The 115343-nt window shown below is 52.4% G+C and carries 97 protein-coding genes and 4 tRNA genes (1 of these 101 running past the window's edge); 61 read left to right on the top strand and 40 right to left on the bottom strand.

The genetic code is table 11. The features are described from left to right. From relA to eno, 4 genes are all read left to right on the top strand, one after another. Positions 1 to 2085, top strand: the 3' portion of a protein-coding gene (gene relA, locus OGY68_RS15160) for a GTP diphosphokinase (RefSeq protein ID WP_003825690.1). 150 nt of this gene lie to the left of the window's left edge; 2085 of the gene's 2235 nt are visible here — the last part of the coding sequence; its start codon lies beyond the left edge, outside the window; it ends in the stop codon at positions 2083 to 2085. 130 nt (positions 2086 to 2215) lie between these two features. Next, complete coding sequence (mazG, locus tag OGY68_RS15155) at positions 2216 to 3007, top strand: nucleoside triphosphate pyrophosphohydrolase (protein ID WP_286617161.1); 792 nt, start codon at positions 2216 to 2218, stop codon at positions 3005 to 3007. A 350-nt stretch (positions 3008 to 3357) separates the two neighbouring features. Further along, positions 3358 to 4995: a glutamine hydrolyzing CTP synthase gene (gene pyrG / locus OGY68_RS15150; protein WP_008785683.1), complete on the top strand. Its 1638-nt coding sequence runs from the start codon at positions 3358 to 3360 to the stop codon at positions 4993 to 4995. 87 nt (positions 4996 to 5082) lie between these two features. Further along, complete coding sequence (eno, locus tag OGY68_RS15145) at positions 5083 to 6381, top strand: phosphopyruvate hydratase (protein ID WP_286617159.1); 1299 nt, start codon at positions 5083 to 5085, stop codon at positions 6379 to 6381. A gap of 55 nt (positions 6382 to 6436) precedes the next feature. On the opposite strand, the gene OGY68_RS15140 is transcribed toward eno, so the two are convergent. Then, a complete protein-coding gene (locus OGY68_RS15140; protein WP_057068337.1) occupies positions 6437 to 7261 on the bottom strand; it encodes a MurR/RpiR family transcriptional regulator in 825 nt (274 codons plus the stop codon). 165 nt (positions 7262 to 7426) lie between these two features. Here OGY68_RS15140 and OGY68_RS15135 point away from each other — a divergent pair, with 165 nt between their 5' ends. From OGY68_RS15135 to queE, 3 genes are all read left to right on the top strand, one after another. Beyond that, entirely contained in the window at positions 7427 to 8983 is a 1557-nt protein-coding gene (locus OGY68_RS15135; protein ID WP_057068342.1) for a maltose/glucose-specific PTS transporter subunit IIC, read from the top strand. Next, positions 8983 to 9672: an N-acetylmannosamine-6-phosphate 2-epimerase gene (locus tag OGY68_RS15130; RefSeq protein ID WP_057068339.1), complete on the top strand. Its 690-nt coding sequence runs from the start codon at positions 8983 to 8985 to the stop codon at positions 9670 to 9672. The genes OGY68_RS15135 and OGY68_RS15130 overlap by 1 nt, the downstream gene beginning before the upstream one ends. Before the next feature lie 71 nt (positions 9673 to 9743). Then, a complete protein-coding gene (queE, locus tag OGY68_RS15125; protein WP_003034139.1) occupies positions 9744 to 10415 on the top strand; it encodes a 7-carboxy-7-deazaguanine synthase QueE in 672 nt (223 codons plus the stop codon). Between the two features lie 91 nt (positions 10416 to 10506). Here queE and queD read toward each other — a convergent pair whose 3' ends face one another. After that, entirely contained in the window at positions 10507 to 10869 is a 363-nt protein-coding gene (gene queD / locus OGY68_RS15120; protein ID WP_003825707.1) for a 6-carboxytetrahydropterin synthase QueD, read from the bottom strand. A gap of 430 nt (positions 10870 to 11299) precedes the next feature. Between queD and cysJ the strand changes: the two genes are divergently transcribed. The 3 genes from cysJ (at position 11300) to cysH (ending at position 15629) form a co-directional block, all read left to right on the top strand. Then, positions 11300 to 13099 carry an NADPH-dependent assimilatory sulfite reductase flavoprotein subunit gene (gene cysJ, locus OGY68_RS15115; RefSeq protein ID WP_057068053.1) on the top strand — a complete coding sequence of 600 codons (1800 nt, stop codon included), beginning with the start codon at positions 11300 to 11302 and terminating at the stop codon, positions 13097 to 13099. Beyond that, positions 13099 to 14811 (top strand): assimilatory sulfite reductase (NADPH) hemoprotein subunit, encoded by a 1713-nt coding sequence (gene cysI / locus OGY68_RS15110; RefSeq protein ID WP_003034148.1) that lies wholly within the window; start codon positions 13099 to 13101, stop codon positions 14809 to 14811. Before cysJ ends, cysI begins: the two co-directional genes overlap by 1 nt. An 83-nt stretch (positions 14812 to 14894) precedes the next feature. Then, positions 14895 to 15629, top strand: a complete 735-nt coding sequence (gene cysH, locus OGY68_RS15105; protein ID WP_057068055.1) for a phosphoadenosine phosphosulfate reductase — start codon at positions 14895 to 14897, stop codon at positions 15627 to 15629. A gap of 46 nt (positions 15630 to 15675) precedes the next feature. Here the strand turns inward: cysH and OGY68_RS15100 are convergent, their stop codons facing one another. Further along, positions 15676 to 16719, bottom strand: coding sequence for an aminopeptidase (locus OGY68_RS15100; RefSeq protein ID WP_032944823.1), 1044 nt, complete (start codon positions 16717 to 16719; stop codon positions 15676 to 15678). A gap of 254 nt (positions 16720 to 16973) precedes the next feature. Between OGY68_RS15100 and cysD the strand changes: the two genes are divergently transcribed. The 12 genes from cysD to rpoS all read left to right on the top strand — a co-directional run bounded on the left by cysD (position 16974) and on the right by rpoS (position 26811). After that, positions 16974 to 17882, top strand: a complete 909-nt coding sequence (cysD, locus tag OGY68_RS15095) for a sulfate adenylyltransferase subunit CysD (RefSeq protein ID WP_003034152.1) — start codon at positions 16974 to 16976, stop codon at positions 17880 to 17882. 9 nt (positions 17883 to 17891) lie between these two features. After that, the gene (gene cysN / locus OGY68_RS15090; RefSeq protein WP_057068059.1) at positions 17892 to 19319 is read left to right on the top strand and encodes a sulfate adenylyltransferase subunit CysN; all 1428 of its coding nucleotides are present in this window, start codon (positions 17892 to 17894) and stop codon (positions 19317 to 19319) included. Then, positions 19319 to 19924, top strand: a complete 606-nt coding sequence (gene cysC, locus OGY68_RS15085) for an adenylyl-sulfate kinase (RefSeq protein WP_003034157.1) — start codon at positions 19319 to 19321, stop codon at positions 19922 to 19924. Before cysN ends, cysC begins: the two co-directional genes overlap by 1 nt. Positions 19925 to 19971: 47 nt before the next feature. Next, positions 19972 to 20295, top strand: coding sequence for a DUF3561 family protein (locus OGY68_RS15080; RefSeq protein ID WP_020996298.1), 324 nt, complete (start codon positions 19972 to 19974; stop codon positions 20293 to 20295). A gap of 214 nt (positions 20296 to 20509) precedes the next feature. Beyond that, positions 20510 to 20821 (top strand): cell division protein FtsB, encoded by a 312-nt coding sequence (ftsB, locus tag OGY68_RS15075; RefSeq protein ID WP_003034163.1) that lies wholly within the window; start codon positions 20510 to 20512, stop codon positions 20819 to 20821. Positions 20822 to 20839: 18 nt separating this feature from the next. Further along, entirely contained in the window at positions 20840 to 21535 is a 696-nt protein-coding gene (gene ispD, locus OGY68_RS15070) for a 2-C-methyl-D-erythritol 4-phosphate cytidylyltransferase (RefSeq protein ID WP_003825722.1), read from the top strand. 66 nt (positions 21536 to 21601) lie between these two features. Beyond that, the gene (ispF, locus tag OGY68_RS15065) at positions 21602 to 22081 is read left to right on the top strand and encodes a 2-C-methyl-D-erythritol 2,4-cyclodiphosphate synthase (RefSeq protein WP_020996297.1); all 480 of its coding nucleotides are present in this window, start codon (positions 21602 to 21604) and stop codon (positions 22079 to 22081) included. Beyond that, positions 22078 to 23127: a tRNA pseudouridine(13) synthase TruD gene (gene truD / locus OGY68_RS15060; RefSeq protein ID WP_008785673.1), complete on the top strand. Its 1050-nt coding sequence runs from the start codon at positions 22078 to 22080 to the stop codon at positions 23125 to 23127. Before ispF ends, truD begins: the two co-directional genes overlap by 4 nt. After that, entirely contained in the window at positions 23108 to 23869 is a 762-nt protein-coding gene (gene surE / locus OGY68_RS15055) for a 5'/3'-nucleotidase SurE (RefSeq protein ID WP_003825728.1), read from the top strand. The genes truD and surE overlap by 20 nt, the downstream gene beginning before the upstream one ends. Continuing rightward, positions 23863 to 24489, top strand: coding sequence for a protein-L-isoaspartate(D-aspartate) O-methyltransferase (locus OGY68_RS15050; protein WP_003034172.1), 627 nt, complete (start codon positions 23863 to 23865; stop codon positions 24487 to 24489). The genes surE and OGY68_RS15050 overlap by 7 nt, the downstream gene beginning before the upstream one ends. A 184-nt stretch (positions 24490 to 24673) precedes the next feature. Beyond that, positions 24674 to 25756 (top strand): murein hydrolase activator NlpD, encoded by a 1083-nt coding sequence (gene nlpD, locus OGY68_RS15045; RefSeq protein ID WP_234412025.1) that lies wholly within the window; start codon positions 24674 to 24676, stop codon positions 25754 to 25756. A 62-nt stretch (positions 25757 to 25818) separates the two neighbouring features. Then, complete coding sequence (gene rpoS, locus OGY68_RS15040) at positions 25819 to 26811, top strand: RNA polymerase sigma factor RpoS (protein ID WP_000081498.1); 993 nt, start codon at positions 25819 to 25821, stop codon at positions 26809 to 26811. A 141-nt stretch (positions 26812 to 26952) separates the two neighbouring features. Here the strand turns inward: rpoS and OGY68_RS15035 are convergent, their stop codons facing one another. Then, positions 26953 to 27357: a MarR family winged helix-turn-helix transcriptional regulator gene (locus OGY68_RS15035; RefSeq protein ID WP_020996296.1), complete on the bottom strand. Its 405-nt coding sequence runs from the start codon at positions 27355 to 27357 to the stop codon at positions 26953 to 26955. 160 nt (positions 27358 to 27517) lie between these two features. On the opposite strand from OGY68_RS15035, the gene OGY68_RS15030 reads away from it, so the two are divergent. The 3 genes from OGY68_RS15030 to OGY68_RS15020 are packed head-to-tail and all read left to right on the top strand — an operon-like array spanning position 27518 to position 29785. Beyond that, positions 27518 to 28111, top strand: coding sequence for a non-oxidative hydroxyarylic acid decarboxylases subunit B (locus OGY68_RS15030; RefSeq protein WP_057068062.1), 594 nt, complete (start codon positions 27518 to 27520; stop codon positions 28109 to 28111). After that, positions 28111 to 29538 (top strand): non-oxidative hydroxyarylic acid decarboxylases subunit C, encoded by a 1428-nt coding sequence (locus OGY68_RS15025; RefSeq protein ID WP_003825816.1) that lies wholly within the window; start codon positions 28111 to 28113, stop codon positions 29536 to 29538. Before OGY68_RS15030 ends, OGY68_RS15025 begins: the two co-directional genes overlap by 1 nt. Positions 29539 to 29548: 10 nt before the next feature. Beyond that, on the top strand, positions 29549 to 29785 hold the full coding sequence (locus OGY68_RS15020) for a non-oxidative hydroxyarylic acid decarboxylases subunit D (protein ID WP_008785668.1): 237 nt from the start codon (positions 29549 to 29551) through the stop codon (positions 29783 to 29785). A gap of 92 nt (positions 29786 to 29877) precedes the next feature. On the opposite strand, the gene mutS is transcribed toward OGY68_RS15020, so the two are convergent. The 3 genes from mutS to OGY68_RS15005 form a co-directional block, all read right to left on the bottom strand. Then, positions 29878 to 32445, bottom strand: a complete 2568-nt coding sequence (gene mutS, locus OGY68_RS15015) for a DNA mismatch repair protein MutS (RefSeq protein WP_008785667.1) — start codon at positions 32443 to 32445, stop codon at positions 29878 to 29880. Between the two features lie 206 nt (positions 32446 to 32651). Next, on the bottom strand, positions 32652 to 33164 hold the full coding sequence (locus OGY68_RS15010; protein WP_057068063.1) for a YqeJ family protein: 513 nt from the start codon (positions 33162 to 33164) through the stop codon (positions 32652 to 32654). Next, positions 33164 to 33949 carry a winged helix-turn-helix domain-containing protein gene (locus OGY68_RS15005; RefSeq protein ID WP_057068066.1) on the bottom strand — a complete coding sequence of 262 codons (786 nt, stop codon included), beginning with the start codon at positions 33947 to 33949 and terminating at the stop codon, positions 33164 to 33166. The genes OGY68_RS15010 and OGY68_RS15005 overlap by 1 nt, the downstream gene beginning before the upstream one ends. A 455-nt stretch (positions 33950 to 34404) precedes the next feature. Here OGY68_RS15005 and OGY68_RS15000 point away from each other — a divergent pair, with 455 nt between their 5' ends. Beyond that, entirely contained in the window at positions 34405 to 35010 is a 606-nt protein-coding gene (locus OGY68_RS15000; protein WP_008785664.1) for a helix-turn-helix domain-containing protein, read from the top strand. 41 nt (positions 35011 to 35051) lie between these two features. Here OGY68_RS15000 and OGY68_RS14995 read toward each other — a convergent pair whose 3' ends face one another. The 3 genes from OGY68_RS14995 to OGY68_RS14985 all read right to left on the bottom strand — a co-directional run bounded on the left by OGY68_RS14995 (position 35052) and on the right by OGY68_RS14985 (position 40037). After that, on the bottom strand, positions 35052 to 36425 hold the full coding sequence (locus OGY68_RS14995; protein ID WP_286617156.1) for an HlyD family type I secretion periplasmic adaptor subunit: 1374 nt from the start codon (positions 36423 to 36425) through the stop codon (positions 35052 to 35054). Continuing rightward, positions 36412 to 38604 carry a type I secretion system permease/ATPase gene (locus tag OGY68_RS14990; protein ID WP_057068070.1) on the bottom strand — a complete coding sequence of 731 codons (2193 nt, stop codon included), beginning with the start codon at positions 38602 to 38604 and terminating at the stop codon, positions 36412 to 36414. Before OGY68_RS14990 ends, OGY68_RS14995 begins: the two co-directional genes overlap by 14 nt. Before the next feature lie 89 nt (positions 38605 to 38693). Beyond that, the gene (locus OGY68_RS14985; RefSeq protein ID WP_057068072.1) at positions 38694 to 40037 is read right to left on the bottom strand and encodes a TolC family outer membrane protein; all 1344 of its coding nucleotides are present in this window, start codon (positions 40035 to 40037) and stop codon (positions 38694 to 38696) included. 332 nt (positions 40038 to 40369) lie between these two features. On the opposite strand from OGY68_RS14985, the gene OGY68_RS14980 reads away from it, so the two are divergent. After that, a complete protein-coding gene (locus tag OGY68_RS14980) occupies positions 40370 to 49459 on the top strand; it encodes a retention module-containing protein (protein ID WP_149617918.1) in 9090 nt (3029 codons plus the stop codon). Positions 49460 to 49521: 62 nt separating this feature from the next. After that, positions 49522 to 49797 carry a hypothetical protein gene (locus OGY68_RS14975; RefSeq protein ID WP_048236656.1) on the top strand — a complete coding sequence of 92 codons (276 nt, stop codon included), beginning with the start codon at positions 49522 to 49524 and terminating at the stop codon, positions 49795 to 49797. Positions 49798 to 49874: 77 nt separating this feature from the next. On the opposite strand, the gene lapD is transcribed toward OGY68_RS14975, so the two are convergent. The 5 genes from lapD to OGY68_RS14950 are packed head-to-tail and all read right to left on the bottom strand — an operon-like array spanning position 49875 to position 56508. Continuing rightward, positions 49875 to 51809, bottom strand: coding sequence for a cyclic di-GMP receptor LapD (gene lapD / locus OGY68_RS14970; RefSeq protein WP_057068076.1), 1935 nt, complete (start codon positions 51807 to 51809; stop codon positions 49875 to 49877). Positions 51810 to 51818: 9 nt separating this feature from the next. After that, positions 51819 to 52511 (bottom strand): cysteine protease LapG, encoded by a 693-nt coding sequence (lapG, locus tag OGY68_RS14965; RefSeq protein WP_065772026.1) that lies wholly within the window; start codon positions 52509 to 52511, stop codon positions 51819 to 51821. Between the two features lie 2 nt (positions 52512 to 52513). Further along, positions 52514 to 53383 (bottom strand): transporter substrate-binding domain-containing protein, encoded by an 870-nt coding sequence (locus OGY68_RS14960; RefSeq protein WP_239693072.1) that lies wholly within the window; start codon positions 53381 to 53383, stop codon positions 52514 to 52516. A gap of 7 nt (positions 53384 to 53390) precedes the next feature. After that, complete coding sequence (locus OGY68_RS14955) at positions 53391 to 54323, bottom strand: amino acid ABC transporter substrate-binding protein (RefSeq protein WP_057068082.1); 933 nt, start codon at positions 54321 to 54323, stop codon at positions 53391 to 53393. Further along, positions 54316 to 56508 carry a putative bifunctional diguanylate cyclase/phosphodiesterase gene (locus OGY68_RS14950; RefSeq protein WP_003825843.1) on the bottom strand — a complete coding sequence of 731 codons (2193 nt, stop codon included), beginning with the start codon at positions 56506 to 56508 and terminating at the stop codon, positions 54316 to 54318. The genes OGY68_RS14955 and OGY68_RS14950 overlap by 8 nt, the downstream gene beginning before the upstream one ends. Positions 56509 to 57118: 610 nt before the next feature. Here OGY68_RS14950 and OGY68_RS14945 point away from each other — a divergent pair. Genes OGY68_RS14945 through OGY68_RS14905 form a run of 9 tightly spaced genes read left to right on the top strand, consistent with a single transcriptional unit; the run spans position 57119 to position 69037 of the window. After that, on the top strand, positions 57119 to 59329 hold the full coding sequence (locus OGY68_RS14945; protein ID WP_008785653.1) for a sensor domain-containing phosphodiesterase: 2211 nt from the start codon (positions 57119 to 57121) through the stop codon (positions 59327 to 59329). A gap of 45 nt (positions 59330 to 59374) precedes the next feature. Continuing rightward, entirely contained in the window at positions 59375 to 61465 is a 2091-nt protein-coding gene (locus tag OGY68_RS14940) for a methyl-accepting chemotaxis protein (RefSeq protein ID WP_032944781.1), read from the top strand. Beyond that, on the top strand, positions 61462 to 62529 hold the full coding sequence (locus tag OGY68_RS14935) for a chemotaxis protein CheB (RefSeq protein WP_057068084.1): 1068 nt from the start codon (positions 61462 to 61464) through the stop codon (positions 62527 to 62529). Before OGY68_RS14940 ends, OGY68_RS14935 begins: the two co-directional genes overlap by 4 nt. Continuing rightward, positions 62526 to 63938, top strand: coding sequence for a CheR family methyltransferase (locus tag OGY68_RS14930; RefSeq protein ID WP_057068086.1), 1413 nt, complete (start codon positions 62526 to 62528; stop codon positions 63936 to 63938). Before OGY68_RS14935 ends, OGY68_RS14930 begins: the two co-directional genes overlap by 4 nt. Positions 63939 to 63949: 11 nt before the next feature. Beyond that, positions 63950 to 66082 (top strand): hybrid sensor histidine kinase/response regulator, encoded by a 2133-nt coding sequence (locus OGY68_RS14925; RefSeq protein WP_057068089.1) that lies wholly within the window; start codon positions 63950 to 63952, stop codon positions 66080 to 66082. 22 nt (positions 66083 to 66104) lie between these two features. Next, positions 66105 to 66464 carry a response regulator gene (locus tag OGY68_RS14920; RefSeq protein WP_008785648.1) on the top strand — a complete coding sequence of 120 codons (360 nt, stop codon included), beginning with the start codon at positions 66105 to 66107 and terminating at the stop codon, positions 66462 to 66464. Positions 66465 to 66481: 17 nt separating this feature from the next. Then, positions 66482 to 68158, top strand: a complete 1677-nt coding sequence (locus OGY68_RS14915; RefSeq protein WP_057068091.1) for a diguanylate cyclase — start codon at positions 66482 to 66484, stop codon at positions 68156 to 68158. An 11-nt stretch (positions 68159 to 68169) separates the two neighbouring features. Continuing rightward, a complete protein-coding gene (locus OGY68_RS14910) occupies positions 68170 to 68694 on the top strand; it encodes a chemotaxis protein CheW (RefSeq protein WP_057068093.1) in 525 nt (174 codons plus the stop codon). Continuing rightward, the gene (locus tag OGY68_RS14905) at positions 68678 to 69037 is read left to right on the top strand and encodes a hypothetical protein (protein ID WP_003825861.1); all 360 of its coding nucleotides are present in this window, start codon (positions 68678 to 68680) and stop codon (positions 69035 to 69037) included. The genes OGY68_RS14910 and OGY68_RS14905 overlap by 17 nt, the downstream gene beginning before the upstream one ends. 59 nt (positions 69038 to 69096) lie before the next feature. Here the strand turns inward: OGY68_RS14905 and OGY68_RS14900 are convergent, their stop codons facing one another. From OGY68_RS14900 to OGY68_RS14875, 6 genes are all read right to left on the bottom strand, one after another. Further along, on the bottom strand, positions 69097 to 70719 hold the full coding sequence (locus OGY68_RS14900) for a serine hydrolase (RefSeq protein WP_149617920.1): 1623 nt from the start codon (positions 70717 to 70719) through the stop codon (positions 69097 to 69099). A gap of 94 nt (positions 70720 to 70813) precedes the next feature. Next, complete coding sequence (locus OGY68_RS14895; protein WP_081305655.1) at positions 70814 to 71536, bottom strand: cysteine hydrolase family protein; 723 nt, start codon at positions 71534 to 71536, stop codon at positions 70814 to 70816. Positions 71537 to 71699: 163 nt separating this feature from the next. Further along, positions 71700 to 72551 carry an iron/manganese ABC transporter permease subunit SitD gene (gene sitD / locus OGY68_RS14890; protein ID WP_032944764.1) on the bottom strand — a complete coding sequence of 284 codons (852 nt, stop codon included), beginning with the start codon at positions 72549 to 72551 and terminating at the stop codon, positions 71700 to 71702. Beyond that, positions 72548 to 73405: an iron/manganese ABC transporter permease subunit SitC gene (sitC, locus tag OGY68_RS14885; RefSeq protein ID WP_057068097.1), complete on the bottom strand. Its 858-nt coding sequence runs from the start codon at positions 73403 to 73405 to the stop codon at positions 72548 to 72550. Before sitC ends, sitD begins: the two co-directional genes overlap by 4 nt. A 2-nt stretch (positions 73406 to 73407) precedes the next feature. Beyond that, positions 73408 to 74223, bottom strand: coding sequence for an iron/manganese ABC transporter ATP-binding protein SitB (sitB, locus tag OGY68_RS14880; protein WP_057068099.1), 816 nt, complete (start codon positions 74221 to 74223; stop codon positions 73408 to 73410). Beyond that, positions 74220 to 75137 carry a metal ABC transporter substrate-binding protein gene (locus OGY68_RS14875; RefSeq protein WP_057068101.1) on the bottom strand — a complete coding sequence of 306 codons (918 nt, stop codon included), beginning with the start codon at positions 75135 to 75137 and terminating at the stop codon, positions 74220 to 74222. The genes sitB and OGY68_RS14875 overlap by 4 nt, the downstream gene beginning before the upstream one ends. Positions 75138 to 75324: 187 nt before the next feature. Here OGY68_RS14875 and OGY68_RS14870 point away from each other — a divergent pair, with 187 nt between their 5' ends. Then, positions 75325 to 75669, top strand: coding sequence for a nitrous oxide-stimulated promoter family protein (locus tag OGY68_RS14870; protein WP_003825888.1), 345 nt, complete (start codon positions 75325 to 75327; stop codon positions 75667 to 75669). 122 nt (positions 75670 to 75791) lie between these two features. On the opposite strand, the gene OGY68_RS14865 is transcribed toward OGY68_RS14870, so the two are convergent. The 7 genes from OGY68_RS14865 to hypA all read right to left on the bottom strand — a co-directional run bounded on the left by OGY68_RS14865 (position 75792) and on the right by hypA (position 82303). Continuing rightward, entirely contained in the window at positions 75792 to 76220 is a 429-nt protein-coding gene (locus tag OGY68_RS14865; protein ID WP_003825890.1) for a TOBE domain-containing protein, read from the bottom strand. Between the two features lie 44 nt (positions 76221 to 76264). Beyond that, entirely contained in the window at positions 76265 to 78343 is a 2079-nt protein-coding gene (gene flhA / locus OGY68_RS14860; protein ID WP_286617153.1) for a formate hydrogenlyase transcriptional activator FlhA, read from the bottom strand. Positions 78344 to 78563: 220 nt separating this feature from the next. Continuing rightward, complete coding sequence (gene hypE, locus OGY68_RS14855; RefSeq protein ID WP_048236637.1) at positions 78564 to 79574, bottom strand: hydrogenase expression/formation protein HypE; 1011 nt, start codon at positions 79572 to 79574, stop codon at positions 78564 to 78566. Next, the gene (hypD, locus tag OGY68_RS14850) at positions 79571 to 80692 is read right to left on the bottom strand and encodes a hydrogenase formation protein HypD (protein ID WP_003825899.1); all 1122 of its coding nucleotides are present in this window, start codon (positions 80690 to 80692) and stop codon (positions 79571 to 79573) included. The genes hypE and hypD overlap by 4 nt, the downstream gene beginning before the upstream one ends. Continuing rightward, positions 80693 to 80965: a hydrogenase 3 maturation protein HypC gene (gene hypC / locus OGY68_RS14845; RefSeq protein ID WP_003037411.1), complete on the bottom strand. Its 273-nt coding sequence runs from the start codon at positions 80963 to 80965 to the stop codon at positions 80693 to 80695. It lies immediately after the preceding gene. Continuing rightward, positions 80956 to 81828: a hydrogenase nickel incorporation protein HypB gene (gene hypB / locus OGY68_RS14840; protein WP_003037409.1), complete on the bottom strand. Its 873-nt coding sequence runs from the start codon at positions 81826 to 81828 to the stop codon at positions 80956 to 80958. Before hypB ends, hypC begins: the two co-directional genes overlap by 10 nt. A gap of 103 nt (positions 81829 to 81931) precedes the next feature. Next, complete coding sequence (hypA, locus tag OGY68_RS14835) at positions 81932 to 82303, bottom strand: hydrogenase maturation nickel metallochaperone HypA (protein ID WP_008785634.1); 372 nt, start codon at positions 82301 to 82303, stop codon at positions 81932 to 81934. A 198-nt stretch (positions 82304 to 82501) separates the two neighbouring features. Between hypA and hycA the strand changes: the two genes are divergently transcribed. From hycA to hycI, 9 genes are all read left to right on the top strand, one after another. After that, positions 82502 to 82960 carry a formate hydrogenlyase regulator HycA gene (gene hycA / locus OGY68_RS14830; protein ID WP_008785633.1) on the top strand — a complete coding sequence of 153 codons (459 nt, stop codon included), beginning with the start codon at positions 82502 to 82504 and terminating at the stop codon, positions 82958 to 82960. A gap of 143 nt (positions 82961 to 83103) precedes the next feature. After that, positions 83104 to 83715, top strand: a complete 612-nt coding sequence (gene hycB, locus OGY68_RS14825) for a formate hydrogenlyase subunit HycB (protein ID WP_003825909.1) — start codon at positions 83104 to 83106, stop codon at positions 83713 to 83715. Continuing rightward, positions 83712 to 85538 (top strand): formate hydrogenlyase subunit 3, encoded by a 1827-nt coding sequence (gene hycC, locus OGY68_RS14820; protein WP_057068106.1) that lies wholly within the window; start codon positions 83712 to 83714, stop codon positions 85536 to 85538. The genes hycB and hycC overlap by 4 nt, the downstream gene beginning before the upstream one ends. A 2-nt stretch (positions 85539 to 85540) precedes the next feature. Next, positions 85541 to 86464, top strand: a complete 924-nt coding sequence (locus OGY68_RS14815; RefSeq protein ID WP_003825914.1) for a respiratory chain complex I subunit 1 family protein — start codon at positions 85541 to 85543, stop codon at positions 86462 to 86464. 17 nt (positions 86465 to 86481) lie between these two features. Next, positions 86482 to 88191: a formate hydrogenlyase subunit HycE gene (gene hycE, locus OGY68_RS14810; protein ID WP_057068107.1), complete on the top strand. Its 1710-nt coding sequence runs from the start codon at positions 86482 to 86484 to the stop codon at positions 88189 to 88191. Positions 88192 to 88200: 9 nt separating this feature from the next. Next, positions 88201 to 88743, top strand: a complete 543-nt coding sequence (locus OGY68_RS14805; protein WP_057068110.1) for a formate hydrogenlyase complex iron-sulfur subunit — start codon at positions 88201 to 88203, stop codon at positions 88741 to 88743. Next, positions 88743 to 89510, top strand: coding sequence for a formate hydrogenlyase subunit HycG (gene hycG / locus OGY68_RS14800; protein WP_003037388.1), 768 nt, complete (start codon positions 88743 to 88745; stop codon positions 89508 to 89510). The genes OGY68_RS14805 and hycG overlap by 1 nt, the downstream gene beginning before the upstream one ends. Then, complete coding sequence (locus OGY68_RS14795; protein ID WP_003037385.1) at positions 89507 to 89917, top strand: formate hydrogenlyase maturation HycH family protein; 411 nt, start codon at positions 89507 to 89509, stop codon at positions 89915 to 89917. Before hycG ends, OGY68_RS14795 begins: the two co-directional genes overlap by 4 nt. Next, positions 89910 to 90380 carry a hydrogenase maturation peptidase HycI gene (gene hycI, locus OGY68_RS14790; RefSeq protein ID WP_003037382.1) on the top strand — a complete coding sequence of 157 codons (471 nt, stop codon included), beginning with the start codon at positions 89910 to 89912 and terminating at the stop codon, positions 90378 to 90380. Before OGY68_RS14795 ends, hycI begins: the two co-directional genes overlap by 8 nt. 56 nt (positions 90381 to 90436) lie before the next feature. On the opposite strand, the gene OGY68_RS14785 is transcribed toward hycI, so the two are convergent. The 3 genes from OGY68_RS14785 to ascF form a co-directional block, all read right to left on the bottom strand. Further along, positions 90437 to 90676, bottom strand: a complete 240-nt coding sequence (locus tag OGY68_RS14785; RefSeq protein WP_008785630.1) for a SymE family type I addiction module toxin — start codon at positions 90674 to 90676, stop codon at positions 90437 to 90439. 172 nt (positions 90677 to 90848) lie between these two features. Then, positions 90849 to 92273 carry a 6-phospho-beta-glucosidase gene (locus OGY68_RS14780; protein ID WP_032945485.1) on the bottom strand — a complete coding sequence of 475 codons (1425 nt, stop codon included), beginning with the start codon at positions 92271 to 92273 and terminating at the stop codon, positions 90849 to 90851. Positions 92274 to 92295: 22 nt separating this feature from the next. Then, entirely contained in the window at positions 92296 to 93750 is a 1455-nt protein-coding gene (gene ascF / locus OGY68_RS14775) for a PTS cellobiose/arbutin/salicin transporter subunit IIBC (RefSeq protein WP_032944740.1), read from the bottom strand. Between the two features lie 264 nt (positions 93751 to 94014). Between ascF and OGY68_RS14770 the strand changes: the two genes are divergently transcribed. The 3 genes from OGY68_RS14770 (at position 94015) to hypF (ending at position 98103) form a co-directional block, all read left to right on the top strand. After that, positions 94015 to 95028 carry a LacI family DNA-binding transcriptional regulator gene (locus tag OGY68_RS14770; protein ID WP_057068112.1) on the top strand — a complete coding sequence of 338 codons (1014 nt, stop codon included), beginning with the start codon at positions 94015 to 94017 and terminating at the stop codon, positions 95026 to 95028. Between the two features lie 145 nt (positions 95029 to 95173). Next, positions 95174 to 95719 (top strand): electron transport protein HydN, encoded by a 546-nt coding sequence (gene hydN / locus OGY68_RS14765; RefSeq protein WP_003037366.1) that lies wholly within the window; start codon positions 95174 to 95176, stop codon positions 95717 to 95719. 143 nt (positions 95720 to 95862) lie between these two features. Then, on the top strand, positions 95863 to 98103 hold the full coding sequence (gene hypF / locus OGY68_RS14760; protein WP_057068114.1) for a carbamoyltransferase HypF: 2241 nt from the start codon (positions 95863 to 95865) through the stop codon (positions 98101 to 98103). A 161-nt stretch (positions 98104 to 98264) separates the two neighbouring features. On the opposite strand, the gene norW is transcribed toward hypF, so the two are convergent. Further along, positions 98265 to 99398: an NADH:flavorubredoxin reductase NorW gene (gene norW / locus OGY68_RS14755; RefSeq protein ID WP_048215690.1), complete on the bottom strand. Its 1134-nt coding sequence runs from the start codon at positions 99396 to 99398 to the stop codon at positions 98265 to 98267. Further along, on the bottom strand, positions 99395 to 100843 hold the full coding sequence (gene norV / locus OGY68_RS14750) for an anaerobic nitric oxide reductase flavorubredoxin (RefSeq protein ID WP_008785624.1): 1449 nt from the start codon (positions 100841 to 100843) through the stop codon (positions 99395 to 99397). The genes norW and norV overlap by 4 nt, the downstream gene beginning before the upstream one ends. A gap of 191 nt (positions 100844 to 101034) precedes the next feature. Between norV and norR the strand changes: the two genes are divergently transcribed. Beyond that, complete coding sequence (norR, locus tag OGY68_RS14745; protein ID WP_057068118.1) at positions 101035 to 102555, top strand: nitric oxide reductase transcriptional regulator NorR; 1521 nt, start codon at positions 101035 to 101037, stop codon at positions 102553 to 102555. Here the strand turns inward: norR and gutQ are convergent. The 7 genes from gutQ to srlA form a co-directional block, all read right to left on the bottom strand. After that, the gene (gene gutQ, locus OGY68_RS14740) at positions 102552 to 103517 is read right to left on the bottom strand and encodes an arabinose-5-phosphate isomerase GutQ (protein WP_003825938.1); all 966 of its coding nucleotides are present in this window, start codon (positions 103515 to 103517) and stop codon (positions 102552 to 102554) included. The two genes, norR and gutQ, sit on opposite strands and share 4 nt — an antisense overlap. Continuing rightward, positions 103510 to 104283, bottom strand: coding sequence for a glucitol operon DNA-binding transcriptional repressor SrlR (gene srlR / locus OGY68_RS14735; protein ID WP_003037350.1), 774 nt, complete (start codon positions 104281 to 104283; stop codon positions 103510 to 103512). Before srlR ends, gutQ begins: the two co-directional genes overlap by 8 nt. Positions 104284 to 104353: 70 nt before the next feature. Next, positions 104354 to 104713: a transcriptional regulator GutM gene (gene gutM / locus OGY68_RS14730; RefSeq protein WP_008785622.1), complete on the bottom strand. Its 360-nt coding sequence runs from the start codon at positions 104711 to 104713 to the stop codon at positions 104354 to 104356. Positions 104714 to 104768: 55 nt separating this feature from the next. Next, entirely contained in the window at positions 104769 to 105548 is a 780-nt protein-coding gene (gene srlD / locus OGY68_RS14725; RefSeq protein ID WP_003037345.1) for a sorbitol-6-phosphate dehydrogenase, read from the bottom strand. Between the two features lie 17 nt (positions 105549 to 105565). After that, on the bottom strand, positions 105566 to 105928 hold the full coding sequence (gene srlB / locus OGY68_RS14720) for a PTS glucitol/sorbitol transporter subunit IIA (RefSeq protein ID WP_008785621.1): 363 nt from the start codon (positions 105926 to 105928) through the stop codon (positions 105566 to 105568). A gap of 13 nt (positions 105929 to 105941) precedes the next feature. After that, positions 105942 to 106913: a PTS glucitol/sorbitol transporter subunit IIB gene (srlE, locus tag OGY68_RS14715; protein ID WP_008785620.1), complete on the bottom strand. Its 972-nt coding sequence runs from the start codon at positions 106911 to 106913 to the stop codon at positions 105942 to 105944. Next, on the bottom strand, positions 106910 to 107473 hold the full coding sequence (srlA, locus tag OGY68_RS14710) for a PTS glucitol/sorbitol transporter subunit IIC (protein ID WP_003037339.1): 564 nt from the start codon (positions 107471 to 107473) through the stop codon (positions 106910 to 106912). The genes srlE and srlA overlap by 4 nt, the downstream gene beginning before the upstream one ends. Before the next feature lie 264 nt (positions 107474 to 107737). Between srlA and mltB the strand changes: the two genes are divergently transcribed. From mltB to OGY68_RS14660, 10 genes are all read left to right on the top strand, one after another. Then, entirely contained in the window at positions 107738 to 108817 is a 1080-nt protein-coding gene (gene mltB / locus OGY68_RS14705; protein WP_003037336.1) for a lytic murein transglycosylase B, read from the top strand. A gap of 191 nt (positions 108818 to 109008) precedes the next feature. Beyond that, a complete protein-coding gene (gene pncC / locus OGY68_RS14700; RefSeq protein WP_048225249.1) occupies positions 109009 to 109506 on the top strand; it encodes a nicotinamide-nucleotide amidase in 498 nt (165 codons plus the stop codon). A gap of 92 nt (positions 109507 to 109598) precedes the next feature. Then, a complete protein-coding gene (gene recA, locus OGY68_RS14695; protein WP_057068120.1) occupies positions 109599 to 110663 on the top strand; it encodes a recombinase RecA in 1065 nt (354 codons plus the stop codon). Positions 110664 to 110749: 86 nt separating this feature from the next. Then, on the top strand, positions 110750 to 111250 hold the full coding sequence (gene recX, locus OGY68_RS14690) for a recombination regulator RecX (RefSeq protein WP_008785618.1): 501 nt from the start codon (positions 110750 to 110752) through the stop codon (positions 111248 to 111250). Between the two features lie 128 nt (positions 111251 to 111378). Beyond that, positions 111379 to 114006: an alanine--tRNA ligase gene (alaS, locus tag OGY68_RS14685; protein WP_008785617.1), complete on the top strand. Its 2628-nt coding sequence runs from the start codon at positions 111379 to 111381 to the stop codon at positions 114004 to 114006. A 238-nt stretch (positions 114007 to 114244) separates the two neighbouring features. Beyond that, positions 114245 to 114430 (top strand): carbon storage regulator CsrA, encoded by a 186-nt coding sequence (gene csrA / locus OGY68_RS14680; RefSeq protein WP_000906486.1) that lies wholly within the window; start codon positions 114245 to 114247, stop codon positions 114428 to 114430. 336 nt (positions 114431 to 114766) lie between these two features. Next, positions 114767 to 114859 (top strand) — tRNA-Ser (locus OGY68_RS14675). Between the two features lie 3 nt (positions 114860 to 114862). Beyond that, positions 114863 to 114939, top strand: a tRNA-Arg gene (locus OGY68_RS14670). Between the two features lie 60 nt (positions 114940 to 114999). Then, positions 115000 to 115076: transfer RNA gene (locus OGY68_RS14665), tRNA-Arg, on the top strand. Between the two features lie 192 nt (positions 115077 to 115268). Then, positions 115269 to 115342 (top strand) — tRNA-Arg (locus tag OGY68_RS14660). Position 115343: the final 1 nt, after the last annotated feature.

The following is a 115343-nucleotide window of genomic DNA, read 5'->3' as shown; positions in this document are numbered from 1 at the left end:
GATGCGGATCTGCTGCTGTGGCGTGGCGTGGAGATGGTAGAAATTCTCTCCATGTTGAGCATGGATATCGACACGCTGCGTGCAGCAATGCTGTTCCCTCTGGCTGATGCCAACGTGGTCAGTGAAGACATCCTGCGCGAGAGCGTGGGCAAATCCATTGTTCATCTTATCCACGGTGTGCGTGATATGGCGGCGATACGCCAGCTTAAAGCCACGCATACCGATTCAGTTTCTTCCGAGCAGGTCGATAACGTCCGTCGCATGCTGCTGGCAATGGTGGATGACTTTCGCTGTGTGGTCATCAAGCTGGCAGAGCGGATTGCCCATCTGCGTGAAGTGAAAGATGCGCCGGAAGATGAACGCGTTCTGGCGGCAAAAGAGTGCACCAATATCTATGCACCGCTGGCCAACCGTTTGGGAATCGGGCAATTAAAATGGGAGCTGGAAGATTATTGCTTCCGTTATCTGCACCCGGCTGAATACAAACGCATTGCCAAGCTGCTGCATGAACGTCGTATCGACAGGGAACATTACATTGATGAGTTCGTCGGTCATTTGCGCTCAGAGATGAAAACGGAAGGCGTCAAAGCCGAAGTGTATGGACGTCCGAAGCATATCTACAGCATCTGGCGCAAAATGCAGAAAAAGCAGTTGGCCTTCGATGAACTGTTCGATGTACGCGCAGTGCGTATCGTGGCAGAGCGTTTACAGGACTGCTATGCCGCACTCGGGATAGTACATACTCACTATCGCCATCTGCCGGATGAGTTCGATGATTACGTTGCAAATCCGAAACCCAATGGCTACCAGTCAATCCATACGGTTGTACTGGGGCCGGGCGGGAAAACCATCGAAATTCAGATCCGTACAAAACAGATGCACGAAGATGCCGAACTGGGCGTCGCGGCGCACTGGAAGTACAAAGAGGGCACCGCTTCAGGCGCGGCGCGTTCTGGTCATGAAGATCGTATTGCGTGGCTGCGTAAGCTGATTGCCTGGCAGGAAGAGATGGCAGATTCCGGTGAAATGCTGGATGAAGTTCGTAGCCAGGTCTTTGATGACCGCGTGTACGTCTTTACGCCAAAAGGCGACGTTGTGGACTTACCTGCGGGCTCCACGCCGCTCGATTTTGCTTACCACATTCATAGCGATGTGGGGCATCGATGCATTGGCGCGAAAATTGGTGGGCGCATCGTACCGTTTACCTACCAGCTGCAGATGGGCGATCAAATTGAAATTATCACCCAGAAACAGCCAAACCCAAGCCGCGACTGGCTGAATCCTAACCTTGGCTACGTAACCACCAGTCGTGGGCGTTCGAAGATCCACGCCTGGTTCCGTAAACAGGACCGCGACAAAAACATCCTTGCTGGTCGCCAGATCCTCGACGATGAACTGGCGCATTTAGGTATCAGCCTGAAAGAGGCGGAAAAACACCTGCTGCCGCGCTACAGCTTCAATGAGCTGGACGAGTTGCTGGCGGCGATTGGCGGAGGAGACATCCGCCTCAACCAAATGGTGAACTTCCTGCAGGCGCAGTTTAATAAGCCAAGCGCTGCCGAACAGGATGCCGCCGCGCTGAAACAGCTTCAGCAGAAAACGCAGGCACCGCAGAGCCGTCGTAAAGACGACGGTCGTGTGGTGGTGGAAGGGGTAGGTAACCTGATGCACCACATCGCCCGCTGCTGCCAGCCGATTCCAGGCGATGAGATTGTCGGGTTTATTACCCAGGGACGCGGTATTTCCGTGCACCGGGCGGATTGTGAACAGCTGGCTGAGCTGCGCTCCCATGCGCCGGAACGTATTGTTGATGCAGTCTGGGGTGAAAGCTACTCGGCAGGGTATTCGCTGGTGGTTCGCGTCCAGGCCAACGATCGCAGCGGCTTGTTACGTGATATCACCACGATTCTCGCCAACGAGAAGGTGAACGTGCTGGGAGTTGCCAGCCGAAGTGATACCAAACAACAGCTGGCCACCATCGATATGACCATCGAAATTTATAACCTGCAGGTGCTTGGGCGCGTGCTCGGCAAGCTGAACCAGGTACCGGATGTGATTGACGCACGTCGCTTGCACGGTAATTAATTATTTTGTAGGCCGGATAACCTTGTAGGCCTGATAGGACGCGTTAGCGTTGCCATCAGGCATTGCTATGTTGCCGGATGTCGGCTATCGCCTTATCCGGTCTACTGTATTGAAATTTCAGGACATTCCAATGAATCAAATCGACCGACTGCTCGGTATTATGCAGCGCCTGCGCGACCCGGAAAACGGCTGTCCGTGGGACAAAGAGCAGACATTCTCCACTATTGCTCCTTACACCCTCGAAGAAACCTATGAAGTGCTGGACGCGATTGCGCGTGAAGACTTTGACGACCTGCGCGGAGAGCTGGGCGACCTGCTGTTCCAGGTGGTGTTTTACGCCCAGATGGCGCAGGAAGAAGGGCGCTTCAACTTCGATGATATTTGTGCTGCGATAAGCGATAAACTTGAACGCCGTCATCCACATGTTTTTGCTGATGTTTCTGCCAGTAACAGTACTGAGGTTTTGACCCGTTGGGAAAAAATCAAAAGTGAAGAACGCGCCCAGAAGGCACAGCATTCCGCACTCGACGATATTCCCCGCAGTTTACCGGCATTAATGCGCGCCCAAAAAATCCAGAAACGCTGCTCAAATGTTGGCTTCGACTGGAAAACGTTAGGACCGGTTGTCGACAAGGTTTACGAAGAGATCGACGAAGTCATGTTTGAGGCTAAGCAGGCTGTTGTTGACCAGGCTAAAATGGAGGAGGAAATGGGCGATCTGCTATTTGCTACGGTTAATATGGCCCGGCATTTAGGCACTAAAGCAGAGACCGCATTGCAGAAAGCGAACGAGAAGTTTGAGCGGCGTTTTCGTGAAGTTGAGCGAATTGTGGCTTCGCGCGGTCTGGAAATGACTGGTGTTGATCTGGAAACTATGGAAGAAGTCTGGCAACAGGTAAAACGGCAGGAAATTGATCTCTAAGGGATTTCGTCGGTCAAGGGCGATTTGTGTGATTTTTTAAATAACAAGCGCTTGATTTACGTCAAAAACATTTACCCAAAAGAGGCTATTTTCTCTTCCCGTTATGTTGATGAAACACCTTGTATACTGCCTCTTCGAGTTATTCGAGTCGCAACAAGGCGGCGACTGAAAGAATCCCCAGGAACATAGAAATGCTATGTGACTGGGGTGAGTGAAGGAAGCCAACACCGGTGCGGCTTGAAGAACGAAGGAGAGGGGATAATGAAAGTTTGTGGCGCTCGTCATGTTCGGGTATACTACTTTCCCGTCTTGGTAATTCCATCGTTTCACCCTAACTTCTCAGGTCCAGCATGACAACGAACTATATTTTTGTGACCGGCGGGGTCGTATCCTCTCTGGGAAAAGGCATTGCCGCAGCCTCCCTGGCAGCCATTCTTGAAGCCCGTGGCCTCAATGTAACCATGATGAAACTGGATCCGTACATCAACGTCGATCCAGGTACTATGAGCCCAATCCAACACGGGGAAGTGTTCGTTACCGAAGACGGCGCTGAAACCGACCTGGACCTGGGTCACTATGAGCGTTTCATTCGTACCAAAATGAGCCGCCGCAACAACTTCACTACGGGTCGTATCTACTCCGACGTTCTGCGTAAAGAGCGCCGTGGCGACTACCTGGGCGCAACAGTTCAGGTTATCCCGCACATCACGAATGCCATTAAAGAGCGCGTTCTGGAAGGCGGTGAAGGTCATGATGTTGTTCTGGTCGAAATCGGCGGAACCGTTGGGGATATCGAATCTCTGCCGTTCCTTGAAGCGATTCGCCAGATGGCCGTAGAAATTGGCCGTGAGCACACGCTGTTTATGCATCTGACGCTGGTTCCGTACATGGCGGCGGCAGGTGAAGTCAAAACTAAACCGACTCAGCACTCTGTAAAAGAGCTGCTTTCTATCGGTATTCAGCCAGATATCCTGATTTGCCGCTCCGATCGCGCAGTTCCGGCTAATGAACGTGCAAAAATTGCATTGTTCTGTAACGTTCCGGAAAAAGCGGTTATTTCTCTGAAAGATGTCGATTCCATCTATAAAATCCCGGGCCTGTTGAAATCTCAGGGCCTTGACGATTATATTTGTAAACGATTCAGCTTGAACTGTCCGGAAGCTAATCTGTCAGAATGGGAACAGGTTATCTACGAAGAAGCGAATCCGGCAGGCGAAGTGACTATCGGTATGGTCGGCAAGTACATTGAACTGCCGGATGCCTATAAGTCAGTTATCGAAGCGCTGAAGCACGGTGGTCTGAAGAATCGTGTCACCGTCAACATCAAGCTGATCGATTCGCAAGATGTCGAAACGCGTGGCGTTGAGATCCTGAAAGGTCTTGATGCAATCCTGATCCCAGGCGGCTTCGGCTACCGTGGTGTTGAAGGTAAAATCGCGACGGCGCGCTTTGCGCGTGAGAACAATATTCCTTATCTGGGCATTTGCCTGGGTATGCAGGTTGCGTTGATTGAGTTTGCACGTAACGTAGTGGGTATGGATAACGCCAACTCCACGGAATTTGTGCCAGACTGTAAGTACCCGGTGGTGGCCCTGATTACCGAATGGCGCGATGAAGACGGCAACGTCGAAATCCGTACCGAGAAGAGCGATCTGGGCGGCACAATGCGCCTTGGCGCGCAGCAGTGTCAGTTGAGCGACGATAGCCTGGTTCGTCAACTGTACGGCGCGCCGACAATTGTTGAACGCCATCGCCACCGTTACGAAGTCAACAATATGCTGTTGAAACAGATTGAAGCTGCGGGTCTGCGTATTGCAGGCCGTTCCGGTGATGATCAGTTGGTCGAGATCATTGAGGTACCGAATCATCCGTGGTTCGTGGCCTGTCAGTTCCACCCGGAATTTACTTCCACGCCACGTGATGGGCACCCGCTGTTTGCCGGCTTTGTGAAAGCCGCCAGTGAACATCAGAAGCGTCAGGCGAAGTAAGAAGTAAATAAGTTAGAACGGCAATGCACCCATTAGGGTGCATTGTTTGTCTGGAGTTTTAGTTTAACTTGTACTGAGGAAAATCTAATGTCCAAAATCGTTAAAATCATCGGTCGTGAAATCATCGACTCCCGTGGTAACCCGACTGTTGAAGCCGAAGTACACCTGGAAGGTGGTTTCGTTGGTATGGCAGCAGCTCCGTCAGGTGCTTCTACTGGTTCCCGCGAAGCACTGGAACTGCGCGATGGCGACAAATCCCGTTTCATGGGTAAAGGCGTACTGAAAGCTGTTGCAGCTGTTAACGGCCCAATTGCTCAGGCTCTGCTGGGTAAAGATGCTAAAGATCAGGCTGGCATCGACAAGATCATGATCGATCTGGACGGTACTGAAAACAAATCCAACTTCGGTGCAAACGCCATCCTGGCTGTGTCCCTGGCGAACGCCAAAGCAGCAGCAGCTGCAAAAGGCCTGCCGCTGTATGCACACATCGCTGAACTGAACGGTACTCCGGGTAAATACTCCATGCCGGTTCCGATGATGAACATCATCAACGGTGGTGAGCACGCTGACAACAACGTCGACATCCAGGAATTCATGATTCAGCCGGTTGGCGCTAAGACTCTGAAAGAAGCCGTTCGTATGGGTTCTGAAGTGTTCCACAACCTGGCTAAAGTTCTGAAAGCTAAAGGTATGAACACTGCAGTTGGTGACGAAGGTGGCTACGCGCCGAACCTGGGTTCCAACGCTGAAGCTCTGGCTGTAATCGCTGAAGCGGTTAAAGCAGCTGGCTACGAGCTGGGCAAAGACATCACCCTGGCGATGGACTGTGCAGCTTCTGAATTCTACAAAGACGGTAAATACGTTCTGGCTGGCGAAGGCAACAAAGCATTCACCTCCGAAGAATTCACTCACTTCCTGGAAGAACTGACCAAACAGTACCCGATCGTGTCCATCGAAGATGGTCTGGACGAGTCTGACTGGGACGGTTTCGCATACCAGACTAAAGTACTGGGCGACAAAATCCAGCTGGTTGGTGACGATCTGTTCGTAACTAACACCAAGATCCTGAAAGAAGGCATCGAAAAAGGCATCGTTAACTCCATCCTGATCAAATTCAACCAGATCGGTTCTCTGACCGAAACTCTGGCTGCGATCAAAATGGCGAAAGACGCTGGCTACACCGCTGTCATCTCTCACCGTTCTGGCGAAACTGAAGACGCTACCATTGCTGACCTGGCTGTTGGTACCGCTGCAGGCCAGATCAAAACTGGTTCTATGAGCCGTTCTGACCGCGTTGCTAAGTACAACCAGCTGATTCGTATCGAAGAAGCTCTGAGTGAACAAGCACCGTACAACGGTCGTAAAGAGATCAAAGGTCAGGCGTAATCCTGTTCTTTAGCTCTTAACGTAAAAACCCGCTGCGGCGGGTTTTTTTATGCTCTTAAAGCAGTAGAGGAAGGGTCGCGCTGGCGGTTTGCTGGCTCACATTACTGTACTTTTCATCCAGCGCAATCAGCGACGTGGTGAGCAGTTCTACTAACAGCATCACTCCCACCTTGGCATTTAGCGCGCCAGCACTCAACGGACCTTCCGGTTTGGCTGCGACCAGCTGAATATCACTCAGCGAAGCCAACGGGCTGCGCGGCGTATTACTTAACGCCAGTACGCGCACGCCTTGCTTACGCGCCAGTTTAACGACATGCAGTAGATCGCGCGTCGAACCTGAACTGGAAATCGCTACCACCAGCGTGTCTTTGTTAAGCGTTGCGGCGTTCATGGCTGCACGATGCATGTCACTGAACAATTGTGCAGGTTTGCCGAGGCGCAGGAGTTTGTAATGTAAATACTCACCCAGAATAGCGCTGGCCGCTACGCCATAAATCTGTACCGACTGGGCCTGATGCAGCGCCAAAGCGGCGGATTCCAGTAATGTCCTGTCGAGTAATTTTGCTGTGTCCTGCAGCGCTTGTACGGATTCATTGACCACATTGTCAATCTCATCTCCGCTGTGCTCTACCGGCTGTCCTTGCTGGAGATCGAGTGCCAGCGCCATTTTGAATTCGTTATAACCCTTACACCCTAGTGCGCGGCACAGACGTGTGACGCTCGCCTCGCTGGTGTCGCTTTCACGCGCCAGTTCGGTAATCGTCAGGTAGACAACTTTTGCCGGATCGCTGAGCACAAACTCTCCCAGCTTCTGCTGTGTTCGGCTATATCCGTCAACGCCCTGGCGCAATCTCAGCAGCAGGTTTTCATTTTCTGACATGCAAAATCCTTAATGCGTTTCTCTGTTGATAGTGTGGCGGAAAGCAGGGGAGAGATGCCAGTCATTTTAAAAAAGTATGATCGACTTCCTGGATTTTGATGAAAATTTTCATTGTTAATATTAAATATGGTAAAAATTTTCATCATTAATCGGAGAGATGAAAAAATGATGCAAATGTTTAGCGGCGCTTCATCGGGCGCATGGTTCGAAAAGGCACAGCGGTTCGGCAAATCGTTCATGCTGCCGATTGCGGTACTGCCCGCTGCGGGGCTGTTGTTAGGGATTGGCGGCGCGCTGTCGAATCCAAACACATTGACTGCTTATCCGTTTTTGGACGTTGACTGGTTACAGGCAATCTTCACGATCATGACCAGCGCAGGTTCTATTGTGTTTGCCAACCTGTCGGTGCTCTTTGCGGTGGGTGTTGCAGTAGGGCTGGCTAAAACGGATAAAGGCACCGCTGGGCTTGCGGCATTGCTGGCATTTCTGGTGATGAACGCCACCATCAACGCTTTATTGACGCTCAACGGAACGCTGGCACACGAGAATCCCGGTGCCGTAGGCCAGGGGATGACGCTGGGTATTCAGACGCTGGAAACGGGTGTGTTCGGTGGGGTAGTGATTGGGCTCGTCACCTGCGCGCTGCATAGCCGTTTCAATAAAGTCTCATTACCTCAGTTCCTTGGTTTCTTCAGCGGTTCGCGCTTTGTACCGATTATTAGCTCCCTTGCCGCGATTGTCGTGGGTGCGGTCATGACGGTGGTTTGGCCGCATTTCCAGAAACTCATTTTTGGACTGGGTGGTCTGGTGGATGCGACAGGCTATCTGGGGACGCTGTTGTACGGCTTCATCCTGCGTATGCTTGGCCCACTGGGGTTACACCATATCTTCTATTTGCCGTTCTGGACGACGGCGCTTGGCGGTAGTGAAATCGTCAACGGCCAGTTAGTTGAAGGTACGCAGCGTATTTTCTTCGCGCAACTTGCCGATCCGAATACGCAGCAGTTCTATGCGGGCACCTCGCGCTTTATGTCCGGGCGCTTCATCACCATGATGTTTGGCCTGCTTGGCGCATGTCTGGCGATGTACCACACCGCCAAGCCTGAGAACAGAAAACTTGTCGCTGGTCTGCTGTTATCAGCAGCCCTGACCTCTTTCCTGACAGGTATCACTGAGCCTATCGAGTTCTCCTTCCTGTTTGTCGCACCCGTGTTATACGTCATTCACGCCTTCTTCGATGGTCTGGCGTTTATGATCGCGCATATTTTACATATCACCATCGGGCAAACCTTTTCGGGTGGGCTTATCGATTTCCTCCTCTTCGGCGTGCTACAGGGGGAAGCTAAAACCAACTGGATGTACGTCCCCATGGTGGGGATCCCGTGGTTCTTCCTTTACTACTTCACCTTCCGCTATTTGATTAACCGCTTTAACTGGTTGACGCCTGGTCGTGAAAACGCAGCACCGACTGAATCCGGCCTGCCGCAAAGTGAGCGTGCTGCGGCCGTAATTACTGGGCTGGGAGGCAAAGAGAATCTGGAAGAGGTGGACTGTTGCGCCACACGTCTACGCGTGACGGTGAAAGAGAGCAGCAAGGTTGATGAAGCGGCACTGAAAGCGACCGGAGCGCGTGGCGTAATTATTCGCGGCAACGGGGTTCAGGTGATTTATGGCCCGCATGTCACCATCATTAAAAACGAAGTCGAAGAGATCTTATCGTAATGAAAACTGTACTGGATTCCCTGAAAGGTAAATTAATCGTCTCCTGTCAGGCGCTGGAAAATGAGCCTCTGCACAGCTCGTTTATTATGTCACGTATGGCGCTGGCGGCAGCGCAGGGCGGTGCGGTAGGTATTCGTGCGAACAGCGTGGTGGACATTCGCGCGATCAAAGAGAGCGTCTCCCTGCCGGTGATTGGGATTATCAAGCGTGATTATCCGGGTAGCGATGTGTTTATCACGGCCACTTTACAGGAAGTCGATGAACTGATGACCGTTGAGCCGGAAATTATTGCTCTGGATGCGACAGCGCGCCCGCGCCCCGGTGGGCAAACGCTGGAAGAACTGGTTACGCAGATCCGCGCTCGCTATCCGTCCGTACTGCTGATGGCGGATATTGCCACCGTAGACGAAGCGGTGACCGCCGAGCGCCTGGGCTTTGACTGTGTGGGCACTACGCTCTACGGCTATACCGCTGATACTGCCGGGCATGTGCTGGCGGAAAACGACTGCGGTTTTTTACGTGATGTGTTGGCTGCGGTTAGCGTACCGGTTGTGGCGGAAGGGAACGTTGATACCCCTGAACGTGCTGCACGATGCCTGGCATTAGGCGCCCATACCGTGGTGGTTGGTGGGGCTATCACGCGTCCGCAGCAGATAACGGCACGCTTTGTCGCAGCGATCGCCTCGTAAAGCATCGATGGGGCATGATACTTTGGCGGGGATCTGCGATAATTATCGTTTATCCCCATATTGAGAGCGCTATGCAGTACCCGATTAACGAGATGTTCCAGACCCTGCAAGGTGAGGGTTACTTTACCGGCGTCCCCGCCATTTTTATTCGTTTACAGGGATGCCCGGTTGGCTGTGCCTGGTGCGATACCAAACACACCTGGGATAAGCTTGAGGATCGGGAAGTCTCCCTGTACAGCATCCTGGCCAAGACCAAAGAAAGCGATAAATGGGGTGCTGCGAGCAGCGAAGATCTGCTGGCGGTCATTTCGCGTCAGGGCTATACCGCCCGTCACGTGGTGATCACCGGTGGCGAGCCCTGCATTCATGACCTGATGCCGCTGACTGACCTGCTGGAAAAGAACGGCTTTAGCTGCCAGATTGAGACCAGCGGCACGCACGAAGTACGCTGTACGCCGAATACCTGGGTGACCGTATCGCCGAAGGTGAATATGCGCGGTGGCTATGATGTGCTGTCACAGGCGCTGGAGCGCGCGAATGAAATCAAGCATCCGGTTGGCCGTGTCCGCGATATTGAAGCACTGGATGAACTGCTGGCGACGTTGAGTGACGACAAACCGCGAATCATCGCCTTACAGCCAATCAGCCAGAAAGAAGATGCGACGCGTTTGTGCATTGATACCTGTATTGCGCGTAACTGGCGTCTGTCGATGCAGACCCATAAGTATCTGAATATTGCCTGATAACTGTGCCGGGGGCGTTTCGCTTACCCGGCCAGAGTTTGTTGCTCGTTGCAGGCCGGATAAGACGCATTGCCATCCGGCAAGCCTATAATCACTCGCCGCGGTATACGCAACCCGCTGTGCAGGTCTCTTTCACCATTACGGCACTCAGCAGAGGGACCACAGGTTTAACCTGATCCCAAATCCATTTGGCCAGCACTTCGCTGGTTGGATTTTCTAAGCCAGGAATATCGTTCAAATAGTAGTGATCGAGTCTGTCGTAAGTCGGCTTAAACGCGGCTTTTAACTCAGCAAAATCCATGATCCAACCGGTATGCGGATCGACTTCACCGGTAATTTCAAGACGCACCATAAATGAGTGACCATGCAGGCGGCCACACTTATGCCCTTCCGGTACATGCGGCAGGTGGTGAGCGGCTTCGAAGGTGAAATCTTTAAACAAGGTGGTGGACATTTTTTACTCTCAAGAATGCGAAAAACCGCGGTAGGGTACCGTAAAGAGCAAATTTTATCATTATTTATACACGTCATTCTTTAAGCTGCTTCTTTGTTGGCTGCCTTTGCTCGCCCCAGTCACTTACTCATGTAAGCTCCTGGAGACTTGCTCAGTTGCCGCCTCGATGCATCTTAAATTATTTAGTGTATAAAAGGATGCTCAGTACCAAAGCTACATATTCATACAACCAATATTGGTTAATTATTTATATATCAAATGCTTATATAATCTGTTTTGCAGTTAATAACTATAACTAAAACAGGTTAGTCCATTTGGTTATTTGTTATTTCCATCCCTTCTTTAATTGTTACTATCCCCGCCGTTAACCTTATCTTCAGTTTGGGTTTTATTGCTGAAATCCGCTTTGCTTACTGGAACATGACAACGCATGACGACACAGGCCCCACCTTCCGCTTTGCTACCGCTAAACCCGGAGCAACTGGCACGCCTTCAGGCGGCCACGACCGATTTCACTCCCGCACAGCTTGCGTGGGTTTCTGGCTATTTTTGGGGCGTGCTGAATCAGCAGCCTGGCAGCAACGCGGTGGCGCCTGCGCCTGTCGCTGAAATGCCTGGCATTACGCTTATCTCCGCCTCGCAAACCGGTAATGCGCGCCGTGTGGCGGAAGCCCTGCGCGATGATCTGATCGCCGCGAAGCTCAACGTCACTCTCATCAACGCTGGCGACTATAAATTCAAACAAATCGCCAATGAAAAACTGCTGATCGTGGTGGCGTCGACGCAAGGGGAAGGTGAACCGGCGGAAGAAGCCGTGGCGTTGCATAAATTCCTGTTCTCGAAAAAAGCGCCGAAGCTTGATAACACCGCTTTTGCCGTGTTTGGTCTTGGCGATACCTCTTATGAGTTTTTCTGCCAGGCAGGAAAAGACTTCGATGCGAAATTGGCTGAGCTGGGCGGTGAACGTCTGCTCGATCGTGTAGATGCCGACGTCGAATACCAGGCCGACGCCGCGCAGTGGCGTGCTCGTCTGGTTGATGTCCTGAAAGGGCGTGCGCCTGCGGCACCGTCTGTGCAAGTTGCCGCGAGCGGTGCAGTAAATGAAGTACACACCAGCCCATACACCAAAGAAGCGCCGCTGACGGCGTCGCTTGCGGTGAATCAGAAAATTACCGGCCGCGACTCTGAAAAAGACGTGCGCCATATTGAAATTGATTTAGGCGATTCCGGCCTGCGTTATCAGCCGGGCGATGCGCTGGGCGTCTGGTATCAGAATGACCCGGCTCTGGTTAAAGAACTGGTTGAACTGCTGTGGCTGAAAGGTGATGAGCCGGTCACGGTTGAAGGAAAAACCCTGTCGCTCGCTGAAGCGTTGCAGTGGCATTTCGAGCTGACGGTTAACACCGGCAATATCGTAGAGAACTATGCCACCTTAACCCGCAGCGAAACTTTGCTGCCGTTAGTCGGTGACAAAGCACAGTTGCAGCATTACGCCGCAACCACGCCCATCGTCGATATGGTGCGCTTCTCTCCGGCGCAACTGGATGCTCAGGCGTTAGTTGATCTTCTGCGTCCGCTGACGCCGCGTTTGTACTCCATTGCTTCTTCCCAGGCGGAAGTGGAAAGCGAAGTGCACGTCACCGTGGGCGTGGTGCGTTATGAGATAGAAGGTCGCGCCCGTGCTGGTGGTGCTTCCAGTTTCCTCGCCGACTGCGTGGAAGAAGAAGGTGAAGTTCGCGTGTTCATTGAACACAACGACAACTTCCGTCTGCCGGCGAACCCGCAGACGCCGGTAATTATGATTGGACCGGGTACGGGGATTGCGCCGTTCCGTGCATTCATGCAGCAACGTGCGGCTGACGGAGCCGAAGGCAAAAACTGGCTGTTTTTTGGTAACCCACACTTTACCGAAGATTTCCTGTATCAGGTGGAATGGCAGCGTTACGTCAAAGAGGGCGTACTGAGCCGTATCGATCTCGCCTGGTCCCGCGATCAAAAAGAAAAAGTCTACGTACAAGATAAACTGCGCCAACAGGGCGCGGAACTGTGGCGCTGGATTAACGACGGTGCGCACATTTATGTCTGTGGCGACGCCAATCGCATGGCGAAAGACGTTGAGCAGGCGTTGTTGGAAGTGATTGCCGAATTCGGTGGTATGGATATCGAAGCGGCGGATGAATTTTTAAGTGAGCTGCGCATTGAGCGCCGTTATCAGCGAGATGTCTACTAATGAGCGAAAAACATCCAGGACCATTGGTGGTCGAAGGCAAACTGTCCGACGCTGAGCGTATGAAGCTGGAAAGCAACTATCTGCGCGGTACCATTGCCGAAGATTTAAACGACGGCCTGACCGGCGGGTTTAAAGGCGACAACTTCCTGCTGATCCGTTTTCACGGTATGTACCAGCAGGACGACCGCGATATCCGCGCCGAACGTGCCGAGCAAAAGCTGGAGCCACGTCACGCGATGCTGCTGCGCTGTCGTCTGCCGGGTGGGGTGATCACCACCAAACAGTGGCAGGCGATCGACAAGTTCGCCCATGACAACACCATATACGGCAGCATTCGTCTGACCAACCGTCAGACCTTCCAGTTTCACGGCATTCTGAAGAAGAATGTTAAGCCGGTACACCAGATGCTGCATTCAGTCGGGCTTGACGCTCTGGCGACCGCCAACGACATGAACCGTAACGTGCTGTGCACCTCGAATCCGTATGAATCTGAGCTGCATGCCGAAGCCTATGAATGGGCGAAGAAAATTTCCGAGCACCTGTTGCCGCGCACCCGCGCCTATGCAGAGATCTGGCTTGATCAGGAAAAAGTCGCGACTACCGACGAAGAGCCGATCCTCGGTCAAACCTATCTGCCGCGTAAGTTTAAAACCACGGTCGTGATCCCACCGCAGAATGACATCGATCTGCACGCCAACGACATGAACTTCGTGGCGATTGCGGAAAACGGCAAGCTGGTGGGCTTTAACCTGCTGGTGGGCGGTGGTTTATCGATTGAGCACGGCAACAAGAAAACCTATGCCCGTACGGCAAGCGAGTTTGGTTATCTGCCGCTTGAGCATACGCTGGCCGTGGCGGAGGCTGTGGTGACCACGCAGCGTGACTGGGGTAACCGTACCGATCGTAAAAACGCGAAAACCAAATACACGCTGGAACGCGTAGGCGTTGAGACCTTTAAAGCTGAAGTTGAGCGCCGGGCGGGGATCAAATTTGAGCCGATCCGTCCGTACGAGTTCACCGGTCGCGGCGATCGTATCGGCTGGGTGAAAGGGATCGACAATAAATGGCATCTGACGTTGTTTATTGAAAACGGACGAATCCTCGATTATCCGGGCCGACCGCTGAAAACCGGTCTGCTTGAGATCGCGAAGATCCACAAAGGTGAGTTCCGCATTACCGCGAACCAGAACCTGATCATTGCCGGTGTTCCTGAGAGTGAAAAGGCGAAGATCGAGAAGATTGCGCAGAAGAGTGGCTTAATGAACGCGGTCACTCCGCAGCGTGAAAACTCGATGGCCTGCGTTTCGTTCCCGACCTGTCCGCTGGCGATGGCGGAAGCTGAGCGCTTCCTGCCAACGTTTATCGACAACATCGACACGCTGATGGCGAAGCACAGCCTGAGTGATGAAAACATTGTCATGCGTGTGACCGGCTGCCCTAACGGCTGCGGCCGCGCGATGCTGGCGGAAGTTGGTCTGGTGGGTAAAGCACCCGGGCGTTATAACCTCCATTTAGGGGGCAACCGTATCGGAACTCGCATTCCCCGGATGTTTAAAGAGAACATCACCGAGCCGGAAATTCTGGCATCGCTGGATGAACTGATTGGGCGCTGGGCGAAAGAGCGCGAAGCGGGTGAAGGCTTCGGTGACTTTACGGTGCGTGCGGGCATTATTCGCCCGGTGCTCGATCCCGCCCGGGATTTCTGGGAATAATGTGAAATTGACTTATCGGGTCTGCTGAATCGGTAGGCCTGATAAGCGCAGCGCCATCAGGCAAGGCAAACAGTGAGGAACTTATGTCCAAACTCGATCTCAACGCGTTGAACGAACTGCCGAAAGTTGAACGCGTTATGGCGTTGGCACAAACCAACGACCAACTGGAAAAATTGAGCGCCGAGGATCGCGTAGCGTGGGCGCTGGAAAACCTGCCTGGTGAGTATGTACTGTCATCAAGTTTTGGTATCCAGGCGGCAGTGAGCCTGCATCTGGTAAATCAGGTTCGCCCGGATATCCCGGTGATCCTCACCGATACTGGCAACCTGTTCCCGGAAACCTATCAGTTTATTGATGAGTTAACGGACAAGCTTAAGCTTAATCTGCAAGTCTACCGGGCAAAGGAAAGTGCGGCCTGGCAAGAAGCGCGCTACGGCAAATTGTGGGAGCAGGGCGTTGAAGGCATTGAAAAATACAATGACATCAACAAAGTCGAGCCGATGAACCGGGCGCTGCAGGAGCTGAACGCGCAAACCTGGTTTGCCGGTCTGCGTCGAGAGCAATCGGGCAGTCGTGCGCATTTGCCGGTGCTGGCTATCCAGCGTGGCGTGTTTAAAGTTCTGCCGATCATCGACTGGGATAACCGTACGGTTTACCAGTATCTGCAAAAATACGGTTTGAAATACCATCCGTTGTGGGATCAGGGCTATCTGTCGGTAGGCGATACCCACACCACCCGCAAATGGGAGCCGGGTATGGCGGAAGAAGAGACGCGTTTCTTCGGATTGAAGCGCGAGTGCGGACTGCACGAAGGGTAACAGGAAAGGGGGGCCGGTAAGATTTACATCCTACCGGATCCCTTCTTCAGGATTTACCCGCTTTTGCCAGTTCTTTTACCAGCGGCAGCATAATGCGTACCACGTCGCGGCTACGGTGCTCTATCCGGCCCGGTAACGCTTTATCAATGTGCTGCTGGTTATCCAGTCGCACATCGTGCCAGCTGTTGCCTGCCGGGAATGAGGCGCTTTTGGCGCGCTGTTGATAGCCATCTTTCTTGCCCAGGTTCCAGTTAGTCGCTTCAACTGAAAGAACGGCAATCCCCGCGTTGTCGAAGACCTCTGCATCGTTACAACATCCAGTGCCTTTCGGATAGTCTTTGTTCAGACCTGGATTGGTGCTGGCAACGATACCGCGGCTGTGCGCGATAGCCAGTGCCCGGTCGCGCGTCAGTTTTCGCACCGCTTCCGGGGTTTTCTTGCCGCTATTGAAATAGAGCTTATCGCCGACGATCAGGTTATCGAGGTTGATAACCAGCAGCGTGTTTTTCTTCTCGGCGGCGCTCATTCGCTTCAGGATGTTCTCCGCGCCCAGTTTGCCTTCTTCCTCGCCGCTGGTGGCGATAAATCGAATACCGTACTGCGTCGGCACGTTTTTGAGTTTTTCCGCCAGTTCCAGCATTACGCCAACACCTGCGGCGTTGTCATCGATACCTTGCAGGGTTAATCCACCCAGATTGGCATCGGAGTCGGCGTCGCTTTGTGCGGCGTAGGTGTCGAGGTGCGCCATAATAATAATCTGCTGCGGCGCTTTGCCTTCATGTGCAGCAATAACGGTGCTTCCCGTTACGTTATGCCAGTTTTTACGGTTATCTTTGGCGGTATAAACATAACGGCTATTAAACGTCCGAATATCGCTGCTATAACCCATCTGCTGAAATTGTTGACGTATATAATCAGCAGACAACATTTCTGCCGGAGATCCCGTCACGCGGCCTGGGAAAAACGTTGCGATATATCGAGCCTGGGTATTTGCGATATCTCCGGGCTTCGAAGATGTTGCCTGTGCGGGAAGGATGAAGCACGCGCCGAGCGCCATGGCTGCAAGAAGGTGGCGCAATGCGAGAAACATGATGAGTCCTTAAATACCAAGCAGAAATTTTCAGCCGCTAGTATGAAACCGTGATCGAGGTAAAACAATTTCATTTGCTCCTAAATGCCCGAATTCCGGTAGCTTAAGCACTTTTTGATATTTGCTTTTCCGGATCGTTATTCCTTTGAGGAACTACTCATTCCAATTCGTAATTTCATTCGCCCTCTTGCCCTCCCTATAGTCAGGTTATCTGAGCATCGTTAGCAAAATAACGGCATTACATAGGAACGGTTATGGATCAAAAACGACTTACCCACCTGCGGCAACTGGAAGCGGAAAGCATCCATATCATTCGTGAGGTGGCCGCCGAGTTTTCTAATCCGGTGATGATGTATTCCATCGGCAAAGATTCCAGCGTAATGCTGCATCTGGCGCGTAAAGCGTTTTATCCGGGCACGCTGCCGTTCCCATTGCTGCACGTTGATACCGGCTGGAAATTCAGCGAAATGTACGAGTTTCGTGACCGCACGGCGAAAGCCTACGGCTGCGAACTGCTGGTGCATAAAAACCCGGAAGGGGTGGCGATGGGTATCAACCCGTTTGTCCACGGTAGCGCCAAGCATACCGACATTATGAAAACTGAAGGGCTGAAGCAGGCACTGAATAAATACGGTTTCGATGCCGCGTTTGGCGGTGCTCGTCGTGACGAAGAGAAATCGCGTGCCAAAGAGCGTATTTACTCTTTCCGCGATCGTTTTCATCGCTGGGATCCTAAAAATCAGCGCCCGGAGCTGTGGCACAACTACAACGGGCAGATTAACAAAGGCGAAAGTATTCGCGTCTTCCCGCTCTCTAACTGGACTGAACAGGATATCTGGCAGTACATCTGGCTGGAAAATATCGATATCGTGCCGCTGTATCTGGCGGCGGAGCGTCCGGTGCTGGAACGCGACGGCATGCTGATGATGATTGATGACGACAGAATCGATCTGCAACCCGGTGAAGTGATTAAAAAACGCATGGTGCGTTTCCGTACGCTCGGTTGCTGGCCGCTGACAGGCGCGGTGGAGTCGAATGCGCAGACGCTGCCGGAAATCATCGAAGAGATGCTGGTTTCAACCACCAGTGAACGTCAGGGCCGCGTGATTGACCGCGACCAGGCGGGCTCCATGGAGCTGAAGAAACGTCAGGGGTATTTCTAAGGAGCCGCCATGAATACGACACTTGCACAACAAATTGCTAATGAAGGCGGCGTTGAAGCCTGGATGGTTGCCCAGCAACACAAAAGTCTGCTGCGCTTTTTAACCTGCGGTAGCGTGGATGATGGGAAAAGTACCCTGATTGGCCGCCTGCTGCACGACACGCGTCAGATTTATGAAGACCAGCTTTCATCGCTGCACAATGACAGTAAACGTCACGGCACTCAGGGCGAAAAGCTTGATCTGGCGTTATTGGTTGACGGCTTGCAGGCCGAGCGTGAGCAGGGCATCACCATCGACGTGGCGTATCGTTATTTCTCTACCGAGAAGCGTAAATTTATTATTGCGGACACTCCCGGGCATGAGCAGTACACCCGTAACATGGCGACCGGCGCGTCGACCTGCGACCTGGCGATCCTATTGATCGATGCGCGTAAAGGCGTGCTGGATCAGACTCGTCGTCATAGCTTTATCTCCACGCTGCTTGGGATCAAACACCTGGTGGTGGCGATCAACAAAATGGATCTGGTGGACTTTAGCGAAGAGACATTTAACCGCATTCGCGAAGACTATCTTACTTTTGCTGAACAACTGCCGGGCAACCTGGATATCCGGTTTGTGCCGCTCTCTGCGCTGGAAGGCGATAACGTGGCTTCGCAAAGCGCCAGTATGCCGTGGTACAGCGGTCCGACGCTGCTGGAAGTGCTGGAAACCGTTGAGATCCAGCGCATTGTTGATACTCAGCCGATGCGCTTCCCGGTGCAGTATGTGAACCGACCGAATCTGGATTTCCGTGGTTATGCCGGAACGCTGGCCTCCGGTAGCGTGAAGGTTGGACAGCGCGTCAAAGTGTTGCCGTCCGGCGTGGAGTCGAGCGTGGCGCGGATCGTAACCTTTGATGGCGATTTACAGGAAGCGCATGCGGGTGAAGCGATCACCCTGGTGCTGAAAGATGAGATCGATATCAGCCGGGGCGACCTGCTGCTTGATGCCGGTGAAACTCTGCCGACAGTACAAAGCGCTGCAGTTGATGTGGTGTGGATGGCGGAACAACCGTTGTCGCCCGGGCAGAGCTACGACATAAAAGTCGCAGGCAAGAAGACCCGCGCACGCGTTGATAGCGTGCAGTATCAGGTCGATATAAACAACCTGACCCAACGTGACGTTGAAGCGCTGCCGCTGAACGGCATCGGTCTGGTTAATCTGACTTTTGATGAGCCGCTGGTGCTGGATACCTATCAGCAGAATCCGGTTACGGGCGGGCTGATTATCATTGACCGCCTGACTAACGTTAGCGTTGGCGCGGGACTGGTGCGTGAGCCAATCGTCCAGGAGCTTGCCACAGCTTCTCAGTTCAGCGCGTTTGAGCTGGAGCTTAATGCACTGGTGCGTCGCCACTTCCCACACTGGGGTGCGCGCGATCTGCTGGGAGGAAAATAATGGCGCTGCATGACGAAAACGTCGTCTGGCATGCCCATCCTGTTACACCGCAACAGCGGGAACAACGCCACGGTCATCGTGGTGTTGTGCTGTGGTTTACCGGGCTGTCAGGTTCCGGTAAATCCACGGTAGCAGGGGCGCTGGAAGAGGCGCTGCATAAGCTAGGGGTGAGCACCTATCTGCTGGATGGCGATAACGTGCGTCACGGTCTGTGCAGCGATCTTGGGTTTAGCGATGCCGATCGTAAGGAGAATATTCGTCGGGTTGGTGAAGTGGCTAACCTGATGGTAGACGCCGGCCTGGTGGTGTTGACTGCGTTTATCTCTCCACATCGCGCCGAGCGAAAAATGGTTCGCGAGCGCGTGGGTGAAGGGCGTTTTATTGAGGTTTTTGTCGATACGCCATTAGCAACGTGCGAAGCTCGCGATCCAAAAGGGCTGTATAAAAAAGCGCGTGCGGGAGAGTTGCGCAATTTCACCGGAATTGACTCGGTTTACGAAGCGCCTGAATCGCCAGAGATTCATCTTGATGGTGAACAATTGGTAACAAATTTGGTTCCTCAATTATTAGACCTGCTGAGGCAGGAAGATATTATCAGATCCTGAGACACCCGAGCTTGCACGCCCGGTCAGTCACGGTCACAGGATTAGATATGCGTAACAGCCATAACATTACTATTACAGAGTCAGATACCTTCGCCGCCGACGACGAAACTACCTGGTCACTCCCAGGAGCCGTGGTCGGTTTTGTCGCATGGTTGCTGGCGCTGGGATTCCCGTGTCTGATGTATGGCCCTAACACACTGTTTTTCTTCCTCTATACCTGGCCCTTTTTCCTTGCGTTGTTGCCCGTGGCGATTGTCGCGGGTATTGCCCTGCATTCGCTATTGAAGGGGAGATTGCTGCTGAGTATTGCCTGTACCCTGCTGGTGGTTGGCGCAATGTTTGGCGCACTGTTCCTGTGGCTACTGGGTTAGGCATACATCCTTTCACGCGATCGCCGCTGTTGTTCACTGTCTGGCCATAATTCAAACCGTAACCAACAATGAGATTATGTTCTCCTTACATGGGGTATACGTAACAACGGGCAAATGTGGTACATTTGCCCGCGTTGTCGCGGCATTCCCGTCCGTTGATGTAAAGTTGTCAGCGGAGTTTATGGGATGTTGATGCCGTTTTTCAGGGGGCAGGATGGGTAAACTTACGTTGCTGTTGCTGGCTTTATTAGTCTGGCTACAGTATTCGCTGTGGTTCGGTAAGAACGGCATACATGACTATAGTCGCGTCAACGATGATGTTGCGGCGCAGCAAGCTACAAACGCGAAACTGAAAGCGCGTAACGATCAGCTTTTTGCCGAAATTGACGATCTCAATGGCGGGCAAGAGGCTATCGAAGAGCGCGCGCGTAACGAACTCAGTATGACTAAGCCAGGCGAAACCTTTTATCGTCTGGTGCCTGACGCGTCTAAACGCGCTCAGACTGCAGGGCAAAACAATCGATAAACCGTCCAGGGATTTAACATGGCAGCCACTTTAATGGACGTTTGCGCCGTGGTGCCGGCTGCCGGGTTTGGCCGCCGAATGCAAACAGAGTGTCCTAAGCAGTACCTCTCTATTGGCAATAAAACCATTCTCGAACACTCGGTTGATGCGCTGCTGGCTCATCCCCGGGTGACGCGAGTCGTCATCGCTATTAGCCCAGGCGACAGTCGCTTTGCCCAACTTCCACTCGCAGCGCACCCGCAAATTACCGTGGTGGATGGTGGCAACGAGCGTGCCGATTCTGTCCTTGCTGGTTTGCAAGCCGCAGGTGAGGCCAGTTGGGTTCTGGTGCATGATGCCGCGCGTCCGTGTCTGCATCAGGAAGATTTATCTCGTTTGCTGGCAATAAGTGAAACCAGCCGCATCGGTGGGATCCTTGCCGCGCCGGTGCGCGACACGATGAAACGCGCGGAGCCGGGCCGAACAGACATCGCCCATACGGTCGATCGCACCGATTTATGGCATGCGTTGACGCCGCAGTTTTTCCCTCGCGAGCTGTTGCATGACTGTCTGACCCGTGCGCTAAACGAAGGCGCAACCATTACGGACGAAGCCTCGGCGCTTGAATATTGCGGTTTTCATCCGCTGCTGGTCGAAGGACGCGCTGACAACATCAAAGTCACCCGCCCGGAAGACCTGGCGCTGGCGGAATTTTATCTGACCCGAACTATCTAGACACCTCATCCTTCACGCTGCAACGAGGCAGCCTGCAGGATGCTGTGTATATCAGGAGAAGGCATAATGCGAATTGGACACGGTTTCGACGTACACGCTTTTGGCGGAGTTGGCCCAATTATCATTGGTGGTGTGCGCATCCCGTATGAAAAAGGATTGCTGGCGCATTCTGATGGCGACGTGGCGTTACACGCGTTAACCGATGCACTGCTGGGCGCGGCTGCGCTGGGGGATATCGGTAAACTCTTCCCGGACACCGACCCGGCCTTTAAAGGTGCAGATAGCCGTGAATTATTACGTGAAGCCTGGCGGCGTATTCAGGCTAAAGGCTATACGCTTGGTAATGTGGATGTGACGATTATTGCTCAGGCGCCGAAGATGCTGCCGCACATTCCGCAGATGCGCGTGTTTATTGCCGAAGATCTCGGCTGCCATATGGATGATGTTAACGTGAAAGCGACCACCACGGAAAAACTCGGTTTTACCGGGCGTGGGGAAGGGATTGCCTGTGAAGCGGTGGCGCTACTCCTTAAGGCAACGAAATGACTGCGTTTGAAGATCTGACGTATCTCCATGGCAAACCACTGGGCCATGGCGTCCTGAAAGCGAATCCGGAAGACTTTGTCGTCGTCGAAGATTTAGGCTTCGAACCGGATGGCGAAGGCGAGCACGTTCTGGTGCGCATTTTGAAAAACGGCTGTAATACCCGTTTTGTGGCTGACGCGCTGGCGAAGTTCCTGAAAATTCATGCCCGCGAAGTGAGCTTTGCCGGGCAGAAAGATAAGCATGCGGTCACGGAACAGTGGCTGTGCGCGCGCGTACCCGGCAATGCGATGCCTGATTTAAGCAAATTTGAGCTTGAAGGCTGTAAAGTGCTGGAGTACGCGCGCCACAAGCGTAAGCTGCGTTTAGGGGCGCTGAAAGGCAACGAATTTACGCTGGTGCTGCGTGAAGTGAGCGAGCGAAATGACGTTGAAGCGCGTTTGCAGGCGATTAGCGAGCGCGGCGTACCGAACTATTTTGGCGCTCAGCGTTTTGGTATTGGCGGCAGCAACCTGCAAGGGGCGCTGCGTTGGGCGCAAAGCGATGCGCCGGTGCGCGATCGCAATAAGCGCAGTTTTTGGTTGTCGGCGGCCCGTAGTGCGTTGTTTAATCAGATAGTCAGTGAACGCTTGAAAAAAACAGACTTTAATCAAGTTGTTGACGGCGATGCGCTACAATTGTCGGGACGCGGAAGTTGGTTTGTCGCCACGCAGGAAGAACAAACCGAATTACAGCGTCGCGTCGATGATAAAGAATTGATGATTACAGCAGCATTACCGGGCAGCGGTGAGTGGGGAACTCAGCGCGACGCGCTGGCGTTTGAAGAAGCCGCTATTGCTGATGAAACCGCGCTGCAGTCGCTGTTGTTGCGCGAGAAAGTCGACGCATCGCGTCGTGCTATGTTGCTGTATCCACAACAATTAAGCTGGAACTGGTGGGATGACGTAACCGTTGAGTTACGTTTCTGGCTACCGGCAGGTAGCTTCGCCACCAGTGTTGTAAGGGAACTTATTAACACAATGGGTGATTATGCGTATATTGCTGAGTAACGATGATGGGGTCCACGCACCCGGTATACAAACGCTGGCGAAAGCGCTGCGTGAGTTTGCTGACGTACAGGTGGTTGCCCCGGATCGTAACCGCAGTGGCGCGTCTAACTCGCTGACGCTGGAATCCTCACTTCGCACGTTCACCTATGATAACGGTGATATCGCCGTACAAATGGGTACACCTACCGATTGCGTCTATCTGGGCGTGAACGCATTAATGCGTCCGCGTCCGGACATTGTTGTGTCTGGTATTAACGCAGGTCCTAATCTGGGCGATGATGTTATCTATTCCGGTACCGTTGCGGCGGCGATGGAAGGTCGTCACCTGGGCTTTCCTGCGCTGGCGGTCTCACTTGATGGGCATAAACACTACGATACTGCTGCCGCAGTAACCTGCCGTATCTTACGGGCGCTGAGTCGCGAACCGCTGCGCACCGGGCGCATTTTGAATATCAACGTGCCGGATTTACCGCTGGATCAGATTAAAGGTATCCGCGTCACCCGCTGCGGTAGCCGCCATCCTGCGGATCAGGTGATACCACAGCAGGACCCGCGCGGTAATACGCTGTACTGGATCGGGCCGCCGGGCGAAAAGTGCGACGCCGGACCGGATACAGATTTTGCCGCCGTCGATGAAGGCTATGTTTCCATTACGCCGCTGCATGTCGATTTAACCGCATATGGCGCGCATGAAGTTGTTTCTGACTGGTTAGACAGCGTGGGAGCCGACACGCAATGGTAAGCAGACGCGTACACACTCTTCTTGAACAATTACGTGCGCAGGGCATCAGAGATGAGCTTGTTCTCGATGCACTTGCCGCCGTGCCGCGTGAAAAATTCATTGATGAGGCGTTTGAACATAAGGCCTGGGACAATATTGCTCTGCCGATTGGTCAGGGGCAGACGATTTCGCAGCCCTATATGGTTGCGCGGATGACCGAGCTGCTTGAGTTAACGCCGCAGTCCCGGGTGCTGGAAATTGGTACCGGCTCTGGCTACCAAACGGCGATTCTGGCGCACCTGGTGCATCATGTGTGCTCTGTTGAGCGCATTAAAGGTTTGCAGTGGCAGGCGCGTCGTCGACTTAAACAGCTTGATTTACATAATGTTTCTACCCGTCATGGTGATGGATGGCAGGGCTGGCAAGCGCGAGCCCCGTTTGACGCTATCATTGTTACGGCAGCGCCGCCTGAGATTCCAACTGCGCTAATGATGCAGTTGGATGAAGGCGGTATTCTCGTCTTACCCGTGGGCGACGAGCACCAGTTTCTGAAACGGGTGCGTCGTCGGGGAGGCGAATTTATTATCGATACCGTGGAGGCCGTACGTTTCGTTCCCTTAGTAAAAGGGGAGCTTGCGTAGATACTGGCTCTGAATACCTGGAGTTTTCCTGGATATTCTGGAATTAGTAAGCGTATCGTGGTCACGTTTCCAGTGCCCAGTCCGATGCCTTGCACGGTGATTACGTCACTGGTTTTAACCAAATTTTCCTGGGGGATAAATGAGCGCGGGAAGCCACAAATTTACCGTTCGCCGCATTGCGGCATTGTCACTGGTTTCATTATGGCTGGCAGGTTGTTCAAATACCTCGAATCCACCTGCACCGGTCAGTTCCGTTGATGGCGGTACATCAACGAACACCAATTCCGGCATGCTGATTACGCCTCCACCAAAAATGGGCTCGACGTCGACAGTACAGCAAACGCCACAGATCCAGCCAGTGCAGCGTCCGACCACACAGTCAACACAGATCCAGCCTGTCGCGGAACAGCCTGTTCAGATGGAAAACGGTCGTATTGTGTACAACCGTAAGTATGGGAACATTCCGAAAGGTAGCTATACGGGCGGCAGTACCTATACTGTTAAGAAAGGCGATACCCTTTTCTATATCGCCTGGATTACCGGGAACGATTTCCGTGATCTCGCACAACGCAATAACGTTCCGGCCCCGTATGGCCTGAATGTCGGTCAAACTCTGCAAGTGGGCAACGCGTCGGGTACACCGATTACTGGTGGGAATGCCATCACCCAGGCGGATGCAGCACAGCAAGGAGTTGTGACCAACCCTGCACAAAATTCCACCGTTGCTGTTGCTTCGAAACCAACAATTACGTATTCTGAGGATTCAGGTGAACAAAGTGCTAATAAAATGTTGCCGAACAACAAGCCTGCTGGGACCGTTGTCACAGCGCCTGTAACGGCTCCAGCAGTTAGCGCAACCGAATCAACTGCAAGCTCAACGTCAACCAGCTCGCCAATCTCTACCTGGCGCTGGCCGACTGACGGCAAAGTAATCGAAAACTTCGCGGCTACTGAAGGTGGCAATAAAGGGATCGATATTGCAGGCAGTAAAGGACAGGCTATTGTCGCGACCGCAGATGGACGCGTCGTATATGCCGGTAACGCACTGCGCGGTTACGGTAATCTTATTATCATCAAACATAACGATGATTACCTGAGTGCCTACGCCCATAACGATACAATGCTGGTCCGGGAACAACAAGAAATCAAGGCGGGGCAGAAAATAGCTACCATGGGTAGCACCGGAACCAGTTCAACACGCTTGCATTTTGAAATTCGTTACAAGGGGAAATCCGTAAACCCGCTGCGCTATTTACCGCAGCGATAATTCGGCGGAACCAGGCTTTCACGTGCTAGTTCCGTTAGGGATCACGGGTAGGAGCCACCTTTATGAGTCAGAATACGCTGAAAGTTCATGATTTAAATGAAGATGCGGAATTTGATGAGAACGGAGTAGAGGCTTTTGATGAAAAAGCCTTGAGTGAAGAGGAACCCAGTGATAACGACCTGGCTGAAGAAGAGCTGTTATCGCAGGGGGCCACACAGCGTGTGTTGGACGCGACTCAGCTTTACCTTGGTGAGATTGGTTATTCACCACTGTTAACAGCCGAAGAAGAAGTTTATTTTGCGCGTCGCGCACTGCGTGGGGATGTCGCTTCTCGCCGTCGCATGATTGAAAGTAACCTGCGTCTGGTGGTGAAAATTGCTCGTCGTTATGGCAATCGTGGTCTGGCATTGCTGGACCTGATTGAAGAGGGCAATCTGGGACTGATCCGTGCAGTCGAGAAGTTTGACCCGGAACGCGGGTTCCGCTTCTCAACATACGCAACCTGGTGGATCCGCCAGACGATCGAACGGGCGATTATGAACCAAACCCGTACGATCCGACTGCCGATTCATATTGTAAAAGAGCTGAACGTCTATCTGCGTACCGCGCGTGAGTTGTCGCATAAACTGGACCACGAACCGAGCGCAGAAGAGATTGCTGAACAACTGGATAAACCGGTTGATGACGTCAGCCGTATGCTCCGACTCAACGAGCGTATTACCTCGGTAGACACCCCGCTGGGTGGCGATTCCGAAAAAGCGTTGCTGGATATTCTGGCCGATGAAAAGGAAAACGGCCCGGAAGACACCACGCAAGACGATGATATGAAACAGAGCATCGTCAAATGGCTGTTCGAACTGAACGCCAAACAGCGTGAAGTGCTGGCACGTCGTTTTGGTCTGCTGGGGTACGAAGCTGCGACACTGGAAGATGTGGGCCGTGAAATTGGTCTCACCCGTGAACGTGTTCGCCAGATTCAGGTCGAAGGTCTGCGTCGTCTGCGTGAAATCCTGCAGACTCAGGGACTGAATATCGAAGCGCTTTTCCGCGAGTAAGCACAAGTTCTATCAAGAAAGGCCAGTCTCATTGGGACTGGCCTTTTTCTATGTTTGTTGCCTGATGGCACTGCGTTTATCAGGCCTATGGGGAGCAGGACTTTGTAGGCGGATAAGACATTTATGTCGCCATCCGGCAGATTAGTTCATCATCTTACGCACCAGACGTGTGAACTGCTCACGTTCTTCATCAGATAATCGCCCCAGAAACTCATCATCCACGCTATCGCCTAACGGAGTTGCGCTGGCCAGTAATGCTTCTCCTTGCGCGGTCAAATAAACAAACCGTCGACGCTTATCTGCCGGGTCATGTTCACGCCTGACCAGCTCCCGTTTTTCCATTCGGCTCAGCATTTCCGCAAGGGTTGCCTTGGTACAGACTGCGGCTTCGGTCAGGTCAACCTGCTCAATGCCGGGACGTTCAGCAATGGCGCGCATTACCGCATACTGTGGTTTGGTCAGATCCGGTAATTCATGTTGCCAGCGGGACGTATGCTGCTGGAAGAGCTGACGTAAAAGGTGAAATGCTTTATTTCGTAACGGCATGAGCGCTCCGGAATTCCTGTCAGTCTCTATCATAGCGGGTTACGCATCTTTTTTTAACAATTGCGGCTTTAGCGATCTGTGCTCGATGACCTTGCCCGAAATGTTATGTGAGAGTATTTTAATCAAAACGTTCGTACACGAACAAAAATCGAGAGACTAAATGAGACTGATTGTCGGAATGACCGGGGCAACCGGTGCGCCCCTTGGTGTGTCGCTATTGCAGGCGCTGCGGGAAATGCCCGAGGTGGAAACCCATCTGGTGCTGTCAAAGTGGGCCAAAACCACTATTGAACTGGAAACACCGTACAGCGTCCGTGATGTGTCCGCGTTGGCCGATTATTGCCACAACCCGGCGGATCAGGCAGCGACCATCTCCTCTGGATCGTTTCGTACTGACGGCATGATCATTATCCCCTGCAGTATGAAAACGCTGGCCGGTATTCGTGCAGGCTACGCGGAAGGGCTGGTGGGGCGCGCTGCTGATGTGGTGCTGAAAGAAGGGCGCAAGCTGGTTCTGGTTCCGCGTGAAATGCCGCTTAGCACGATTCATCTGGAAAACATGCTCGCACTTTCCCGCATGGGCGTGGCGATGGTCCCGCCGATGCCCGCGTATTACAACCACCCGCAAACGGTCGATGACATTACGCAGCATATCGTTGCGCGTGTGCTCGATCAGTTTGGTCTGGAACACCCCAACGCCCGTCGCTGGCAGGGTTTACGGCAGGCGCAGAATTTTTCACAGGAGAATGAATAATGGCATTTGATGATTTGCGCAGCTTTTTACAGGCGCTGGATGACCAGGGGCAATTGCTGAAAATTAGTGAAGAAGTTAACGCCGAGCCGGATCTGGCTGCGGCAGCCAATGCGACCGGACGCATTGGTGACGGTGCGCCAGCGCTGTGGTTTGACAATATTCGTGGTTTTACCGATGCCCGCGTGGCGATGAACACAATTGGTTCGTGGCAGAATCACGCCATCTCTTTAGGCCTGCCGCCAAATACCCCGGTGAAAAAACAGATTGATGAGTTTATTCGCCGTTGGGATAAATTTCCGGTTACGCCGGAGCGTCGCGCCAATCCGGCGTGGGCTGAAAACTGTGTTGATGGTGATGAGATCAACCTGTTTGATATTCTGCCGCTGTTTCGCCTGAACGATGGCGACGGCGGTTTCTATCTTGATAAAGCCTGCGTGGTGTCGCGCGATCCGCTGGATCCGGACAACTTTGGCAAACAGAACGTCGGCATTTATCGTATGGAAGTGAAGGGCAAACGCAAGCTTGGCCTGCAGCCGGTGCCGATGCACGATATCGCGCTGCACCTGCATAAAGCCGAAGAGCGCGGTGAAGATCTGCCGATTGCCATCACGCTGGGTAACGATCCGATCATCACCCTGATGGGGGCCACGCCGCTGAAGTACGATCAGTCGGAATACGAAATGGCGGGAGCGCTGCGTGAAAGTCCGTATCCGATCGCTACCGCGCCGCTCACCGGCTTTGACGTGCCATGGGGTTCAGAAGTGATCCTCGAAGGGGTAATTGAAAGCCGTAAGCGTGAAATCGAAGGGCCGTTTGGCGAGTTTACCGGACACTATTCCGGTGGACGTAATATGACGGTCGTGCGTATCGATAAAGTCTCTTATCGCACCAAACCTATTTTTGAATCGCTGTATCTGGGGATGCCGTGGACGGAGATTGACTACCTGATGGGTCCGGCAACCTGCGTACCGCTGTATCAACAGTTGAAAGCCGAATTCCCGGAGGTGCAGGCGGTGAATGCCATGTATACCCACGGTTTGCTTGCAATTATCTCCACCAAAAAACGCTACGGCGGCTTTGCCCGCGCGGTGGGGCTGCGCGCAATGACGACGCCGCATGGCCTGGGTTACGTGAAAATGGTGATTATGGTTGATGAGGATGTTGATCCGTTCAACCTGCCGCAGGTGATGTGGGCGCTGTCTTCGAAGGTCAATCCGGCGGGCGATCTGGTGCAATTGCCGAATATGTCGGTGCTGGAGCTTGATCCGGGTTCCAGTCCGGCGGGGATTACCGACAAGTTAATTATTGATGCGACCACGCCGGTTGCGCCGGATAACCGTGGGCACTACAGCCAGCCGGTATGTGATTTACCGGAAACGAAAGCCTGGGCAGAAAAACTGACCGCCATGCTGGCCAACCGTAAATAAGGAGTAGCAGATGATTTGTCCACGTTGTGCCGATGAACATATTGAAATGATGGCAAACTCGCCGGTAAAAGGTATCTGGACGGTATATCAGTGCCAGCATTGTCTATACACCTGGCGTGATACTGAGCCGCTACGCCGTACCAGCCGCGAGCACTATCCGCAAGCGTTTCGCATGACGCAGAAGGATATTGATGACGCACCGATGGTGCCGAGTATTCCACCGCTACTGGCAGAAGATAAGCGCTAATCAACACGCCGGGTGCGGCTTTGCCTTACCCGGCCTACATATAGTGATATTTTATAGGCCCGATAAGCGTATCACCATCGGGCTTTACGGCGTTACACCAGACTCTTCAACCGGTAGATCCACTCCAGCGCCTGGCGAGGCGTTAGCGAATCCGGGTCGAGATTTTCCAGTGCTTCAACGGCGGGCGACGTTTCTTCCGGAGCTGACAGGAGCGACATCTGTGTGCCGTCGACCTGGGTCGCAGCAACATTCGGCGCGATGCTTTCCAGTTCGCGCAGTTTTTGCCGCGCGCGTTTAATAACCTCTTTCGGCACGCCTGCCAGGGCTGCTACTGCCAGACCATAGCTCTTGCTCGCCGCACCATCCTGTACGCTGTGCATGAAGGCGATGGTATCGCCGTGCTCTAACGCATCCAGATGCACATTCGCGACGCCTTCCATTTTCTCCGGTAACTGAGTCAGTTCGAAGTAGTGGGTGGCAAACAACGTTAATGCTTTGATTTTATTGGCCAGATTTTCAGCGCACGCCCACGCCAGCGACAGGCCGTCGTAGGTGGAGGTGCCGCGTCCAATCTCATCCATCAGCACCAGGCTGTTCTCGGTGGCGTTATGCAGAATGTTGGCGGTTTCGGTCATTTCTACCATGAAGGTAGAACGACCGGAGGCCAGATCATCCGCCGCGCCCACGCGGGTAAAGATGCGGTCGATAGGCCCGATCTCCACTTTCTGCGCCGGAACGTAGCTGCCGATGTAGGCCAGCAGCGCAATTAACGCAGTCTGGCGCATATAGGTACTTTTACCCCCCATGTTCGGGCCGGTGATAATCAGCATCCGTCGCTGAGGCGAGAGGTTTAGTGGGTTGGCGATAAACGGCTCGGTCAGCACCTGTTCAACCACCGGATGACGTCCCTCGGTAATACGAATACCAGGCTTGTCGGTGAAGGTCGGGCAGGTGTAATTCAGGGTATAAGCGCGTTCCGCAAGGTTGACCAGTACGTCCAGCTCTGCCAGCGCGCTGGCGCTTTGTTGCAAATCAGCCAGGTGCGGCAGCAGCATGTCGAACAGCTCATCGTACAGCTGTTTTTCCAGCGCCAGCGCTTTGCCTTTTGATGTCAGAACTTTGTCTTCGTACTCCTTCAGCTCCGGAATAATGTAGCGTTCGGCGTTTTTCAGCGTCTGGCGACGCACATAGTTAATCGGCGCCAGATGACTTTGCCCGCGACTGATCTGAATGTAGTAGCCGTGAACGGCGTTAAACCCAACCTTCAGCGTATCAAGGCCGGTGCGCTCGCGCTCACGGATTTCCAGTCTGTCCAGATAGTCAGTTGCGCCATCAGCCAGCGCTCGCCACTCGTCCAGTTCTTCGTTATAGCCGGGGGCGATGACGCCACCGTCGCGAACCAGCACAGGTGGAGCTTCCACTACGGCACGTTCCAGCAGTTCACGCAGCTCAGCAAACTCACCCATTTTCTCGCGCAGCATCTGTACGGGGGCACTGTCTACGCTTTCCAGTTGTGCGCGCAGTTCCGGTAATTGCTGGAATGCATGACGCATACGGGCCAGATCGCGCGGACGCGCGGTACGCAGGGCCAGACGTGCCAGGATACGTTCCAGATCGCCGACCTGACGCAGCACGGGTTGCAATTCATCAGTGGAATCCTGTAGCGCGCCGATGGTCTGTTGGCGCTCAGTGAGGACTTTGGTGTCGCGGACCGGCATATGCAGCCAGCGCTTGAGCATACGGCTGCCCATCGGCGTCACGGTGCAGTCGAGTACTGAAGCCAGCGTGTTTTCAACACCGCCCGCCAGGTTCTGGGTAATTTCCAGATTGCGGCGCGTGGCGGCATCCATAATGATGCTGTCCTGCTGACGTTCCATGGTGATGGAACGAATATGCGGCAGCGAGGTACGCTGGGTATCTTTTACGTATTGCAGCAGGCAGCCAGCCGCGCATAATCCACGCGGGGCGTTTTCTACGCCAAAGCCAATCAGATCCCGCGTGCCAAACTGCAGGTTTAGCTGCTGGCGAGCGGTATCGATTTCAAATTCCCATAGTGGACGACGACGTAATCCGCGACGTCCCTCAATCAGTGAGGTTTCAGCGAAATCTTCGGCATACAACAGTTCAGCGGGATTGGTGCGCTGCAATTCTGCGGCCATGGTCTCGCGGTCGGCGGGTTCGCTAACACGAAAACGCCCGGAGCTGATATCCAGCGTTGCGTAACCATAACCTTTACTGTCCTGCCAGATAGCGGCCAGCAGGTTGTCCTGGCGTTCCTGTAACAGCGCTTCATCACTGATGGTGCCTGGCGTGACGATACGCACCACTTTGCGCTCGACCGGACCTTTGCTGGTCGCCGGATCGCCAATCTGTTCACAAATAGCGACGGATTCACCCTGGTTGACCAGCTTGGCGAGGTAGTTTTCTACCGCATGGTGAGGAATGCCCGCCATCGGGATTGGCTCGCCCGCAGACGCGCCGCGTTTGGTCAGGGAAATATCAAGCAGCTGAGACGCACGTTTCGCATCGTCATAAAACAGTTCGTAAAAGTCGCCCATGCGGTAAAACAACAGTATCTCCGGGTGCTGGGCTTTCAGCTTGAGATACTGCTGCATCATTGGGGTGTGGTTCGTGAAGTCCGTATCAAGTGACTCTTTCATATCGCTTTTGCTCTTTTTTTAATCTTTTTGGGGACCTGGGCAGTCTCACGTGAGCCCCTGGAAACTCACATAAACCCACAAATTTGTCATTCGAAAGCCGCCTGATGGGCAGTAACGACGAGCGTTGGCTCGACCTGAATGGTCTATCTTATCACCGACAACGACTGAGATTCATCCGTAGGTTTTGCCGCCAGAACGCTTATTGATTATTCATTTTCCGGCAAAGCATAATTCTGGCAGTACAGATAGGGGATCCCCTCTTTGGTAATCAGGTATGTCGCGCTGTTCAGTGCAAAAAAATCGACGTTGGATACGCTGGTGTTGGTCAGGAAAAAATCGGGGAGGAGTTCCTGAATAAGGCTGGCGGGAGCTGTTTCGCGATTGGAAATTTGGATTTTCTGTGAAATCCAAACCGGGCTTGAGCCGTAGCTGGATTGTGTAAAAAGTACCATGCGTTGCACGGTTTGCTCATTATTTTCGGCATCTTTGATAATACCATCAATATTCACAATACCTTTACTGCCCCCGGTTTTAATATCAATAATCCCTCGGAACGAGCTTGTATTGCGTACAATTTCGATGGCAGAGCGGCAGGTGAGATCATGTAACTCGCCATTGTTCTTACTGTACCGATAGACGACAGTAAGAATAAGCGCAGCAAAACAAAACAGCAGGATAATACCTGTCTGGATGCGGGACGTTCGGGGATATAAGTTCATTAGCTATCATACCGTGGGTAATATACCGACTGACAGGCATTTTCTTGCCTGGCTTTTATCGGTGAGCGACACACCAGCACGGACAGTTTCTTAGACTCAGGATAGGTCGTGATATAGATAAATTTATGGCTCTGACACAGTCCTGGGTTTTTGTCGATAAACGCGGTATGCCGGGAGAAATTACTGGCATCGTTATTGAAATAATACTGACAGCCAGTGGGTGCTTTATCCGCAGTGATATAGCCGGAGAAATAATCATCGCTGGCTTTCCATGGATATAATATCAGCACACAAATTATCAGGGTAAGTGCCAACATTACTGTTTCTGCAGCCGTTATCAAAGGTTGACGCGGTGTGTCAGCCAAAAATTCCTCAATGGTGGCATCTGGCGCTAAGGATTCTTCAGCAGAAGCAGAGTTCTCCTCCGGTGTTTCAATGACCTGAATATCAAACTCTTCTTGAATGATCAGCCCTTTGCGGGGGATCGTTGTGATCAGCGGTTGTTCAAGCTCCAGCTGCAGTAAGCTTTTACGCAACGAGAGAATGCTTTGATAAAAGGCGTTGAAACTCACCTGCCGGTGATTTTTACCCCAACCGAATTCCAGCAATTCGTTTTGAGAAACCACTTGCCCGCGATGTTGAATAAGTAATAAAAGACATAACGACGCTGAGTGTTTGAGTTTTATCCGCTGATTGGGGTGATCTACCCGCGCCAGACATTGTGTGGCTGGCGTAAATATTATTCTATTTTCAATCAGATAACTGACATTGCCAGTCTCAGACATATTGTCTCTACTCTTGATGATGCGTCTGGTGGTTGTTTAGTCATGATACCACTGAGCCTATAAAGACCACCAGCATGGACCTGATTCCACAGCGAGAACCGCGAAGTGTTGCAAATTGGTATCATAATATAACAAGAATGAAAACTTTTTAATGAAAATAAAATCCATTAAAATCAATTGATTGTATCTTTTTGGCTACTCTGCAAAGAACAGAAAGATGAAAAAATGTCGACAAAGATGATTGCCATTAATTCTTTATGGACAGCGCCATATACTGCATGGCACCACCACGCGAAAACAGCATGAACCTTAACGCGTCAATGGCACCAGGGAATGCCGGTGGTAGATGTAGATGGGAATAAATGTCAGCTTGTTTGCGAGCTGACATTTATTTTTAGTGCCGAGTAAATTTAACCATCTTTTTGACTAAGCCATAATTTGCGGTAGAGAGTCCCATGTTCCAGAAAGAAATTGAAAATGCTGTAGTGCTCGTTGGCGATGAAATGAAGAAGTCGGATAATGCCTGGCTGTCGTTACGTAAAAAACGTCAGCGTATTGATTTGAAGACCGATGGACAAATCTTATTTCTGGAGAAAGGGACTGTCTCTGTTTATCGTGTGGAAAACGATTTAGTCACCGTGAGTATTTCTGCACCTGCTATTCTCGGCCTGCCACAAATGCGTACGGAAGTGGCTGGTCACTATTTACGTTGTGATACCGATTGTGAAATGTGGGCGATGAGCGTACAAAATGCCGATCACCTGTTTACGACCAAAAACTTATGGAAGCAGGCGTTTGATATCTTAACGCATCATCTTCAACGTTATTTTCAGCGTGAGGCGTTGCAGTCGCACCGCACTATACGTGAGCAGATTATTGAACACGTGAAATATATCTGGTCGATGGAACCAGAGGTTCGCGAGAAAACATCCGTGTATACTTTTATTTTGACCCGTAACCATATTTCACGTAGTGCCATCCATAAGGTGTTACAGGAGCTGGTTAATGACGGGAAAATCACCCTGAATCGTGGAAAGCTCTCTTTTTGCACGCCGTTATAAAATCATGCGCTCCCCGGCAAAATGTAAGGGAGCGCAACCGATCAACGTTCTCTGAGTGCTTCCGCGCGTGCGCGAATAATCGGTTTTAACAGGTAGCTCAGAATCGTTTTCTTGCCGGTGAGAATATCGACGCTCGCCACCATGCCGGGAATGATCAGCATCGGATGCTCTTTTGTTCCCAGGTAATTTTTGTCCGTCTGCAAACGCACAATATAAAAGCTTCGCCCCTGCTTATCGGTAACGGTGTCCGGGCTTATCTGCACTACTTCGCCTTGCAGACCGCCATAAATGGTGTAATCGTAAGCGGTAAATTTCACCATCGCATGTTGACCCGGATGGAGGAAGGCGATATCGCGCGGCTGGATTTTGGCTTCGATTAACAGTTTGTCATCCAGCGGAACGATTTCCACCAGATCGCTGCCCGGTTGAATGACGCCGCCGATAGTATTCACCATCACCTGCTGGACGATACCCCGCACCGGTGAGGTGACCATGGTACGGTTCACCCGATCCTCCAGTGCTTTAACGCTTGCCTGGGTTTTACTCAGATTAGTGCGAGCTTCATTGAGTTGGGCCAGCGCATCGCTCTGGAAACGGCCACGGCTTTCACCGATTTTATTCTCAATCTCTTTAATTTCTGACGTAGCCTTGGGGAGCGACAGGCTAATAGAATTGAGCTGCCCGGCGGTTTCCACCTCGGTACGACGCAGGCGCAGCAGTTCGACTTTTGAAATGGCGCCTGAAGCGAGCAGCGGCTCGGACATTTTGATTTCCTGACGGATTAACCCGAGGCTGTGCTTAAACTGATCCTCCTTTGACTCAAAGTCGCGCAGCTCCTGTTTTTTCTGCACCAGCTGTTCTTCGAGCCCGGAAATTTCGTTGTGAAATTGTTCCCGACGGCTGTTGTACAGCTCGGTTTCTCCTCGGGCGACATCCGGTGCCTGGCTGGCTATCTCGTGTGAAATCACAAAGTCCCGGTTTTCAACTTCCGCCGTCAGGCGTTCTACTTTGGCGCGCAGACCGAGTTTGTCGGCTTCAGTTTCACCCACGTTGGAGGCGAAGCGCGTGTCATCTAGGTGCAGTAGTGGAGTTCCGGCGTTAACGATTTGCCCTTCATGCACGTACAGCTCGGTGACAATTCCCCCTTCCAGGTTCTGGATTTTTTGCAGTTTTGATGAAGGGATCGCTTTGCCTTCACCGCGTGTCACTTCATCAATTTTTGCAAAACCAGCCCAGATGAAGGACAGCACCACCAGCGCGAGGATCACCCGCAACGTCAGTCGTATCACTCTTGGGGCGTCATCAATTATGGCCTGACTAACCTCATTAATACTGTCGGTTTGATTTTCATCACGACCGCGAAAATAGTGCTGCATATAGCTGCGGGCACGAGTCAGGAGATCAGCGAGACGCATTAATTTGCCCCTTTTTCAACGCATCCATCACTACCCCTTTCGGACCGTCTGCGATGATGCGACCTTTATCAACAATAATCAGACGGTCAACCAGCGACAGCATGGAAGCGCGGTGCGTGACCAGTAATAACGTTTTTCCCGCAATACAGGGGGCCAGCGCGTGTTTGATCTTCTCTTCGCTGGTGTTGTCCATCGAACTGGTGGGTTCATCCAGTAGCAGGAGAGGGGGATCAAGCAACAGTGCGCGCGCGAGCGCCACCGCCTGCCGTTGCCCGCCGGAAAGCTGGGAGCCGCGTTCGCCGACCTGCAGGTTATAGCCGTCGGGATGCAGGCGTGCGAATTCGTTGACGCCAGCCAGTTCTGCCGCTCGCAGCATGGTTTCGTCATCGACATAGCGCGCTCCGCACAGCAGGTTATCGCGCAGCGTGCCGTTGAATAGCTGGATGTCCTGTGGCACGTAGCCGATGCTGTGGCGCAGATCGTTCACATCCAGCTGGCGAGAGTCGATACCATCGATCAGCAGGTTCCCGGCGCTCGGCTGGTATAAATTGACGATAAGTTTACTCAGTGAACTTTTACCGGAACCGCTGCGTCCGATAATGCCGATGCGCTCACCGGGCTGAATGGTCAGGTTAATTTTGTGCAGCGACAGGTTTTGTTGCTCCGGGTAGCTGAAATCCACATCGCGAAATTCAATGCTGCCCTGTAACTGTTCACGCTTGAGCGGGTTTTCATCCGCACGGCGCTCCTGCGTCAGCGACATCATTTTCTCAGTGTTTTTGATGGTCAGTTTCGCCTGCTGATAGCGGGCGATAAGGCCGGTGAGCTGACCCAGCGGCATGAGTGCCCGGCCGTTAAGCATGTAGCAGGCGATCAAGCCACCCATACTCAGTTTGCCGTCGATAATCATGTACACCCCGACGATGATCATCACCACGCCTGAAATTTGCTGGAACCAGCCGGTAAGGTTGCTGGCCAGGCTGGACAAGGTTTTCACCCGCAGTTCGAGACGGCTCAGGCTGCCCAGCGTTTGTTCCCACTGGAACTGGCGTTCGCTTTGGGCATTATTCACTTTGATGGCATCCAGACTGCTCAGGGTTTCAATCAGTAGCGCCTGACGTTCGCTGGCGAGGCTCATGGTTTTTGCCACAGCAGCGTTGACCGGCTTTTGTAGTGCCCAACTGCACAATAGGGCAATCGGTAATGTCAGTACCGGGATCCATGCCAGCGCGCCGCCGATAATGCCAATAACAATCAGCAGTAACAGGGTGAAGGGCAAATCGATAATCGTCGTCAAAGTGAGGGATGAGAGGAAATCACGCAGTGACTGAAACTCGTGAATGTTTTGTGCAAAGCTGCCCACGCGTGCCGGGCGCTCTTTCATCTCCATACCGACAATGCGCTCAAACAGGGTTGAAGAGATGATGAGATCGCTTTTCTTACCTGCAATATCAAGGCAGATACCGCGCAGCATTTTTAAAATCAGATCAAAGACAAAAGCCAGGCAGATGCCAACTGCCAGCACCCATAGTGTGACCGTTGCCTGGTTTGGCACGACGCGGTCATACACATTCATGGTAAAGAGCGGTGTGCCGAGCGCAATCAGGTTGATTAACAGACTGGCCAATACCGCATCCATATACAGAAAACGCGACAGTTTCAGCGTGTCTTTAAACCAGGATTTGGTGCGCGGCAAAAAGGCCTCTGCCTGCAAATCGAATTCGTGGCGCGGATGCGCAAAAATGACTTTGCCCGCATAGTTTTGCTCAAGCGTGGCAGCATCAACGCAAATTTCCCCACCTTCGCTTTCGCTGGGCATAAAACGGGCGCTACCGTCATCGTTCCAGGCCAACAACACCCCGGTACCCCCCGCGTTCAATAACAAGACAGCAGGCAGAGATATTGCCGGAATTTTATCGAGCGTGCGCGTGACGACTCGCGCCTTTAAACCGGCCCTTGCTGCCGCGCGTGGAAATATATTTAGCGTGAGCCGATCGTTTTCTAATGGCAGGCCACTGCTTAATGTTGAACGACTCGCCGGTTTACCGTGCAGAGAACACAGAATCAGTAAGCTATCTAATAACGGGTCGTCATTATGGCTACGTGGGTCGTGATGTTGAGAATTAGGGTTAGCGTAATTCTCAGGGACGTCATTTAATAATTCGGCTTGTGCACTCATTTTCGCAACCATTCTGACCGTGCACGGTTAAATAATAGCAAGCTAATAATAAGCGTGCAGGTCAGAGATTTATTGGGGGTTAATAATTATTAATGAAGTTCCGGTAAGCTATTTTCTTCTGCTGAATCTACCGGTTGTCCTGAAGGCGGCGGTGTGATTTTTAGAATATTCATTAATTCCCCGGTGCGTTCGCTAATACGATAGCCACTGGTCATGGCCAGATAACGTAATTCAACAAGACGGCGTTTAGAGGAGAACACTTCATTTTCACTATCGAGTAAATCCAGCAGCGTGCGCTCGCCAAGACTAAATTGATCCTGATAAGCCGTGCGCACTTTGACGCTGCGGTCGGCATATTCTTCCGCCGAAGGAAGCTGAGCGCGTGCGTTTTGCAGTGCGGTCCAGGCCAGGCGCAGCTCCTGATTCAGCTGGCGCAGTGTGTTATTACGTACATCCTGAGCCTGCTTGTGCAGATAAGCGCGGGAGTTCATGTTGGCTTTGTCGCTGCCGCCCTGGTACAGGTTGTAATGCAGTTTGACCATCGCCTCCCACTCTTCGGTGTGTGCGCTGGTGGTATCGGTGTTGTTGCTAATCCCGCGGGAAAGCTCAACGTCCACACGTGGATAGAAGGTGGATTTCGACGCTTCATACTGCTGGTGCGCAGCTTCGATATCCGCATTGGCAGACTTCAGTAATGGATTATTTTTTTCCATCCGACTTTTGGCATCTTCCAGCGAGGTTGGCAGCTGAGAGTCAATGCTCTCTGGCTGGCTTAAGCCCTGCGGATCCATGCCCGTCACGCTGACAAAGGTGGTTTTCGCGTCTTCAAGGTTAGTCTGCTCGGTCAGCAGGTTGTTTCGCGCCTGCGCCAGACGCGCTTCGGCCTGCATAAAATCCCCGGAGCGCCCAACGCCCTGATCGGTACGCAGTTTTATCTGGTCGTAAATGCGCTCGTGGTTCGCCAGATCGTCTTCAGCAAGGCGCACAAACTCTTCGCGTTGCAGCACGTCGAAATAGGCCTGAATCACCGCATAAGCGGTGCTTTCACTGGTGTTCATCACACCATAGGCGCGTGAGTCAACGGTCGCTTTTTGTCGCGCCACTTCGCTGTTGGTCGCAAAGCCGTTAAACACATTCTGCTCGAGGCTGATAGTCGCCTCGTTAGGTGATTGAGTCAGACCGTTATTGCGTCCTGCAGCGCGGGTAGTTGCATCATCAACATTTTTGCGCCCGGCCTCGGCATTTAAATTCAGTGATGGCAAATAGCCACCTTGTGCCGCACGCAGATCTTGCTCCGAGGAATAACGGCTATTTATTGCAGCATTAACTTCAGGATGATTCGCTAATGCATCTTTAACGGTATTTTGTAAGTCTTCTGCGTTTACTGCATTTATTGAAAAACATGAAAGCAGAAAAACTAAAAACTTCTTCATGACATGAATGCCCTATATCTCACGGTTATGACATCCAGGTGTCGTCGCTATCATCCATTTTTACAAACACGTTATATTAATTAACAAATATGAATTGTCTTAATTGATGGCTGTAATCAGCTATTCAGCGACATGTTTTGTCACATCGTGTTTTATTTTTGGTTATTTTTTATTATATTCATTTGCCAGTCAAGTCTCATGTAATTGCATTCTATAAAATGTGTTTTTTTCTACATTGAGATATTAATGTTTACATTAATTGAATGTGATATTTGTTCGTTAATGTATTAACGAGTTTATAAAAATAATGATGGTAATTAAGTGAGGTTACGGTGAGCAAATTACTCGGTGTGATCAAAGCAATTATTGGACAGGTTTACGTAGTTGATGCCAATGGTGCACAACGACTGGTTCATGAAGGCGACAGGGTATATAGCGGTGAAGAAATTGTGACCGGTGCCAGCGGCGCGGTAAGTATCTCTTTACCAGACGGAAAAACGCTGGATATAGGCCGTAATAGCCATTGGGGTGAGCACGGGCTACAGGTCAGCCATCATCCGGAAAGTAGTGCTCAGGATATTGCCGCCGCACAAAAGGCCATTGCCGATGGCGCTGACCCGACGCAGGTGCTGGAAGCCACCGCGGCGGGTAATGAAGCACCGGTAACATTAGAAGGTGGCGGCGGGGGGCACACTCTGGTTCAGCTTGAATTGACCGGGCAGGTGGTTGATCCGACAGCAGGTTTTAACACCAAAGGTCTGGGAAGCCCGAACTGGGATATCAATCTGCCGATAGGGGGCGTTACCGCAGGTTCCGCGAGTGTTTTCCCGCCTGAGGTACAAATTACCGAGTTTGCCGGCAACGACGGTTTCATTAACAAAAGCGAATTCCATCAGACCCATTTAAGCGGCACCAGTAATCAAAATCACATCACACTCACCTTCACCGATAGCCAAAAAAACACATTCACCGTTACTGTTCCGGTGAGCAACGGGCACTGGAATATTGATACCGATCTGGGGGGACTGGTCCCGGGAAATGTAACAGTGGTGGCAATAGCCACCGATGTGACGGGACGAACGGCAGAAAGTTTTGATCATGCGCTGATTGATATTACCGGACCACACATCGACATTACCGTTGATAACGTCACGCCGGATAACCTCATTAACTACGAAGAGTCGCGTCAACCGCAAACCCTGATCCACGGGTCGGTCGGCGGCGATACTAAACCCGGCGATATCGTTACTTTATTGGTTGATGGTAAAGAATATACCGGTGTTGTTACCGACCCCGGAAATGGGACTCTGACTTATACCATCCCGGTACTGACCTTGGGGTTACTGCATGACCCGAACATCCACGCCACGTTAACCTCTACTGACGACGCAGGAAATACCACCATTGTTTCCACGGATCATCATGTCGATAACGACCTGTATGCGCAAAATGCCGTGACCATTGAAACGGTGGCGAATGATGATGTCGTCAACGCTAATGAGTTTCGTATGCCGACCATTATTTCTGGCATTGCCAGCGGTGATGCGAAAGCGGGTGATCCGGTCACGTTGACCATTCAGGGCAAAGCGTTTCACGGCACGGTTTTCGACGATCATGGTCAGCTACGCTATGAAATCGTTGTGCCTTCCGCAACTCTCAAAGAGGGGGCTAACGATGTGCAGGTGACGCTGGTAAGCCATGACGCAGTAGGTAATGAAGCCACTGCTGTGACGCACCGCACCGTGGTGCTGGACACCCAGGCACATAACGCCCTCACGATTGATGATGTCACGACAGATAACACCCTGAATCGTGCTGAGCTGTATATGCGTAACCAGGTGATTTCCGGAACCGTCAGCGGGGAAGACGCGAAAGCGGGTGATCCGGTACAACTGGAGCTTAACGGCCATCAGTACAATGGTCAGGTGATCGATCTCGGTAACAATACGCTGGGCTACCGTATTGCGGTTAACGCTTCCGACTTTGCCAATAACAGCATTCCGGTTGATGGTAACGTGGAAATGAAGGTCACGGTTACCTCTCACGATGCGGCGGGCAACCTGGCGATCGCCACCGATACCCACAGCGTGCACATTGATAATCTTGCGACCAATCAGGTCAACATTGACGCGGTGGCGACGGATGATGTGGTCAACGCGATTGAACACCGCATGATCACGCTGATTAGCGGTGTGGCAGGCGGTGATGCCAAAGCGGGCGATGCGGTCACCGTCAGCGTACAGGGGCAAAACTATGCCGGAACGGTGGTCAATGATAACGGTCAGTTGCGCTATGAAGTGGCATTACCGAAAGGAACGCTGCTGGAAGGTAAAAACGACGTGGTGGTAACGCTGGTCAGCCACGATGCGGCGGGTAACGAAGTCACCGCGCTCGCGCACCGTACCGTCACGCTCGATACTCAAGCGCACAACTCGCTGACAATCAATGATGTAGATAGTGATAACACCCTGAATCGTAGTGAGTTGTACACACGTAACCAGGTGATCTCCGGCACAATTGGCAGCAATGAAGATGCTAAACCTGGCGATCCGGTTCAACTCGAAATTAACGGTCACCTGTACCGGGGGGAGGTAATCGATTTAGGCAATAACACGCTGGGCTACCGTATCACGGTAAACACCGCAGACTTTGCCAACAACAGCGTACCGGTCGACGGTAACGTGGACGTGAAGGTCACAGTCACCTCTCATGATGTGGCGGGTAACCTGGCGATCGCCACCGACACCCACATCGTGCACATTGATAACGTTGCGACCAATCAGGTCAGTATCGACGCGGTAGCGACAGATGACGTAGTCAACGCCATTGAGAACCGCATGGTAACACTGATTAGCGGTGCAGCCGGCGGTGATGCCAAAGCGGGGGATACGGTCACCGTCAGCGTCCATGGGCAAAACTATGCCGGAACAATCGTTGATGATAACGGGCAGTTGCGCTACGAAGTCGCGTTGCCGAAGACGGCCTTGCAGGAAGGTAAAAACGACGTAGTGGTGACGTTGGTCAGTCATGACTCGGTGGGAAATGAAGTTACCGCGCTGGCACACCGCACCATCACGTTAGACACTCAGGCACATAATACTGTCCGTATACATGATGTCACTGCCGATAACACATTGAATTACCAAGAGCTACTTGCGGCTAAACAGACCATTACCGGTTTCGTTGGTGGTGAGGATGCAAAGATAAACGATCCTGTCTTACTAGAGATAAATGGCCATCAGTACAGCGGTAAGGTGATTGATTTTGGTCGCGGTAAGCTGGGTTATAGCATTGATGTAGATTCTTCAGCATTTGCTGATAACAGCGGCCATGTGCTGACGAATGTGAAAATTACCGCGATGGTCACATCTCATGACGCAGCGGGAAACCTGGCGATCGCGACTGATTCCCATAAAGTTCATATCGATAACTACGCGGAAAACACCATTAAGATTGACGCAGTGGCGACGGACAATGTGGTGAACGCCAATGAAAACCGGATGCCGACGATTATTAGCATCGTAGCCGGTGGTGATGCCCGGGAGGGTGATGCGGTAACTATCAGGGTTCGTGGACAAGACTTTGACGGCAAGGTGATCAACGATAACGGTCAGTTACGCTATGAAGTGGTTCTGCCGCATGGAACCTTGCATGAAGGAAAGAATGCGGTGGTCGCGACGCTGGTCAGCCATGACGCGCTGGGCAATGAAGTGACCAGTGAGTCGCACCGTATTATCACTCTTGATACTCATGCGCAAAACACTATCTCGCTAGATAACATTGCTACAGACAATGTTATCAATTACCAGGAACTGTCCGCGGCGACACAGCGCATTACCGGCATCGTTGATGGTGAAGATGCGAAGGTCGGCGATCCCATTCAACTCGAAGTTAATGGTCATCAGTACGATAGCCGGGTCATTGACCTTGGTAACGGGCATCTGGGTTACAGCATTGATGTGGACTCATCGGCCTTTGCGAACAATAGCGTCCATGTGTTGACGGATGTCGATGTGCACGTCACTGTCACCTCTCATGATGTGGCGGGTAACCTTGCCATCGCTACCGATAGCCATAAAGTTCATATTGATAACTTTGCCAAAAACGTGGTGACGACGGATGTAGTCGCGTCGGATGATGTGGTGAACGCCATTGAAAACCGCATGCCGACGCTGATTAGCGGTATCGCAAAAGGCCTGGATGCCAAAGCGGGCGATGTGGTTACCGTCCACGTACAGGGGCAAACACAGGACTTTAGCGGCACGGTGGTTAACGATCACGGCGTTCTGCGCTACGAAGTGTTTGTTCCAACAGGTGTGTTGCAGGAAGGCAGCAACGACGTGATGGTGACGCTGGTCAGTCACGATGCAGCGGGCAACAAGGCGGTGGCGGTGGAGCATCGAACCGTTACGCTGGATACCCAGGCGCAAAGTACCGTCACTATTGATAGCGTCACTGATGACGACAAACTTAACCATCTTGAGCTGGATACGCCGATGCAGCTCATCAGCGGTAAGGTGGGCGGTGACGCGCAGATTGGCGATGCGGTGATCGTAGAAATCAATCACCAGACGTTTAACGGCAAGGTGATTGATCTTGGAGGCGGTCATTTAGGCTATCAGGTCCCGGTCAACTCAACGGCGTTCAGCGATAACAAAGGCAACCAGGATAAAAATGTGACCGTGAGTGTCACGGTTATCTCCCACGATGCGGTGGAAAATGAGGTCATTACCACCGCAACCCATGATGTACATATTGATAACCATGCCGCGGCTAAAATCACCGTTGATACGGTGGCGGGCGATGACAAGCTGAACGGCGCAGAAGCCGCGAAACACCTCACTGAGATCATGGGGACGGTTTCGGGCGATGTGCATGTAGGGACTAAAGTTCAGGTTATCGTCAACGGCCATACTTACGACACAACTGTTCAGCGACTCCCGGAACATAATAATGCGCTGGGATATAAGCTGGACGTTCTGAGCCGCGATCTGGTCAAAGACCCGCATATCGTGGCCCGCGTAGTCGGCGAAGATAATGTGCATAATTTCCAGAAAGCGGAGATATCGCACGATCTGGTGGTTGATTTACATGCTAAGGCAATGCTGACGATCGATCCCGTTACTGGCGATAACATGGTCAATGGCGATGAATCAAAACAGCCATTCACCTGGATAACCGGGAAAGTGGCAGGGGATGTTCACGTAAATGACGTCGTTTACCTCACCGTTAATGGTCACGTTCTTACAGGGAAAGTGCATGATGTGGGGGGCGGGGTTCTCGGCTACAGCATTAAAGTCAGCACCGCAGACCTGATCTCCGATCCGCATTTAACCGCGACGGTGAGCACCACCGATGGTGCGGGCAATCCGGCCACGGCCAATGCAGAAACCACCGTTATTATCGATACCCGTGTGGATGCGCAGATAACCATTGATGCCGTGACGCCGGATAATACGCTGAACTTTGCTGAGCAAATGCATGGCTATACGATAGTGAGCGGTACGGTGAGCGGTGAAGTTCATCCGGGCGATTCATTCACCATGACCATCAACGGCCACAACTATGCCGGGGTGGTGGAAGATCGTGGCAATCATCAGATGGGTTTCCACGTACCCGTTGCTACGGCCGATCTGGTTGCCGATCCGCATATCGACGTCACCATGGATATCACGGACGATGCCCTGAACCATGCACAAATTACAGCGCATCATACCGTTACGCTGGACGCTGACGCGAAGGCCTCTATCACTATCGATCCGGTAACGGGCGATGATGTATTGAATAAGATTGAATTGGGGCAAAAGACGACAGTTGTCAGCGGTACAGTCGGTGGCGATGCGAAAATTGATGATGTGGTGCACCTGAATATTGGTGGCCATATGGTTGATGCTATAGTGGTGGACCTGCCGAATCTGGGAACGTTGGGTTACTCCATCAAGGTGGATACGCATTGGCTGCAAAACGATCCGCATATTACTGCAACAATCACCACTACCGATGCGGCGGGTAATAATGCGACGGCAGATGCGCACAGTACCGTGGACATTGACGATAAGATTGACGCGATTGTGCATATTGATCCGATTGTTACCGATAGCGGTGATGCGGTGATTAACCACGACGAAGCCCTGAAGCAGCAAACGACGGTTACGGGGACGGTAGGCGGGGATGTCAAAATCGGTGATATGGTTGAACTGACCATCAACCATCAGACCTATTTTGCGCGGGTGGAAAATCAAAACGGTCAGCATGTATTCAGTACAAAGGTTTCGACCTTAGATCTGCTCATGGATCCGAATATTCATGCTGAAGTGACGGCAAAAGACGACGCAGGTAACATCGCGCGTGGGTACGATGATATGCCGGTGCTGGTTGATACCGTTGCTGATGCCGGGATAACGATTGATTCTGCGTTGAGCTGGCAAGGCATGGCGCTACCCGCTGGAGACCGCCCCGAATTTGTGACGGTAACAGGGCATGTTACCCCAGACGCGAAGCTTAATGATTTAGTTACAGTTGATGTGGGTAACAACACGCACCTGGAAACACATGTTATTACCCTCCCTGATGGGCAATTGGGTTACACGCTAGATATTCTTTTTCAGGACTGGAATAACAACGGCAATATCACCGTGTCCATCACCACCCATGATGATCATGGCAATACGGCGACAGCAGTAGAACATAAATTTATCGATCTTCCGTGGGTAACCAATACCTTTATTCCAGCCAATACTCCTTATGGTATGCACACCCCGTCGACAACAGGTACTGGCACCACACCGCCGCACCAACCGACCGTGCATCTCACCGTTGATCAAGTGGCAGGCGATGATGTTCTCAACCACGATGAAGCGCAAAAAGGAACGACGGCAATTCGTGGTCTGGTCACCGGCGACGTTCAGGCCGGGGACGATGTTATTGTCACCATAAATCATGTGCAGTACACAGGGCACGTCATGACTATCCCAACGATGCCGGGACAACTGGCATACGAAGTGGATGTGCCGACGAGTGAACTGCAGGCGCATCCAACGTTTGATGTCTCCATCAAGGCGGGAACAGCGACAGATTCGGTGCAGAAAACCATCACTGTCGATACGGATAACCTGCTGCAGATAACGATGGATAAGGTTGCTGGTGATGATGTTATCAATGCTGCCGAGGCGCAAAGCGGTAAAACCACTATCAGCGGTACGGTCAGCGGTGAAGGGATCCATGACGGCAGCGTGGTGAGCCTGCAGGTCAATGGCAATACGCTGACTGCGGTAGTGCATGATGATAAACACGGTCACTTGAGCTGGTCGAAAGAGGTCAGTATTAACGATCTGCACAATAACCCGGATATTGTCGCGACGGTAACGGCGACAGATGATCATGGCAACCAGGGAAGTGCCTCTGCCAGCAGCCATATTGTGGTTGATCTGATTGCTGAAGCTGGCGTCACAATAGATAAAATTGCCAATGACAATATATTGAATAAGCTTGAATCACAGCCGCGTAAAATGACTGTGACCGGTTCGGTATCAGGAGATGTCCATCCTGGGGACAGTGTGATGCTGAAGGTAAACGGACACGATTATTCGGCAACAGTTGATGCTAATAAACACTATTCTGTTGATATCGATATGCATGATTTATTAGCTGACACCGCTATTGTTGCGAAAGTAACCGGATACGACGATCACGGTAACCTTCAACCGGGCAGCTTCACTCAAAACTATAAGATTGATACAACAACAACTGGCAGCATTACCATCAATACCGTCGGCGGTGACGATATTATCAATGCCGATGAAGTGGCGGCCGGTACCGTCGAGGTCAGCGGTAGAGTTGATGGGGATGTACATGTCGGCGATAAAGTTTCAGTGACGGTCGATGGCGTAACAGTCGATACGACAGTTATTGAGCTACCGCATATGAATGGTCAACTGGGTTACACAACGCTGGTGAGTACGACCGGGCTGCAAAATAATCCAACTATTCATGTCAGCGTGGAAGGGCAGGATTCGGCGTTGAACCCAATGCGCGCCGAGAACGACAAAACGGTCACTATCGACACGCAACTGAATGCCACCATTATGCTGGATGATGTGACGGCAGACGACGTGCTGAATAATGTAGAAACGCAGCAAGCGAAAACCATCATCAGCGGTTATGTGACGGGAGATGTAGACTTTGGCGATCAGGTGACTGTCACGGTTAACGGTAAAGATCTGGTTGCCTATGTGAAAGACAGCGGTGGTCGCAAGGTGTTCAGCGTTGAGGCCAGTACGGCCGACCTGCTCCACGATCAAAATATTACCGCACATGTCATCGCCCACGATGATTCCGGCAACCATGGAAGAATCGATACCAGTAAGATCATCACCATCGACAGAACCGCTGCGGGAACGATGGATATTGATAATGTCACCCAAGATAACGTGCTTAATCATCAGGAACTCCAGGGAGCGACGGTGAGGGTAACCGGACATCTTGGCGGTGATGTAGATGTGTGGGATTCGATCAAACTAAAAATTGGCGGTCAGGAGTTTACCGGTTCGGTAGATACGCAGAGCAATGGCGATCGGGTTTATCACGTAGATGTGGACAGTCATATCATGGAAGTGAACACCACATTTTCGGTTGAGGTTAAAGGTCATGATACGCCGGGCAACCCATATTCACAGACAACTTCCCACAGCTATTCGGTTGATCAGCAGGCAGACGCCACGCTTATCGTCGATAAGGTTACCGGGGATAACCATATTTCACGTGCGGAATCACAGGACGCCGTCACGCATATTACCGGCAGCGTGAGCGGTGATGTGCATGATGGCGATCATATTAAAGCGCTGGTAAATGGTCATCAGTACGATGCCATTCTTCATCAGGGCATTAATGGGTTGACCTATGACATTGAGGCCGATACCTCCGCATTCCGTGCCGGTCATAACCGTGTGAACGTATTGGTCGAGGCGCATGATAACCACGGTAATATTACGCCTTATAGCCAAACGTTGAACGTGACGATGGACGAGCCTGCACCAGTGAAAGGGCATACGGTGGATAAAGGGAATCATGCTGCGATACAGCATGCGCTGCATAACCTGTTCGACGATAACGCATTATCTCTGTCTTATGCACCAGCAGCGACCGGACACGGTCAGGCGACAGCGGTGCTCAGTGCTGACGATAAGGCGAAGGGCGTGCTTGAAAAAGTCGATCTCAGCGATCTGGCCCGTGAACTGCATGAAGGCGTGGATATTGCGAAGTACATTCAAAGCGGCGGCGATCATCACCTGATCGCCAGTCCGGCAAAAGTGGCGCATGGAATAGATACCGCGCTGTCTACTCCGGCAAGCGGCGATCTGCATTCTCCGACCTACTCGTTGGATCACCTGATTGCTAAACCCGATCAAAACCACACTCACTAACGATTGCCTGCTGCCCTGTGTAAACAGGGCAGCAGCATCATGCAAAATGAAAAGGCACTGATATGAACTCTGATTCATCTGCTGCAAACGTGCAGACAGAAGGCGTGGCAAAAAGTCCTGAAAATGACAACCAGCAGGCTTTAGCGATGCTGCAAAAAAGCGACCTGGAGATGGTTCGCGTGCTCGACGATTTGATTTACCTGTTGATCCGTAAAGGCGTGATTGCTATTACCGATCTTCCAGCGATGGCGCAGGTTAAATTAATGAATCGCGCGAACGCGCGCCAGGAACTTGGCGGGTTAGAACAACTGCTTGGCAACGATGATCGTATATTTTAGCTGATGCAGGCAGTTTGTAGGCCGGATAAGCGTAGCGCCATCCGGCTATACAAAGGCGTATCAAGACGCCAGTTTTATCACAATGGCGCGGGCTCACCTAATAATTGCCCCATTGCACCATCAATCCCTAATTCTTGCAGCACCATAAGCTCACCTTCCGTTTCAACTCGCTCGGCAATGAGCGGCAAATCAATACTGCGCGTGGCACTGCACAATACTTCAATAAACAAACGCTTATCATTTTCCTCATCAATTTTGCGGATATAGCTGCTGTCGATTTTCAGATAGGCAAGACCCCATTGCGACAGATGACCAATCATATCGAAACGGCTGCCGAAGTGTTGCAGACCCAGCGAGCAGCGATGCTGACCGACGGTTTTAACAAATGCCGCCATCTGATGGGGACCGGGTAACTGATTTTCATCCAGTTCCAGAATCAACTGACTGGCTAATTTCGGTGAATAGCGCAGCGGGGTGAGTAGCTCAGCAGTGGCGGCCGCACTGGCGACAGAACTGCCGGAGATACTCAACGCCAATTTTCCGGGCGCGGTTTTCAACTGGTTCAATGTCAGTTTCAACATGGCTTTATCGAGGCGATGACTCCAGCCAAAGCGGTGGATCCACGGCAAGAACCGCCCCGCGGTAATGGCGTTACCCTGCTCATCAATAATGCGCGACAGCACCTTGTAATGTAGGATTTTGTCCGGCTGGCGGCAATCGACCACCGGCTGATAAACCAACTGAAACTGTTGATTTGTCAGCGCATGCTCCAGGCGAACAAACCACAAATGCTGATCTTCTGTAGCTGCAGGTATTTCGGTGGTAGGAACGACCTGATGGTTGGTGTGTGTTTCCGCTTCAACCAGTAGGCGATCGGCCTGGATCAGCAATGACTGGGCATTTTCTCCGGCGCTGAATGGCACCATGCTGGTATAGGCAACCGGCTGTTGGTCTGACATTCCAGTAGCGTAAAAGGCCGTGAGTTTCTGAGACAATGAATTACACAGCTCCAGCATTTCTCCGTGCGTCACGCCAGGGCAGAGTAGGGCGAATTCACCGCCGCGAATGCGGGCGAGCGTGCTGTCGAGAGGGGCATACTTTTCTCTGTGCGCGTTCAGCAGGTTGGCGATGTTGAGCAACAGCTTATCAGTATGCGGTCCGCCAAAGCGCTGATTCAGGCCACCTAAATCCTGAACGCGAACCAGCATCAGATATCCTGGTGCCGTATCGGCATCACTCAGTCGCGCCTGGAGCTGCATATCGAATGCCCGGCGGTTGGCTACCCCGGTCTGGCTGTCGAGATAAGCTTCATTGTGCAGGCGTTCGCTGTAGATAGCTTGTTCTTCAAATAACGATTTAAGCTTAGCTGCCATTAAATTCATGGCGCCTACAACGCGGCGTAATTCCGGCGTTTTGGGTAACTCGTGGAGTGTCAGAAACTCGCGACGGGTAATAGCTTCGGATTGTTTTGCCATGTAATTGAGTGGGCGCAGCAGTTTGCGCAGCAGCAGAATACCGGCGATTAAGCAGGCAAGGCTACAGGACAGCATCCACAACAGATTGCCTAAGGTATTGTCCCACAGACGCTGCACGGCAAAGATAGGATCGCTGGTCACTTCCACGCGAGCTGCCTGCTGCCAGCCGCGCATAATCGTTGCTTCACCGGTTTGCGGGGTGACATCCACCAGATCGACGAACCAACCGGGAACGTCGGGAATTGTCGCTACCGCGCTACGCTCAAGCATTATTTTGCCGTTTGCCAGATCGACGATGCGGATTTTTTTGTAGTAACCGCTATCGAAAATGGAACTGACCATCAGCTCGATCATTGCCGGGTCGTTGACGTTGGGCGTCAGCGAAACGCCTAGCGCCGTTGCGGCATCCTGGGCATGTGAAAGGAGTTGGTTATTGGACTGATTGCGAGAACTCTCCAGCGTCACAATAAAATTGCCGCTGAACACAACCATCATAAAGAGAGAGATTGCCAGAAGTAACTGTTTAAAAAGAGACACGGGCGATTCCTATTTATCCATCGGGAAGCCTTCTTCCCGCATTTTGGTGAAAACTTGCTGCCAGCAAGAAAGCCTCTTGCTGTCCCCAACGCGTTTATTGTTTTGATTGCCGGGAAGCCAAAGGCCGGTGTTGTTAAAGGAGTAGACGGGTAATAGATCCATGCGCTGCGTCGCAGGAGAAATAGTGCTGGTCAGACTGTCGAGTACCAGAGGAATCGCCTCAGGGGTGGCGTACCAGGTCAGCACCATGTGTGCGCGGTTTAAACGCAGGGCTTTAACATAGGTGATGCGAAGTTTGTCTTCGGATACTCCCAACTGGCGGAGGGTGAAATATTTGGCGATCGCGTAGTCTTCACAATCTGCCTCACCCTTGCGCAGCGACTCGATAGGGGTTGCCCAGTAATCGACGTTATGCCAGACATCAATGTCTTCGGTATAGCGGATTTTATCGTTAAAGAATTGGTTTACAGCGCGTAATTGCGTTTGCTCGTCAGCATTACGCAACTGGAGCAGAAGCTGTTGCCAGGCGTGGATCCGTTGCTGCGCTTCTGGTGTTGCCGGGCCATATAGCGCATCGGACTTTTGTTGAATATTGGCAAAATCCCAGGCCGCGCGTAGCGAATGGACTGACAGCAATAGCAGCAGCGCCCCGGGGATTTTCCACAGGCGTAGCAGGCGGTGGCGTAAGCAGCGGCGGATAATGTTCAATGGCTATGCTGGCAACTGCCCGGTGACGGGTTTTTCAGCTTTTCGCAGGACCAGGGGGACAACCACTTTTTACGTAATTGCACGTTGGCCGGCGAGGCAAAAAAATCTGTCAGCGTACTGTCAACAAACGTCACAAACTGCGGATCGTTTTTCCTCATCATAATGGCATAGTGCATCTCATTGCCGATGCTCTCAGAAGAGACGCTGAACAGTTCAGGTTGCTCGCTATGATTAATCAGCGGCCAGGCCAGAATGTCATCGACAAAGAAAGCGGCGGATTCATTATGCGCCATTTTCTCAAATGCGCCGTTTATGGTGGTGGTGGTAATCGTTGAAATATTAAGGTGTTGCTCTCTGTTGGCTTTATTAAATTCCAGCAAATCTTTGGAGCTACCGGTCAGACTCACCGTGCGTCCTTTTAGATCGGCAATTGAATTTATATTATTTTTACGCAAAGAGATGATGCGCATTTTCGCGGTGTAGTAGTTGAGCGAAAATGAAACGCTGGAGGTCCGCTCCGGCGCATTGGTATTTACACCACAGTCCATATCTATTTTGCGTGTGTTTAATGCGGAGAAACGTTCGGCAAAATTCACGGGGATATAATGAATGGTTAAGCTGTTGAGCTTCAAATACTGGCGCAACTTATCGGCAATCATGTTACATACCGCGATGGTATAACCCGTGACTTTGCCATTGTGGTCAGTAAAAGAAAACGGTGGCAGCTGGCGATAACCCACGTTGAGCACGCTGCTGTTCTGAATATGATCGAGCGTCGCGGCGTTCTGCTGCGCCATCAGCGAGGGGGTGATACCGATGCCTGCCAGTAAAAACAGCCATTGCACTATGCGGTTCACCCTTGTCATCTCACGATTAATTATATTTTTCATAATCAAAACTGATCTTCTTTTTAGCAGACGTTAATGCTTTCAGGTTATCTGACATGGGAATGTTTAAATTAATGGCTTTCGGCGGGATCGGTGACTGAAACCATTTATTGTACAGCGCAGTAAATTCGTTGCTGGCCATCAGCGAGGAGAGAGTGCCATCAACAAATTCTTTAAATTCTTTATCGTGTAACGGGAGTAACAAGCCGGCCGGTAGCGGGGCGCTGAGCGCAATGTCGGAAAGTTTATAGTCTCCAGGATTAGGCGTTTGCGCGATCATCCCTTTGAGTAAAACCGTACTGGAGATCAGTGCAGAATACTCACCATTCTTCAGTTCATTGAAGGCGGTAATGTTGTTGGTATCGAGTTGAATATTAATATCCAGGTCATTGGCGGCATTCACTTTTTGCAGTTGCTCAACGTAAATCGTGCCGCTTTTTACCAGTACGCTATGTCCGGAAAGCTCTGCCAGATTGTCGTTGCTTTCATTTTTACGCATGACGAAGCGGGTACTTGAAAAATAAAACGGCAGCGAGAACTCGCTAATGCTGTGGCGACTTTTCGAATAAAAGGCCGGGATACACATGATGTCTGCCATGTGATTTTTAATCAGGACAAACTGCGATGCCGAGTTAGCTTTTACCCACTCAACCTTCAGGTTTTTAAGCTGAAGTTTTGTCTTGAGCGCGCTGATGATACTGTTGCAAATATCAATGGAATAGCCGGCAGGTACGTTGCCATTCTGCCAGGAGAAAGGAAACGCATCATCCTGATAACCAAGGGTAATGCTTTTCTTGCTGGCGATTTGCTCCAGCGTGTGCAACGGCAGGGCTGAGCCTGCTAAGCATGGCGTTGCTGAAACTATTAACAGGGCAAAAATCGTCAGCATGCGCTTTACCTGGCGAAAGAAGTCAGACATTGCACAGTCCTTCTTCAATGACCTCTTTGGCAAATGCGGAAAGCACTTCACGCTCGCGCAGCGGATAGCTAAAGAAATAGCCCTGAACATTCTGGCACTCAATGTCGCGCAGAATGTCACGCTGCTGCGCGGTTTCTACCCCTTCAGCGGTGACCGACATATTGTACTTATGGGCAAACTGAATCAGCATCACAATCAAATACTGACTGGCATTATCTTGCTGGAGCTTATCGACCAGCGTGCGCGCAATCTTGATGCGAGTGAAAGGATAGATCAGCAGATAATCCAGCGCCGCGTAGCCGGTGCCTAAATCATCCATCGCGATTTCAATGCCCAGAGAGCGAATCTCTTGCAGCACGGGCAAGGCAATCGACTTATCCAGCTTTTCGGATTCGGTAATTTCTATTTCAAGGCGCTCGGCTGAAAGTTGACTGATGCGTAACGCATCTTTGATAACGTCAACCAGTCCTGGGCTGTGCAGTTGGTAGGCCGATATATTGACGGCTACCCTGATACGCTCCGGCCATTTGGCAGCGGCTTCACAGGACTGACGAATAATCCATTCGCCCAAACGGACAATCAGACCGGAGTTCTCGGCGATGTTGATAAAATAATCAGGGTAAATCAGACCCTTGGTGGGATGATTCCAGCGTATCAGCGATTCGTAGCCATATACGCTTTCATCTTCCAGATTGATGATCGGCTGGTAATGAAGCTCGAATTCCTTGTTATCAATACCATCGATGATTTCCTGATTAATAAACAGACTGTGGGTATGCTTCATCACCATGCCGTCTTCGAAGAAATGGAAGCAACCCCGGCCATGATGTTTTGAGGCGTACATGGCAAGGTCGGCATTGATCATCAACGTCGAGGTATTATTGCCCTGATACGGCGCGGTGGTGATACCGATACTGCAGCTGATGGAAAAAGTATGCGTGCTCCAGGTAAACGGGGTGCTCAGCGCACGAATAATCCGCTTCGCCAGCCGATTCGCTTCTTTGATGGCGTTATCGCTGACATGTTGCAGAATGGCGAATTCATCACCGCCCAGACGCGCTGCGATATCGTTAGGTCCCAGCAAGAGCTGCAGGCGCTGGGCAACGCTGATTAACAGCTCATCGCCCGCTTTATGACCAAAGGTGTCGTTTACTGGTTTGAAGTTGTCGAGGTCAATCAACAGCAGGTTAAATGGTTTTTCGTCCTGATGGATTTCACTGACGCGTTTATCTAACGCCTGGCCAAACGAAACGCGGTTGGGCAATCCGGTCAGTGAATCATGATGGGCCATATGCTCCATCTTTTGCGACATTTCATGCATTCGTTGCAGATAGCCGCGTTCTTTCATGGCGACGCGCAATTTTTCAATCGCCCCGGCCAGATGTCCAATCTCATCGTCCTGATCAAGATAGGGCGTTATACAGTCCGTCTCTTCATGGGCGATGCGGGTAAGGGAGTTAATCAGCAGCGGAACCGGACGGAATAAACGGCGCATAAACATCGTGACCAGTGCCAGCGTTACCAGCAAAATCAGGACAAAAATGATACTGCTTTTTTTCAGCATCGCATCGTAGGTGGCGTAGAGATCGCTTTTTTTACCAATGCTGCTTATCAGGCTACCGAGGATCTCACCTGAAGGCGTCAAAATAGGAACGGCGCTGATAAAGCACTCTTCGCCATTAATTTGGGCGAAGCCAACATAGTAGTTACCCAGCACATCGCGCGGCAGACGACCGGGGAAAGAGATGATCCCATCACCCTCTTCTGACTTGTTGTTGATGCCAACAAAACCTTTTTCCGGCGTATACAGAAACAACCAGGTGGGGCTATGGGTCTGTACTGAGGCCAGTGCCAGAACGTCAACCGGGTTATAACCGGTTTGCATAATAGAGTCGGTGTCACCAATCTGTCTGTCGGAGACAATGCGGGATATCTGCCCTGCATCGCTGGTTTCGACCGAAACGGTGGTATACACGTTGCGGATGATGTAGGTCATAATCTGTGCATTCGCTTCAGCCCGCTGTACCCACTGCTGATAAGAAAAGTTATCTATCAGGCTCCAGTTGGTAAACGCGCCAGCACTAAACGCAATAACGATACCCGCCAGCAAGAATTGCGTTATTTTGCCAGTGATTGAATGTTGCCACCCTTTTATTGCTTTAAGGGAAAACAGAGACTTTGCCACGGATTATGTTAATTCCTGAAAAGATTATTCGATACTAAAATTAATTTCTGCTATTACTTGATGGAATATTATTGTTGCAAATAAGTAGATGAAAGATGTGAAACGTAATGACGTAACAAATAACTAACATTGAACCATGGTGAGTAATGACAAAAATAACGGTATGCGAATATAGATAACGCTGCTCTTTTCGTCAATAGGCAAAAGTGTACATAAAAATACATTTTCTGAATGCCCCTTTCAGGATATTAATGTTGACATTCATGGTGCTTGAGAAGATTTTTTATACGTACTGGTTGGAGGTGTTGGGAAACTGACAAAGGCTTTTTTGTTTTTTACTAAACATCAATGAATTAGCAGTTTTTTGGACAGGCATTTTAGTGATTTCATCCCCACCGGATGTCCATTTTTGTCTATAAATGGGTATTTATTTCCTGATTTGATATGAATAACATGCTCTCTTCATTATAGAACCTTATTTTATTTTCTCAGTGCGCGGTCAATGTTGACAATTTTGCTATGGTTCATCGGCTGACCCAAAAGGATTTGTTTGTGACATTCGAGTCTGGATTAAAGTCCTATTGGTATAGTGCATAGCGGATAAATTGATTTGGACGCAATAATAAATTCAAACACGATAAAAAACATTCGGGAATGGTGCCTGCCACTTGTCTTACCTGGCCTTTTTTACCCGCTGGCACAATATCTTAACGGTTATAGCATTCTCAATAATACTATTTTAACAGTTTACGATCTCAAGCTAGCCGTATTTTCTGCCGCATTGGTCTTGTTCGGTTTTCGGGTGTTGCCGGGGTTTCTTCTGTTCCTGACGGTCATGTTTGTGGTCGGTCCGCAAAATGAACGGGTAGATGCGTTGTGCCTGATCATCGCGTCGACCTTAAGTTATGCCGCGTACCGCAAATTCACCGGCAGACGCAGCTGCGTTAGCTTTGGTCGCATCAAAATTAGCTTTAATCGTCTGCTCTGGCTTTGTGGCTACAACGTCCTGCTGTATCTGGTGTTCAGCAAACTCTTTGCAATGTTTGTCGCCCACGGACAACGCCCCGATGTGGATAACATTCCGGCGTTGAGTCTGGGCATGCTGGTACGTATTCAGGGGATCATCAACGGTTGCCTGACGGGGATCCCTTTATTTTACAAGATTTACCGCATCATTCGTCGACCGTCTTTCCTGCTGACCTTTCTGCGGGCCATTGCCGAACAGTGTAAAGGCAATATCGGTGTCTACGGCGTTATATCCTGGTGCATCTTGCTGTTTTTTCTGATGTTCTTCTTAACATCACCGGATAATTTGGATGTTTTTTTCTCTATCTATAGCCTGATCCTGTTATTTCCGTTGATGTTGTGGGGAGCAATCAAAATTGGCCACTTGTTCACAATGCTGGTGTGGACGATCGTATTAATCATCTTAGGCAAACATAACGACAGCTATATCGCCAGCGATGTTAACTTCATGCTGCATCAGGCGCTGGTTTCGACGTTGATCTTTGTCTTTTCACTCACCATTGTGATCATGGGGGTACTGGCAAAATTTACCCGTCAGCGCTTTAACCAGGCGCTGCTGTTGGGGCTGACTGACCCGATGACAGGCATGGCAAATTTACGGGCGCTGAAGACGGAGCTATTTACCACTGAACGCGCGACTGTATGTCTGATACAGATCCCCGAGCTGGAGCTTTTTTCGCGTCGTTATGGTTTTCATTTCCGCGCCCGCTACCAGAAGATCCTTGCTGAGCATTTGCGCAGACATCTGGTGAAAAGCGAGAAAGTCTATTACCACGCGGGTTATGATCTGCTCATTCGGCTGGAAAATGGCACCTGGGAGCGGCTATGCGATCTGTATCAGGCCGCCAACAGTTTTCGTCTCTTTTACAACAACCATCGGTTGGGTTTTCGCAGTGGTTTGGGCTATTGCCTGATTAACGATCTGAGCGATGACATTTATCAGTTGGTGGGGAAACTGGGCATGGTGGCGGGTTTATCACTCACCAACGGCAGGCCGGAAAACCTTGAGGCGCAGCATAGCCGAATCCTTGGCAACCACATTGTTGATAAAACGGAAATTCGCACTGCGCTGCAAAATGCGCTGGATAACAATGCGTTTGTCCTGATGGCACAGCCGATAGTCAGTACCCACGGTGAAGCGCCGTATCATGAAATATTGATCCGTATGCTTAACGAACGGGGAGAATTTATTCCACCGAACAGTTTCCTGCCGGTTGCTCATGATGCGGGACTGGCACCGGATATCGATCTCTGGGTTATCGAAAATACCCTCAAATTTATGCGTAACCACCCACAGCATTGTTTTTCTATTAACCTGGCACCGGTGACGGTGTGTCGTTCAAATATTGTCATGAAGATCACCCAACTCCTGCACGACTACGCGGTGGAGCCACAGCGGATTATTTTTGAAATAACGGAAGCAGATACGTTATCAGACAAAGAACAAACCGTGGAAACGCTACGTTTAATACGTCAGCTGGGATGTCGGGTGGCAATTGATGACTTTGGCACCGGGTTTGCGAGTCATGCGCGCTTGATGAACATCGAAGCAGATATCCTGAAAATAGATGGCTCATTTATTCGACGGATCACCGAAAGTGAAATTAGTTACTACATCGTTGAGTCATTCTGCCGCGTTGCTGAAATGAAAAAAATGCAGGTGGTCGCTGAATTTGTCGAGAACGCCACTATTCAGGCCTGTCTGGAAAAAATGAATGTGGGCTGGTTACAGGGATATCACATTGGCAAACCTACGCCGCTGTTCACGCTCGAATCACAGGGCGCTAGCTCCTGATGACCAAAAAAAGAGTAATTTCTTCTCAGGTAGAGAATAAAAATCATGAGTGACATTATTAAAGTAAAAAATCGAACGGCGAATACCACCAGTGAGGGACCGCGCGCTCGACTATTGTCCTGGCTGCACAACATCCATCCCGGTGTGGCGATGAAGCTCGGTATGATTTTGGTTGTTTGTATCGCAACGTTGCTGATTGGCGCCTCTTTTATATTATCGTCTTATCTTTCCAGAGAATTGCAGGTCAATGCGCTGGAGATGATTAAAACCAACACGCGGATATTCCACAACAGTATTTCTAACGAGTTTCAGCGTGTGACTCGTGATGCGGAACATTACAGCAATGTTTATATTAATAATTATCAAAACGTTGCCAATAAACCGCTGCGTTATATGGACTCTACTGAATTAAAAGCGGTGCTGAGCAACCCGAACACCAACGCGCACTTCACCGAATTAACCAGCGTATTTGCCAGTACGTTTATTCTGCAAGGCGAGCAATTTGTACGTGTCAGCAGTACGTTACTGGCGAGTTCAGGCAATACGGCAACAGCAACAGCACTAGGGCATGATAATCCTGCGTTGCCGCTGCTTTTGAAAAATAAACCCTTTTCCGGTGTGGTCACACTGTTCGGTAAACAGTTTATTAGTCACTACGAACCGATTGCCGACAAATATGGTCAGGTCGTGGGGGCCGTCGCGGTGGGTTTCGACGTCAAACAGAGTTTGCAACCGATCATTCAGCGTTTGTTGAATGTGCATATTGGTAAAGATGGCTACGCCTATGTGCTGGATGCCGGATTTGAACCTGGTCGTATGTTGGTCCATCCCTCGTTGAGCAACCAGCAGGCAATTAATATTACCGATGCCAATGGTTTTAAGCTGTTTGCCGACATGCTCGAACACAAGAATGGCATCACTTACTACAACTGGGTGAGCGGTTATGGCGCATTGCCGAAGACCAAAGTTGCCGTTTATGAATACGTTGAAGGGATAAACTGGATAATCGCCACCACCAACTATGTTGATGATGTCGCCAAGAGCAGCAATCTGGTGCGTAACGGTCTGCTGCTGTTCACCGCGCTGCTGCTGCCCATCATTTTACTGCTGATTGCTGTGGCCAGCCGTTTCCTGATTTCCCGGCGCTTAAACCGTGTCCTGGGGATTGCACAAACCATTGCCGAAGGCGACTTAACGGTGGATGTTCAGGTCGATCACCACGATGAGATCGGCGAACTGCTGAGTGCGGTGGAGATGATGCGTCAGCGTCTGCACTCGTTGGTAGGCGGTATGGTTTCTCATGCAAATTCGGTACATCAGGCATCTTTGCATATTACCGAAGCGGTCGATGGGCAGGCATCAACCAGCGTGGAAACCTCATCTTCAGTGGCTGAAATTACCTCCACCATGGAAGAGCTGTCTGCCTCATCGACACAGATAGCCGAACACTCACGGGCGGTTGTGGATATTGCCAACCAGACGCTCGAGGACTGCAATAAAGGCTCCGAGTCGATGTCGCAATTGCTGATGCGTATGACGGATATTGATACCGACAATCAGCAAAATATGCGTGAAATCATGATGCTTGGTAATAAGTCGACGGAAATCAGTCGCGTGATGGTGATCATTAACAGCGTCGCGGATCAGACGAAACTTATCGCTTTTAACGCAGCGCTCGAAGCTGCCAGCGCCGGGGAAGCCGGTAAGCGTTTCTCGGTGGTGGCAGCTGAAATCCGCCGTCTGGCTGATTCGGTGACGGAATCGACGGTTGAAATTGAAAATAAGATCAGTGAGATCCAAAACGCGATTAATCGTCTGGTGCTGAACGCGGAAAAAGGCGGTGAGAGCATTAAAGCGGGCGCAATAGCCTGTAAAGTCAGTGCTGAACATCTGAACGATATCGTTGTTACGGCTGAGCAAACTTCGACGGCGGCGCTGCAAATATCGCTTTCAACACAGCAACAGAAAACGGCGAGTAATCAGGTGGTCATGGCGCTGCGTGAGATCGTTGTTGCCAGTAACTATACCTCGCAATCTATCAAAGACATTCTGGTTGTCAGTCAGGATATGACACAACTGTCGAAAGCGCTGAAAGAGGCTTCGTCCTCATTCACACTGACGGAAACAGATGCATGAATAGCAGCAACATTCGGGTGCTGATCCTCGACCTGGGCAGCGCATCGCGTAATGAGCTGGTCAGGCAACTGGAGGATCACCCGCACATTAAGGTGGTGGGGCAAGCAGCCCATCGCAGGCAGGCGATCCGACTGTTGCAACAGCTGATGCCTGACCTGCTGATTCTGACGCTGGATATTTCGGGCGCCGATAACGTCGAAATCGTGGAAACGATCATGGCAACCAGCGCAATCCCGATCCTTGTCATGAGATTTTGTCCAGAGAATCAATGGGATGATGACTACATTTCCCGTGGTGCGTTGGCGGTGTTGCACCATAGCAGTGATTCACCACTCTCAACGGATGCTTTGCATCGTAAAGTAGAATTATTGGTCGGTGTGAAAGTCATTCGACATATCAAGGGATTACGCTATCCAGGCGAACCGGTAATCCCCACTGTACGACCGATGATAGACGTTGTAAAAACGCCACAGGACTGGCCTTTTGTGCTGGCGATTGCCTGCTCGACGGGCGGGCCGCAGGCGCTCAGTAAACTGTTACAGAAGCTGCCCGGTACGTTCCCGTGCCCGGTACTTATTGCCCAACATATTGCCGATGGCTTCGCGAAAAATATGGTGCATTGGCTGGATAGCGTGACCGATCTGAAGGTGCGACTGGCGCAGGAGGACGATCGGGTGGAAGCGGGGTATGTGTATATATTGCCGCCGGAGCAGCACCTGATCGTCAAAAGCAACCAGCGTTTAGCGGCGATCCCAAGACAGGAAAGCGATGTTTACCATCCCAGTTGCAACCTGTTGCTGGAGTCGGTGGCTGAGGTGTTTCGCGAAAAAGCCGTCGGACTGATTATGACCGGCATGGGCAGCGATGGCTGCCGCGGCATTGAGCTTATTGTCCGCCGTGGCGGAACAACGCTGGCGCAGGACGAAGAAAGTTCGGTGGTATTCGGTATGAATAAGAACGCGATCGACAAGCAACTAATACACCGCACGATCCCTCTGGATGGCCTTGCTGCGGTACTGCTTTCGATGGCTTGCCACGGGCATGTTGAGAGTAAATTGCCATGATCCCTAATCTTCCTGACTATGCTCGCCTGATCAAAGAACGGGTCGGTTTGCACTTCGATAACGCCATGGAAGCATTGCTGAAAACGGCGCTGGGTCGGCGAATGGCCGAGCGAAAAATCAATGATTACTATGAATACTATGAACAACTGCGTAGCTCGCAGAATGAGTTTGATAGTTTCATCACGCTGATTACGATTAACGAAACCTATTTTTTCCGTGAAAGCGATACGCTGGATTTAATCTGCGATAAATGGATCCCGCGTCTGTTGCAACAGCGCAGCGGCCCGGTGCGTATTCTGAGTGCCGGATGCTCTTCCGGAGAGGAAGCCTACTCGTTGGCGATCAAGCTGCATGAGAAATACCTCGGCGGGATGGCCCAGCGCATCGAAATTTACGGCTGTGATATTGACCCGGCAATCCTGGCAAAAGCCCGCAACGCCTGCTATTCAAACTACTCGTTTCGTGGCGTCGACCCGGGTATTCAGCAACGCTACTTCACCCGCTCGGGAAACCTCTACCGGCTGCATGATGAGATCCGTGAGAAGGTCACCTTCCATCGCACCAACATTATAAAAGAACAGTTACTGCCGGAAGTGGACATCATTTTGCTGCGCAATGTGTCCATCTATTTTGATACGCCAACGCGTCGCGAGCTGCACGGTAATTTGCTGAAGATGTTGCAACCGCAGGGAGCCTTATTTTTTGGCAATGCGGAAACGCTGGCTAACAATTTCGACATTCTGAAGCTGGAGCAGGAAGAGGGGATTTTCTATTTTTGCCACCATCGTGAAGCGGCAAGGATTGTGCCTGTCCCCAGAGTTGCGGTGCGCATTCCGCAGTCGAGAGCGGTGGTTGAACAGGTTCCTCTGGTGCCCACGGCGCAGCAGAGTAATGACTGGCTGAAGAAAGCACGCGCCAGCCTCGATGAAAAATGTTTTTCTGAAGCTGAAAAGTGTATCGCCTGTGTATTACGTGACGATCCCCGTAATCAGGATGCGCTTTTGATCCAGGGCGTTATTGCCCTCGAACAGCGTGAGTTTTCTCAAACAGCCGGAAACGCACAGCAGATCCTCGCCCAAGATGAGTGGTCGGCAGAGGCCAAAATGCTGCTCGGACTGGCGATGATGTGGCAACACCAGACCCAGCAGGCCATCGCCTGGTTCAAACAGGTGGTTTATCAGGAACCCGGCTACTGGCCTGCGCACTATTATCTGGCTGAAATGTACCGGCAAAGCGAGTTATACCAGCCTGCTCAACGGACTTATCGTGTGGTGATGCAGTTACTGAACGACGAGATAAACAATCCGTCCTCGGTTTGTCGTCTGCGTTTGCCAATGGTATTTCCAGGCAATACGTTTCGTTTCCTGTGTGAACATCAACTGGCGCAATTCGCCCATCAAAGTGGCTAATAAGAGCGATTATGGCTATCGATCTGAAAAAATTCGTTCTGCGCTTTATTGATGAAGGGAGAGGTCATTTGCAGACGATCAGCGAAGGGGCGTTTCTCCTCTCCGCTGATGAACATACCGACGCCTGGATAGGTGAGATGTTTCGCGCTGCGCATACCCTGAAAGGGGGCGCGCGGATGCTGAAGCTGCAAAGTATTGCCGATGTCACGCATCATCTTGAAGATGTATTGAGTGAACTACGTGATAACAAACTGACGCCGGACAGGGCGCTGGGCAATCTGATCCATGAGTCTGTGGAGTACCTTTCTGGTCAGCTTACCCAGCTTTTTGTCAGCGAAGGGGATAATCAATTGCCACCGGCGGATGCCGGGCTATGCGAACGCCTTGCCCGCGCCAGTCGGGGAGAGGATATCACGCTGACTGTCGAAACTGCCGGGGCAACAGAAAAACCGGTAGTCCCTGCGCCCGCGACGCCAGCCAGCATGGATGCCGGTATTAAGCAGGCGGATTTCGTTCGGGTAAAGCTGAACAAGCTCGATGGCCTGATCGACATTCTGGGGGAGGTGCTCGCCGGACATGATCGCCTGGAACAGCAGATACAAAACCTGAGTCAACTGGTACCACGGTTACCGGGATTGAGTGCTGAACAGCTTCGCCAGCAGATCCACGACTTTAGCGCCCAGTTAAAAGAAAGCGTTCAGCTCCAGCATTTGCAGATGTTTGAACTGTACGATGTGGCGGCGCGGATCCGTATGCTGCCACTTTCAACATTGTTTGAACCCATTTCGCTGCAGGTCAGCGAACTGGCTTCCACACTGAACAAGCAGGTGGTGTGCCGCTTTGTTGGCGGAGAAGTGGAAATCGACCGCCAGCTCATTGATCGGCTTTCGGAGTCGCTGACGCATCTACTGCGTAATGCCGTCGATCACGGGATTGGTGAGATCGATGAACGTCTGGCGCTCGGTAAATCCACCCGCGGCACGATTACCATCACTACTCAGCAGGACGGCAGCGGGATTCTACTGCGTATCGAAGATGATGGCCGTGGTCTGAACTATGAGGCCATCAGCGCGAAGGCGGTCAGTAAAGGTCTTGTTCCTGCTTCAATGGCCGGGCAGCTCTCCGAGCAGGAATGTAATGAGCTGATTTTTCATCCCGGCTTTTCGACCAGCAAGATAGTCTCCGAGCTTTCTGGTCGCGGCGTTGGTCTTGATGTGGTGCGCAAAACGGTGGTGACCGACCTGCAAGGCGATTTGCAGGTTTATAGCCGTCCGGGAGTCGGAACCAGCTTTAACCTGCGGTTGCCTGTTTCGTTAACCATGATGCGGATTCTGCAATTTGAAGAGCAGGGGCACCTGTTTGGACTGGCTGCGCAGTATGTGGTTGAGGTGGTGGAATGCACGCCACAGGGGATCAGCGATATCGCCGGACGTCCTGCCATTATCTTGCATAACGAGTTTATCCCGGTGGTTTGCGTAGGCAGCTTGCTGGGCATTCATGAACGCCAGAGCAGCTTTTCAACGCCTGGACAGCGATTAATCGTGGTGCAGAACCAGTACAGCAAAATGGCGCTGCAAGTGGATAAGCTGCTCGATGAACGCAAGATGATGATCAAACCGTTACCGAAGCATATGCAACAGCAGTCGCTGGTCTCCGGGATGGTACAAACACCGGATAACCAACTGGTCAGCATCCTGCACGTTCCCGCGCTGATGGCGATAGCGCAACAATCACGGCAAACCAGTACACCAGCGCCAGCCACGAGCGTAGCGCAGGATGCATGGCATGTGCTGGTGGTCGATGACTCACTGAATACCCGTGAGATAGAAAAGAACGTGCTGGAAGCGCACGGCTATCAGGTGACTCTGGCAGAAGACGGGCTGTCGGGGCTGCAAAAAGCGAAGCTGACCCAGTTTGATGCCGTACTGACGGATGTCGAAATGCCGTTTATGGATGGTTTCACCTTCACCAAATCGTTGCGTGGGGAGAAAAACTACCAGCATACGCCAATCATCATCGTGACGTCCCGCGCGAAGGAAGAAGACCGGCGACGGGGGATTCAGGTGGGTGCGGATGCCTACATCGCCAAGGGCGATTTCGAGCAGGACAGTTTGATAAAAACATTAAAAATGCTTTTGTGCTGATGGCGCAAAATCGAGAGAGAAAATGCGAATTTTATTAGTTGATGATGATCTTTTTGCGGCTGAACTGGCATCCATATTTTTGCAAATGGACGGCTACGATGTGGTGATTGTGGAAAGCGCGATTTCCGCCCTGGCGTGCCTGGACTCGGATAACAACATCGACCTGGTGATTAGCGATCTGCATATGCCAGAGATCAGTGGGTTGGATTTGCTGGCGCTGTTACGCGCTCAGGATTGGGCTAAGCCTTTTATTTTACTGAGTGCCAATGAAGTAACGGGCAGCGACGCTCTGTACGACCGTTGGGTGAAAAAAGATGAAAACCTCGCGGAAAATCTGGGGGCTGCTGTCAATGCGCTACTGCAACCATCTGCGATTAACTGAATAAGCCTACGTGTTTGATGAAACAAGAAAATAAGCATATAGCGATGGCGGCAGCGCAGGAAAAAATAGCGCGTTTGCGGCAGGGGTTTCTACGCCGAATTCCCGACATGCTGGCACAAGCGGAAAGATTACTCGTTCAACTGGTCGCAGAGCCTAGCGAAGCCTGTCGCAAACAGCTACATATCCTGCTGCACAGTATTCACGGTTCGGCAGGGTCCTTTGGCTTTAGCCCGCTGGCGAATGCCTCAGCAGAAGGTGAGCGTTTACTAACAGAACCGGAAACAGAGCAAAGCACATTGCATTACGATGAGCTGCGGCGAATCATCAGGTGGTTGTACACCCTGACTCAGGAGCAGCTCAATCTTGAACATCGTATCAGCGATACGGAGTTCACATTACCGATCGCCGCACAGCGCCCGGAAGAGGGATATGTTCGGCGGGCCAGTAAGCCTATCTACCTGTGTGATGATGATATTGACCAGGTCGAGCTTCTCGCGACCCAACTGCGCTGTTTTGGTTTTACCTGCCATGTGTTCGCGAACACGCAGGATTTCACTCAGGCCGTATTGTCGCAACCGCCTGCCGTGGTGATTATGGATGTTAGCTTTCCGGACAACGCCTACGGTGGACCGCTGGCAATGTCGGATTTGAAACAAAAAGTGGGCAAACCTTTCCCTGTGCTGTTCCTCTCGTGTCATAGCGATTTCAATGCCCGCGTCAACGCCATCAAATCTGGCTGCGATGGCTACTACGTAAAACCTGCGTCTATCACCGATTTAGTCCAGGAACTTCATCGCCTGACTCAACCGTCGCTGAAAAAGCCTTACCAGGTATTGTTGATCGATGACGAACCGGCGGTGGCTGAATACAACGCGGAGATGCTGCGCTTGGCGGGTATGGAAGTGCATGTGCTGGAAAAACCTCACTATCTACTGCATGTACTCAATGCGCAGCCGATCGATTTGGTGTTGATGGATTACCACATGCCGGAATTCAGCGGTGAGGAACTGACAAAACTGATTCGCCAAATACCGCAGCATATTGGCCTGCCTATCGCCTATCTCTCCAGCGAGACCAACAAGCATGCGCAGTTGGGAGCAATGAGCATCGGCGCGGAGGATTTTATCCTCAAACAGAGCGACCCAGAGGAGCTGATCCGCGCCGTATCGATCCGCGCGGAGAGAATGCGCGTCCTGCGTGCACGCATGTCGCAGGACAGTCTGAGCGGGTTATATAACCACTCAACGACCACCCATTTTCTCAAAAGCGCGATTGCCGAGTCGAACTACAGTGGCAACCCGTTTTGTATGGTGATGGTGGACCTGGATCGCTTCAAAAGCGTTAACGATACCTACGGTCATGCGGTCGGTGACCAGGTAATTGTCGGTATTTCTCAGTTGTTCTCCCATCGCTTACGCAGCACCGATATCGTTGGCCGTTACGGTGGTGAAGAGTTTGTCATCATTATGCCCAACACCAGCAGTGACAAGGCCGCGCGCGTGGTCGAACGATTGCGCAGGGATTACGAGCAGGTCACGTTTTCCGTTAACGACGCTAGTTTTCACAGTACCTTCAGCGCGGGTATTGCCCAGTGGCAGTTTGGCGATCGGATTGAAACGCTACGCGAACGCGCCGATCAGGCGCTGTATGCCGCGAAACAAAATGGCCGTAACACTTTCTGCATTGCCGAGTAAAAGGAGTCAATATGAGCCAACAGCTGGAGCAGATTCTTGCGCTGAACCATGGTGAAAAACCGGAGTGTGAAAACGTTGATGAACCCCAGCGCACGCTGGTGTTATTTCAACTGGCGGGTAAAAATTTTGCCTTCTATGGGGCGCAAATTAAAGAGATCCTTGCAGAGCGCCCGATCTCCTGGGTTCCCTGCTGCGCGCCAATGCTTGAAGGGGTCATCAACTATCGTGGACGGGTGGAATCGGTGATGAGACTGGACAGCCTGATCGATAAACCTACCGTTAATTCGGCAGGTAAGCGCACTATTTTGATTGGATGCGCCGAGAAAATGCAAAGTGGGATCCTGATAGATAAACTGATTGATGTGTTGGAAGTCGCCGAAAGCCAGATTCATTTGCCAGGAGATTCGTTGCCCCCGGCGTTACAAAGCATCGCTGTGGGGGTGGTTAACGTGATAGAAACCTGGTACACGCTGCTCGATCTGAATCTGGTCTTTGAGCGTTATCAGGAGACCAGCGGTTATGACGGCGCCCACTAATCTGGCGGCGGTACGTATTACTTTGGGAGCGCTAACGTTGTATATACCGGCAAACCAGGTGGGTGTGTGTTCGTTAGTGACTCAGGTTGTGCCTGAAATCCCCCGATTTAGCCAGTGGCTGGGGATTGCTGATGAGCCGCAGGAGGGATGGCATTTGCATTTACGCGTCCCGGACAGTGGCGTTGAAACCGGCTGGTACCTATGGGGACAACTTGAGAATGTGATGCTCTCCGGCGACATTATTTTTGCCGTACCTCCGCTTCTGGCGCGTAACTGTCATCTGCCTGCGCTTCGTGCCCTGGTGGGACGTGAGGCGTTTAGCCCGCTATTAAGCTGGCGCTGACACGCTGCGGGAGCTTTAACGGTCCCGCAGCATGAGAAGGCTGGGAGTGCTAAATCCCGTTACTGGATATAAGCATCAACAGCCCGACTGACCAGCTTAGTCATAAAGTTGTCAATCTTATCAATGGTCTGCTTGTCCTGAAGATCGTAGGTTTTTGCTACGTCATCCAGGTTTTCATAACCGACCCAAACTCGCCCGATCTTATCCTGCCATACGGAGACACGTAACGGCAGATCCAGCGCGACACCCTGTTTATCCTGCATCAGTTTTGTGCCGACTTTAGGGTTACCAAATACCAGGACTTTCGTTGGCCTCAGGTTCATTCCCGCGCCCTCGGCATTTTTCTCGTGATCAATTTCAGTGAATACCGGAACGCCTTCGCTTTTCAGAATGGCTTTCAGACGGGAGACCGTCTCATCGACAGAGAATTTACTTTCCTGGTTTTTGATCTTCTCTGAATTTAACCCAGAACCCAGCCCGATTTTATAGGCTTCAGCGATATCACGAGCCACCTGAGTCATGTCTACGCCTTCTTTGTTGGTCAGCATTGTCACGCAAACCAGTTCATCACCGGCGGTAAAACGGCTCAGATAGGCACTAAAGCCACCTGCGGTTCCTTTGATTTCCAGAAAACCAGGATGGCGGGTAAATTCCCAGCCGGCCATGGCAGGCACGACTTTGCCATTTTTCAGTTTTGCCGGGCTATAGATAATGTCGCGTAGCTTTTTGTCTTTAACCAGCGTGCTGCCGGCAAGACCGATATCCCACTTACTGATGTCTTCCGCTGACGACCACAGACCACCGTAGGCGAACAGATTATCAGTGGCGATCGCGCTGACAGGCGCCAGTTTGTCACCCGCTGCGACGTAACCTGTTGCAGGCTCAACAGGGTTGATCCAGTCAATTTCTGACTTAAATTTCGAATGCTGATTATGTTGCTTATCAGGCGTCGGGCGATCAAGGAATGCTTTTGTTGGCATGTCTTTTGCGAACATGGTGCTTTGCAGACCTAACGGCGCAATTTGGTATTTGTTGACGAAGTCTACGTAACTCATTCCGCTGACTTTCTCGATAGCCATTCCTAACAGGATAAAGTCAGTTGCGCTGGAGTTGATGTCCGTGCCATTTTTAAATTCGAGCGGTTTATCTTTAACAAGATCCACTAGCTGCGCAGGTGTATATTTTTTCTCTTGTTTATAGCCGAAAGATCTGAAATCAGGGATCCCGGATGAGTGCTGCATTAATTCCAGAATCGTAATGTTATGCCAGCTTTCCGGCAGGCCAGGCAAATAAACACTCACAGGAGTATTAAGATCCAATTTACCTTGCTCTACCAGTTGCATTACTGCGACTGCAGTAAAAGCTTGCGTGATAGGGCCAATTCCCCACATGGTTTTGGTGGAAGCAAGCTCATCATTGGCTGCCGTTGCCAGACCGTATCCCGCTGAGCGCGGAATATAAGGCGCCTGAACAATCGCCATGGATAAACCCGGCAGATTATTTTTCGCCATTACCTCGGCAATGATCTGATCGATATATTTGCCGTTGACCTTTAATTGTGGATCACCACGGTTAACTAAGTAAGTTGTCTCATTTGTACTGGCAGCGGCCAATACCTGAGTAGCTGAAACAGACATGGAAAGTAAAATACATGCCGAAATAACCTTTAACTTAAGATTCATGGAAAAGCTCCGCGCTTAATGAAATTTATTTTGATGGCTAATGGATGAGCGATATTGTACATACAATTACCCTCGGTAACCGTACTCATAGCTATTACTTAGCTGCTGCCTTTACCTTTTCAACCGTGGTGTCGGTGTCCCATAAATCATTGGCAATGATGCGGTAGTTGGTTAGAGCGGCGAGATAACCGTCACCTTCCGGAATGCGCGGACCCGCTGTCGCATCTTTAACGACGACAACTTCAAAACCTTGCTCAATCAATTCACGCATATGGGATTCAATACACAGATTGGCAGCCATACCGGCGAGAATGACCTGTGAGACACCGCGTTTTCTTAATTGCAGTACCAGGTCGTTGGTTTCTGGTCCGAAAATCTTATGCGGTGAGGCAATGACCGTTTCGCCATCATAAATATATGGCTTAAATTGTGGTAAAAAGTCTGCGCCGGAATTTTCAAAATTCTCCATCGTCAGTGGACCTTTACGATTGAACATTCCAGTGCCGTGCATAAATGTTTCTCCCGGAGCGGTAGATTGCCATTTATGGTCGTGCGGAAAGTAATAATGTGGAGAAATAAAAACAGGCATTTGTGCTTCTTTTGCCATTTTGAACAACGTCTCGAGATTTTCTACAGTATTATTTTCAATAATACTGTCTTTAAAAACGTCCCAGCCAATACCCTGAGGACTTAAAAAATCGATCTGTGGATCGACTACCACCAACGCAGCTTCCTTATTATTAAGTGTTATACCTTTGCGTGGTAAGCCATAGGCCTCTGGTTCAGAATAGATTTCTGACATGCTCATCTTGCTCATAAAATTTACCTGTATTTTTATCTAATGTGATAGTGACTATCTGATTATTAAATAGCGCTGGTAAATATGGCATGGTTTCAGAATGGGGTATTTGTTCAGGACGCTGGGAATATTGTCATTACGTATTCTAATAACGATAGTGGGCATATCACTGCCCACTCCGTTAGAGGTCGTATTGCTGGCGTCGCCGTTCTAAACGACGATCGCGCAGGGTGGAATAAATAAAGGTCATCACAAACAGTAGCGAAAATAGTACGACGATGGTGGGGGCCGGTGCACTGTCGATGAAAAAAGACAGGTACACGCCCATAAACGAGGTAACGACCGACATAATCACCGCCAGCCACAAGGCGTGGGAAAATTTCCGTGTCATTAAAATCGCAATGGCGCCAGGCGCAATCAGTAAGGAGATCGACAAAATAATCCCTACTGATTTTAGCGTGGCGACAATCGTCAGGGCGATCATGCACAGCAGGCCGTAATGTAGCAGTGCAGTGTTAAGCCCACTGGCCTTTGCCTGATGCGGGTCGAACGCATGCAGCAGCAGATCTTTCCACTTAAGCCCAATAATAAGCGCTATCCCAAGCGTAATAACCGCGGTTTGTATGATGTCGCTGAACGATACGCCCAGCATGTCGCCGAACAGAATATGATCGAGATGGACCTCTGACTGGATAGAGACGTACAGCACCAGCCCTGCGCCAAACATGCCAGAAAAGACGATTCCCATCAGGGTATCGCGTTTGATGCGGCTGTTATCGTCGAGATAACCCGTCGCCACCGCACAGAACAGCCCGGCGATAAATGCGCCAATTGCCAGTGGGATGCCCGCAATCCACGCCAGTACAATTCCCGGGAAAACCGCGTGGCTCATTGCATCGCCCATCAGCGCCCAGCCTTTGAGTACTAAAAATACAGACAGCAGCGCGCAGGGCACGGCGACAATGGTGGAGATGACCAGCGCATTGACCATAAAACCAAACTGAAAGGGTTCCAGCAGCGTTGTTAAGATCATACTGACTCCTTGTTCACCAGACGGGCGCGGCGGCGATTCGCCAGCAGACCGTGTTTTGGTGCGAAGACAAATGCCAGCAGGAACAGCAGCGTTTGCAGAATGACAATAATTCCGCCGGTTGCACCGTCCAGCCAGTAGCTCAGCCAGGCGCCGAAAAAGCTGGTCAGGCTGCCAATAGCTACGGCGATAGTGAGCAGGCGTGGAAAACGATCGGTCAGCAGCCAGGCCGTTGCACCGGGCGTAACCACCAGGCAAATCACCAGAAATGCGCCGACGGTTTGCAGCGCGGCGACCGTGGAAACGGAGAGCAGCGTAAAAAATAACAGCTTCAACCGGCCCGGATTCAGACCGATAGAGCGCGCGTGGTTTTCATCAAAAAAAACCACCATCAGATCTTTCCACTTCAAAAACAGGATGGTTAGCGAAATAACCCCGATGATGGCCAGTTGCAGAATATCTTCTGGCGCAATCGCCAGCACGTTGCCGAGAATAATGGTCTGAATATTCACCGACATCGGATTGAGCGACACCATAAACAGCCCGATACCGAAAAAAGACGAAAAAATCAGTCCGATAATCGCATCTTCCTTCAGGCGCGAACGTTGATTAAGAAACAGCATACTGCCCGCCGCCAGTCCGCCGGAAAGGAATGCGCCGAGCGCGAAGGGAAGCCCTAACATATAAGCGCCTGCCACGCCCGGCACGATAGAGTGCGACAGCGCATCGCCAATCAGCGACCAGCCTTTGAGCATCAGATAGCAGGAGAGAAACGCACACAGGCCGCCGACCATTGCCGAGACCCACATGGCGTTGAGCATGTACTGGTAGCCAAACGGCTCCGTTAGCCAGTTCATGGTTAATCCCCCTCGTTTGCCGTGCGTCGCGAAATAAACGGGCGTTCATCATCGGTAATTACGTGCTGTTCACCGCCGCTCAGCGCAACGTGACGCAGTACACCGCTGAATGCCAGTTCGAGATTCTCGGGGGTAAAGGTGGTTTCGGTGGGTCCACTTGCCAGCACCGTGCCCTTAATCATCACCGTGTAATCACAAAACTCGGTGACGGATCCCAAATTATGGGTAGAGACCAGCATGGTTCGACCCTCATTACGCAGTTCACGCAGCAGGTCGATGATCCGGGCCTCGGTTTTTACATCCACGCCGGTAAAGGGTTCATCCAGTAAAATAACCTGTCCGTCCTGTGCGATGGCCCTTGCCAGAAAAACACGCTTTTTCTGCCCACCGGACAGTTCACCTATCTGACGATGGCGATAATCCAGCATATCAACTCGCGCCAGCGCCGCATCTACGCAGGCGTGGTCAATTTGTTTTGGTCGACGCAGCCAGCCCATATGGCCAAAGCGTCCCATCATCACCACATCTTCCACCAGTACCGGAAACGACCAGTCCACCTCTTCTGACTGGGGGACATAGGCGATCAGATTCTGTTTGAGCGCCTTATTTACCGGCTGTTGCAGAATTGAGATTTCCCCCTGCGCCAGGCGGACAAAACCCATCAGCGCTTTAAAAAGCGTTGATTTTCCCGAACCGTTTACGCCGACCAGCGCGGCAATTGAGCCGCCCGGAACCTGAAAAGTGGCGTCCCGCAATGCGGTATGACCGTTGCGATACGTCACCGTAACCTGATTTACGGTAATCGCAGAGTGACTCATGGTTGGCTCTCCAGACCCTTGTTGATGCCGTTAACAATGGTTTGCGTGGTGACGCGCAGTAAATCCAGATAGGTCGGTACCGGACCGTCGGCTGCACTGAGCGAATCGACATACAGCACGCCGCCGTAATGTGCGCCAGACTCACGGGCAACCTGACGCGCTGGTTTGTCGGACACGGTGCTTTCGCTAAATACCGTCGGGATATGATGCTCTCTGATGGCATCGATAACCTTGCGTACCTGCTTGGGCGTACCCTGCTGATCGGCATTGATCGGCCACAGATACAGCTCCTTGAGATTGTTATCACGAGCTAAATAAGAGAATGCGCCTTCGCTGGTGACCAGCCAGCGTTTATCAGCAGGGAGCTTTGCCAGTTCTGTATGCAGTGGCGCCAGGGTCTGCTGGATTTTCGCTTTATAATTCTGCGCATTATTCTGGTAGGTTGCGGCATTGTCCGGATCATATTTGATCAGCGCATCGCGAATGTTATCCACGTAGATCAGCGCGTTCTCTGCTGACATCCAGGCATGCGGGTTTGGTTTACCGTTGTACGGCCCTTCGCTGATGCCCATTGGCTGCACGCCGTTTGAGACCATCACTTCAGGTACGCCGGACAAATTTTGGTAGAAGCGGGCAAACCATAGTTCGAGGTTTAGACCGTTGGAGAGAATAAGCTGTGCGCCTTGCGCCCGTTTAATATCGCCTGGGGTTGGTTGATATTCGTGAATTTCAGCACCCGGTTTGGTGATAGAACTAACGTCCGCCGCGTCACCTGCTACATTGCTTGCCATATCGGCAATCACCGTAAAGGTGGTCACCACTTTGAATTTTTCTTTCGCCCAGGCGGGTGACAGCGTCAGCGCTGTTAACACGCTGGCAAGGAGAAATGACTTCAGATGGGGCAGATGCGGCATAGTATCCCTCGCAACAAAGTGGTTAATTTATCATCGAATATAGCCTTTGCTATGTTATATAGCACATGGCATAAACAAATGAAAATAATTCTTATTTGCGTAGGGTGCTAAGGATGTATCACCTTCAAGTAATAGTTCTGTGCTTAGTTAAGGTGTATTATTTATGCAACTTAATTGTGGAGGCATCATGTCCGGCAAACGCATTGCACGTGAAAAAATGACGATCCAGAGAATGATTTCGCTCTACGAGAGCCAGTGCCCGCAGGCTTCAGACGAGCCGGGGCATTACGATGCGTTATTTGCCTATGCGCAAAAGCGCCTCGACAAGTGCGTATTTGGTGAGGAAAAACCGGCCTGTAAACAGTGTCCTGTGCACTGTTATCAACCTGCTAAACGCGAAGAGATGAAGCAAATTATGCGTTGGGCTGGGCCGAGAATGCTCTGGCGTCACCCGATTCTGACCGTACGTCACCTGATTGATGACAAACGTCCAGTGCCGGAGTTACCCGAGAAGTACCAGCGGAAAAAATAAGGTCGCTGTGCGCCGGATGGCGGCTGCGCCTTATCTGGCCTACGAGAATAAGTGCATCTGTCGCGTAGGCCCGATGCGCATTGCGCCATCGGGCAACTTAGCCATGTGGTGATGAATGGCGACTACGCTTTGGTGGCAATCAGAATAGCTGAGGCTTTGATCAGCGCAACAACACGGCTTCCCTGACTCAGTTTCATCTCTTGCTGACTTTCGTTGGTGACGACGGCAACAATCTCGAAGCCTGCGTCAGTTTTGATATGTACCGTGGCGTTGACTGCGCCTTCTGTGACCTGGGAAACACTGCCAGCAAACTGGTTGCGGGCAGAGAACTTCAGACCACAGTCTTCAGTTGCCAGCGTCACCCATGGCGCTTTAATCAGGGCAATTGCTTCTTTCCCTTTCGCCAGACCCAGCGCCTGCTGGCTGCTATGGGTTACAATCGCGACCAGTTTTGCGCCGCCAGCCAGCGTCAGTTCAACTTCATCATTCACTGCGCCCGTAGCGACTGCGCTCACCGTACCGGTTAATTGATTACGTGCTGATACCGCCATACTGCCTCCTTTCGTTGAGATATCACCCAGTATAGCCACACTGGCTAAACCAGTGCATCCTTATCAATGCCTAATCGCTTCATGCGTGAGAGTAACGTTGTACGTTTCAACCCCAGCCTTTGTGCCGCGCCTTTGGGACCGGCAACCACCCCGTTGGTTTCTTTCAGTACGCGCATAATCAACTGGTATTCATCTTCACCGTCCTGCGCGACTTCGGTTGCCACCGGAGGCGTGGACGGCGTCAAAGGGGCAATATCCGGAAGGGACAGTTGCAGTACGTTGCCCCGGGTAAGCAGAACCGCACGTTCTACCACGTTTTCCAGCTCACGCACGTTACCCGGCCATTCCATACAGCTCAGCGTGCGCAGAGCCTCGGCAGGAATACTGTCGATATTGCGTCCCATCCGACGAGCAATTTTGAAGGTGAAGGCTTTTACCAGCAGCGGAATATCTTCCGGGCGCTCACGCAGCGGCGGCAGATGGATCGGGAAGACGTTCAGCCGGTAATACAGATCGTTACGAAATTCGCGATCGGCAACCATCTTCTTCAGATCGCGGTTGGTAGCGGCGATCAAGCGCACGTCGGTCTGGATCAGCTTATTACTGCCCAGACGTTCAAATTCCTGCTCTTGCAGAACCCGCAGTAGCTTAGGCTGAAGCTCCAGCGGCATATCGCCAACTTCATCGAGGAACAGCGAACTTTTATCTGCCAGCTCGAAACGACCAATCCGCTGCGTGCTGGCACCGGTAAACGCGCCACGCTCGTGACCAAACAGATCGCTTTCCAGTAATCCGGCAGGCATTGCCGCGCAGTTCATCTTCACCATCCGACGGGCGTTACGTCCGCTCAGGTTGTGAATGGCTCGTGCGATCAGCTCTTTACCCGTTCCGGTCTCACCCAGAATCAAGACGGTGCTGTCGCTTTGCGCCACCATTTCGACCTGCTTGAGTACGCTGTACATCGCTTCGCTGCGACCAATGATTTCGCCGAACTCACTCTCTACGTTGTTGAGTTGTTCAGTCAACGCCAGGTTTTCATCGACCAGACGTTCCTTCAGGCGGTGGATCTCCTGATAGGCGAGGGCGTTATCCACGGCAATTGCCACACGCTCGGCAATCTGGCGCAATAGCTTGAGGTTGGCGGTAGTGAAAACTTTCTCTTCGCACTGTGCCAGTTTGAGTACGCCGAGCATAGTATTGCCGGACATCAGCGGTAGCAGACACAGGGTTTGTAGCTGGTTGCCCCAGGTTTCGAACAGCATCCGTTCGTAAGGGGCAAGGATGTCACGTTCGCTCAGGTTGATCAGCAGCATCTCTTTGCTTTTGAAGACCCGTTCAGAGAGCGTTCCCGCTTCGTCCACTTCACTCTGTTCGTGTGCCGGATGATGTTCATCCAGATAGTGAGTGGAATAGATACTGAGTTTATTTTTGCGATCGCTGCGTAACACGATGCTGATGGCATCGATGTCGAAGTAGTGGTGGATCTCTTTGGCGACTTCGCTGACCAGCTCATCAATATCCAGTCGGGAGAGCACGGCATTGGTGATGGCGACCAGGATGCGAAAGTTGTCACGCTCACGACACAGCAGATCGTAATCGACGTTGTTGCTGACTCTGCTTTGAATTTGTTCAGCAACGACGCCGACTATCAGAGTGAAGGTCTGTAGACGGTTATATTCTTTTTCACTCCACGGACGGTCTTCGTTACGGATGAATTCGCAACCGCCAAAGATGCGCCCATCTGCCGCCAGCGGCAGCAGGCAGTAGTGACCAAATTCAGAATACAGTCCACCTGAAGCCAATTGTGGCCATGTTTCCGTAAACTCATGATAGTTGCAGTGCAACGCATCAGGGCGAGACAAAATACGGCGTACCGGACCATGTGCCAGCACCGTTTCGTCTTCATAATCGATGGGTTTACCATTTTCACGCGTTGCAAAATAACGCGCACGTTGCGTTTGTGCCTGCCATAAGACAATAGCCGCGCAGTCGGCCAGCGCTGAACGCTTGACCAGCTGCGAAAGCGCCTCGCTAAGAGACGGGAGATCGGGCTGCTGTAATAATGTACGAGTAATATCGAACAGGCCTTGCTGTCCGAGGTCACTCATCGGTGTATACGACATATTGCTTTTCCAGGGAAAGCACCGCAGAACGGTGCGAAAACGGTAAATGAATTATAGGTATAAGTCGTAAATTATTGCCGGATGGCCTGCCACTGAACTGGCCAGGATATACAATCCGTTGGCCCGATCAGCAAAGCGGTATCAGGCATAATGCAGCATTAACGCCGGATGTTGACGCTAATGCGTCTTATCCGGCCTACAGCATGCTGCCAACCGGCTGCTAGCATATACGAGGTAATGGTTCGGCGTGTGGTAAATCGAGGGTTCGTTTCACGCCGTAGAGTCCGGCAAGACGAACACCTTTGCGTTCGACCACTTCACCAATCATTGCGGCATCGCACCCTAACGGATGCGCGCGCAGCGCGGCAAGTACGGTTTCAGCGGCCTGGCGTTCAACGGCAATCACCAGTTTGCCTTCGTTAGCAAAGTTGAGCGCATCCAGACCCAGCAGCTCGCAAACGCCACGCACCGCTGGTTTCACGGGCAGAGCAGCTTCCGACAGCTCAATACCAAATCCGCATGCTGCGGCAAATTCATGCGTGACCGCATTCACGCCGCCACGGGTGGCGTCACGCAGCGCCTTCACGCCAGGAATATCACGCAGCGTCTGGATAAGAGGTGTTAACACCGCGCAGTCGCTGATCAGTTCGCCATCCAGACCCAATTGCTCGCGTAGGTTAAGGATAGTTGCGCCGTGATCGCCAAGCGAACCACTGACCAGCAGCACATCACCCACACCGAGAGTCTGTGCACCCCAGTGAATGTTGGCGGGAATTGCCCCCATTCCGGCAGTGTTAATGAACAGCTTGTCTGCTGCACCACGCTGCACGACTTTGGTATCGCCAGTCACGATGGCGATACCTGCTTCGCGCGCGGTTGCTGCCATGCTGTTAACAACGGTTTTCAGTGTCTCCATCGGCAGACCCTCTTCGAGGATAAAACCGCAGGAGAGGTAGCGTGGAATAGCTCCGCTGACCGCGACATCGTTAGCCGTACCACAGATGGCCAGCTTGCCGATATTGCCGCCGGGGAAGAACAACGGATCGATAACGTAGCTGTCAGTTGAAAACGCCAGACGGTCGCCTTCTGCCACCAGTTGTGCCAGTTCCAGACGCGCCTGATCTTCTTGTTCCGCCAGCCACGGATTCGCGAAAGCCTCCATAAACAGACTGTTGATCAACTGCTGCATAGCCTGACCGCCGCTACCGTGGGCGAGTTGTACGCTGCTCATGCTTCACACTCCTGCTGACGATACTGATACCAGGCGGCACATGCGCCTTCTGAGGAGACCATCAGGGCGCCAAACGCGGTCTCCGGGTTACACGTTTTGCCAAATAACGGACACTGATGTGGTTTACATCTGCCCGTCAGCACTTCCCCACAACGCGCGCGCGGATCGTCATACACCTGCTGCGGCGCTGGCTGGAAATGTGCTTCGGCATCAAAGCGCTGATAGTCCGGCGTCAGGTGAACGCCAGAGGATTCGATAACGCCCAGACCGCGCCATTCGCTGTCACCATTGACGCAGAACACCTCGGCAATGGCCTGTTGCGCTAACGCGTTACCGGCATCCGGTACCACGCGGCGGTACTGGTTTTCTACCTGGCTTTGGGCTGCAATTTTCTGCTCAATTAACATCACTACGCCTTGCAGGAGATCAAGCGGTTCGAAACCGGCGACCACCAGCGGGCGATGGAAATCTGAAGCAATGAAGTTGTAGGCGTCGGTGCCAATCACCATGCTGACGTGGCCCGGTGCTAAAAAGGCGTCGATACCGTTGTCCGGCTGTTCCAGCAGGCTGCGCAGCGTAGGGATAAGCGTGATGTGCTGGCAGAAAAAGTAAAAGTTCTGCACGTCACGCTGCTTTGCCTGTTGCAGGGTGATAGCGGTCGTTGGCATTGTGGTTTCAAAACCCAGGCCAAAGAACACCACTTTACGCGTTGGGTTTTCCTGCGCCAGCTTCAGTGCATCCATCGGTGAGTAGACGATGCGGATATCCGCACCACGCGCCTTGGCTTGCAGCAGGGAGCCTTGCTTACCCGGGACGCGCATAGCGTCGCCAAAGGTGCAGAAAATTACTTCTGGATGGCTGGCAATTTCTACACAGCTGTCGATTCTGCCCATCGGCAGAACGCAAACCGGGCAACCCGGACCATGAATAAACTCCACGTTTTCCGGTAACAACTGGTCGAGCCCGAATTTGAAGATAGCGTGGGTATGACCACCACAAACTTCCATGATCCGCAGCGGGCGTTCAGCCGTGTAGGAGAGGTGGGCGGCACGTTCACACAGGTGCTCTATCAACTGCATCACCTGTTCTGGTGCGCGGTATTCGTCAACAAAACGCATTTATTTTTCCTCGCCGTACAGCAACGCGCCGACATCCGGCTCAACGTCAAACATGTTTTGCAGCGCGTCGAGCGTATCGCGCGCTTCAGCTTCATTAATGATGCTCATGGCAAAACCGACGTGGACCAGTACCCACTGGCCGAGGCGCGGTTGGCCATGTTCATCACAGCTACCGACCAGCGTCAGGTCGACGTCGCGCTGAATACCGCAAACGTCGACTTTGGCCTGGTTGCCATCAATGGTGCGGATTTGACCCGGAACACCTATGCACATCGCTGCGTCTCCAGCCAGGAGAGCCATTGATCCATCCCTTCACCACTGGTGGCGGAAATTAGGATAATCTCAATCCCCGGGTTCACTTCCCGGGCGCTGGCAATGCATTTTTCAACGTCAAAATTGAGGTACGGCAGTAGATCCACTTTGTTGAGCAGCATCAGCGATGCGGCGGCAAACATATGCGGGTATTTCAGCGGTTTGTCTTCACCTTCGGTTACTGAAAGCACGGCCACTTTATGGCGCTCGCCGAGGTCGAAGCTGGCCGGGCAGACCAGGTTGCCGACGTTTTCAATGAACAGAATACCGTTATCGTCAAGCGGCAAACGCGGCGCGGCGTCAGCAATCATTTGTGCGTCGAGGTGGCAACCTTTACCGGTGTTGACCTGAATGGCGGGTGTGCCTGTGGCGCGAATACGGGCGGCATCGTTCACCGTCTGCTGGTCACCTTCAATAACGGCGCACGGCACGCTATCTTTCAACTTCATCAGCGTTTCGGTCAGCAGGGTAGTTTTACCAGAGCCCGGGCTTGAAACAAGGTTCAGCACCAGATGCTGACGGGCCGCAAAGCGGGCACGGTTGCGCTCGGCGAGGCGGTTGTTTTTGTCCAGTACGTCAATTTCCACTTCCAGCATACGGCGTTGGCTCATACCTGGTGCGTGGGTTCCGGCCTCACCGTGACCGTAGTGCAAATCGCCTTCTTCGGTCTGGCTCGGTGTGAAATTTGAGGTCTTCACACCGGTAATATTCAGCGCCGGACGAGCCGCCGGGGCAAATGGCGCGCTGCGAAACGCCGAGTGGGGATTATGCTCATCACCCTCTATATATAGGTTGCCTTCAGCGCAACCACATGTCGTACACATCGCTCACTCCTGATCTTTTTACTTGCGATACATCTGTTGCCGGATGTCTACGTTGCCTTATCCGGCCTACAAACGAGCTCTTTCTGTAGGCTGGATAAGACGCTTAAGCGTCGCCATCCGGCGCTGGAGTTTCATCTATTTCAATACGTCGAATCTGTAAGCCGTCATCGGCCACAATTCTCAGCATATCGCTGTTGCATTGCGGACATCGGCGCACGCGTTGCGTCAGTAACGTGACGTATTGCTGACAAGATTCGCACCAACATTCGGCTTCTTGTTCTTCGAGGTGGAGTTTACAACCTTCTGCAAGGGTCCCGCGGCATACCAGATCAAAACAAAAGGAGAGAGCGCTGGTTTCTACGCAAGAAAATGCGCCAATTTTGAGCCAGACCCCAGTTACTCGCTTAGCACCGTGTTGCGTGGCCTGTTGTTCAATCAATTCCAGTGCCCGTTGGCAGAGGGTTATTTCGTGCATACCGCCTCCTGTGAAGTTGCCGTAGTAAAAGCAATAATCATGCCAGGTTGATTTTTTTCATTCGTGACAATGACGACGATGACGAAATGACATGTCGTCACCCGCCTTTGATTTTTTATCTATATGAAAATTAAGTGATTTAATTTTGGCATGAAATGTGCTTAAGGCTGTTCATCTCTGCTAAACGGGTAACCTGACATGACTATTTGGGAAATAAGCGAAAAAGCCGATTACATCGCTGAACGGCATCGTCGCCTACAGGACCAGTGGCGTATTTACTGCAACTCGCTGGTTCAGGGGATCACCCTGTCAAAAGCGCGTTTGCATCATGCGATGAGCTGCGCACCGGACAAGGATCTCTGCTTCGTCCTTTTTGAACACTTCACTATCTACGTCACGCTGGCGGACGGCTTTAACAGCCATACCATCGAATACTACGTCGAAACGAAAGACGGTGATGATAAGCAGCTGATTGCACAGGCAGAATTGACTATCGACGGTAAGGTCGATGAGCGTATTAGCAACCGCGATCGCGAGCAGGTGCTGGAGCACTATCTCGAAAAAATCGCCACCGTCTACGACAGCCTGTACACCGCGGTTGAGAACAATATGCCGGTGAATTTAAGCCAGCTGGTTGAGGGACACAGCCCGGCTTAAGCCTCGGGTACTGCCCACTTTGTCATGGTGCGGTCTACATACTGCGTCACGACGTTTTAGGGAATGGGCATGTCGAAAAATGTCGAAATGACATTTGGTAGACATGTTTTCGTCAAAAATGACTATCACCTGAGGAATGCCTGGTGAATCGTTTTGTAATTGCTGACTCCACTCTTTGTATTGGCTGCCACACCTGTGAAGCCGCCTGCTCAGAGACACATCGCCAGCATGGCCTGCAGTCAATGCCGCGCCTGAAAGTGATGTTAAATGAAAAAGAATCCGCGCCGCAGCTTTGCCACCAGTGTGAAGATGCACCTTGCGCCACCGTGTGTCCGGTTAATGCCATTAACCGCGTTGATGGCGCCGTACAGCTGAACGAAAGCCTGTGCGTAAGCTGCAAACTGTGCGGGATCGCTTGTCCGTTTGGCGCGATAGAGTTTTCCGGTAGCCGTCCGCTACACATTCCGGCAAACGCCAATACGCCAAAAGCGCCTCCGGCTCCGCCAGCGCCTGCTCGCGTGAGTTCGCTGTTGGACTGGGTTCCTGGCGTTCGTGCCATCGCGGTGAAATGCGATCTGTGTAGTTTTGACGAGCAAGGTCCGGCCTGCGTGCGCATGTGTCCGACCAAAGCCCTGCACTTGGTGAGCAACATGGATATCGCCCGCGCCAGCAAACGTAAGCGTGAGCTGACTTTCAATACCGATTTCGGCGATCTCACCTTGTTTCAGCAGGCTCAGAGTGGGGATGCAAAATGAGCGCAATTTCACTGATTAACAGCGGCGTGGCCTGGTTTACAGCGGCTGCGGTTCTGGCATTTCTGTTTTCATTTCATAAATCGCTGAGCGGCTGGATTGCTGGGGTTGGCGGTGCGGTCGGCAGCCTGTGTACGGCAGCCGCGGGTTTTACCGTTCTGACTAATGCGCTGGCAGTGAGCGGCGTGATGCCGTTTATTGGTCACAGTCTGCAAATTACTCCGCTGAATGCTATCTGGCTGATTACACTGGGCCTGTGCGGCCTGTTTGTCAGCCTGTACAACATTGACTGGCATCGTCATCCGCAGGTGAAAGCTAACGGCCTGCTGGTGAATCTGCTGATGGCCGCGGCGGTATGTGCGGTGGTTGCCAGTAACCTCGGTACGCTGGTGGTGATGGCGGAAATCATGGCGCTGTGTGCCGTGTTCCTCACCGGATGCAGTAAAGAAGGCAAACTGTGGTTTGCGCTGGGGCGTATTGGTACGCTGCTGCTGGCGGTCGCCTGCTACCTGGTGTGGCAACGTTACGGCACTCTGGAGCTGCGTCTGCTAGACCTGCGCACCCAGGAGCTGCCGCTCGGGTCTGACATCTGGCTGCTGGGCGTGGCAGGTTTTGGCCTGCTGGCCGGGATTATTCCACTGCACGGTTGGGTGCCACAGGCACACGCCAATGCCAGCGCACCGGCTGCGGCGCTGTTCTCTACCGTCGTCATGAAGGTTGGTCTGCTGGGTATTCTCTCCCTGTCGCTGCTGGGCGGTAACGCGCCGCTGTGGTGGGGGATTACGCTGCTGGTGCTGGGCATGATCACCGCGTTTGTTGGTGGTCTGTATGCGCTGATGGAACACAATATCCAGCGCCTGCTGGCGTACCACACGCTGGAAAACATCGGCATTATTCTGCTGGGTCTGGGCGCTGGCGTGACCGGAATTTCCCTGAATCAACCGGCGCTGATCGCGCTGGGTTTGACCGGCGGTCTGTACCACCTGGTAAACCACAGCCTGTTCAAAAGCGTTCTGTTCCTGGGGGCTGGCAGCATCTGGTACCGTACCGGTCATCGTGATATCGAAAAACTGGGCGGTATCGGTAAACGTATGCCGGTTATCTCGCTGGCGATGCTGGTTGGTCTGATGGCGATGGCCGCACTGCCGCCGCTGAACGGTTTTGCCGGTGAGTGGATTATCTACCAATCCTTCTTTAAGCTTGGCAACAGCGGCGCGTTTGTCGGTAGCCTGTTAGGACCGTTGCTGGCGGTAGGGCTGGCAATTACCGGCGCGCTGGCGGTGATGTGTATGGCGAAAGTCTATGGCGTTACGTTCCTTGGCACACCGCGCACGAAGGAAGCTGAAAATGCCTGCTGCGCGCCAATCCTGATGGGAGTGAGCGTCGTCGCGCTGGCTATCTGCTGCGTGATTGGCGGCGTTGCTGCGCCGTGGCTGCTGCCGATGATCTCCTCTGCCGTTCCGCTGCCGTTGGAAACCGCGAACACCACCGTTTCTCAGCCAATGATCACGCTGCTGCTGATCGCGTGTCCGCTGCTGCCGTTCATCATCATGGCCATTTTCAAAGGCAACCGTCTGCCGTCGCGTTCACGCGGTGCGGCATGGGTGTGTGGTTACGATCACGAGCAGTCAATGGTGATTACCGCGCACGGTTTTGCTATGCCGGTGAAAGAAGCCTTTGCCCCGGTACTCAAACTGCGTAAATGGCTGAACCCGGTATCACTGGTTCCGGGCTGGCAGAATGCGGCTGCACCGGTGCTGTTCCGTCGCCTGGCGCTGATTGAGCTGGCGGTGCTGGTGGTGATTGTGGTTTCACGAGGAGCCTGAGAATGAGTGTTTTATATCCGTTAATTCAGGCGCTGGTGCTGTTTGCCGTTGCGCCGCTGCTGTCCGGTGTTACCCGCGTGGCGCGTGCGCGTTTGCACAATCGCCGCGGTCCGGGCGTTTTGCAGGAATACCGCGACATTATCAAACTGCTGGGCCGTCAGAGCATTGCGCCTGCGGATTCCAGCTGGGTTTTCCGCCTGACGCCGTTTGTGATGGTGGGCGTGATGCTGACTATCGCCACTGCGTTGCCGGTAGTGACCGTTGGCTCGCCGCTGCCACAACTGGGCGATCTGATCACCTTAATTTACCTGTTCGCCATCGCCCGTTTCTTCTTCTCTATCGCGGGACTGGATACCGGTAGCCCGTTTACCGCCATTGGCGCCAGCCGTGAAGCGATGCTCGGCGTGCTGGTTGAACCTATCCTGCTGCTGGGGCTTTGGGTAGCGGCACAGGTTGCGGGTTCAACCCATATCAGCAATATCGCCGATACCATTTACCACTGGCCTGCTGCGCGCAGCATCCCGCTGATTCTGGCACTGTGCGCCTGTGCTTTCGCCACCTTTATCGAAATGGGCAAACTGCCGTTCGATCTGGCGGAAGCAGAGCAGGAGCTGCAGGAAGGTCCATTGACTGAATACAGCGGCAGCGGTTTTGCCGTGCTGAAGTGGGGCATTAGCCTCAAACAGCTGGTCGTTCTGCAAATGTTCGTTGGCGTGTTCCTGCCGTGGGGACAGATGGAAACCTTCACCGCCGGTGGACTGCTGCTGGCGCTGGTGATTGCCGTCGTCAAGCTGGTCCTCGGCGTGCTGGTCATCGCCCTGTTCGAAAACAGCATGGCGCGTCTGCGTTTTTGCGCCACTTCACGCGTGACCTGGGCCGGTTTTGGGTTTGCGTTTTTAGCGTTCGTCTCCTTGCTGGTGGCGTGATTTAAGAGAGTTTGAGCATGTCTGAAGAAAAATTAGGTCAACAATATCTCGCTGCGCTGCACCAGGCCTTTCCGGGCGTGGTGCTGGATGAAGCCTGGCAGACCAAAGATCAGCTGACGATCACCGTCAAGGTGAACTACCTGCCGGAAGTGGTGGAGTTCCTGTACTACAAACAGGGCGGCTGGTTATCCGTGCTGTTTGGTAACGACGAACGTCAGCTGTGCGGTCATTACGCCGTTTATTACGTGATGTCGATGGAGCAGGGCACCAAGTGCTGGATAACCGTCCGCGTTGAAGTCGATGCCAATAAACTGGAGTTCCCGTCCGTCACGCCGCGCGTTCCAGCAGCGGTCTGGGGCGAGCGTGAAGTGCGCGACATGTACGGTTTGATTCCGGTTGGTTTACCGGATGAGCGCCGTCTGGTGTTACCGGATGACTGGCCGGACGAACTCTATCCGCTGCGTAAAGACAGCATGGATTATCGTCAGCGCCCGGCACCGACTACCGATGCTGAAACCTACGAGTTCATCAACGAACTGGGCGACAAGAAAAATAACGTGGTGCCGATTGGCCCGTTGCACGTCACCTCCGATGAACCCGGTCACTTCCGCCTGTTCGTTGACGGCGAGAACATTATCGACGCCGATTACCGTCTGTTCTATGTCCACCGCGGCATGGAGAAACTGGCGGAAACCCGCATGGGTTACAACGAAGTGACGTTCCTGTCAGATCGCGTGTGCGGCATCTGCGGCTTTGCGCATAGCACCGCTTATACCACCTCCGTTGAGAATGCGATGGGCATCGTGGTGCCGGAACGTGCGCAGATGATCCGCGCTATTCTGCTGGAAGTTGAGCGTCTGCACTCGCACCTGCTCAACCTCGGCCTGGCCTGTCACTTCACCGGTTTTGACTCCGGCTTTATGCAGTTCTTCCGCGTACGTGAAACGTCGATGAAGATGGCTGAGATCCTCACCGGGGCACGTAAAACCTACGGTCTGAACCTGATCGGCGGTATCCGTCGTGATCTGCTGAAAGAAGATATGATCCAGACCCGTCAACTGGCGCAGCAGATGCGTCGTGACGTGCAGGAACTGGTCGATATGCTGCTCAGCACGCCGAACATGGAACAGCGTACCGTTGGTATTGGTCGTCTTGAGCCGGAAATTGCCCGTGACTTCAGTAACGTCGGCCCGATGGTTCGCGCCAGCGGCCACGCGCGTGACACCCGCGCCGATCACCCGTTTGTCGGCTATGGTCTGCTGCCGATGGAAGTTCACAGCGAGCAGGGCTGCGACGTTATTTCTCGCCTGAAAGTCCGTATTAATGAAGTCTACACCGCGCTGAATATGATCGACTTTGGTCTGGATAACCTGCCGGGCGGCCCGCTGATGGTGGAAGGCTTTACCTATATTCCTCACCGTTTCGCACTGGGCTTTGCTGAAGCGCCGCGTGGAGATGACATCCACTGGAGCATGACCGGCGACAACCAGAAACTGTATCGCTGGCGCTGCCGTGCGGCGACTTACGCCAACTGGCCGACGCTGCGCTATATGCTGCGTGGCAACACCGTTTCCGATGCCCCGCTGATTATCGGTAGCCTCGACCCTTGCTACTCCTGTACTGACCGTATGACCGTGGTTGATGTGCGTAAGAAGAAGAGCAAAGTCGTGCCGTACAAAGAACTTGAGCGCTACAGCATCGAGCGTAAAAACTCGCCGCTGAAATAAGGAATCGCCATGTTTACCTTTATCAAAAAAGTCATCAAAACCGGGACGCCGACGTCGTCGTATCCGCTGGAGCCGATTGCGGTCGATAAAAACTTCCGTGGCAAACCGGAACATAATCCGCAGCAGTGCATCGGCTGTGCGGCCTGTGTGAACGCGTGCCCGTCGAACGCGCTGACGGTAGAAACCGATCTGGTCACCAATGAGCTGGCGTGGCAGTTCAACCTTGGGCGCTGCATTTTCTGCGCCCGCTGCGAAGAAGTCTGCCCGACAGCGGCGATCAAGCTGTCGCAGGAGTATGAGCTGGCGGTGTGGAAGAAAGATGATTTCCTGCAGCAGTCTCGTTTTGGCCTGTGCAATTGCCGCGTATGTAACCGTCCGTTTGCGGTGCAAAAAGAGATTGATTACGCCATTGCGCTGCTTAAGCACAACGGTGATACCCGCGCGGAAAACCACCGTGAAAGCTTTGAGACCTGCCCGGACTGTAAGCGCCAGAAATGCCTGGTGCCGTCTGACCGTATTGAACTGACTCGCCATATGAAAGAGGCCAGCTGATGAGCAATTTATTAGGCCCACGTGACGCCAACGGTATTCCGGTACCGATGACGGTGGATGAATCCATTGCCAGCATGAAAGCGTCGCTGCTTAAAAGCATCAAGCGTTCAGCGTACGTTTACCGTGTGGACTGCGGCGGCTGCAACGGCTGTGAAATCGAAATTTTCGCCACGCTTTCTCCGCTGTTTGATGCCGAACGTTTTGGTATCAAAGTGGTACCGTCGCCGCGCCATGCGGATATTCTGCTGTTTACCGGCGCGGTAACGCGTGCCATGCGCTCTCCGGCACTGCGCGCCTGGCAGTCAGCGCCGGATCCGAAAATTTGTATCTCTTACGGTGCCTGCGGTAACAGCGGCGGTATCTTCCACGACTTATACTGCGTATGGGGCGGCACGGACAAAATCGTACCGGTGGACGTGTATATTCCAGGTTGCCCGCCGACGCCTGCGGCAACGCTGTACGGCTTTGCCATGGCGTTGGGACTGCTGGAACAAAAAATTCACGCGCGTGCGCCGGGTGAACTGGACGAACAGCCGGCGGAAATTCTGCATCCGGACATGGTTCAGCCGCTGCGTGTGAAGGTGGATCGCGAGGCTCGCCGTCTGGCGGGATACCGCTACGGCCGCCAGATTGCTGATGACTATATGACGCAGTTAGGGCAGGGCGAGCATCAGGTGGCGCGCTGGCTGGAGGCGGAAAACGATCCGCGTCTGACCGAGATCGTCACGCATCTTAATCATGTTGTCGAAGAGGCGCGTATCCGATGAGTGAAACGGTGGTGTTCAGCCAACTGAGCCGTAAGTTTATTGATGAGAACGATGCGACGCCCGCTGAGGCGCAGCAGGTTGTCTATTACAGCCTGGCGATTGGTCACCACCTTGGGATCATCGATTGCCTGGAAGCGGCGTTAACTTGTCCATGGGACGAATATTTGGCATGGATTGCTACCCTTGCTGAGGGAAGCGAAGCCCGCCGGAAAATGGAAGGCGTGCCGAAATACGGCGAGATCGTTATCGATTTCAACCATGTACAAATGCTGGCGCGCGCGTTCGATGATGCGCGTGCCGTGCAGACCCCGCAGCAGCAGGAATGGAGCAAGCTGATGCTTAGCATGCTGCACGACATACACCAGGAAAGCGCCATCTATCTGATGGTGAGGAGACACCGTGACTGACGTTTTATTATGTGTGGGTAACAGCATGATGGGCGATGACGGCGCGGGCCCGCTGCTGGCTGAAATGTGTGCTGCAAATCCTCAAGGCAACTGGGTTGTCATCGACGGCGGTAGCGCGCCGGAGAACGATATTGTCGCCATCCGTGAACTGCGTCCGCAACGTTTGTTGATTGTTGATGCCACCGATATGGGGCTGAACCCCGGTGAAATCCGCATTATCGATCCTGATGACATTGCCGAGATGTTCATGATGACCACCCACAACATGCCGCTGAACTACCTGGTAGATCAGTTGAAAGACGATGTTGGTGAGGTAATTTTCCTCGGCATTCAACCGGACATCGTCGGTTTTTACTACCCGATGACACAGCCGATCAAAGATGCGGTTGATACCGTCTATCAACGATTAGCCGGTTGGGAAGGACACGGCGGATTCTCCGAGCTGGAAGCACCAGAAGAGTAAACCGTATCAGTGCCGGATGTGAACGACATCCGGCCTGTTTTCCCAGTGTATCCTCGTCATTCAATTGCCTGCTCAATAATTAATTTCCCCTGCATCACTGATACATTCACTGCCGTACCGGTCGGAAATCCAGCTTGTTCCAGCCAGTCGCCGTTCAGCGTGAGTGAGGCGTGACGACTGATTCGTCGCGTATAACCCGTTTTTGGATCTTCATGGCGTTTTCTGACATAGCTGACTTTCAAGCGACGTACCGGTTTGGTGATTGCCACCGCTGTTTTGCCCTTTTTATCAAACATGCACGCTTCCTTGTGGTGAACGGCCAGGATTAAAAACTACTGAATAAAATGCCAGTAAAAAAGGGGGAGGGCAAACCTGAAACTGGAAGGACGATTCCACATCCGGAATGTAATAAATGAAATGAAAATATGTACTTCTGCCGGAAGGCTGTAACCCCCTCCGGCAGATCCGTCATGCCAGATCGGCACCGTTACTGGCGATGACTTTTTTGTACCACCAGAATGATTTCTTGCGTGTACGTGCCAGCGTGCCGTTGCCCGCGTCATCGCGGTCCACATATACAAAACCGTAGCGTTTGCTCATCTCACCGGTTGAGGCTGAAACCAGATCGATACAGCCCCAGGTGGTGTAACCCATCAGCGGCACGCCATCTTCAATCGCGTCTGCCATGGCGCGAATATGTTCGCGTAAATAGCTGATGCGATAGTCGTCATTGATCTCACCGTTAGCATCGATTTCATCTTTCGCTCCCAGCCCGTTTTCCACCAGAAACAGCGGTTTCTGGTAGCGGTCATACATCATATTCATGGTGATGCGCAGGCCGAGCGGATCGATTCCCCAGCCCCATTCACTGGCGGCAATGTACGGATTACGCAGCGACTTCACCACGTTGGCAGCGCTGGTATTGCCCGTGTTCATTTCAGCGGAGGCGCAGCGCGATGCGTAATAGCTGAAAGAGACGAAATCGACGGTATTTTTCAGGATGTCGTCATCTTCCGGGGCTTTTTCGATTACCACGCCTTTTTCGCGAAAAACGCGGGCAGAGTATGCCGGGTAGGCCCCGCGCGCCTGCACATCAATGAAGAACAGGTTTTCACGGTCTTTTTCCAGTGCGGTCCACACATCTTCCGGCTTACACGAGTAAGGATAAAAATTACCGCCAGCCAGCATACAACCGACCTGGTTTTGCGGATTAATTTCATGGGCTATTTTAGTCGCCAGGGCGCTGGCTATCAGTTCGTGGTGAGCGGACTGATATTTCACCTGATCCTGATTTTCACCTTCTTCAAATACCAGCCCGGCGCCTGAAAAGGGGCTGTGCAGCATGATGTTGATTTCGTTGAACGTCAGCCAGTACTTCACCAGACCGTCAAAGGCCTCGAAGCAGGTACGGGCGTAGCGGGTAAAGAACTCCACCATTTTGCGGTTACGCCAGGAGCCGTACTCGGTGACCAGATGCATAGGCACATCGAAGTGACACAGCGTGACTAATGGCTCAATACCGTATTTTTTACACTCGGCAAACACGGCCCGATAAAACGCGATTCCGTCTTCATTCGGCGTCAGCTCGTCGCCGTTAGGGTAGAGGCGGCTCCAGGCAATGGAAGTACGAAAAACCGTAAACCCCATTTCCGCCATTAGCGCGATATCTTCTTTATAGCGATGATAAAAGTCGATCGCCTGATGGCTGGGATAAAATTCGTCATCCCGCAGCGTAAAGCGCTTTTCCTGACCCAGTTTGACGGGCATGCGGTGTGTGCCGTGGGGGATCATATCGACGGTAGTCAGCCCTTTGCCGCCTTCCCGGTATGCCCCTTCAGATTGGTTGGCGGCCAGTGCGCCGCCCCATAAAAATCCTTGCGGAAAAACAGACATAATTAACCTCAGTTCGTACCAGTCAAATGCTGGCTCCATTGATATTGCCCGGTTGTGCGGCCTGGTTTTTTCTGGCCTGCGCGGCTGCATCTTCGACAGGAATATCTTCAAAGCCGAGAATCAGCGTTAGTACAAAAGAAAGCACTACCGCCAGCGCCATTACGCCAAATACCCAAACGATGGTCATCGGATTGGCCGGATCGAAAAACTGGACGCTGGTGAACAGACCTGGAGCCGCCATGGAGTGGCTTGCAAGCCCGGCCATTCCAGCAACAGCACCGCAGATAAAACCGCTGATAAGGCTCGCAATCAGCGGACGTTTCAGGCGGATTGCCACGCCATACAGCGCGGGTTCGGAAATGCCCGCCATGATGGCTGAGGCGGCGGCCGCCAACGCCGTCTGGCGCAGCTCCGGGTTTTTGGTTTTCCATGCCACTGCCAGCGATGAACCACCTAACGACAAATTGGCGCCAATTTCCGATGGCATCACCATGCCTTCTTTTCCGGTTTCGGCAATGGTCTGAATAATGGTTGGCGTAAAGACACGGTGCATACCGGTCATTACCAGCAGCGGCCACAGCGCGCCCATAATGGCCACTGACAGCCAGCCGAGATAGCCGTGGATGGTATAGACCAGCGCTGAAATCGCGCTACCGATCCAGATACCGATCGGGCCAATGATGACGATGGCGAGCGGGGCGGCGATCAGCACGATCAGCATCGGTTTGAGGAAGTTTTTGGTCACCGCCGGAGTTATACGATCGACCCAACGTTCGATGTATGACAAGCACCAGGTCATGACCAGCGCCGGGATCACTGTGTAGGTGTATTTCACCGCCGTCACTGGGATCAGGGCAAACTCAACGTGCTCACCCTGCGCGGCCTTCGCCATCAGGTCGATAAAGCTGGGATGCACCAGTACGCCCGCGATGGCGATAGCCAGCGACATGTTGGTTTTGAATTTGATAGCGGCCGACGCGGCGACCATCAGCGGCAGGAAGAAGAATGCACCGTCGCCAATGACGGTCAGAATGGTGAGCGTGGACGATCCTTTCACCAGCACGCCGGTCATTTCCAGAACCATCGCCAGCAGCTTGAGCATTGATCCGCCGATAATCGCCGGGATCAACGGCGACATTGTGCCGATCAGCGCATCAAGGATCCCCGCGCCAATCCGCTTCAGCGTCAGTCGGGGTTTGATTTGCGGCTCAGCAGGCTGCATGTTGGCAGGCAACAGGCTGACCACTTCACGATACGCCTGCGAAACGGTGTTGCCGATAATCACCTGACATTGGTTCTCGTTGCGCACCACGCCCAGCACGCCAGTGAGGGTTTTCAGCGTCGCGCTGTCGACCTGCGAGTCATCTTTAATAACGAAACGCAAACGGGTCATACAGTGGGTCACTGCTGTGATGTTGTCGACGCCTCCCAGAGCCGTCACAACGGAGCGCGCCAGCGCTGCATAATTCTTGGACATCGGATTTAATCCTGTTTTATCAGTAGAGTACGTTATTTTTTATCCGTTTACGTGGATCGCTTTTCTGGGTTGATGAAACGCAGATAGGAAACCGGTTCCACAAAATCATGTTTAAATTGTATTAACTGATCAAGATTTAATTTTGATCAGTTTTTGTAATTGTGACCCCGATCACCAGATGTCAGCGTCTGCGATTTAGCAGCAAGGACAGCGGCAAAACGGTGCAGTACACTGCGTCACATTGAGAGAAAAGGGATGAGTAATATGACCACGATGCTGGAGGTGGCGAAGCGTGCCGGAGTGTCGAAAGCGACGGTTTCCCGGGTGCTTTCCGGAAACGGCTATGTCAGCCAGGAAACCAAAGACCGCGTGTTTCAGGCCATTGAAGAGAGTGGTTACCGCCCAAATTTGCTGGCGCGCAGTCTCGCGGCGAAAACCACGCAGACACTGGGTCTGGTGGTAACAAACACCCTTTATCACGGCGTCTATTTCAGCGAACTGCTGTTTCATACCGCGCGGATGGCGGAAGATAAAGGGCGCCAGCTGTTACTGGCTGACGGTAAGCATAGCGCTGAGGAAGAGCGCCAGGCGATCCAGTACCTGCTCGACCTGCGCTGTGACGCGATTATGATATATCCGCGTTTTCTCAGCGTGGATGAGATAGATGACATCATCGATGCCCACAGCCAGCCGATTATGGTGCTTAATCGACGCCTGCGGAAAAACAGTAGCCACAGCGTATGGTGCGATCAAAAGCAGACCAGCTTTAACGCCGTTACTCAGCTCATTGCCGCCGGGCATAAAGAGATTGGTTTTATTACCGGCTCGATGGATTCGCCAACCGGCGTGGAGCGACTTTCAGGCTATAAAGACGCGCTGGCACATCATGGGATCGCGCTAAATAATGATCTGATTGTTAAAGGGAAATGGACGCCAGCCTGCGGCGCAGCGGGTGTGGATACTTTGCTTTCGCGCAAGGTCAATTTTACCGCATTGGTGGCCAGCAATGACGATATGGCGATCGGCGCGATGAAGCAGTTGCACGAGCATGGTGTGAGCGTTCCCGCACAGGTGTCGGTGATTGGCTTTGATGATATCGCCCTCGCGCCATACACTATTCCGGCGCTTTCCAGCGTTAAAATTCCGGTAACAGAAATGATTCAGGAAACGATTGGGCGCCTGATCTTTATGTTAGGTGACGGGGCGTTTACGCCGTCAAAGACCTTCACCGGTGAACTGATTGCGCGCGACTCAGTTGCGCCGGCCGTTTCGCGCTGACGGCTGTCATTTGTCATCGTCACTAGTGACGATGACACGCTCTTCTTGCGTTCTTCAGAATAAAACTCTTTTAAAAACAGTAAATTAAATTCTGGCACGATTTGTGTATGCTTCGGCAGATATTCTGTCATTGCTGGAGAAATTGATGAACCGTTTCATCATTGCAGACGCCAATAAATGCATTGGTTGCCGTACCTGTGAAGTGGCCTGCGTGGTATCCCATCAGGATAACCAGGACTGCGCATCGCTGACCCCTGAAACCTTTTTACCCCGCATTCACGTCATCAAAGGCGTTAATGTCTCCACGGCGACGCTGTGCCGCCAGTGCGAAGACGCGCCGTGCGCTAACGTCTGTCCGAACGGTGCGATCAGCCGTGATAAAGGTTTTGTTCATGTAATGCAGGAACGTTGCATTGGCTGTAAAACCTGCGTTGTGGCTTGTCCTTACGGCGCAATGGAAGTGGTCGTGCGTCCGGTCGTGCGTAACAGCGGCGCAGGTCTGAACGTCCGCGCAGAAAAAGCTGAAGCCAATAAGTGCGACCTGTGCCACCATCGTGAGGCCGGTCCTGCCTGTATGGAAGTGTGCCCGACTCACGCGCTGATATATGTGGATCGCAATAAGCTTGAGCAACTGAGCGCGGAAAAACGTCGTCGCGCCGCGCTGGATTCCACCGCATCTTTGCTGTTCTGATATCTGAAAATCCGCGTAAAATACGGTAGTACTTATGCCGGATGGCGGCTTTGCCTTATCCGGCCTACTGTTCGTATCCACGTAGGCCTGATAAGCGTAGCGCCATCAGGCAAACCGGGATAGATGACTGCGGGAACGACTTAATGACAATAAACAACCACTCCGGCGTACAGCTGCGTATTCGCGGCAAAGTACAGGGCGTCGGATTTCGCCCCTACGTCTGGCAACTGGCGCAGCGCTTACAACTGCATGGCGATGTGTGTAACGACGGTGACGGTGTGGTTGTGCGCTTACAGGAAGATCCGGCGGAGTTTATTGCGCAGTTGCATCAACACTGCCCACCGCTGGCGCGCATTGACAGCGTTGAGAGTGAACCATTCGCCTGGACGCAGCAGCCTGCCGATTTCTCGATTCGTCAAAGTGCTGGCGGTACGATGAATACGCAAATCGTTCCGGACGCCGCGACCTGTCCCGAATGCCTTGTTGAAATGAACACCCCCGGCGAACGTCGTTACCGATACCCCTTTATCAACTGCACCCACTGTGGTCCGCGTTTTACGATTATCCGCGCGATGCCCTACGATCGTCCGTTTACCGTAATGGCGTCATTCCCACTCTGCGCGCAATGTGACAAAGAGTATCGCGATCCGTACGACCGTCGATTCCACGCCCAGCCAGTGGCTTGTCCGGCATGCGGCCCTCATCTGGAGTGGTTCTGTGCGGGTGAGCGAGCGGAGAAAGAAGTGGCGCTGCAGGCGGCGGTATCGCGGCTGAAAGCAGGCGGTATTGTGGCGGTTAAAGGCATTGGTGGGTTTCATCTGGTGTGCGATGCGCGAAATGATAACGCCGTAGCGCTACTCAGGCTGCGCAAACACCGTCCGACGAAACCTCTGGCAGTGATGCTGCCCTCTGATGAGGGATTGCCTGAACCCGCTCGTCGTTTGCTGACTACCCCTGCTGCGCCGATCGTGCTGGTGCAGAAACGCTATGTCGCTGCATTGAGCGAGGGTATTGCGCCAGGGTTAACGGAGGTTGGCGTCATGCTGCCAGCGAATCCGTTACAGCATTTACTCTTACAAGAGATGAATTGTCCGCTGGTGATGACCTCTGGCAACCTCAGCGGCAGGCCTCCGGCCATTACCAACGCCCAGGCGCTGGAAGATTTACACGACATTGCCGACGGTTTCCTGCTGCATAATCGCGAAATTGTGCAGCGGATGGATGACTCCGTGGTGCGTGACAGTGGGGAAATGCTGCGTCGTTCCCGGGGTTATGTGCCGGATGCGGTTGCACTACCACCAGGATTTCGCGACGTGCCGCCGATGCTGTGCTTAGGCGCGGATCTGAAAAATACTTTCTGTCTGGTCCGTGGTGAACAGGCGGTTATCAGCCAGCATTTGGGCGATCTCAGCGATGACGGCATTCAGCAACAGTGGCGTGATGCGCTACGCCTGATCCAGAACATTTATGACTTTACGCCGCAGCGTATCGTGCATGATGCACACCCTGGCTATGTTTCCAGCCAATGGGCCAGTGAAATGGAGCTGCCAACTGAAACGGTGCTGCATCACCATGCGCATGCCGCTGCGTGTCTTGCGGAGCACGGCTGGCCGCTCAATGGCGATGATGTGATTGCCCTGACGCTAGACGGTATCGGTATGGGGGAAAACGGCGCGCTGTGGGGTGGAGAGTGTTTGCGGGTTAACTATCGTGAATGCGAATACCTTGGCGGCTTACCGGCGGTAGCGCTGGCGGGCGGCGATCTGGCGGCAAAACAGCCGTGGCGTAATCTGCTCGCGCAGTGCCTGCGTTTTGTTCCTGACTGGCAGCGTTATCCGGAAACATCGGTGCTGCAACATCAAAACTGGAACGTGCTGGCGCGCGCTATTGAACGGGGAATTAACGCTCCGCTGGCGTCATCGTGCGGACGACTGTTTGATGCCGTTGCCGCCGCGTTGCAATGTGCACCGGAATCATTGAGTTATGAAGGTGAAGCGGCCTGTGCGCTTGAGGCGATGGCATCGCAATGTGATGGCGTTGATCACCCAGTCACGGTGCCGCTTGATGACAATCAGCTGGACTTAGCAGTTTTTTGGCAGCAATGGCTGAACTGGCAGGCCAAACCAGCAGAAAGGGCGTGGGCGTTTCACGACGCGCTGGCGCGTGGGTTTGCCACTCTGATGCGAATGCAGGCCGAAGCGCGCGGGATTAAGACGTTAGTATTTAGCGGTGGCGTGATGCATAACCGCTTATTGTCGGCCCGTCTGGCGTTTTATCTGCGTGATTTTACCTTACTGTTCCCGCAGCGTTTACCGGCGGGCGACGGCGGGTTGTCATTGGGGCAGGGCGTGATTGCCGCGGCGCGAGCGTTGGCGCAAAAATAAAAAAAGCCCCGGGACTGGCGGGGCAAGAAAAACATGTCGGGGCATACCGACAAGTGGCAACGCACATCCATGTGCGTGAGGTTAATAAATCAGTAGCAGCGTTGCCGGGCAAAGTCGCAGGCCGGATAAGACGCGAAGCGGCACCATCCGGCATCCCAGACTTACACAGGCAACGTTTTCAGCAGCGCAAAGGCCTCTTTCATGCGGTCTTCACTGACGACAAACGCACACAGCTGGCCTTCGTCGTTCATCCCTCTGGCGACCATCCCCTGCGCTTCGGCGGCGATGTGCCAGTTTAGATCCCGGCGCTGGGTTTCCCCGGCCAAATGCAGAGGCAGTTCTGGCGTTTTGACTTTTACCAGCATGGCTGGCAGTTTCAATGGCGCATTGCCGCCGAGCAGGTTTTTCGCCAGATACATGGCGCTCAGCTGAATCGGCTGCAGGAACGGGAGCACCTGACCGTTAATCTCCGCACAGTCGCCGAGAGCATAAATGTCCGGGTGGCTGGTTTGCAGGTAGCTATCGACGCAGACGCCACGATTGATGTTCAATCCGGCACGACGCGCCAGTGCGGTCTCCGGGCGTAAGCCGGTGGCGGCGATCACCGCATCGACTTCTACGCTGCGGCTACGATCGAGCGTGGCACGAATACCTGACGCCGTTTTCTCCAGCCCCTGAAGCTGTGATTTCAACAGCAGGTGTACGCCCATATCGGTCAGACGATGCTGTAAGCGACTGCTGACTTCCGGCGGCATCAGCGAAGCCAGAATGCTGGCGGCGTTGTCGATAAGCGTTACCGCTTTACCGGCACGACAGAAATCCATCGCCAGTTCACTGCCAATCAAGCCGCCGCCGACAATCAGTACCCGCTGGGCATCACGCAGCTGCGTTTCACAAGCGCGATACTCTTGTTGGCTGTTCAACGTGAGCATTAACTCACGTCCGGTAACCGGCGGTACAAAGGCTGAAGCGCCCGTCGCCAGCACCAGTTTGTCGTACTGCCACTGCTGATCCTGGCTTTTCACTACGTGGGCATCAGCATCGATGTCGGTTACCCAGGTGTGCGGGAACAGGCGCAAATTAAACTGTTCGGCAAACTCCCCCGCCGACTGGCGGGTGAGGTCGTCTGCACGCTGTGACTGACTGATAACATGGCTGAGATCGGGCTTGTTGTACTCATCCATGCTGTCCGCAGCAATCAGGGTCAGCGGGACATTTGCATCCTGCTTACGGATATTTTTGACTAACTGGCGGGCGGCGAAGCCCGAACCAATAATGACAATTCCGCGGCTCATTTTGCCTCCGTTGCCAGGACGTCGAAGACGTCTTTACCTAATGAACATTCTGGACACAGGAAGTTATCCGGCACGTCGCTCCACGGTGTTCCCGGCGCGACATCCTGCAGCGGTTCACCTTTTGCCGGATCGTAAATCCACTGGCACACGCTGCACTGCATGCTAGGGCCAAGATCGGCGGCAGCCGCAGCGGCGCAAGCGCATTCTTCTTCTTTGGATGCGGCTTTCACGGTTGTTTCCGGCAGTGGCGCAAGCGCCCACTGACGCGCGATTTCACGGCCGTGCTGGCGGCATAGTTCCAGTGCATCCAGGTCCGGACGCCATTTCGCCTTCAGGCTCAGCGACATTTCGAAACCAGCATCCTGCAAACGCGTAGACAAACGGTCTACTGCGCCGCCGCTCCAGCCGTGTGAGCCAAAGGCGCTGGCGCGTTTGTTACGAAAACGCAGGCCGGTCATCTCTTCCACCAAACCGGCGATTTTTGGCATCATTACGTTGTTCATCGTCGAAGTACCGACCAGCACGCCTTTAGAGCGGAAGACGTTAGTCAGAACTTCGTTCTTATCGCTACGGGCGACGTTAAAGATTTTCACTGCCACGTTCGGGTCAACTTCGTTGATGCCCTGGGCTATGGCGTCCGCCATCATGCGGGTGTTGTTGGACATGGTGTCGTAGAAAATGGTGATGCGGTCTTCCTGATAATCCGCCGCCCATTTCAGATACATTTCCACGATTTGCGTCGGGTTGTCGCGCCATACCACGCCGTGGGAAGTAGCAATCATATCGACAGGCAGGTTGAAGCCGAGGATCTCAGTAATTTTCGGTGTAACCAGACGGCTGAACGGCGTCAGAATGTTGGCGTAGTAACGCTGGCACTGTTCGAACAGTTCGGTCTGGTCAACTTCGTCGTTAAACAGACGTTCGTCGCAGTAGTGCTGGCCGAAGGCGTCATTACTGAACAGCACCGCGTCGCCGGTCATGTAGGTCATCATGCTGTCAGGCCAGTGCAGCATTGGCGTTTCAACGAAGATCAGCTGTTTGCCGTTACCAATGTCCAGTGAATCACCGGTTTTCACCACGTTAAAGTTCCACTCCGGGTGATGGTGATGCCCGTTGATGGAGTCAATGGCGTTGGCTGTGCAGTAAATCGGCGTGTCCGGGATGCAGGACATCAGCTCAGTCAGCGCCCCTGCATGGTCTTCTTCCGCGTGGTTAATGATGATGTAGTCGATATCCGCGAGGTCAATTTCACTGCGCAGGTTCTGCACGAATTCACGGCTAAACTTGTGGTCTACTGTATCGATCAGGACATTTTTTTCTTCACGGATGAGATAGCTGTTGTAGCTGCTGCCGCGCAGCGTTTTGTATTCAGTCCCGTGGAAATCACGAACTTCCCAGTCACGTTGGCCAACCCAATGAATGTTATTTTTAACCAGAATAGACATAGCAACCTCAGTAATTAATTCAGCGTTTTTCTAAAAAAGATGTTTTGCTTATTGCAGGTTGCGTGCCAACTTTTTATTTTATTGATTTTAATGGTTTTATTGTTTTCTGCTTATTAGGTGGTAGTCAAAATGACTATTAATTTTATTGTCAATATGACAATATGAATTGTCAAAATGACAATGAGGTAGTCATGAGCTTTTCCGTAGACGTGCTGGCGGGCATCGCCATTGAATTACAAAGCGGTATTGGACATCAGGATCGTTTTCAACGTCTGATAACCACTTTGCGTCAGGTGCTGGAGTGCGACGCGTCGGCACTGCTGCGCTACGAGTCGCGACAGTTTATTCCGCTGGCGATCGATGGGCTGGCGCAGGATGTTCTCGGCAGACGCTTTACTCTGGAAGGGCATCCGCGTCTGGAGGCGATTGCCCGCGCCGGAGACGTGGTTCGTTTCCCTGCCGACAGCGATTTGCCAGACCCATATGATGGTCTGATTCCGGGGCAGGAGAGTCTGAAGGTGCATGCCTGTATTGGGCTGCCGTTGTTCGCCGGTCAAAATTTGATTGGTGCGTTAACTCTGGATGGCATGGAGCCCGATCAGTTCGATGTTTTCAGCGATGAGGAGCTTAGGCTGATTGCCGCGCTGGCGGCGGGTGCGCTGAGCAATGCGCTGCTGATTGAACAACTGGAAAGCCAGAATATGCTGCCAGGTTCGTCAACCAACTTTGAGCAGGTGACGGAAACCCAGATGATTGGCCTTTCGCCCAATATGATGCAGCTGAAAAAAGAAATTGAGATTGTGGCGGGGTCCGATCTCAACGTGCTGATAAGCGGCGAAACAGGGACCGGGAAGGAGCTGGTGGCTAAAGCTATCCATGAAGGTTCGCCGCGCGCGGTGAATCCACTGGTGTATCTGAACTGTGCAGCGTTGCCGGAAACCGTAGCCGAAAGTGAGCTGTTTGGTCACGTAAAAGGCGCGTTTACCGGGGCTATCAGCAATCGTAGCGGTAAGTTTGAAATGGCCGACAATGGGACGCTGTTTCTCGACGAGATAGGCGAACTCTCGCTGGCGCTACAGGCTAAGCTGCTACGCGTATTGCAGTACGGCGATATTCAGCGCGTGGGTGACGATCGCAGCCTACGCGTGGATGTGCGGGTGCTGGCGGCGACGAACCGTGATTTACGCGAAGAGGTGCTGGCCGGGAATTTCCGCGCGGATTTGTTCCACCGTCTGAGCGTCTTCCCCCTTTCTGTACCGCCTCTTCGTGAGCGCGGCGAAGATGTGGTGCTGCTGGCCGGCTATTTTTGCGAGCAATGCCGACTGCGGCTGGGTCTTTCCCGCGTGGTGCTAAGCCCCGGCGCGCGTAGCCATCTGCTGAATTACGGCTGGCCCGGAAACGTGCGCGAGCTGGAACATGCCATTCACCGGGCGGTTGTTCTGGCCAGGGCTACCAGGGCAGGGGATGAAGTGGTGCTGGAGACGCAGCATTTTGCCTTGCAGGATGAAGGTCCGGCTCCGCAGGTGGCGGAAGTTGTTGCGGAGATCCCGCAACATCACAATCTGCGTGAAGCAACAGAGTCGTTCCAGCGGGAGATGATCCGCCGGGCACTGGCGCAAAATAATCACAGTTGGGCGGCAAGCGCGCGGACGCTGGAAACAGACGTCGCCAACCTGCACCGGCTGGCGAAACGTCTGGGTCTGAAGGATTAGATAATACCGGCCTGATAGAAATCCTGCAGGTTGATAGCACCGGTGAGTTTACCGTTTTCATCGACAACCGGTGCGGCAGTGATTTTACGCTTCATCAGGATCTCTTTGGCGTCAATCGCGCGGCTCTGCGCCTGTAGCGTAATGCCATTCTGAGTCATAGCTTCGCTAACCTGGGTGGTGAGCGCTCCGCCGCCAACCAGCCAGCGGCGCAGGTCACCGTCGGTAAAGACCCCTTTCACCAGTGACTGGTCGTCGCAGACCGCGACCAGGCCAAGACCCGTGCGGCTGAGTTCCAGCATCGCGTCCATCACGCTGGTGGTGAGCTTCACCTGAGGTATGGCATCGTCGCGGCGCATCAGATGATGCACTTTATTCAACAGACGAGCGCCCAGCGCACCTGCCGGATGTGAGCGGGCAAAATCTTCTTCGTTAAAGCCGCGCGCTTGCATCACGGCGATCGCCAGCGCGTCGCCCATCATCAACGTATTTACGGTGCTGGACGTCGGTGCCAGGCGCATCGGACAGGCTTCGCGCTCAACGGAAATATCCAGCACGGCTTTGGCGGCCAGACCCAACGGTGAGGTCGGTTTTCCGGTCATTGCCAGCAGTGCGACGGATTTGTCTTCCAGGCGTGGGATGATGAGATCCAGCTCTTTCGCACCGCCGGAGTAGGAGATAAACAGCATGACATCACGGCTTTCGATCATCCCTAAGTCGCCGTGCAGCGCTTCCGCCGGATGCACAAAAAAGGCGGGCGTGCCGGTACTGGCGAGGGTCGCAGCAATTTTTTTGCCAATATGACCTGATTTACCAATACCGGAGACAATGACTTTGCCTTCACAGTGGATAATCGTATTGGCGGCGCGGACAAAATCATCGCCCAGGCGTTCTGGCAGTCGGCTGGCTTCCTGTAGTTCCAGCATTAACGTCTGACGGCCCGCGTTCAGTAGTGCATCACTCATTGGTTTCTCCGGTTATGATCACTTCAATCCCTTTTGCTTCCAGCGCCTGACGAAACGCAGGGTCGATGCCCGCATCGGTAATCAGCTTGTCGACGCTTTCCAGACTGCATACAACATTAGGGCTTTTGCGCCCAAATTTTGACGAGTCAGCCATCAGAATCACTTCGCGAGCGGCATTGCACATCGCTTTACTGACGCTAAACACCTCATTAAAGGTGGTCACGCCGGCATTGAGGTCAATGCCGTCGGTGCCCATGAAGAGTTTATCAAAGCTGAACTGCTCAAAGGCGTTTTCTGCCAGCTGACCGTGAAATGACGCAGATTTTTTGCGAAAGGTCCCGCCGGGCATCAGGATAGTTTGCTCGTTGTCCAGCTCCGAAAGGGCGTTAACAATGTGCAGACTGTTGGTCATGACGGTGATGTTGCTAAAGCGCGTGAGCATCGGCACCATCTGCAGTACGGTGCTACCCGCATCCAGAATAATAGAGTCGCCATCGTGTATAAAACGGACGGCGGCTTCGGCAATCTGCTCTTTTTTATGCGTATTGATTAGCGTTTTGTGATCGATTGGCGGGTCGGATTCGTCTTTATTTAATACCACACCGCCGTAGGTACGAATGACGGTTCCGGCATTTTCCAGAATGACCAGGTCTTTGCGAATGGTCGTGCCGGTCGTGTCAAAGTAGTGGGCCAGTTCTTCAACCGAGCATTTGCCCTGCTTTTGCAGATGCTCCAGTATGGCAGCCTGACGCTGACGAGGTTTCATAGGCGTGATTACCCTGACTTAATAAGTTGCAAAATGATAATTTCGCAAGCTATTAGCATTCACAACGAAATTACCCATGTTTCAGTTTAAGCGCCAATGATAGTGCATTCTGTGATAACGGATCATGGGGAAAGATCACATCAGGCTGTAAATCATCAAGATGTTTGCCCATTATCGTGGCAATTTTGCCTGGTCGGGCGAATACCGTAAGACCTTTCATAAATAACGTGTCGGTCACCCGTTGCTGCTCATCCAGCGCAATGGCTACCACCACGCGCGGTTTAAAACGCCCACCGGAGCGACCAACACCAACCCGACCTTGCTGGCAGAGTTGATCAAACGCCCGGTTAAAGCGGGATATTTGCCAGCCACCAAGCGCCAGTTGCAGGCACCAGGCGATAGCGGCGACGGTAATCAGTGCGGAAACCATTATGTACTCCTTTGATTTTGCCGGATAAGCGCAGCCGCCATCCGGCAATTCAACATTAAAACATCACCTGACCACCGGTCACGTTGATGGACTGCCCGGTGCAGTAAGAGGCTTTTGGACTGGCGTAAAACAGCAGCATGTTCAGTACGTCCTGATAATCGCAGCCGCGTTTAAGCGGAACCTTATCAATGTAGTACTGCTCCACTTCGTCTGGCTTAAGGCCCAGCTTGGTCGCATATTGCGGTAATAACGACTGAAACATTGGTGATTTCAGCAGGTTGCCGAGCATCAGCGAATGTACGGTGATCCCATACTCCGCCAGATCCAGCGCCAGCGACTGGGTTAAGCCCACGCCACCAAATTTTGCCGCGCTGTAGCCTGAATTGTGTTTGCTGCCCACTTTCCCTGATTTTGAGTTGATCTGGATAATGCGTCCCTGCACGCCATCGCGGATCATCAGGCGTGAAAATTCACGAGCACAGAGGAAGTAGCCGACCAGATTGACCTGCAGCGAGCGGTCGAAATCCCCAAGCTGAAAGTCGCTGATAAAAGCGGCTTTAGCGATACCCGCGCTGTAAACCAGCAGATCGACACGACCGAATATTTCATCCACTCCGCGCGACAGCGCCAGCACGCTCTGTTCGCTGGTGGCATCTGCGCCAAAACCGTAGGCGGTGCCTTCGCCAAACTCGGCGTTAATTTCTTGCGCGACGTTGGCAGCTTTATCGCTTTGAATATCCACCACCGCGACGCGGTATCCTTCTGTCGCAAGCCCACGGCAAAGGAATGCCCCCAGGGTCTGGCCTCCACCAATGACAACGGCAACCTGATTCATTTTTATCTCCTTCAATCTTAAGCAACAAACTTCAAAATACAGCCCGGGGTGATACCGTCCGGGACGGGGCCCGCAACGTGTACAGTGCCGGGGAATTCCGCTTCGCTCTGCCCGTCAAAGCGCAGGGTGATATGCCCGAGTTCACGTAAGTTTTGTTCCGCCACGCTGCCAACGGCGGTGACCGGGTAGTGGTGCTGGCCCAGTTCAAACTGGATCCCGGCTTGTAAAGAGCCGTTCAGGTCCCCGTGGCAATGGATGAAACAAAACTCTTCGATATCCGCTGGCGCGCCTTCACGAAAGGTAATCAGCATCTGGTCGCACAGTGCATCCGGGGCGCTCTGGCCGATACGGGTAATGGTGGTTTGATAAATGACGGTCATTTTTGAATGCCCCTTATTGGTAAATAAAGCCAGAAACAAACCAGGCGATGAGAACGGTAGGCGCGCCGGTCAGAAAACGGCTCACCAGTACGGATGGCACGCCGACGCGGACCGTGTCCTGACGCGCTTCGGCCAGCGACAACCCAACCGGAATAAAGTCACATGCAGCCTGGGCGTTAATGGCGAACAGGGCAGGTAGCGCCAGATGCGGAGGAATGTTCCCCAGACCAATCTGTACACCGATCAGCACGCCGATAACCTGGGCGATAACCGCACCGGGGCCGAGGAAAGGCGACAGCAGCGGGAAAGAGCAGATCAGCGCCAGAGTAACCAGTCCCAACGGATGGCTGGCCAGCGGCGCGAGTCCATGGGCAATCCAGTCTCCCAGACCCGAAGCCATAATGATGCCGATCAGTGCCGAGACGAACGCCATAAATGGCAGAATAGTTTTCAGGACGGTATCGATGGTGTCACGTCCGGACTGGAACAGAACCGCAACGGCTGAACCCATGCCCATTCCCACTTTTGCCAACAGGCCGTCGCTTTGTTCGGTAATCTTTTTACTGGTGTCGTAATCGCGACCGATAGTGCTGCTTGCAGGTTGCGGCGCAGCGGATGCCTCGCCGACAATCGTGATGTTTTCTTCTTTCACGCCAGAGACATAGATATCTTCGACAATGTACTGAGCCAGCGGGCCGGATTTACCAGTAGCGTGAATATTCACCGTCGGTATACGGCGTTTGGGATAGATCCCACAGCGCAGCGTGCCGCCGCAGTCGATGATCGCCACACCAATTTCGTTCTCCGGTGGCTCGCCCTCTTTGAAGCCATCAACTGCCTGCCAACCGGTCAGGCTTGCTATCCTGTCGACTATTGCGGGGCGAGTTCCTGCGGTGATATAGACAATTTTCTTGCCCGGAATGGCATCCAGTTCAAGGGGGCCACCCCAGCCGCCGGTGCCTTTTTCAATACGAATACGTGTCATGATGTTGCTCCCGCCAGATGCACCTTCTGTTCAAGTTGAATGCCCATTTTTTTCTCGAAGATAGTGGTGGTGAAATCGGTCACCCAGCCGCGGAAGAAGTTAGTCACCAAACCGACCAGCAGGTAGCTCACCGCCAGTGGGCCAAGCGGAAGCCCCAGCGTGGTCAGGCCGCTGGCGATCCCCAGATAGACAAACAGTTCGCCGGGGTTGATGTGCGGGAATAAGCCGTTCATTGAATGGCAACTGTAAGAGGCGGCGGCGTAGTAGCTGGGCTTGTATTTTTCTGGCATAAAGCGACCCAGACTCAGCGTCATCGGGTTACAAAATACAAATGTGCCGATGCACGGCAGTAGCAAATAGCGGGACAGTGGATTTCCAGCGCAGCGCTGAGCAAAACGTTCAATACGCTGCTGGCCGATAAAGTTAATCAGCGCATTCATGATGACCAGCAGGCTAATCAGCAGGGGAAGAATACCGGTCACCATACCGGTAAACACTTCTCCGCCTTTCTGGAACAGCCCGATAAACCACTCCGCACCGAGTGTGATGGTGTCGATCATTATTCTCTCCTGTAGGGATTTTAGTTATCTTGCCAAACGGTGGCTAATTTTAATCAGATTGAAAGATATAAAAGTGTTATTTTGATCTCAAAACGAAAGATAAATATTTTAATTTGAAAGTTATTGCGTGAAGGCTCGCAAATGTGAAGGTCAGAGATGAAAGGGGATGTAAATTCTGTGAAGGAGAGCGACTACCGCTTCCTTGTATGGCGGAGGATGCTTTACCATACTTCTCCCAGGCTGAATTTGTTTAATGGATGTCTCATGTTCAAGCGTCGTTATGTAGCGTTACTCCCCCTTTTCGTACTGCTCGCTGCCTGTAGCAGCAAACCTAAACCTTCAGAGACTCAAACGACTACGGGTGCGCCATCCGGCGGCTTCCTGCTTGAGCCACAGCACAACGTCATGCAAACGGGCGGTGATTTTGCCAATAATCCGAACGCGCAGCAGTTCATCGAAAAAATGGTGAACAAGCACGGCTTTGACCGCCAGCAGCTGCAGGAGATCTTGTCGCAGGCCAAGCGTCTGGACTCGGTATTGCGTTTGATGGACCGCCAGGCACCGACGACTCAACCGCCAGCCGGTCCTAACGGCGCATGGCTGCGCTACCGCAAACAGTTCATCACGCCTGACAACGTGCAAAATGGCGTAGCCTTCTGGAATCAATATGAAGATGCGCTGAACCGTGCGTGGCAGGTCTATGGTGTTCCGCCGGAAATTATCGTTGGCATTATCGGCGTTGAAACGCGTTGGGGCCGCGTGATGGGTAAAACGCGGATTCTGGATGCTCTGGCGACGCTGTCGTTTAACTATCCTCGTCGTGCGGAATACTTCTCTGGTGAACTGGAAACCTTCCTGCTGATGGCGCGAGATGAAAGCGACGATCCGCTCGATTTGAAAGGTTCTTTCGCCGGCGCGATGGGCTACGGCCAGTTTATGCCGTCTTCCTATAAGCAATATGCCGTTGATTTTAATGGTGATGGCCACATTAACCTGTGGGATCCGGTTGATGCCATTGGTAGCGTGGCGAATTACTTCAAGGGCCACGGCTGGGTGAAAGGCGATACGGTCGCGGTGCCGGCAAATGGTCAGGCACCTGGGCTGGCGAACGGCTTTAAAACCCAGTACAGCATTTCTCAGCTTGCTGCGGCGGGTCTGACGCCACAGCAGTCGTTGGGTAATCATCAGCAGGCCAGCCTGCTGCGCCTGGATATTGGTACCGGCTATCAATACTGGTATGGGCTGCCGAACTTCTACACCATCACCCGCTACAACCACAGTACCCACTACGCGATGGCCGTGTGGCAGTTGGGTCAGGCGGTCGCGCTGGCGCGCGTGCAGTAATCGCTCCACCGGCCTACAGGAAGAAATCTCTTGTAGGCCGGATAAGATGCCCTGACATTGTCATCCGGCAGGTCTTATTAATGCAACGGAGCAATTTTTGGAATCCCCCTCGTAAAACGTTCTCTCCATCCCCACATCGGTTATGAAAGTGCTATCTTGTCCGGCATATTTTTTAACTGACAGAGGCTGAAATGACCGACAGTGAACTGATGCAGTTAAGTGAGCAGGTTGGCCTGGCGCTGAAAGCGCGTGGGGCGACCGTTACGACGGCGGAGTCCTGCACCGGCGGCTGGGTGGCCAAAGCGATTACGGATATTGCCGGAAGCTCCGCCTGGTTTGAACGCGGGTTTGTGACCTACAGCAACGAAGCCAAAGCACAGATGATAGGCGTGCGCGAAGAGACGCTGGCCCAGCATGGGGCGGTGAGCGAGCCTGTAGTGGTGGAGATGGCGATTGGCGCGCTAAAAGCTGCCCGCGCGCATTTCGCGGTCTCGATCAGCGGTATTGCCGGGCCGGATGGCGGCAGTGAAGAAAAGCCCGTAGGTACCGTATGGTTCGCCTTTGCCAGCGCGAGCGGCGAGGGGATTACGCGTCGGGAATGCTTCAGCGGCGATCGCGACGCGGTACGTCGACAGGCGACCGTCTACGCGTTACAAACCCTGTGGCAACAATTTCTACAAAATACTTGATACTGTATGAGCATACAGTATAATTGCCTCAACAGAACATTATCTATCACGTTTCGCGGTTTAACCCGAAAGCGGCATGACAGGAGTAATTAATGGCTATCGACGAAAACAAACAGAAAGCGTTGGCTGCAGCGCTGGGTCAGATCGAAAAGCAATTCGGTAAAGGCTCCATCATGCGCCTGGGTGAAGACCGTTCCATGGATGTGGAAACTATCTCCACCGGTTCGCTTTCTCTGGATATCGCATTGGGCGCGGGCGGTTTGCCAATGGGCCGTATCGTCGAAATCTACGGGCCTGAATCCTCCGGTAAAACAACGCTGACCCTGCAGGTTATTGCCGCTGCGCAGCGTGAAGGTAAAACCTGTGCATTTATCGATGCGGAACACGCGCTGGATCCGGTCTATGCCCGTAAGCTTGGCGTTGATATCGACAACCTGCTGTGTTCTCAGCCGGATACCGGTGAACAAGCGCTGGAAATCTGTGATGCGCTGGCGCGCTCCGGTGCGGTTGACGTTATCGTTGTCGACTCCGTTGCCGCATTGACGCCGAAGGCAGAAATCGAAGGCGAGATTGGCGATTCTCACATGGGCCTTGCGGCGCGTATGATGAGCCAGGCGATGCGTAAGCTGGCCGGTAACCTGAAGCAGTCCAACACGCTGCTGATTTTCATCAACCAGATCCGTATGAAGATTGGCGTTATGTTTGGTAACCCGGAAACCACCACCGGTGGTAACGCCCTGAAATTCTATGCGTCTGTTCGTCTGGACATCCGTCGTATTGGCGCGGTGAAAGAAGGCGACAACGTGGTCGGCAGCGAAACTCGCGTTAAGGTTGTGAAAAACAAAATTGCAGCACCGTTCAAACAGGCTGAATTCCAGATCCTTTACGGTGAAGGCATCAACTTCTACGGCGAACTGGTTGACCTGGGCGTGAAAGAGAAGCTGATTGAAAAAGCCGGTGCATGGTACAGCTACAACGGTGAGAAAATCGGTCAGGGTAAAGCGAATGCGACCAACTGGCTGAAAGAAAACCCGTCAACTGCGAAAGAAATTGAGAAGAAATTACGTGAGTTACTGCTCAATAACCAGGATTCAACGCCTGATTTCTCCGTTGATGACAGCGGCGAAGACGTAAAAGAAACGAACGAAGATTTCTGATAATCTGTTTTGAATCGCATGTTGTGAATCACATATAGTAAAGGGCTGCATATCATGCAGCCCTTTTTCATTTCTGAAGGCTTACTATGACAGAAGCAACTTCCCGCCGTTCTGCTTATTCCCGACTGCTTGACCGTGCCGTACGCATTCTGGCGATGCGCGACCACAGCGAGCAGGAACTGCGGCGCAAGCTGGCCGCTCCGGTGATGGGGAAAAATGGACCAGAAGAAATTGATGCCACGCCGGAGGATTACGACAAGGTCATCGCCTGGTGTATTGAAAGTCGTTATCTGGATGATGATCGTTTCGTGCAGCAGTTTATCGCCAGCCGTAGCCGCAAAGGTTATGGACCAGCCCGAGTGCGCCAGGAATTAAACCAAAAAGGGATCGCACGTGAAGCTATCGAGCGGGCCATGCGTGAGTGCGAAATTGACTGGGCAGTGCTTGCACGCGAGCAGGCCATTCGTAAGTACGGTGAACCTTTACCTGTCGATTTTTCAGATAAGATAAAGGTCCAGCGTTTTTTGCTCTATCGCGGCTATCTGATGGAAGATATTCAGGCAATATGGCGAAATTTTGACGATTGACCGCATACGGGATTTTACTTCCCAGTAAAGAAAACTTATCTTATTCCCACTTTTCGATTGCCAGAGGCGCAGTTTGCGTGCCGATGCTGGTAATGACATTTCGTTAGCTTGATTTCTTCAGGATAATTATGAGCAAGAGCACCGCTGAGATCCGTCAGGCGTTTCTCGATTTTTTCCATAGTAAAGGACACCAGGTAGTTGCCAGCAGCTCCCTGGTACCGAACAATGACCCTACTTTGTTGTTTACCAACGCCGGGATGAACCAGTTCAAGGATGTTTTCCTTGGCCTCGACAAGCGTAATTATTCCCGCGCAACCACCTCGCAGCGTTGTGTACGTGCGGGCGGTAAGCACAATGACCTGGAAAACGTCGGTTACACTGCACGTCACCACACTTTCTTCGAAATGCTGGGCAACTTCAGCTTCGGCGATTACTTCAAACACGACGCTATTCAATATGCATGGGAACTGCTGACCGGTGAAAACTGGTTTGCCCTGCCAAAAGAGCGTCTGTGGGTAACCGTCTATGAAACTGACGATGAAGCCTATGAAATCTGGGAAAAAGAAGTCGGTATTCCGCGCGAACGTATCATCCGTATCGGTGATAACAAAGGTGCGGCTTATGCTTCAGACAACTTCTGGCAGATGGGTGATACCGGTCCTTGCGGTCCATGTACCGAAATTTTCTACGACCACGGCGACCATATCTGGGGTGGACCTCCGGGAAGCGCAGAAGAAGATGGGGATCGCTACATTGAGATCTGGAACATCGTCTTCATGCAGTTCAACCGTCAGGCTGACGGCACCATGGAACCGCTGCCGAAACCGTCCGTGGATACCGGTATGGGTCTGGAGCGTATTGCGGCCGTGCTGCAACACGTTAACTCCAACTATGAAATCGACCTGTTCCGCTCATTGATCGAATCCGTGGCGAAAGTCACTGGCGCAACCGATCTGAGCAACAAGTCTCTGCGCGTTATCGCCGACCATATCCGTTCCTGTGCATTCCTGATTGCCGATGGTGTTGTGCCGTCGAATGAAAACCGTGGCTATGTGCTGCGCCGTATCATTCGTCGCGCGGTACGTCATGGCAACATGCTGGGCGCGAAGGATACCTTCTTCTACAAGCTGGTTGGTCCGTTGGTGGACGTCATGGGCTCTGCAGGTGAAGAACTGAAGCGTCAGCAGGTTATGGTTGAACAGGTTCTGAAAACCGAAGAAGAGCAGTTTGCGCGTACTCTGGAGCGTGGTCTGGCGCTGCTGGACGAAGAACTGGCAAAACTGTCTGGCGATACGCTGGATGGCGAAACCGCATTCCGTCTGTATGACACCTACGGTTTCCCGGTTGACCTGACGGCAGACGTTTGCCGCGAGCGTAACATTAAGGTTGATGAAGCGGGCTTTGAAGCTGCAATGGAAGAACAGCGCCGTCGTGCGCGTGAAGCCAGCGGTTTTGGCGCAGACTACAATGCAATGATTCGCGTTGATGGCGCCTCTGAATTTAAAGGCTACGAGCACCTGGAACTGAACGGCAAAGTGACCGCGCTGTTTGTTGATGGTAAAGCGGTAGACGCAATTAACGCAGGTCAGGATGCCGTTGTCGTACTGGATCAGACGCCGTTCTATGCGGAATCTGGTGGTCAGGTTGGCGACAAGGGTGAACTGAAAGGCGCAGGCTTCGCGTTTGCCGTTAGCGACACGCAGAAATATGGCCAGGCCATTGGTCACATCGGCAAGCTGTCTGCGGGTTCTCTGAAAATTGGTGATGCGGTACAGGCTGATGTGGATGAAGCCCGTCGTGCGCGTATTCGTTTGAACCACTCCGCAACGCACCTGATGCACGCAGCACTGCGCCAGGTTCTGGGCACACATGTGGCACAGAAAGGTTCGTTGGTTAACGATAAACTGCTGCGCTTCGACTTCTCTCATACCGAAGCAATGAAGCCTGCTGAAATCCGTGCCGTTGAAGATCTGGTGAACGCGCAAATCCGTCGCAACTTGCCGATTGAAACGAACATCATGGATCTCGAAGCGGCAAAAGCCAAAGGTGCAATGGCACTGTTTGGCGAGAAATATGACGACCATGTGCGCGTTCTGAGCATGGGTGATTTCTCTACCGAGTTGTGTGGCGGTACTCACGCCAGCCGTACGGGTGATATCGGTCTGTTCCGCATTGTGTCCGAGTCAGGTACTGCGGCAGGCGTTCGTCGTATTGAAGCCGTAACCGGTGAAGGTGCTATCCAAACCGTGCATGCTGAGAGCGATCGCTTAAGCGATGTTGCGCAGCTGCTGAAAGGCGATAGCCAGAATATCGGTGACAAAGTTCGTTCCGTGCTGGAGCGTACACGTCAACTGGAAAAAGAATTGCAGCAATTGAAGGAACAGGCTGCGGCGCAGGAGAGTGCAAATCTTTCCAGCAAAGCGGTTGATATCAACGGCGTGAAGCTGCTGGTCAGCGAACTCGCGGACGTTGAGCCGAAAATGTTGCGTACCATGGTTGATGATCTGAAAAATCAACTGGGGTCTACCGTTATCGTTCTGGCAACGGTAGTGGAAGGTAAGGTTTCTCTGATTGCGGGTGTGTCTAAGGACGTGACAGATCGCGTGAAAGCAGGGGAACTGGTTGGAATGGTCGCTCAGCAGGTCGGCGGTAAGGGTGGCGGTCGTCCGGACATGGCGCAAGCCGGTGGTACGGATGCAGCGGCTCTGCCTGCAGCGTTAGCCAGTGTGAAAGGCTGGGTCAGCGCAAAACTGTAATAATTATAAGCGTAAGTCGACGCTGCGGACTTCAATCCGCAGCGTTTGAATCAACGCTATCGACAACGATAAAGTCAGGTTGAAGTTGTGTATATCGGCTAAACTTAGGTTTAACAGAATGTGATGCCGTGACTGCTTACACTTAGGTGTTTGTCATCGCTTACTTTTTGGCGTTATATGATGGATAATGCCGGGATACAGAGAGACCCGACTCTTTTAATCTTTCAAGGAGCAAAGAATGCTGATTCTGACTCGTCGAGTTGGTGAGACCCTCATGATAGGCGATGAGGTCACCGTGACAGTTTTAGGGGTGAAGGGCAACCAGGTGCGCATTGGCGTAAACGCCCCGAAAGAAGTTTCTGTCCATCGTGAAGAGATCTACCAGCGTATCCAGGCTGAAAAATCCCAGCAGTCCAGTTACTAAGGTTTTCGCGTCTCACCTTTCTGGTGAGGCGCAACCTGATTGAGTTACTCTTTTTCTTCTCTTTTCTTCTTTGTCTTCCCCATTTTTTCGATTCCACTGCGCGTAATGCCTTTTCCTGCGAAGTTTCCGTTTGTTCACTCCTTCAGGAAATTGCCAATTTATCTGTTGATAAAACACTCTTTTTGCCGTTTTTGCAGACTAATTGCGCGTGAAATGTGCAAACGATAAAAGCTCTGGAAAAATTGTTTGACTTATAAGTCCCAGAAAGTAATATGTGCGCCACGCAGCGACGATGAGCAGAAACAAGTTCTTCGAAGCACTCGCAAGAGGCGTGTTGGTGAGGTGGCCGAGAGGCTGAAGGCGCTCCCCTGCTAAGGGAGTATGCGGTCAAAAGCTGCATCCGGGGTTCGAATCCCCGCCTCACCGCCATTTGCATCCGTAGCTCAGCTGGATAGAGTACTCGGCTACGAACCGAGCGGTCGGAGGTTCGAATCCTCCCGGATGCACCATATTACTTGATAGCGCTTTAGCAGCGACATCAAATCTGCAGTAAAGTAAGTTTCCCTGATGCATCCGTAGCTCAGCTGGATAGAGTACTCGGCTACGAACCGAGCGGTCGGAGGTTCGAATCCTCCCGGATGCACCATCTTCTCCGAGGCAACAGCAAAACTGTTGTTTCATGGTCTGCGAGATAATCGCGAGCACTAGGGAGGATAACGTTGCTTTAGCAACGGCCCGCAGGGCGAGGCGCAGCCGAGTAATCCTCCCGGATGCACCATCTCTTACTTGATATCGCTTATCACGATATCAATATCGGCAGTAAAGCAAGTTTTCCGATGCATCCGTAGCTCAGCTGGATAGAGTACTCGGCTACGAACCGAGCGGTCGGAGGTTCGAATCCTCCCGGATGCAC

The sequence above is a fragment of the Citrobacter sp. Cpo065 genome, from assembly GCF_030332805.1.
Taxonomy (GTDB): domain Bacteria; phylum Pseudomonadota; class Gammaproteobacteria; order Enterobacterales; family Enterobacteriaceae; genus Citrobacter; species Citrobacter portucalensis.
Note: the sequence above shows the minus strand (reverse complement) of the source record. Positions and strands in the feature narration are given on the sequence as shown.

Bases quoted from the DNA above. Each gene is read 5' to 3' on its own strand.
- OGY68_RS14935 (WP_057068084.1), top strand. From the start codon at position 61,462: ATGAATAGCAGCAACATTCGGGTGCTGATCCTCGACCTGGGCAGCGCA.
- OGY68_RS15005 (WP_057068066.1), bottom strand. From the start codon at position 33,949: ATGTCTGAGACTGGCAATGTCAGTTATCTGATTGAAAATAGAATAATA.
- cysJ (WP_057068053.1), top strand. From the start codon at position 11,300: ATGACGACACAGGCCCCACCTTCCGCTTTGCTACCGCTAAACCCGGAG.
- OGY68_RS15010 (WP_057068063.1), bottom strand. From the start codon at position 33,164: ATGAACTTATATCCCCGAACGTCCCGCATCCAGACAGGTATTATCCTG.
- surE (WP_003825728.1), top strand. From the start codon at position 23,108: ATGCGTATATTGCTGAGTAACGATGATGGGGTCCACGCACCCGGTATA.
- csrA (WP_000906486.1), top strand. From the start codon at position 114,245: ATGCTGATTCTGACTCGTCGAGTTGGTGAGACCCTCATGATAGGCGAT.
- ftsB (WP_003034163.1), top strand. From the start codon at position 20,510: ATGGGTAAACTTACGTTGCTGTTGCTGGCTTTATTAGTCTGGCTACAG.
- srlA (WP_003037339.1), bottom strand. From the start codon at position 107,473: ATGATCGACACCATCACACTCGGTGCGGAGTGGTTTATCGGGCTGTTC.
- hypC (WP_003037411.1), bottom strand. From the start codon at position 80,965: ATGTGCATAGGTGTTCCGGGTCAAATCCGCACCATTGATGGCAACCAG.
- OGY68_RS14960 (WP_239693072.1), bottom strand. From the start codon at position 53,383: ATGACAAGGGTGAACCGCATAGTGCAATGGCTGTTTTTACTGGCAGGC.
- OGY68_RS14900 (WP_149617920.1), bottom strand. From the start codon at position 70,719: ATGAATCTTAAGTTAAAGGTTATTTCGGCATGTATTTTACTTTCCATG.
- OGY68_RS15140 (WP_057068337.1), bottom strand. From the start codon at position 7,261: ATGTCAGAAAATGAAAACCTGCTGCTGAGATTGCGCCAGGGCGTTGAC.
- alaS (WP_008785617.1), top strand. From the start codon at position 111,379: ATGAGCAAGAGCACCGCTGAGATCCGTCAGGCGTTTCTCGATTTTTTC.
- recX (WP_008785618.1), top strand. From the start codon at position 110,750: ATGACAGAAGCAACTTCCCGCCGTTCTGCTTATTCCCGACTGCTTGAC.
- OGY68_RS14905 (WP_003825861.1), top strand. From the start codon at position 68,678: ATGACGGCGCCCACTAATCTGGCGGCGGTACGTATTACTTTGGGAGCG.
- hypE (WP_048236637.1), bottom strand. From the start codon at position 79,574: ATGAGCAGCGTACAACTCGCCCACGGTAGCGGCGGTCAGGCTATGCAG.
- OGY68_RS14990 (WP_057068070.1), bottom strand. From the start codon at position 38,604: ATGAGTGCACAAGCCGAATTATTAAATGACGTCCCTGAGAATTACGCT.
- OGY68_RS15000 (WP_008785664.1), top strand. From the start codon at position 34,405: ATGTTCCAGAAAGAAATTGAAAATGCTGTAGTGCTCGTTGGCGATGAA.
- OGY68_RS14785 (WP_008785630.1), bottom strand. From the start codon at position 90,676: ATGTTTGATAAAAAGGGCAAAACAGCGGTGGCAATCACCAAACCGGTA.
- hycA (WP_008785633.1), top strand. From the start codon at position 82,502: ATGACTATTTGGGAAATAAGCGAAAAAGCCGATTACATCGCTGAACGG.
- OGY68_RS14920 (WP_008785648.1), top strand. From the start codon at position 66,105: ATGCGAATTTTATTAGTTGATGATGATCTTTTTGCGGCTGAACTGGCA.
- hypB (WP_003037409.1), bottom strand. From the start codon at position 81,828: ATGTGTACGACATGTGGTTGCGCTGAAGGCAACCTATATATAGAGGGT.
- mltB (WP_003037336.1), top strand. From the start codon at position 107,738: ATGTTCAAGCGTCGTTATGTAGCGTTACTCCCCCTTTTCGTACTGCTC.
- norV (WP_008785624.1), bottom strand. From the start codon at position 100,843: ATGTCTATTCTGGTTAAAAATAACATTCATTGGGTTGGCCAACGTGAC.
- ispF (WP_020996297.1), top strand. From the start codon at position 21,602: ATGCGAATTGGACACGGTTTCGACGTACACGCTTTTGGCGGAGTTGGC.
- recA (WP_057068120.1), top strand. From the start codon at position 109,599: ATGGCTATCGACGAAAACAAACAGAAAGCGTTGGCTGCAGCGCTGGGT.
- OGY68_RS15025 (WP_003825816.1), top strand. From the start codon at position 28,111: ATGGCATTTGATGATTTGCGCAGCTTTTTACAGGCGCTGGATGACCAG.
- sitB (WP_057068099.1), bottom strand. From the start codon at position 74,223: ATGAGTCACTCTGCGATTACCGTAAATCAGGTTACGGTGACGTATCGC.
- OGY68_RS15020 (WP_008785668.1), top strand. From the start codon at position 29,549: ATGATTTGTCCACGTTGTGCCGATGAACATATTGAAATGATGGCAAAC.
- OGY68_RS14795 (WP_003037385.1), top strand. From the start codon at position 89,507: ATGAGTGAAACGGTGGTGTTCAGCCAACTGAGCCGTAAGTTTATTGAT.
- cysI (WP_003034148.1), top strand. From the start codon at position 13,099: ATGAGCGAAAAACATCCAGGACCATTGGTGGTCGAAGGCAAACTGTCC.
- OGY68_RS15035 (WP_020996296.1), bottom strand. From the start codon at position 27,357: ATGCCGTTACGAAATAAAGCATTTCACCTTTTACGTCAGCTCTTCCAG.
- OGY68_RS15030 (WP_057068062.1), top strand. From the start codon at position 27,518: ATGAGACTGATTGTCGGAATGACCGGGGCAACCGGTGCGCCCCTTGGT.
- ascF (WP_032944740.1), bottom strand. From the start codon at position 93,750: ATGTCCAAGAATTATGCAGCGCTGGCGCGCTCCGTTGTGACGGCTCTG.
- OGY68_RS15050 (WP_003034172.1), top strand. From the start codon at position 23,863: ATGGTAAGCAGACGCGTACACACTCTTCTTGAACAATTACGTGCGCAG.
- pyrG (WP_008785683.1), top strand. From the start codon at position 3,358: ATGACAACGAACTATATTTTTGTGACCGGCGGGGTCGTATCCTCTCTG.
- hypD (WP_003825899.1), bottom strand. From the start codon at position 80,692: ATGCGTTTTGTTGACGAATACCGCGCACCAGAACAGGTGATGCAGTTG.
- OGY68_RS14940 (WP_032944781.1), top strand. From the start codon at position 59,375: ATGAGTGACATTATTAAAGTAAAAAATCGAACGGCGAATACCACCAGT.
- cysH (WP_057068055.1), top strand. From the start codon at position 14,895: ATGTCCAAACTCGATCTCAACGCGTTGAACGAACTGCCGAAAGTTGAA.
- OGY68_RS14895 (WP_081305655.1), bottom strand. From the start codon at position 71,536: ATGAGCAAGATGAGCATGTCAGAAATCTATTCTGAACCAGAGGCCTAT.
- hypF (WP_057068114.1), top strand. From the start codon at position 95,863: ATGACAATAAACAACCACTCCGGCGTACAGCTGCGTATTCGCGGCAAA.
- srlR (WP_003037350.1), bottom strand. From the start codon at position 104,283: ATGAAACCTCGTCAGCGTCAGGCTGCCATACTGGAGCATCTGCAAAAG.
- queE (WP_003034139.1), top strand. From the start codon at position 9,744: ATGCAGTACCCGATTAACGAGATGTTCCAGACCCTGCAAGGTGAGGGT.
- queD (WP_003825707.1), bottom strand. From the start codon at position 10,869: ATGTCCACCACCTTGTTTAAAGATTTCACCTTCGAAGCCGCTCACCAC.
- OGY68_RS15135 (WP_057068342.1), top strand. From the start codon at position 7,427: ATGATGCAAATGTTTAGCGGCGCTTCATCGGGCGCATGGTTCGAAAAG.
- hycG (WP_003037388.1), top strand. From the start codon at position 88,743: ATGAGCAATTTATTAGGCCCACGTGACGCCAACGGTATTCCGGTACCG.
- OGY68_RS14875 (WP_057068101.1), bottom strand. From the start codon at position 75,137: ATGCCGCATCTGCCCCATCTGAAGTCATTTCTCCTTGCCAGCGTGTTA.
- flhA (WP_286617153.1), bottom strand. From the start codon at position 78,343: ATGTCGTATACACCGATGAGTGACCTCGGACAGCAAGGCCTGTTCGAT.
- OGY68_RS14805 (WP_057068110.1), top strand. From the start codon at position 88,201: ATGTTTACCTTTATCAAAAAAGTCATCAAAACCGGGACGCCGACGTCG.
- OGY68_RS14930 (WP_057068086.1), top strand. From the start codon at position 62,526: ATGATCCCTAATCTTCCTGACTATGCTCGCCTGATCAAAGAACGGGTC.
- gutM (WP_008785622.1), bottom strand. From the start codon at position 104,713: ATGGTTTCCGCACTGATTACCGTCGCCGCTATCGCCTGGTGCCTGCAA.
- sitD (WP_032944764.1), bottom strand. From the start codon at position 72,551: ATGATCTTAACAACGCTGCTGGAACCCTTTCAGTTTGGTTTTATGGTC.
- hycC (WP_057068106.1), top strand. From the start codon at position 83,712: ATGAGCGCAATTTCACTGATTAACAGCGGCGTGGCCTGGTTTACAGCG.
- cysC (WP_003034157.1), top strand. From the start codon at position 19,319: ATGGCGCTGCATGACGAAAACGTCGTCTGGCATGCCCATCCTGTTACA.
- cysD (WP_003034152.1), top strand. From the start codon at position 16,974: ATGGATCAAAAACGACTTACCCACCTGCGGCAACTGGAAGCGGAAAGC.
- OGY68_RS14770 (WP_057068112.1), top strand. From the start codon at position 94,015: ATGACCACGATGCTGGAGGTGGCGAAGCGTGCCGGAGTGTCGAAAGCG.
- OGY68_RS15080 (WP_020996298.1), top strand. From the start codon at position 19,972: ATGCGTAACAGCCATAACATTACTATTACAGAGTCAGATACCTTCGCC.
- mutS (WP_008785667.1), bottom strand. From the start codon at position 32,445: ATGAAAGAGTCACTTGATACGGACTTCACGAACCACACCCCAATGATG.
- pncC (WP_048225249.1), top strand. From the start codon at position 109,009: ATGACCGACAGTGAACTGATGCAGTTAAGTGAGCAGGTTGGCCTGGCG.
- OGY68_RS14815 (WP_003825914.1), top strand. From the start codon at position 85,541: ATGAGTGTTTTATATCCGTTAATTCAGGCGCTGGTGCTGTTTGCCGTT.
- srlE (WP_008785620.1), bottom strand. From the start codon at position 106,913: ATGACACGTATTCGTATTGAAAAAGGCACCGGCGGCTGGGGTGGCCCC.
- OGY68_RS14985 (WP_057068072.1), bottom strand. From the start codon at position 40,037: ATGAAGAAGTTTTTAGTTTTTCTGCTTTCATGTTTTTCAATAAATGCA.
- OGY68_RS14915 (WP_057068091.1), top strand. From the start codon at position 66,482: ATGAAACAAGAAAATAAGCATATAGCGATGGCGGCAGCGCAGGAAAAA.
- OGY68_RS14925 (WP_057068089.1), top strand. From the start codon at position 63,950: ATGGCTATCGATCTGAAAAAATTCGTTCTGCGCTTTATTGATGAAGGG.
- OGY68_RS14910 (WP_057068093.1), top strand. From the start codon at position 68,170: ATGAGCCAACAGCTGGAGCAGATTCTTGCGCTGAACCATGGTGAAAAA.
- hypA (WP_008785634.1), bottom strand. From the start codon at position 82,303: ATGCACGAAATAACCCTCTGCCAACGGGCACTGGAATTGATTGAACAA.
- sitC (WP_057068097.1), bottom strand. From the start codon at position 73,405: ATGAACTGGCTAACGGAGCCGTTTGGCTACCAGTACATGCTCAACGCC.
- OGY68_RS14870 (WP_003825888.1), top strand. From the start codon at position 75,325: ATGTCCGGCAAACGCATTGCACGTGAAAAAATGACGATCCAGAGAATG.
- gutQ (WP_003825938.1), bottom strand. From the start codon at position 103,517: ATGAGTGATGCACTACTGAACGCGGGCCGTCAGACGTTAATGCTGGAA.
- OGY68_RS15130 (WP_057068339.1), top strand. From the start codon at position 8,983: ATGAAAACTGTACTGGATTCCCTGAAAGGTAAATTAATCGTCTCCTGT.
- OGY68_RS14995 (WP_286617156.1), bottom strand. From the start codon at position 36,425: ATGCGTCTCGCTGATCTCCTGACTCGTGCCCGCAGCTATATGCAGCAC.
- ispD (WP_003825722.1), top strand. From the start codon at position 20,840: ATGGCAGCCACTTTAATGGACGTTTGCGCCGTGGTGCCGGCTGCCGGG.
- OGY68_RS14975 (WP_048236656.1), top strand. From the start codon at position 49,522: ATGAACTCTGATTCATCTGCTGCAAACGTGCAGACAGAAGGCGTGGCA.
- truD (WP_008785673.1), top strand. From the start codon at position 22,078: ATGACTGCGTTTGAAGATCTGACGTATCTCCATGGCAAACCACTGGGC.
- OGY68_RS14865 (WP_003825890.1), bottom strand. From the start codon at position 76,220: ATGGCGGTATCAGCACGTAATCAATTAACCGGTACGGTGAGCGCAGTC.
- rpoS (WP_000081498.1), top strand. From the start codon at position 25,819: ATGAGTCAGAATACGCTGAAAGTTCATGATTTAAATGAAGATGCGGAA.
- OGY68_RS15100 (WP_032944823.1), bottom strand. From the start codon at position 16,719: ATGTTTCTCGCATTGCGCCACCTTCTTGCAGCCATGGCGCTCGGCGCG.
- norW (WP_048215690.1), bottom strand. From the start codon at position 99,398: ATGAGCCGCGGAATTGTCATTATTGGTTCGGGCTTCGCCGCCCGCCAG.
- hycE (WP_057068107.1), top strand. From the start codon at position 86,482: ATGTCTGAAGAAAAATTAGGTCAACAATATCTCGCTGCGCTGCACCAG.
- cysN (WP_057068059.1), top strand. From the start codon at position 17,892: ATGAATACGACACTTGCACAACAAATTGCTAATGAAGGCGGCGTTGAA.
- OGY68_RS14955 (WP_057068082.1), bottom strand. From the start codon at position 54,323: ATGTCTGACTTCTTTCGCCAGGTAAAGCGCATGCTGACGATTTTTGCC.
- mazG (WP_286617161.1), top strand. From the start codon at position 2,216: ATGAATCAAATCGACCGACTGCTCGGTATTATGCAGCGCCTGCGCGAC.
- OGY68_RS14780 (WP_032945485.1), bottom strand. From the start codon at position 92,273: ATGTCTGTTTTTCCGCAAGGATTTTTATGGGGCGGCGCACTGGCCGCC.
- srlD (WP_003037345.1), bottom strand. From the start codon at position 105,548: ATGAATCAGGTTGCCGTTGTCATTGGTGGAGGCCAGACCCTGGGGGCA.
- eno (WP_286617159.1), top strand. From the start codon at position 5,083: ATGTCCAAAATCGTTAAAATCATCGGTCGTGAAATCATCGACTCCCGT.
- norR (WP_057068118.1), top strand. From the start codon at position 101,035: ATGAGCTTTTCCGTAGACGTGCTGGCGGGCATCGCCATTGAATTACAA.
- hydN (WP_003037366.1), top strand. From the start codon at position 95,174: ATGAACCGTTTCATCATTGCAGACGCCAATAAATGCATTGGTTGCCGT.
- srlB (WP_008785621.1), bottom strand. From the start codon at position 105,928: ATGACCGTCATTTATCAAACCACCATTACCCGTATCGGCCAGAGCGCC.